The sequence below is a fragment of the Enterobacter sp. SST3 genome (genome assembly GCF_000286655.1).
Classification (GTDB): domain Bacteria; phylum Pseudomonadota; class Gammaproteobacteria; order Enterobacterales; family Enterobacteriaceae; genus Enterobacter; species Enterobacter roggenkampii.
This window is the reverse complement of the sequence record NZ_ALNS01000024.1, coordinates 1-106502: the sequence shown is the minus strand read 5'-3', so window position 1 is coordinate 106502 and position 106502 is coordinate 1. Positions and strand designations below refer to the sequence as shown.

93 protein-coding genes and 1 pseudogene are annotated in these 106502 nt (G+C 57.6%); 69 read left to right on the top strand and 25 right to left on the bottom strand.

The genetic code is table 11. The features are described 5' to 3' along the window. Positions 1-221: 221 nt before the first annotated feature. Positions 222-1517 (top strand): MFS transporter, encoded by a 1296-nt coding sequence (locus B498_RS06880; protein ID WP_008502198.1) that lies wholly within the window; start codon positions 222-224, stop codon positions 1515-1517. Here the strand turns inward: B498_RS06880 and B498_RS06885 are convergent. From B498_RS06885 to trxC, 5 genes are all read right to left on the bottom strand, one after another. Next, a complete protein-coding gene (locus B498_RS06885; RefSeq protein WP_008502197.1) occupies positions 1514-1837 on the bottom strand; it encodes a YfiM family lipoprotein in 324 nt (107 codons plus the stop codon). The two genes, B498_RS06880 and B498_RS06885, sit on opposite strands and share 4 nt — an antisense overlap. Positions 1838-1882: 45 nt before the next feature. Beyond that, positions 1883-3238 carry a CDP-diacylglycerol--serine O-phosphatidyltransferase gene (pssA, locus tag B498_RS06890; RefSeq protein ID WP_008502196.1) on the bottom strand — a complete coding sequence of 452 codons (1356 nt, stop codon included), beginning with the start codon at positions 3236-3238 and terminating at the stop codon, positions 1883-1885. Positions 3239-3348: 110 nt separating this feature from the next. Continuing rightward, positions 3349-6012, bottom strand: a complete 2664-nt coding sequence (locus B498_RS06895) for a bifunctional acetate--CoA ligase family protein/GNAT family N-acetyltransferase (protein WP_008502195.1) — start codon at positions 6010-6012, stop codon at positions 3349-3351. 35 nt (positions 6013-6047) lie between these two features. Beyond that, positions 6048-6746, bottom strand: a complete 699-nt coding sequence (gene tapT / locus B498_RS06900; RefSeq protein ID WP_008502194.1) for a tRNA-uridine aminocarboxypropyltransferase — start codon at positions 6744-6746, stop codon at positions 6048-6050. 69 nt (positions 6747-6815) lie between these two features. After that, on the bottom strand, positions 6816-7235 hold the full coding sequence (trxC, locus tag B498_RS06905) for a thioredoxin TrxC (RefSeq protein ID WP_008502193.1): 420 nt from the start codon (positions 7233-7235) through the stop codon (positions 6816-6818). A gap of 204 nt (positions 7236-7439) precedes the next feature. Here trxC and B498_RS06910 point away from each other — a divergent pair, with 204 nt between their 5' ends. Next, positions 7440-8540: a tRNA/rRNA methyltransferase gene (locus B498_RS06910; protein WP_008502192.1), complete on the top strand. Its 1101-nt coding sequence runs from the start codon at positions 7440-7442 to the stop codon at positions 8538-8540. Between the two features lie 40 nt (positions 8541-8580). Here the strand turns inward: B498_RS06910 and ung are convergent, their stop codons facing one another. Beyond that, positions 8581-9270: a uracil-DNA glycosylase gene (gene ung, locus B498_RS06915; protein ID WP_008502191.1), complete on the bottom strand. Its 690-nt coding sequence runs from the start codon at positions 9268-9270 to the stop codon at positions 8581-8583. 313 nt (positions 9271-9583) lie between these two features. On the opposite strand from ung, the gene grcA reads away from it, so the two are divergent. Beyond that, positions 9584-9967 (top strand): autonomous glycyl radical cofactor GrcA, encoded by a 384-nt coding sequence (gene grcA / locus B498_RS06920; protein WP_008502190.1) that lies wholly within the window; start codon positions 9584-9586, stop codon positions 9965-9967. A 53-nt stretch (positions 9968-10020) separates the two neighbouring features. Here grcA and srmB read toward each other — a convergent pair whose 3' ends face one another. After that, positions 10021-11349 carry an ATP-dependent RNA helicase SrmB gene (gene srmB / locus B498_RS06925; protein ID WP_008502189.1) on the bottom strand — a complete coding sequence of 443 codons (1329 nt, stop codon included), beginning with the start codon at positions 11347-11349 and terminating at the stop codon, positions 10021-10023. Between the two features lie 132 nt (positions 11350-11481). Here srmB and trmN point away from each other — a divergent pair, with 132 nt between their 5' ends. After that, the gene (gene trmN / locus B498_RS06930) at positions 11482-12219 is read left to right on the top strand and encodes a tRNA(1)(Val) (adenine(37)-N(6))-methyltransferase TrmN (protein WP_008502188.1); all 738 of its coding nucleotides are present in this window, start codon (positions 11482-11484) and stop codon (positions 12217-12219) included. On the opposite strand, the gene nadB is transcribed toward trmN, so the two are convergent. After that, a complete protein-coding gene (gene nadB, locus B498_RS06935; RefSeq protein ID WP_008502187.1) occupies positions 12204-13823 on the bottom strand; it encodes an L-aspartate oxidase in 1620 nt (539 codons plus the stop codon). The genes trmN and nadB overlap by 16 nt on opposite strands. 343 nt (positions 13824-14166) lie before the next feature. Between nadB and rseD the strand changes: the two genes are divergently transcribed. The 12 genes from rseD (at position 14167) to acpS (ending at position 23579) form a co-directional block, all read left to right on the top strand. Continuing rightward, positions 14167-14250 (top strand): rpoE leader peptide RseD, encoded by an 84-nt coding sequence (gene rseD / locus B498_RS23520; RefSeq protein WP_223605340.1) that lies wholly within the window; start codon positions 14167-14169, stop codon positions 14248-14250. Next, positions 14247-14822 (top strand): RNA polymerase sigma factor RpoE, encoded by a 576-nt coding sequence (gene rpoE, locus B498_RS06940; protein ID WP_006176728.1) that lies wholly within the window; start codon positions 14247-14249, stop codon positions 14820-14822. Before rseD ends, rpoE begins: the two co-directional genes overlap by 4 nt. Before the next feature lie 31 nt (positions 14823-14853). Next, a complete protein-coding gene (gene rseA, locus B498_RS06945; protein WP_008502186.1) occupies positions 14854-15504 on the top strand; it encodes an anti-sigma-E factor RseA in 651 nt (216 codons plus the stop codon). After that, complete coding sequence (gene rseB / locus B498_RS06950) at positions 15504-16457, top strand: sigma-E factor regulatory protein RseB (protein WP_008502185.1); 954 nt, start codon at positions 15504-15506, stop codon at positions 16455-16457. The genes rseA and rseB overlap by 1 nt, the downstream gene beginning before the upstream one ends. Next, positions 16454-16930, top strand: coding sequence for a SoxR-reducing system protein RseC (gene rseC / locus B498_RS06955; RefSeq protein WP_008502184.1), 477 nt, complete (start codon positions 16454-16456; stop codon positions 16928-16930). The genes rseB and rseC overlap by 4 nt, the downstream gene beginning before the upstream one ends. 184 nt (positions 16931-17114) lie before the next feature. Further along, positions 17115-18914, top strand: a complete 1800-nt coding sequence (lepA, locus tag B498_RS06960) for a translation elongation factor 4 (RefSeq protein ID WP_008502183.1) — start codon at positions 17115-17117, stop codon at positions 18912-18914. 15 nt (positions 18915-18929) lie between these two features. Continuing rightward, positions 18930-19904: a signal peptidase I gene (gene lepB / locus B498_RS06965; protein WP_008502182.1), complete on the top strand. Its 975-nt coding sequence runs from the start codon at positions 18930-18932 to the stop codon at positions 19902-19904. Between the two features lie 222 nt (positions 19905-20126). Beyond that, the gene (rnc, locus tag B498_RS06970) at positions 20127-20807 is read left to right on the top strand and encodes a ribonuclease III (RefSeq protein ID WP_003860711.1); all 681 of its coding nucleotides are present in this window, start codon (positions 20127-20129) and stop codon (positions 20805-20807) included. Beyond that, entirely contained in the window at positions 20804-21709 is a 906-nt protein-coding gene (gene era, locus B498_RS06975) for a GTPase Era (protein ID WP_008502181.1), read from the top strand. Before rnc ends, era begins: the two co-directional genes overlap by 4 nt. A gap of 17 nt (positions 21710-21726) precedes the next feature. Then, complete coding sequence (gene recO, locus B498_RS06980; RefSeq protein ID WP_008502180.1) at positions 21727-22434, top strand: DNA repair protein RecO; 708 nt, start codon at positions 21727-21729, stop codon at positions 22432-22434. A gap of 33 nt (positions 22435-22467) precedes the next feature. After that, on the top strand, positions 22468-23199 hold the full coding sequence (pdxJ, locus tag B498_RS06985) for a pyridoxine 5'-phosphate synthase (protein ID WP_008502179.1): 732 nt from the start codon (positions 22468-22470) through the stop codon (positions 23197-23199). Beyond that, positions 23199-23579, top strand: coding sequence for a holo-ACP synthase (acpS, locus tag B498_RS06990; RefSeq protein ID WP_008502178.1), 381 nt, complete (start codon positions 23199-23201; stop codon positions 23577-23579). The genes pdxJ and acpS overlap by 1 nt, the downstream gene beginning before the upstream one ends. Here acpS and B498_RS06995 read toward each other — a convergent pair. Next, positions 23576-23836 carry a YfhL family 4Fe-4S dicluster ferredoxin gene (locus tag B498_RS06995; protein WP_008502177.1) on the bottom strand — a complete coding sequence of 87 codons (261 nt, stop codon included), beginning with the start codon at positions 23834-23836 and terminating at the stop codon, positions 23576-23578. The two genes, acpS and B498_RS06995, sit on opposite strands and share 4 nt — an antisense overlap. Before the next feature lie 46 nt (positions 23837-23882). Continuing rightward, positions 23883-24731, bottom strand: coding sequence for a MurR/RpiR family transcriptional regulator (locus B498_RS07000; protein WP_008502176.1), 849 nt, complete (start codon positions 24729-24731; stop codon positions 23883-23885). A 117-nt stretch (positions 24732-24848) separates the two neighbouring features. Between B498_RS07000 and murQ the strand changes: the two genes are divergently transcribed. The 4 genes from murQ to tadA are packed head-to-tail and all read left to right on the top strand — an operon-like array spanning position 24849 to position 28318. After that, the gene (murQ, locus tag B498_RS07005; RefSeq protein WP_008502175.1) at positions 24849-25742 is read left to right on the top strand and encodes an N-acetylmuramic acid 6-phosphate etherase; all 894 of its coding nucleotides are present in this window, start codon (positions 24849-24851) and stop codon (positions 25740-25742) included. Positions 25743-25753: 11 nt separating this feature from the next. Next, a complete protein-coding gene (locus B498_RS07010) occupies positions 25754-27115 on the top strand; it encodes a PTS transporter subunit EIIC (protein WP_008502174.1) in 1362 nt (453 codons plus the stop codon). A gap of 3 nt (positions 27116-27118) precedes the next feature. Then, positions 27119-27754: a phosphatidylglycerophosphatase C gene (yfhb, locus tag B498_RS07015; protein ID WP_008502173.1), complete on the top strand. Its 636-nt coding sequence runs from the start codon at positions 27119-27121 to the stop codon at positions 27752-27754. Between the two features lie 24 nt (positions 27755-27778). Then, positions 27779-28318, top strand: a complete 540-nt coding sequence (tadA, locus tag B498_RS07020; protein WP_008502172.1) for a tRNA adenosine(34) deaminase TadA — start codon at positions 27779-27781, stop codon at positions 28316-28318. On the opposite strand, the gene mltF is transcribed toward tadA, so the two are convergent. Continuing rightward, complete coding sequence (gene mltF / locus B498_RS07025) at positions 28206-29756, bottom strand: membrane-bound lytic murein transglycosylase MltF (RefSeq protein WP_008502171.1); 1551 nt, start codon at positions 29754-29756, stop codon at positions 28206-28208. The two genes, tadA and mltF, sit on opposite strands and share 113 nt — an antisense overlap. A 267-nt stretch (positions 29757-30023) precedes the next feature. Between mltF and purL the strand changes: the two genes are divergently transcribed. The 5 genes from purL (at position 30024) to glnB (ending at position 38353) form a co-directional block, all read left to right on the top strand. Beyond that, a complete protein-coding gene (purL, locus tag B498_RS07030; protein WP_008502170.1) occupies positions 30024-33911 on the top strand; it encodes a phosphoribosylformylglycinamidine synthase in 3888 nt (1295 codons plus the stop codon). A gap of 532 nt (positions 33912-34443) precedes the next feature. Next, positions 34444-35871: a two component system sensor histidine kinase QseE/GlrK gene (gene qseE / locus B498_RS07035; protein WP_008502169.1), complete on the top strand. Its 1428-nt coding sequence runs from the start codon at positions 34444-34446 to the stop codon at positions 35869-35871. Between the two features lies 1 nt (position 35872). After that, entirely contained in the window at positions 35873-36610 is a 738-nt protein-coding gene (gene qseG, locus B498_RS07040; protein WP_008502168.1) for a two-component system QseEF-associated lipoprotein QseG, read from the top strand. Then, entirely contained in the window at positions 36597-37934 is a 1338-nt protein-coding gene (gene glrR / locus B498_RS07045; RefSeq protein ID WP_008502167.1) for a two-component system response regulator GlrR, read from the top strand. The genes qseG and glrR overlap by 14 nt, the downstream gene beginning before the upstream one ends. An 80-nt stretch (positions 37935-38014) precedes the next feature. Next, positions 38015-38353 carry a nitrogen regulatory protein P-II gene (glnB, locus tag B498_RS07050; protein ID WP_003860685.1) on the top strand — a complete coding sequence of 113 codons (339 nt, stop codon included), beginning with the start codon at positions 38015-38017 and terminating at the stop codon, positions 38351-38353. Between the two features lie 73 nt (positions 38354-38426). On the opposite strand, the gene hmpA is transcribed toward glnB, so the two are convergent. Continuing rightward, positions 38427-39617: an NO-inducible flavohemoprotein gene (gene hmpA / locus B498_RS07055; protein WP_008502166.1), complete on the bottom strand. Its 1191-nt coding sequence runs from the start codon at positions 39615-39617 to the stop codon at positions 38427-38429. Between the two features lie 304 nt (positions 39618-39921). On the opposite strand from hmpA, the gene glyA reads away from it, so the two are divergent. Further along, positions 39922-41175, top strand: coding sequence for a serine hydroxymethyltransferase (gene glyA / locus B498_RS07060; RefSeq protein ID WP_008502165.1), 1254 nt, complete (start codon positions 39922-39924; stop codon positions 41173-41175). Between the two features lie 54 nt (positions 41176-41229). On the opposite strand, the gene B498_RS07065 is transcribed toward glyA, so the two are convergent. Continuing rightward, positions 41230-41652, bottom strand: a complete 423-nt coding sequence (locus tag B498_RS07065; RefSeq protein WP_008502164.1) for a DoxX family protein — start codon at positions 41650-41652, stop codon at positions 41230-41232. A gap of 173 nt (positions 41653-41825) precedes the next feature. Between B498_RS07065 and B498_RS07070 the strand changes: the two genes are divergently transcribed. Beyond that, positions 41826-42971: a 3-phenylpropionate MFS transporter gene (locus tag B498_RS07070; RefSeq protein ID WP_008502163.1), complete on the top strand. Its 1146-nt coding sequence runs from the start codon at positions 41826-41828 to the stop codon at positions 42969-42971. Here the strand turns inward: B498_RS07070 and csiE are convergent. Further along, positions 42966-44243 (bottom strand): stationary phase inducible protein CsiE, encoded by a 1278-nt coding sequence (gene csiE, locus B498_RS07075; RefSeq protein ID WP_008502162.1) that lies wholly within the window; start codon positions 44241-44243, stop codon positions 42966-42968. The two genes, B498_RS07070 and csiE, sit on opposite strands and share 6 nt — an antisense overlap. 125 nt (positions 44244-44368) lie before the next feature. On the opposite strand from csiE, the gene B498_RS07080 reads away from it, so the two are divergent. Together B498_RS07080 and B498_RS07085 are read left to right on the top strand one after the other, a co-directional pair. Beyond that, positions 44369-45007, top strand: coding sequence for a DUF1007 family protein (locus B498_RS07080; RefSeq protein ID WP_008502161.1), 639 nt, complete (start codon positions 44369-44371; stop codon positions 45005-45007). Further along, the gene (locus B498_RS07085) at positions 44998-45978 is read left to right on the top strand and encodes a nickel/cobalt transporter (RefSeq protein WP_008502160.1); all 981 of its coding nucleotides are present in this window, start codon (positions 44998-45000) and stop codon (positions 45976-45978) included. Before B498_RS07080 ends, B498_RS07085 begins: the two co-directional genes overlap by 10 nt. 59 nt (positions 45979-46037) lie before the next feature. Here B498_RS07085 and suhB read toward each other — a convergent pair whose 3' ends face one another. Further along, positions 46038-46841, bottom strand: coding sequence for an inositol-1-monophosphatase (gene suhB, locus B498_RS07090; protein ID WP_003860668.1), 804 nt, complete (start codon positions 46839-46841; stop codon positions 46038-46040). Positions 46842-46972: 131 nt separating this feature from the next. On the opposite strand from suhB, the gene trmJ reads away from it, so the two are divergent. The 11 genes from trmJ (at position 46973) to sseB (ending at position 55723) form a co-directional block, all read left to right on the top strand. Further along, complete coding sequence (gene trmJ, locus B498_RS07095; RefSeq protein ID WP_008502159.1) at positions 46973-47698, top strand: tRNA (cytosine(32)/uridine(32)-2'-O)-methyltransferase TrmJ; 726 nt, start codon at positions 46973-46975, stop codon at positions 47696-47698. A 231-nt stretch (positions 47699-47929) separates the two neighbouring features. Beyond that, positions 47930-48421: a Fe-S cluster assembly transcriptional regulator IscR gene (gene iscR, locus B498_RS07100; protein ID WP_008502158.1), complete on the top strand. Its 492-nt coding sequence runs from the start codon at positions 47930-47932 to the stop codon at positions 48419-48421. Positions 48422-48540: 119 nt separating this feature from the next. Further along, positions 48541-49755 carry a cysteine desulfurase gene (gene iscS, locus B498_RS07105; protein ID WP_008502157.1) on the top strand — a complete coding sequence of 405 codons (1215 nt, stop codon included), beginning with the start codon at positions 48541-48543 and terminating at the stop codon, positions 49753-49755. Between the two features lie 24 nt (positions 49756-49779). Next, positions 49780-50166 (top strand): Fe-S cluster assembly scaffold IscU, encoded by a 387-nt coding sequence (gene iscU / locus B498_RS07110; RefSeq protein WP_003860661.1) that lies wholly within the window; start codon positions 49780-49782, stop codon positions 50164-50166. A 13-nt stretch (positions 50167-50179) separates the two neighbouring features. Then, entirely contained in the window at positions 50180-50503 is a 324-nt protein-coding gene (gene iscA / locus B498_RS07115) for an iron-sulfur cluster assembly protein IscA (protein ID WP_008502156.1), read from the top strand. A gap of 80 nt (positions 50504-50583) precedes the next feature. Continuing rightward, a complete protein-coding gene (gene hscB / locus B498_RS07120; protein WP_008502155.1) occupies positions 50584-51099 on the top strand; it encodes a co-chaperone HscB in 516 nt (171 codons plus the stop codon). 14 nt (positions 51100-51113) lie between these two features. Then, entirely contained in the window at positions 51114-52964 is a 1851-nt protein-coding gene (hscA, locus tag B498_RS07125; RefSeq protein WP_008502154.1) for a Fe-S protein assembly chaperone HscA, read from the top strand. Between the two features lies 1 nt (position 52965). Beyond that, a complete protein-coding gene (gene fdx, locus B498_RS07130) occupies positions 52966-53301 on the top strand; it encodes an ISC system 2Fe-2S type ferredoxin (protein ID WP_003860652.1) in 336 nt (111 codons plus the stop codon). A 1-nt stretch (position 53302) separates the two neighbouring features. Then, the gene (iscX, locus tag B498_RS07135; RefSeq protein ID WP_003860650.1) at positions 53303-53503 is read left to right on the top strand and encodes a Fe-S cluster assembly protein IscX; all 201 of its coding nucleotides are present in this window, start codon (positions 53303-53305) and stop codon (positions 53501-53503) included. A gap of 60 nt (positions 53504-53563) precedes the next feature. Beyond that, on the top strand, positions 53564-54850 hold the full coding sequence (pepB, locus tag B498_RS07140; protein WP_008502152.1) for an aminopeptidase PepB: 1287 nt from the start codon (positions 53564-53566) through the stop codon (positions 54848-54850). 96 nt (positions 54851-54946) lie between these two features. Next, positions 54947-55723: an enhanced serine sensitivity protein SseB gene (sseB, locus tag B498_RS07145; RefSeq protein ID WP_008502151.1), complete on the top strand. Its 777-nt coding sequence runs from the start codon at positions 54947-54949 to the stop codon at positions 55721-55723. A 17-nt stretch (positions 55724-55740) separates the two neighbouring features. Here the strand turns inward: sseB and B498_RS07150 are convergent, their stop codons facing one another. The 4 genes from B498_RS07150 to B498_RS07165 all read right to left on the bottom strand — a co-directional run bounded on the left by B498_RS07150 (position 55741) and on the right by B498_RS07165 (position 60371). Further along, positions 55741-56511 (bottom strand): MurR/RpiR family transcriptional regulator, encoded by a 771-nt coding sequence (locus tag B498_RS07150; protein ID WP_008502150.1) that lies wholly within the window; start codon positions 56509-56511, stop codon positions 55741-55743. Continuing rightward, the gene (gene sseA, locus B498_RS07155; RefSeq protein ID WP_008502149.1) at positions 56511-57356 is read right to left on the bottom strand and encodes a 3-mercaptopyruvate sulfurtransferase; all 846 of its coding nucleotides are present in this window, start codon (positions 57354-57356) and stop codon (positions 56511-56513) included. The genes B498_RS07150 and sseA overlap by 1 nt, the downstream gene beginning before the upstream one ends. A gap of 90 nt (positions 57357-57446) precedes the next feature. Continuing rightward, entirely contained in the window at positions 57447-58814 is a 1368-nt protein-coding gene (locus B498_RS07160) for a 6-phospho-alpha-glucosidase (RefSeq protein WP_008502148.1), read from the bottom strand. Positions 58815-58826: 12 nt separating this feature from the next. Further along, positions 58827-60371 (bottom strand): PTS transporter subunit EIIC, encoded by a 1545-nt coding sequence (locus B498_RS07165; RefSeq protein WP_008502147.1) that lies wholly within the window; start codon positions 60369-60371, stop codon positions 58827-58829. 286 nt (positions 60372-60657) lie between these two features. On the opposite strand from B498_RS07165, the gene B498_RS07170 reads away from it, so the two are divergent. The 17 genes from B498_RS07170 (at position 60658) to B498_RS07250 (ending at position 85005) form a co-directional block, all read left to right on the top strand. Continuing rightward, positions 60658-65610: an alpha-2-macroglobulin family protein gene (locus B498_RS07170; RefSeq protein WP_008502146.1), complete on the top strand. Its 4953-nt coding sequence runs from the start codon at positions 60658-60660 to the stop codon at positions 65608-65610. 1 nt (position 65611) lies between these two features. Continuing rightward, entirely contained in the window at positions 65612-67939 is a 2328-nt protein-coding gene (pbpC, locus tag B498_RS07175) for a peptidoglycan glycosyltransferase PbpC (protein ID WP_032622985.1), read from the top strand. 86 nt (positions 67940-68025) lie between these two features. Then, on the top strand, positions 68026-70404 hold the full coding sequence (locus B498_RS07180) for a DMSO/selenate family reductase complex A subunit (protein ID WP_008502144.1): 2379 nt from the start codon (positions 68026-68028) through the stop codon (positions 70402-70404). Next, positions 70401-71030 carry a DMSO/selenate family reductase complex B subunit gene (locus B498_RS07185; protein WP_008502143.1) on the top strand — a complete coding sequence of 210 codons (630 nt, stop codon included), beginning with the start codon at positions 70401-70403 and terminating at the stop codon, positions 71028-71030. Before B498_RS07180 ends, B498_RS07185 begins: the two co-directional genes overlap by 4 nt. Beyond that, positions 71023-71811: a dimethyl sulfoxide reductase anchor subunit family protein gene (locus tag B498_RS07190; RefSeq protein WP_008502142.1), complete on the top strand. Its 789-nt coding sequence runs from the start codon at positions 71023-71025 to the stop codon at positions 71809-71811. The genes B498_RS07185 and B498_RS07190 overlap by 8 nt, the downstream gene beginning before the upstream one ends. After that, complete coding sequence (locus tag B498_RS07195) at positions 71811-72686, top strand: 4Fe-4S binding protein (protein ID WP_008502141.1); 876 nt, start codon at positions 71811-71813, stop codon at positions 72684-72686. The genes B498_RS07190 and B498_RS07195 overlap by 1 nt, the downstream gene beginning before the upstream one ends. A 121-nt stretch (positions 72687-72807) precedes the next feature. Further along, the gene (gene ndk / locus B498_RS07200) at positions 72808-73239 is read left to right on the top strand and encodes a nucleoside-diphosphate kinase (protein WP_003860625.1); all 432 of its coding nucleotides are present in this window, start codon (positions 72808-72810) and stop codon (positions 73237-73239) included. Between the two features lie 169 nt (positions 73240-73408). Next, entirely contained in the window at positions 73409-74575 is a 1167-nt protein-coding gene (locus tag B498_RS07205; protein ID WP_008502140.1) for a bifunctional tRNA (adenosine(37)-C2)-methyltransferase TrmG/ribosomal RNA large subunit methyltransferase RlmN, read from the top strand. Positions 74576-74867: 292 nt separating this feature from the next. Continuing rightward, positions 74868-75884, top strand: a complete 1017-nt coding sequence (gene rodZ / locus B498_RS07210) for a cytoskeleton protein RodZ (RefSeq protein WP_008502139.1) — start codon at positions 74868-74870, stop codon at positions 75882-75884. Positions 75885-75910: 26 nt separating this feature from the next. Continuing rightward, a complete protein-coding gene (gene ispG / locus B498_RS07215) occupies positions 75911-77029 on the top strand; it encodes a flavodoxin-dependent (E)-4-hydroxy-3-methylbut-2-enyl-diphosphate synthase (protein WP_008502138.1) in 1119 nt (372 codons plus the stop codon). 80 nt (positions 77030-77109) lie between these two features. Continuing rightward, the gene (gene hisS, locus B498_RS07220; RefSeq protein WP_032622984.1) at positions 77110-78384 is read left to right on the top strand and encodes a histidine--tRNA ligase; all 1275 of its coding nucleotides are present in this window, start codon (positions 77110-77112) and stop codon (positions 78382-78384) included. Between the two features lie 13 nt (positions 78385-78397). After that, positions 78398-79018 carry a YfgM family protein gene (locus tag B498_RS07225; RefSeq protein WP_008502136.1) on the top strand — a complete coding sequence of 207 codons (621 nt, stop codon included), beginning with the start codon at positions 78398-78400 and terminating at the stop codon, positions 79016-79018. Between the two features lie 10 nt (positions 79019-79028). Then, positions 79029-80207: an outer membrane protein assembly factor BamB gene (bamB, locus tag B498_RS07230; protein ID WP_008502135.1), complete on the top strand. Its 1179-nt coding sequence runs from the start codon at positions 79029-79031 to the stop codon at positions 80205-80207. A gap of 112 nt (positions 80208-80319) precedes the next feature. Then, the gene (gene der, locus B498_RS07235; protein ID WP_008502134.1) at positions 80320-81795 is read left to right on the top strand and encodes a ribosome biogenesis GTPase Der; all 1476 of its coding nucleotides are present in this window, start codon (positions 80320-80322) and stop codon (positions 81793-81795) included. A gap of 301 nt (positions 81796-82096) precedes the next feature. Next, positions 82097-83641, top strand: a complete 1545-nt coding sequence (locus B498_RS07240) for a peptide MFS transporter (protein WP_008502133.1) — start codon at positions 82097-82099, stop codon at positions 83639-83641. A 57-nt stretch (positions 83642-83698) separates the two neighbouring features. Then, on the top strand, positions 83699-84733 hold the full coding sequence (locus tag B498_RS07245) for an oxidoreductase (RefSeq protein WP_008502132.1): 1035 nt from the start codon (positions 83699-83701) through the stop codon (positions 84731-84733). Positions 84734-84783: 50 nt separating this feature from the next. Beyond that, positions 84784-85005: a zinc ribbon domain-containing protein gene (locus B498_RS07250; RefSeq protein WP_008502131.1), complete on the top strand. Its 222-nt coding sequence runs from the start codon at positions 84784-84786 to the stop codon at positions 85003-85005. On the opposite strand, the gene B498_RS07255 is transcribed toward B498_RS07250, so the two are convergent. Genes B498_RS07255 through xseA form a run of 3 tightly spaced genes read right to left on the bottom strand, consistent with a single transcriptional unit; the run spans position 85002 to position 87804 of the window. Beyond that, a complete protein-coding gene (locus tag B498_RS07255) occupies positions 85002-85352 on the bottom strand; it encodes a protealysin inhibitor emfourin (protein WP_006811517.1) in 351 nt (116 codons plus the stop codon). The genes B498_RS07250 and B498_RS07255 overlap by 4 nt on opposite strands. Continuing rightward, the gene (locus B498_RS07260; protein ID WP_008502130.1) at positions 85353-86372 is read right to left on the bottom strand and encodes a M4 family metallopeptidase; all 1020 of its coding nucleotides are present in this window, start codon (positions 86370-86372) and stop codon (positions 85353-85355) included. Between the two features lie 58 nt (positions 86373-86430). Beyond that, positions 86431-87804: an exodeoxyribonuclease VII large subunit gene (gene xseA, locus B498_RS07265; protein WP_008502129.1), complete on the bottom strand. Its 1374-nt coding sequence runs from the start codon at positions 87802-87804 to the stop codon at positions 86431-86433. 158 nt (positions 87805-87962) lie between these two features. Here xseA and guaB point away from each other — a divergent pair, with 158 nt between their 5' ends. Both guaB and guaA read left to right on the top strand, forming a co-directional pair. Continuing rightward, entirely contained in the window at positions 87963-89429 is a 1467-nt protein-coding gene (guaB, locus tag B498_RS07270) for an IMP dehydrogenase (protein ID WP_008502128.1), read from the top strand. A 67-nt stretch (positions 89430-89496) separates the two neighbouring features. After that, on the top strand, positions 89497-91074 hold the full coding sequence (guaA, locus tag B498_RS07275; RefSeq protein ID WP_008502126.1) for a glutamine-hydrolyzing GMP synthase: 1578 nt from the start codon (positions 89497-89499) through the stop codon (positions 91072-91074). A 77-nt stretch (positions 91075-91151) separates the two neighbouring features. Here guaA and B498_RS0121540 read toward each other — a convergent pair whose 3' ends face one another. The 3 genes from B498_RS0121540 to B498_RS07280 are packed head-to-tail and all read right to left on the bottom strand — an operon-like array spanning position 91152 to position 93039. Continuing rightward, complete coding sequence (locus B498_RS0121540) at positions 91152-91862, bottom strand: DUF3883 domain-containing protein (RefSeq protein ID WP_202801669.1); 711 nt, start codon at positions 91860-91862, stop codon at positions 91152-91154. 15 nt (positions 91863-91877) lie between these two features. Continuing rightward, positions 91878-92150 (bottom strand): hypothetical protein, encoded by a 273-nt coding sequence (locus B498_RS23300; RefSeq protein WP_202801668.1) that lies wholly within the window; start codon positions 92148-92150, stop codon positions 91878-91880. Between the two features lie 58 nt (positions 92151-92208). Then, complete coding sequence (locus B498_RS07280; RefSeq protein WP_008502123.1) at positions 92209-93039, bottom strand: MurR/RpiR family transcriptional regulator; 831 nt, start codon at positions 93037-93039, stop codon at positions 92209-92211. A 292-nt stretch (positions 93040-93331) separates the two neighbouring features. Between B498_RS07280 and B498_RS07285 the strand changes: the two genes are divergently transcribed. From B498_RS07285 to iolB, 10 genes and pseudogenes are all read left to right on the top strand, one after another. Continuing rightward, a complete protein-coding gene (locus B498_RS07285; protein WP_008502122.1) occupies positions 93332-94837 on the top strand; it encodes a CoA-acylating methylmalonate-semialdehyde dehydrogenase in 1506 nt (501 codons plus the stop codon). Between the two features lie 11 nt (positions 94838-94848). After that, positions 94849-96774, top strand: a pseudogene (gene iolD, locus B498_RS0121535) (3D-(3,5/4)-trihydroxycyclohexane-1,2-dione acylhydrolase (decyclizing)). Positions 96775-97078: 304 nt separating this feature from the next. Then, positions 97079-98065 carry an inositol 2-dehydrogenase gene (gene iolG, locus B498_RS07290; protein WP_008502119.1) on the top strand — a complete coding sequence of 329 codons (987 nt, stop codon included), beginning with the start codon at positions 97079-97081 and terminating at the stop codon, positions 98063-98065. A gap of 31 nt (positions 98066-98096) precedes the next feature. After that, entirely contained in the window at positions 98097-99026 is a 930-nt protein-coding gene (locus B498_RS07295; RefSeq protein WP_008502118.1) for a sugar ABC transporter substrate-binding protein, read from the top strand. A gap of 54 nt (positions 99027-99080) precedes the next feature. Next, positions 99081-100628 (top strand): sugar ABC transporter ATP-binding protein, encoded by a 1548-nt coding sequence (locus B498_RS07300; protein WP_008502117.1) that lies wholly within the window; start codon positions 99081-99083, stop codon positions 100626-100628. Between the two features lie 11 nt (positions 100629-100639). Continuing rightward, positions 100640-101668 (top strand): ABC transporter permease, encoded by a 1029-nt coding sequence (locus tag B498_RS07305; RefSeq protein WP_008502116.1) that lies wholly within the window; start codon positions 100640-100642, stop codon positions 101666-101668. 8 nt (positions 101669-101676) lie between these two features. Beyond that, positions 101677-102810: a Gfo/Idh/MocA family protein gene (locus B498_RS07310; protein WP_008502115.1), complete on the top strand. Its 1134-nt coding sequence runs from the start codon at positions 101677-101679 to the stop codon at positions 102808-102810. Positions 102811-102822: 12 nt separating this feature from the next. Further along, positions 102823-104727, top strand: coding sequence for a bifunctional 5-dehydro-2-deoxygluconokinase/5-dehydro-2-deoxyphosphogluconate aldolase (locus B498_RS07315; protein ID WP_008502114.1), 1905 nt, complete (start codon positions 102823-102825; stop codon positions 104725-104727). Between the two features lie 11 nt (positions 104728-104738). Beyond that, positions 104739-105629: a myo-inosose-2 dehydratase gene (gene iolE, locus B498_RS07320; RefSeq protein ID WP_008502113.1), complete on the top strand. Its 891-nt coding sequence runs from the start codon at positions 104739-104741 to the stop codon at positions 105627-105629. 9 nt (positions 105630-105638) lie between these two features. Continuing rightward, positions 105639-106463 (top strand): 5-deoxy-glucuronate isomerase, encoded by an 825-nt coding sequence (iolB, locus tag B498_RS07325; protein ID WP_008502112.1) that lies wholly within the window; start codon positions 105639-105641, stop codon positions 106461-106463. The last annotated feature ends 39 nt before the right edge of the window (positions 106464-106502 follow it).

The window sequence follows — 106502 nt, the reverse complement described above, 5'->3', positions numbered from 1 at the left end:
AGGGAACTGCCAGGCATCAATTAGAAGAACCCCGTACCGGAAGGTGCGGGGTTTTTTGCTTTTATCTCCATCCTGGCCTTTCTCTTAATCCCTTATCCTGCTAATGGAATGTGTGATCCCTGTCGCAATGTTATTTATAACAAAATTATAACATTTCATTTACGAGGTTATTGAGCCTTCTGGCTCAATACGCCGCAGTTTATGGCAGGAGCATAATCACAATGACAGAAAGCATGACATCACACGGGACGCTGGCTCACAGTGATACCCGAAGAAGGGTATGGGCAATCATCAGCGCCTCTTCAGGGAATCTGGTTGAATGGTTCGACTTTTACGTCTACTCATTCTGTTCACTCTACTTCGCACATATTTTCTTCCCATCCGGCAACACCACTACACAGCTGCTACAAACGGCTGGGGTTTTTGCCGCAGGATTTTTAATGCGACCCATCGGGGGCTGGCTGTTCGGCCGTATTGCGGATCGTCGAGGGCGTAAGGCCTCGATGCTGATCTCGGTGTGTATGATGTGCTTTGGCTCGCTGGTGATCGCCTGCTTACCGGGATATGAATCGATTGGCACCTGGGCACCGGCGCTGCTTTTGCTGGCCCGCTTATTTCAGGGATTATCGGTGGGCGGTGAATACGGTACCAGTGCGACCTACATGAGCGAAATTGCACTGGAAGGCCGTAAAGGTTTTTACGCCTCATTCCAGTACGTCACGCTGATTGGCGGTCAACTGCTGGCCATTCTTGTGGTGGTGATCCTGCAGCAGATTTTGACGGACGAACAACTACATGCCTGGGGATGGCGAATTCCTTTCGCAATGGGGGCAGTGCTGGCGATTGTCGCACTTTGGCTACGCCGTCAGTTAGATGAAACCTCTCAGAAAGAGGTCCGGATGCTGAAGGAGGCGGGAACATTCAAAGGGTTATGGCGTAACCGCAAAGCTTTCCTCATGGTGCTGGGCTTCACTGCGGGCGGCTCTCTCAGTTTTTATACTTTCACCACCTATATGCAAAAGTACCTGGTGAATACCACCGGCATGCACGCCAATGTCGCCAGTGTGGTCATGACCGCGGCGCTGTTTGTCTTTATGCTCATACAGCCGATCGTCGGTGCGCTCTCGGACAAAATTGGCCGACGTACCTCAATGCTCATTTTTGGCGGATTATCGGCATTATGTACCGTTCCCATTCTGACAGCGCTTCAGCATGTCTCTTCACCGTATGCCGCCTTTGCGCTGGTGATGGTGGCGATGGTGATTGTCAGTTTCTATACCTCCATCAGTGGGATATTGAAAGCCGAGATGTTCCCGGCGCAGGTCCGTGCGTTAGGGGTAGGGCTCTCTTATGCGGTAGCCAACGCGGTGTTTGGCGGATCGGCGGAGTACGTCGCGCTGTCGCTTAAATCATGGGGAAGCGAAACGACATTCTTCTGGTACGTAACGGGAATGGGGGCACTGGCGTTTGTTGTCTCCCTGATGCTGCATCGCAAAGGGAAAGGCATTCGACTTTAATAGCGCGCCATCTGCCATACGGCATAGCCGGTCGTTGCGCCGGCGACATCCCAGGCGAAATCTTTCCAGCTCCAGCCGCTCCCTGCGGGGCGGCTATCCCACAGTTCTTTTGATGCCCCAAGACCTACTGAGAACATTAACCCGATCGCCGCGCTACGATCCCGGCTGTATCCCTGGTGCTGGGCATATTCATTACCGGCTGCGGACAACATCGCGGAAGCGAGGAAATGCTGTGCTTTGTCCTGTCCGGACCAGCTATCGTTAGCCATATGGCTACAGCCACTCAGGAAGAGCACACTCAGTACCAGAGGAATACGCATCAACGGGCTCCATAAAAAAGCCCTGCGGGTGACAGGGCCTGGATATTACAGAATACGGCTGATAAGTCGGTCGATACGGATACGACGTAAGCGGCGAATAAGCTTGCGAACTTTTACCGGATAATCGGCAATGCTCTGCAGTTCGCGGTAGTGATTCACGACGGTCGTATGGGTGCGAATCAGCTCCAGCTCGCGTTCACGTTGGGCGGCTAACTCATGCTGCGGGTCATGAATCAGGATAGCGTTTTCCAGATCCAGTCGCCATGCGCGCGGGTTCAGGTTGTTACCTGTCAGCAGCATCCACTCATCGTCGACCCACATGCCTTTGAGATGGTAACTATTGTCTTCATCTTTCCAGAGACGCACAACCAGCTGGTCAGTGTTGACGTAATACTGTAAGCGGCTCAGGAAACGACGCAGGTTAATCTCATAGAGATAAGGCAGCGCACCAATGATTTTGAACGGCTGATCTTCGGGAATGAAGAAGTCATTTGCCGTTTTATCACCCACGATGATTTCCACTTTTTTACCCTCGCGCAGCAGCTGAATGATATTACGCACCAGCACGGCAGGAAGGTTGAAATACGGCGTGCAGATAGTCAGTTTCTGCTCCGCGCACGGCATCAGATGGAAAATCGTTTTGTTCAGCAGGCTTGATTTGCCGAGCCCTACCAGCGGGGTAACGGATAACTCTTCGTTGTTCGCATTGCCCTGGAAATGATAGACCGCATCGCGCAGCTCCTGGCGGAAGGCGCGAACATCGTTTTTGATCTCCGGGCTTTTCGGACGCTCGGGATCGTCAAGACGATTAACACCGCGGCCATGAACCAGATTTTTATCAACCCAGTTGAACATGATATCGGCCATCTGCGGATTACGGATCAGATGGTAGCGGTCATAGCGATATTTATCGAGCTGATGAAGGTAGACATCATTGAGGCTGGCGCCGCTGTAAAGCACGCTGTCATCAATGATGAACCCCTTGAAATGAAGAACGCCGAGCGCTTCACGGGTATTCACCGGGACGCCATAAACAGGCACGTCAACGCCAGGATTTTCCTGCGCCGTGCGGCAATACCAGTCAGCATTGGTGTTTGATGCTGCAGCGCCAATACGGCCACGCTGGGCGCGATGCCAGTCTACCAGCACGCGAACATCCAGTTCCGGACGCTGACGTTTGGCTTCATAGAGCGCGTTCAGGATCGCGCGCCCGCCTTCATCCTGTTCAAGATACAGTGCCACAATGCAAATGCGTCGCGTGGCGCTGGCAATCTTTTCCAGAAGCGTCTCCCGAAAATGAGCGGGAGCGTAAAAGAACTCTACATCATCAACTGACTGAGAAATCTTCGGTAGTTGAGCAAGGTGTTGTTGATGTTTATTACGCTTAAATTTTGACAACATCACAGTGCGTTTCTTCTCTGTTCATTGAAGGGTTGTCTGTACTATGCAAACAACATAAGCGGACAATGATACCACCAGTCCCGTCCAAAGTGGGTAACATTTCCAGTAGCTTACTCGCGTTTGTCTGCTGATGTCAGACTGAGGGATAAGGCAACAATACCTTCGTCCAGCTGAATATCAACGTCAAACCCAAGTTTTCGCGCCAGGGTCACCATACCGCGATTGTTAGGCATAGTAATGCCATTAAGGCGTAACAATCCGTGATCTCGCGTATAACTGATGAGTTTTTCCAGCAGTCGTCTTCCCAGGCCCAGACCTTTAAGATCGGAGCGCACCAGCACGGCAAACTCCGCATCGACGTTATCCGGGTCAGAAATGGCACGCGTGACGCCGAGGATCTCATCACCCTCATCGGCGCGACGAACGGCAACAAACGCCATTTCTCGATCGTAGTCGATCTGGGTCATATTGGCTAAATCATCGTGGGTAAATTCGTTGATTTCGCTAAAATAGCGATAATAAAGATCCTCTTTTGTGACCTGAGAGATAAAGGCCCGCAGCTGGGGCTCATCTTCCGGCAGAATAGGGCGGAACAAGGCGCGTTCCCCATTTTTCATCTCAACCCACTCCTCCAGCTGCAGGGGATACGGGCGGATCGCCAGACGGCTCTCTCTGTCTCCTTCAAAGGGCGCGATATCCAGGGTCACGTCCAGCGCCGTAAACTCATTGCCGGAGGCGAGCAGCGGATGAATATCCAGCCGCTGGATCTCGGCGCAATCCACAATAAGGTTAGAGACCTGCACCAGGAACTGACTTAGCCCGGCAATATCAAGCGGACGCAGCGCGCTCCGGCCGCGGATCTTTTTGCTTTTAATCGCCTGGATGATGAGATAACGCGCCAGGTTCATGTTCAGCGGCGGTAGCGCCACGACGGCCTGCTCCTCCGGGCGCCACTCCACGCCGCCTTCACCCAGCATGATGAGCGGGCCGAAAACGGGATCGTGTTCGACCACCACGCGTAACTCCTGAGCGCCTGCGCGGTTAGCCATGCTTTGCACCAGCAAGCCGTGGATCCTTGCCTGCGGCCAGGCCATTTTGACCCGATCGAAGATGGCATCGGCTGCCTGCTGCACCTCTGCCGCCGTCCGCAGGTAGAGCATCACCCCCTGAACGTCAGACTTATGCGGGATATCCGGCGAACGCAGCTTCAGGGCAACCGGATAGCCAATCTGCTCGGCAATATGCACGGCCTCAGCGCTGTCGCTGGCGATCCAGGTCGGCAGGGTCTGCATCCCGTAGCTGCCCAGAATGGGCTGGACCTCATGCGTATCCAGCGACGTCGCGCCTTCTTCAATCGCCTGCTGCAACAGCCGGTGAACGTCAACGGTATTGGCCGTCAAATTCCCGGGCAACGCCGGCGTCTCGCGGAGCTGTTTCTGGTTGCGGCGATATTCCACCATATGCATAAACGCGGTTATGGTGCCTTCCGGCGTGCGGTAGGTTGGCAGTCCGGCTTCGCTGAACAGGCGTCGCGCCTCCTGCGAAGAAAACTCACCGCACCAGTTGGTGAGCAGGGTGACATATTTGCCTCGCGGATGATTGCGCACGGCATCAATGAGCGCGCGCGCGCTTTCGCTGCCCGGCGCGACCGCGCTGGGGGAGTGAATAATCATCAGCGCGTCGAAATCCTGGCTATCCAGCAAAATGGAAATGGCCCTGATATAGCGGTCGCTACTGGCGTCATCGCGTAAATCAAGCGGATTGCCGGGCGTCACGCTGGTCGGAAGCGCGTCTTTCAGGCGCTGCAGCGTCTCTTCACTCAGCGTGGCCAGCTTGCCGAAGCGCCGCCACAGCTCATCCAGCGCGAGTGCGGCAGGGGCGGCGCCGTTACTGACAATCATTAACTTCTCGCCGCGCAACGGGCGCATATGGCTTAACGTCTCAACGGCGGAAAAAAGCTCGTGCGTATCCTGTACCCGCAGCAAACCCGCGCGCTGAATAGCGGCGTCCCAGGCGGGATCCATGCCGGAATGCGACTGCAGCAGACGCTGAGCCGCAGGGCTGCGCCCGCTTTTGATTACCAGGATCGGCTTATTGCGCGACGCGCTTCGCGAAGCCGAGACAAAACGACGCGCGTCGCTGAGGTGCTCAAGATAAAGCAGGATCGCACTGGTTTTACCGTCGCGTGCCAGAAAATCCAGCAGCTCATCAACGTCGATATCCAGACTGTCGCCGAGAGCAATGAAGTAGGAGAATCCCATTTCACGCTGCTGCGCCCAGTCGAGGATAGTGTTCGATACCGCTGCCGACTGCGAGATAAACGCGAGCTTGCCTTTGCGGATTGGTACCGGAGAGAAGCTGGCATTTAAGCCCTGCCAGGGGGCGAGCAGGCCCAGACTGTTTGGCCCCAGAATGCGCATTTGATAGCGGCTGGCGCAGGCCAGAAGCTCGGCTTTCTGTTCAGGCGGAGACGAGAGAATAATGCAGGTTTTACAGCCTTTCTTGCCGAGCGATTCCAGCAGGTCCGGATTCCGTTTCGCGTTTGTACACAGTACGGCCAGATCCGGTACGAAAGGCAGGCTCTGTACATCAGGCCATGCAAGCACTCCCTGAACTGCCTTATACGCGGGCGTGACGGGCATGACGGGTCCATTAAATCCTCCGGCCAGCAGGTTGCGCATCATCAGATAGCCAGCACGATCCGGTTTCATTGATGCGCCGATGACGGCAATGGATTTAGGACGAAGTAGCGCTTCTAACCCTCGCTGGCTCATGCAGGCCTCCTGTGAATGCAAGCGACCTGATGATTTTAAACGCTTTCCGTCTCGGCTGCTGTGACGCTGCCCTTATGAACGGTTTTTCCCGCCAGATAGCGTTCCCGGAAACAGGAGAAATGGTTGCCCAGGGCGCCAGCCGCAGCGGTATCACCCGCCAGATCCAGAAGCGCAATGGCCACTTCGGCGGTGCAGTATTGCCCGTCAGCATGCGCTTCACGCAGGCGGTAGGCGGAGACGCGGGAAAGATCGACAGAAATCACCGGCAGTGCGTCGAGATAAGGGCTTTTGCGAAACATTTTTCGCGCTTCGGTCCAGGTGCCGTCCAGCATAATAAACAACGGCGGTTTACCGGATGGCGGCGTCGAAAGCACCTGACGATCGACACCTGCATATGACGCGGGGAAAACGACCATCGGCTGATAGTCCGGGCTTGCCACTAAGTCGAGCAGGGCCTGAGGGGGCTCCGTGCGGGACCACTGAAACGCCGCGGTATCCGGCAGAATATCGGCAATCAGGCGACCAGTATTGCTGGGCTTCATCGGCTCGGTATCAAACATGACCAGACAAAAACGGCTCTGTGCCGAACTTGGGGTCAGCGTCTCGCACAGGCAAACCTTCAGCGGCAGCAGGCAACGCTGACAGCGGCGAATACGGTTTCCGCGCGCGAGGAACGGACGGGTGGCGCGCGCAAGGCGTTCGGCGCGTAATTGAAGAACAGCGTTATCAGTCATGGGCGAAATGCAGGAAAAACCCTATTTTCGCAGAGGCGGGAACGGGGCACAAGATGTGCCCCGTGAATGTTACAGTGATTCGTTAAGCCAGCTATCAAACGGGGCTTTAGGCACCGCACCGTTGAGCACGTCGACCACTTCACCCTTTTTGAAAATCATAATCGTCGGGATGCTGCGAATGCGAAAACGGGCGCTCAGTTCAGGTTCAGCTTCAGTATTGACCTTAACGAAACGTATTTTCCCGCTGCGTTCTTCGGCCACGTCTTCGAAGATCGGCGCGAAGCTTCGGCATGGGCCACACCAGGGCGCCCAGAAATCCACTACGACAGGCAGATCGTCCTTGAGGAGTTTGTCCAGCGTAGCACCCGTCGCGTTAATGACATCGCCATCAAACAATTCATGGCCACAACGTCCGCATTTCGCACCATCTTCAATCCGATCGTCCGGAATGCGGTTAAGAGCCTGACAGTTGGCACATACGGTATTCATAACTAACCTCTGATAGAGCCGTGGGACAGCGGCAAGACGCCGATAATGTTTCTAATATGTTACATATTATCAATGAGCCTGTTTGAAACAACAATGCGTTTTATTCAATGAGAACAATAGTCACAGGCTTTTGTACGAAATTATGGCTATGCGCTGGCACATCGGGTAATCTGCGCGCTTCGCGCAGCGCTGGTGGAGAAAAGCATGAACGACGAAATGAAAAACAAAAGCGGCAAGGTCAAAGTGATGTATGTCCGCAGTGATGATGACTCTGATAAACGCACCCAAAATCCGCGTACCGGAAAAGGTGGCGGGCGTCCGGCGTCTTCTCGTGCAGACGGTGGCCGTCGCCCCGCCCGCGATGACAGAAACAACCGCGGTGATGACCGCAAACGTGATGACCGCAAGCGTGACGATCGCAAACGCGATGACCGTCCGCGGGATGACTTCTCACGTGATAACGCCTCCCCGTGGCGCACCGTTTCTCGTGCACCTGGCGACGAAACGCCAGAAAAGGCCGATCACGGCGGTATCAGCGGTAAAAGCTTTATCGACCCGGAAGTGCTGCGCCGTCAGCGTGCGGAAGAGACCCGCGTGTATGGCGAGAACGCCTGCCAGGCGCTGTTCCAGAGCCGTCCTGAATGTATCGTCCGCGCCTGGTTTATTCAGAGCGTAACCCCGCGCTTTAAAGAAGCGCTGCGCTGGATGGCGGCAAACCGCAAAGCCTACCACGTGGTTGATGATGCCGAGCTGACCAAAGCATCCGGTACCGAGCACCACGGCGGCGTCTGCTTCCTGATCAAAAAACGTAACGGCACCACCGTGCAGCAGTGGGTCAGTCAGGCGGATGCCGATGACTGCGTGCTGGCGCTGGAAGATGTGGGCAACCCGCATAACCTGGGTGCGATGATGCGTAGCTGCGCGCACTTTGGCGTGAAAGGCGTACTGTTGCAGGATGCCGCGCTGCTGGAATCCGGCGCCGCGATCCGTACTGCGGAAGGAGGAGCCGAGCACGTACAGCCGATCACCGGCGATAGCGTGCTGGATGCCCTTGAGCAGTTCCGTAAAGCGGGTTATTCCATCGTGACTACCTCGAGCCATGCCGGTACGCCGCTGTTTAAAGCGACGCTGCCACGCAAGATGGTGCTGGTGCTGGGTCAGGAACGCGATGGTCTGTCTGATGCAGCGCTCTCCAGTGCGGATCTGAGCGTCTCAATCGATGGGACAGGCAATGTGGAAAGTCTGAACGTATCCGTTGCAACCGGCGTACTGCTGGCCGAATGGTGGCGTCAGAATAAGGCATAAGCCTCTTCATGTGCCGGGCCTGACCCGGCACATTCAAATACTACTCGCTCTCTGCCGGTAACACAGGCATCCAGTCAATTGGCGTTTCGCCATGTTTTTCCAGCCATTCGTTCGCCAGAACAAAATGATTACTGCCAAAGAAACCGCGATGTGCAGACAGCGGTGACGGGTGCGGCGCTTTCAACACGTGATGACGCTGGCGGTCAATAATCGCCCCTTTCTTCTGCGCATGCGATCCCCAGAGTAAAAACACGACCCCTTCACGGTGTTCGTTGATCAGGCTGATGACTTTATCGGTGAACGTCTCCCAGCCCAGGCTGGCATGCGAGTGCGCCTGGCCGGCCCGCACGGTGAGTACCGTGTTCAATAACAGCACGCCCTGGCGCGCCCAGCTTTCCAGGTAGCCGTGGTTTGGTCGGGTAAACCCGGGCACGGTTCCTTCAAGCTCTTTATACATATTGAGCAGAGAAGGGGGGATCGCCACGCCCGGACGTACGGAAAATGCCAGCCCATGCGCCTGGCCCGGACCGTGATAGGGATCCTGGCCCAGAATGACCACTTTCACATCGCTCAGTTCGGTGTAGCGAAAGGCGTTGAACACATCTTTCTGCGGTGGGTAAATCGTCTGTCCGGACTGACGCTCAGCCGCAACGGTGTTGAGCGTATTGATAAAATAGGGCTGCTGCTTTTCTTCTGCCAGCACGTCATGCCAGGTTAAAGGTGTCGTCATCTCGCTCTCCTGCGAATCTCAATCTCTGACTAGCTTACCTGCTAAAGCCCGGTGAGCAAAATTCCACGCCGAAATGTGCGCTAAGTGGCTAAATTTATGTTGAAAATGTGCAGGATAAATTGAATTGGTAAGGTTATAAAATTGATCTAAAGCAATAAATTCAAACCACACTCTTTATGTGGTTGGTGTTTTTGTTGATTTAAATCAATAAATCACCGAGGTGTGAATGATATATATACACACAAGAAACAATGGTTTTACCAATTGGCCGCGAGAGGCCGACATCAGTTAATGTAGCCTAGGGAGGCAACACATGATTACAGGTATCCAGATTACTAAAGCTGCAAATGACGATCTGCTCAACTCTTTCTGGCTGCTGGACAGCGAGAAAAACGAAGCGCGCTGTGTCGTCGCGAAAGCGGGTTTTGCTGAAGATGAAATCGTGCCGGTGAGCAAACTGGGCGAAATCGAGTACCGTGAAATTCCAATGGAAGTGAAACCGGAAGTGCGCGTGGAAGGTGGTCAGCACCTGAACGTAAACGTACTGCGCCGCGAAACGCTGATGGACGCGGTTGAGCACCCAGAAAAATACCCGCAGCTGACCATTCGCGTGTCCGGCTATGCGGTACGCTTCAACTCTCTGACCCCAGAACAGCAGCGCGACGTTATCGCGCGTACCTTTACTGAAAGCCTGTAAGGCTTCAGCTACGGGGGTGAATAAAAAAGCCGGGGATTGTCCCCGGCTTTTTTTTACTCTTCCGTTTTTGTCTCTGATGCGGCAGAGCTTGGCTTACGGCGTTTACCAATATTTTTGGTATCGCGGTGACGCTGCTTCACGCGCGGTTTCTCTTTTTCTTTCTCTTTTCTCTCAGCACGTTTCGCAAGCGCTTTCTTGGACGGTTTACCCGTCATTTTTTCACTCGGCGCACGTGTGGTTGGGCGCAAGCCATCAATAACCCGCGCTTTCAGCGGCTCATCAACATAGCGGCCAATTTTCTGCAGCAGCAGGTAGTCATGCGCTTCGACCAGTGAAATCGCAATCCCTTTGCGGCCCGCGCGGCCGGTACGGCCAATACGGTGCAGATAGGTATCGCCGCTGCGCGGCATATCGAAGTTAATGACGTGGCTGACGTCCGGAATGTCGATCCCGCGAGCGGCCACGTCTGTGGCAACCAGCACGTTAACGCGGCCATCGGTCAGGCGCTTAATGCCTTCGGTACGCTTGATCTGCGCCATCTCGCCTTCGAGATAGCAGTTGTTGATCCCGGCGTTACGCAGCATTTCTGCCAGCTCGTGCACGCGCTCGCGCTTACGCACAAACACGATTGTGCGCAGCGCATCTTCCTGCTTCAGCAGGTGTTTGAGCAATTCGACCTTGTGCTCAAGGTTGTCCGCGCGGTAGTACCACTGGTGGATCTTCTTACGCTCACGGGTGGACGGCGTCGCCGACACTTCTACCGGATCTTCCAGCAGACGCTCTGCGAAGTCTTTAATCGCTTCCCCTTCAAGGGTGGCAGAGAACAGCATCGTCTGGTTACGCCAGCGCGTTTCACCCGCAATATGCTCGATATCCTGTGCGAAGCCCATGTCCAGCATACGGTCGGCTTCGTCGAGGATCAGCGTTTCAACCGCGCGGCAGTCGAAGTTCTCTTCTTTAATGTACTGCAGCAGGCGGCCTGTCGTCGCAACGACGATGTCCTGGTTTTCGCTGAACACTTCGGCGTGGTTCATATACGCAACGCCGCCGGTGATGGTAGCGATATCCAGATGGGTATTTGCCGCGAGTTCACGCGCGTGATCGGCCACCTGCATGGCCAGTTCGCGCGTCGGCGTCAGGATTAAAATACGCGGCGGGCCAGATTTTTTGCGTGGGAAGTCGAGCAGATGCTGCAACACAGGCAGCAAATAGGCTGCAGTCTTCCCCGTACCGGTTGGCGCAGAACCGAGCACATCGCGGCCCTCAAGCGCAGGCGGAATGGCCGCTGCCTGAATGGCGGTCGGGCGTGTGAAGCCTTTGCTCTCAAGTGCATTGAGCAGGCTTTCATCGAGTTCAAGTTCGGAAAAAGTCGTTACAGTCATGTTCTACCTCTGTGTGGGGCGCTGATTATAGACGTTACGGCTGTAATCTTCATCTGTTTGTACGGATATCGCTTTTCGGCCACTTCGCTTTCCCCTATGCTACTCCAGTTTCACTTAGAAGGTTGCCCCGACATGTCTCAACTCAAAGCGCAACTGCGCCGCGATGGTTTTACGTTTAAACAATTTTTTGTCGCTCACGATCGCTGTGCCATGAAGGTCGGTACAGACGGTATTTTACTGGGAGCGTGGGCGCCTGTCGCAGGGGTTAAGCGTATTCTTGATATCGGTACCGGCAGCGGGCTGGTGGCGTTGATGCTGGCGCAGCGCACGGACGAGCATGTCACCATTGATGCCGTCGAACTGGACGCGGAGGCGGCAGAGCAGGCGAGTGACAATATGGCCGAATCGCCCTGGGCAGCCCGCATGAAAGTGGAATGTGCGGATGTGCTCGCCTGGGCGCCTGAACAAACCGCGCGTTACGATTTGATCGTCAGCAACCCTCCCTACTACGAGCCCGGCGTTGAGTGCGGGACACCCGAGCGCGAACAGGCGCGTTATACCCGTTCCCTCGATCATAAAGCGCTGCTCACTAGCGCGGCCGAGCTTATCTCCGAAGAGGGTTTTTTCTGCGTGGTCCTGCCTGAGAGTACGGGCAACACGTTCATCGGTATCGCGCAGGAGATCGGCTGGACGTTACGTCTGCGTACCGACATTTCGGATACGGAAGGCCGACTGCCGCACCGCGTGCTGCTGGCGCTCTCGCCGAAAGAGGGGGAATGCTTTAACGATCGAATGGTGATCCGTGGGGCAGACCAGCGTTATTCCGAAGATTACACTGCCCTGACCCAGGCGTTTTATCTGTTTATGTAAACCTGCGGGGCGAGGATCGACGGGCCGGATTCAGCAAGCTGATCCGGGTAGTCCAGGGTATAGTGCAACCCGCGGCTCTCTTTACGCATCATCGCGCAGCGAACGATTAGCTCGGCAACCTGCACCAGGTTGCGCAGCTCCAGCAGATTATTCGATACGCGGAAATTGGCATAATACTCGTCAATTTCCTGCTGCAGCATAGTGATGCGGCGCAAGGCGCGTTCCAGACGTTTCGTGGTGCGCACAATCCCCACGTAATCCCACATAAACAGCCGTAGCTCATGCCAGTTGTGCTGGATCACGACCAGCTCGTCCGGGTTATCCACGCGGCTTTCATCCCAGGCAGGCAGGCGCTCTGTTTCGCGGGCGTAGGGCATGCGTTTCGTGATGTCTTCTGCGGCAGACCAGCCGTAAACCAGGCACTCCAGCAGTGAGTTAGAGGCCATACGGTTCGCGCCGTGAAGTCCGGTATAGCTGACCTCACCAATAGCATAAAGACCATCCACATCGGTACGCCCATGATCGTCAACCATCACCCCACCGCAGGTGTAGTGGGCGGCTGGCACAATGGGTACCGGATCGCGGGTTAAATCGATGCCAAGGTTGAGCAGTTTTTCGTAAATCATCGGGAAGTGCTGACGAATAAACTCTGCTGGCTTGTGGCTGATATCAAGATACATGCAGTCCACGCCAAGACGCTTCATTTCATGGTCGATGGCGCGGGCAACGATATCGCGCGGGGCCAGTTCGCCACGAGCGTCAAAGTCCGGCATAAAGCGGGTGCCGTCAGGGCGTTTCAGATAGGCGCCTTCGCCGCGCAGGGCTTCCGTCAGCAGGAAGTTGCGCGCCTGAGGATGGAACAGGGCGGTTGGATGAAACTGATTGAACTCAAGGTTCGCCACCCGGCAGCCGGCGCGCCAGGCCATCGCGATACCGTCTCCGGAGGCAATGTCCGGGTTCGTGGTATACTGATACACTTTAGAGGCGCCGCCCGTAGCCAGCACCACAGCCTTCGCCTGGCAGGTTTCCACCTTCTCTTTATTGCGGTTCCACACCCAGGCGCCCACCACGCGACGCGTGCCCGGCAGGCCAATCTTGTCGGAGATAATCAGATCAACGGCATTGCTTCGTTCAAGCACCCGAATATTAGGATGGCTCAGCGCCTTGCCGACCAGCGTGGTCTCCACTTCTTTTCCGGTGGCATCCGCTGCGTGCAGGATGCGGCGGTGGCTATGACCGCCTTCGCGCGTCAGGTGGTAGCTCTCTTCACCGTTGGGTTGAACCTGCGTATCGAATAAGACGCCCTGGTCGATGAGCCACTGCACGCAATGGCGGGCATTGCTGGCGACAAACTCTGCGGCGTGCGCATCCACGATCCCGGCCCCGGCAATCAGCGTATCGTCGACGTGGGAGGCAATGCTGTCTGTCTCATCAAACACGGCGGCAATCCCGCCCTGGGCATAAAACGTGGAACCCTCGCTTATCGGCCCTTTACTCAGAACGATAACGTTTTGATGCTCGGCCAGGCGTAGCGCCAGAGAGAGACCGGCAGCGCCGCTGCCGATGATCAGTACATCACAATGGAGTTCAGGTGTTGTGTTCATGATTGTTGTTTAATTTACTAAACAGTGTTGGCTCAGAATAGCACCTGAGTGCGATTTATCGCACGTTTTTTTTAACGGGTGTTGCAATGGCTAAACGCGTAAGCGGAGGTAAACGGAGGGTAAATGAGTGAAATTATTTTGCGAAGCAGATCGTTAGCGTCAGATTTTGTGATGAAATAAAGACTGGGTTGCGTTACTCTTCTGGCGGGAAAAAGATGTTTCTTGTCAGAAAGTGGTGCGTATCGTGAACAGACTTATAATGAGAGAAAATGAACAGTCTGCGGCGCGATGAACAAAAACAAAGGCGTTACGGAACTTATTGAAGATCAGACACTCTAATTCGGTGCTTGCTCAAAGTGCGGTATTTTTAGAGTGGCGTTTCGATAACGCGTGGAATTTAGGTTTGGGGAGACATTACCTCGGATGAGCGAGCAGTTAACGGACCAGGTCCTGGTTGAACGGGTCCAGAAGGGAGATCAGAAAGCCTTTAACTTACTGGTGGTGCGCTACCAGCATAAGGTGGCGAGCCTGGTTTCCCGCTATGTACCGTCAGGCGATGTGCCTGATGTGGTGCAAGAGTCTTTTATTAAGGCCTATCGCGCGCTGGATTCGTTCCGGGGAGATAGTGCTTTTTATACCTGGCTGTACCGTATTGCGGTCAATACGGCAAAGAATTATCTGGTCGCTCAGGGCCGTCGTCCGCCTTCTAGTGATGTGGACGCAATCGACGCCGAAAACTTCGAAAGTGGCGGCGCATTGAAAGAAATTTCGAACCCTGAGAACTTAATGTTGTCAGAAGAACTGAGACAAATCGTTTTTCGCACGATCGAGTCGCTCCCGGAAGATTTACGCATGGCAATTACGTTACGGGAGCTGGATGGTCTGAGCTATGAAGAGATAGCCGCTATCATGGATTGTCCGGTCGGCACGGTACGTTCACGAATTTTCCGTGCGCGAGAAGCTATTGATAATAAAGTTCAACCGCTTATCAGGCGTTGACGATAGCGGGATACTGGAAAAGGTATTAGGCATGCAGAAAGAAAAACTTTCCGCTTTAATGGATGGTGAAACGGTGGATAGTGAGCTGCTCAACGAGCTGTCTCATTCTCCCGAAATGCAAGAGACCTGGGAGAGTTACCATCTCATCCGTGACACTCTTCGCGGTGACACCGGCGAGGTTCTCCATTTCGATATCTCAGCCCGCGTCATGGCGGCGATTGAGAATGAGCCTGTTCATCAGACCACTCCGCTGATTCCTGAAGCTCAACCCGCACCTCACCAGTGGCAGAAAATGCCATTCTGGCAAAAGGTGCGTCCGTGGGCCAGCCAGCTTACCCAAATGGGTGTGGCTGCATGCGTATCGCTTGCAGTTATCGTTGGCGTCCAGCACTATAATACTCAGTCTGAAACTAATCAGCAGCCAGAAGCGCCAGTGTTTAACACACTGCCGATGATGGGCAAAGCCAGCCCGGTAAGCCTGGGCGTACCGGCTGATGCTTCCGCCAGCGGCGGCCAGCAACAGCAGGTTCAGGAGCAGCGCCGTCGCATTAATGCGATGTTGCAGGATTACGAGTTGCAGCGTCGTCTGCACTCTGAACAGCTTCAGTTTGAGCAGGCGCAGACACAGCAAGCTGCTGTGCAGGTGCCCGGAAACCAAACTTTAGGAACGCAATCGCAGTAATGAAGCAACTTTGGTTCGCCATGTCTCTGATGGCGGGTAGCCTGTTCTTCTCTGCCAACGCCTCGGCTGATGTATCATCCGGGGCGTTGTTGCAGCAAATGAATCTGGCCAGCCAGTCACTCAATTACGAGTTGGCATTTATCAGCATCAATAAGCAGGGCGTCGAGTCGTTACGCTATCGCCATGCCCGTCTTGATAATCAGCCGCTCGCCCAGCTTTTACAGATGGATGGCCCGCGTCGGGAAGTTGTCCAGCGTGGTAACGAAATCAGCTATTTCGAACCCGGCCTGGAGCCTTTCACGCTGAATGGCGACTATATCGTTGATTCCCTGCCGTCACTCATTTACACCGACTTCAAACGGCTTGCCCCTTACTACGATTTTATTTCGGTAGGGCGTACGCGTATTGCGGACAGACTGTGTGAGGTGATCCGCGTTGTCGCCCGGGATGGAACGCGCTACAGCTATATTGTCTGGATTGACGCGGAAACCAAACTCCCCATGCGTGTAGACCTGCTTGACCGTGACGGTGAAACGCTGGAACAGTTCCGCGTTATCTCCTTTAGCGTGAACAACCAGGTTGGCAACAGCATGCAGAATCTGGCTAAGGCCAGCCTGCCGCCGCTGCTTTCCGTTCCGGCAGGCGATTCCGTTAATTTCAACTGGGTACCTGCCTGGATCCCGCAAGGATTTAGCGAAGTGTCCAGCAGCCGTCGCCAGCTGCCAACGATTGAAACGCCGGTGGAATCACGCCTCTATTCCGATGGTTTGTTCAGCTTCTCGGTGAATATCAATCGCGCAACGGCAAACAGCACTGAACAAATTCTGCGTACCGGGCGCCGTACGGTGAGCACAACGGTACGCGATAATGCAGAGATCACCATTGTGGGGGAACTTCCTCCGCAAACGGCGAAGCGCATCTCCGACAGCATTAAATTCAGGGCCGCACAATGATCAAAGAATGGGCGACGGTAGTCTCGTGGCAAAACGGCATTGCGCTGGTGAGCTGCGATGTAAAAGCCTCATGCAATAGCTGCGCATCCCGAGCCGGTTGCGGCAGCCGCGTGCTGAATAAGCTCGGGCCGCAAACCTCGCACACGATTTCTGTGCCGAGCGAACAGCCGCTGATGGCCGGGCAGAAAGTTGAACTCGGCATCGCGGAAGGCAGTCTGCTTAGCTCCGCCATGCTGGTCTACCTCTCTCCGCTGCTCGGGCTGTTTATCATGGGCGGCGTTTTCCAGATGCTGTTTGGCACCGACGGTGCCGCCATGTGCGGTGCCGCATTAGGTGGTCTGGGGGGATTCTGGCTTGCCAAAGGCCTCTCCCCGACGCTTGCCGCGCGCGAGGAGTGGCAGCCTGTCATTCTCAGCGTTGGGCTGGCGCCAGACCAGCTTCGCGTTGAGACGCTCTCTTCTGAGGCCCGGTGATTCATCGGGCTTTGTCATTTTTACGTCTTAAAACAGAAAACGTCCTTTCTTCACGCTATACCTGGCGCTAAGTCCATTTCCAGGTAGCGGAGATGTAGTGTAGAATGCTGCGTTTTCGCACTGAAAAACGTCAGGCTAAGAACAGCGGCCTCCAGGAATTCGTAAGGCATAATTATTTAACTATATGAAGAACATACGTAACTTTTCGATCATTGCTCACATTGACCACGGTAAGTCGACGCTGTCTGACCGTATTATCCAGATTTGCGGTGGCCTGTCTGATCGTGAAATGGAAGCCCAGGTTCTGGACTCCATGGACCTGGAACGCGAACGCGGTATCACCATCAAGGCGCAGAGCGTCACGCTGGATTACAAGGCGGCTGATGGCGAAACCTATCAGCTGAACTTTATCGACACCCCAGGCCACGTTGACTTCTCCTATGAGGTTTCACGCTCGCTCGCGGCCTGTGAAGGCGCGCTGCTGGTAGTCGATGCCGGGCAGGGCGTAGAAGCCCAGACCCTGGCAAACTGCTACACCGCGATGGAAATGGATCTCGAAGTTGTGCCGGTTCTGAACAAGATTGACCTGCCAGCCGCCGATCCTGAGCGCGTCGCGGAAGAGATTGAAGATATTGTCGGTATTGACGCGACCGATGCCGTGCGCTGCTCTGCGAAAACCGGCGTCGGCGTGACCGACGTTCTGGAACGTCTGGTACGTGATATTCCGGCCCCGGAAGGCGATCCGGATGCCCCGCTGCAGGCGCTGATTATTGACTCCTGGTTCGATAACTATCTGGGCGTTGTCTCCCTGGTGCGTATTAAAAACGGCACCATGCGCAAAGGCGACAAAATCAAGGTTATGAGTACCGGACAGGTCTATAACGCCGACCGTCTGGGTATCTTCACGCCAAAACAGGTTGACCGTACCGAGCTGACATGCGGCGAGGTAGGCTGGCTGGTGTGCGCCATCAAAGACATCCTCGGTGCGCCGGTGGGCGATACCCTGACAGGTGCGCGTAACCCGGCAGAAAAAGCGCTGCCAGGCTTTAAAAAGGTGAAACCGCAGGTTTACGCGGGCCTGTTCCCGGTCAGCTCTGACGACTACGAAAACTTCCGTGATGCGCTTGGCAAGCTGAGCCTGAACGATGCCTCCCTGTTCTACGAGCCAGAAAGCTCAACGGCGCTGGGCTTCGGCTTCCGCTGCGGCTTCCTCGGCCTGCTGCACATGGAGATCATTCAGGAACGTCTGGAGCGTGAATACGATCTGGACCTCATCACCACCGCGCCGACGGTAGTGTATGAAGTTGAAACCACCTCGAAAGAAGTGATCTACGTCGACAGCCCGTCCAAGCTGCCGCCGCTGAACAATATTCACGAGCTGCGTGAGCCTATTGCCGAATGTCACATGCTGCTGCCGCAGGAATTCCTCGGTAACGTCATTACGCTGTGTATTGAGAAGCGCGGCGTGCAGACCAATATGGTTTACCACGGTAACCAGGTCGCACTGACCTACGAAATCCCGATGGCGGAAGTGGTACTCGACTTCTTCGACCGTCTGAAGTCCACCTCCCGTGGCTATGCGTCACTGGATTACAACTTCAAACGCTTCCAGGCCTCCAACATGGTGCGTGTGGACGTGCTGATCAACGGCGAGCGTGTGGATGCGCTGGCGCTGATCACCCACAACGACAATGCGCCATACCGTGGCCGCGAGCTGGTTGAGAAGATGAAAGATCTGATCCCGCGTCAGCAGTTCGATATCGCGATTCAGGCGGCCATTGGCAACCACATTATCGCGCGTTCTACCGTGAAACAGCTGCGTAAAAACGTTCTGGCGAAGTGCTATGGCGGTGACGTCAGCCGTAAGAAAAAGCTGCTGCAGAAGCAGAAAGAAGGTAAGAAGCGTATGAAGCAGGTCGGTAACGTCGAGCTGCCGCAGGAAGCATTCCTTGCCATCCTTCATGTTGGTAAAGACGGCAAATAACCCTAAGGAGTTGGCATGGCGAACATGTTTGCCCTGATCCTGGTCATTGCTACCCTGGTGACAGGTCTGCTGTGGTGTCTGGATAAGTTTATCTTCGCCCCAAAACGTCGTGAACGTCAGGCTGCCGCACAGGCAGCCACTGGCGATGGTATTGACGCGAAAACCCTGAAGAAGGTCGGTCCGAAACCGGGCTGGCTGGAAACGGGCGCCTCGGTGTTTCCGGTGCTGGCGATTGTGCTGGTGGTACGTTCGTTTATTTACGAACCGTTCCAGATCCCATCAGGTTCAATGATGCCAACGCTGCTGATTGGTGATTTTATTCTGGTAGAGAAGTTTGCCTACGGCATTAAAGATCCAATCTACCAGAAAACGCTGATCGAGACCGGTCATCCGAAACGTGGCGACATCGTGGTGTTCAAATATCCGGAAGATCCGCGCCTGGACTACATCAAGCGCGCGGTAGGTCTGCCGGGTGACAAAGTGACTTACGATCCGGTTGCGAAAGAAGTCACCGTTCAGCCAGGCTGCAGCTCCGGTACTGCATGTGAAAACGCGCTGCCAATCACTTACTCGAACGTTGAGCCAAGTGATTTTGTGCAGACCTTTGCCCGTCACAACGGTGGCGAAGCGAGCAGCGGATTCTTCCAGGTACCGAAAGGCGAAACCAAAGATAACGGTATTCGTCTGGTTGAGCGCAAAGAGACGCTGGGTGACGTGACGCACCGGATCCTCACCGTGCCAATCGCGCAGGATCAAGTGGGTATGTACTATCGTCAGCCGGGCCAGCAGCTGGCAAGCTGGATTGTACCGCCAGGCCATTACTTCATGATGGGTGACAACCGCGATAATTCTGCGGACAGCCGTTACTGGGGCTTTGTGCCGGAAGCGAATCTGGTCGGTAAAGCGACCGCAATCTGGATGAGTTTTGAGAAGCAGGAAGGCGAATGGCCGACCGGCGTACGCCTGAATCGTATTGGCGGAATCCATTAATTCTCACTAAATGAACGTGTAGCCGCGAATTAACGCGGCTACATGAATTATTTCACCGATAAATCTCTTCGAACTAACGACATCCCCTGTCGTTGTGTATAGAATATTCCCCCGAAGTTTAAGGTTGGCCCTGCAAGGGTGCCACGGCACACGAAACCGCGTTGGTTTTCTCAGGTCGGTTTCGTGTGCTGCATTTTTGACGCATTCATTTATTGGTATCGCATGAACCCCATCGTAATTAATCGGCTTCAACGGAAGCTGGGCTACACTTTTCATCATCAGGAGTTGTTGCAACAGGCATTAACCCACCGCAGTGCCAGCAGCAAGCATAATGAGCGTCTCGAGTTTTTAGGCGACTCTATTTTAAGTTTCGTGATTGCGAATGCGCTTTATCATCGTTTCCCGCGCGTGGATGAAGGTGATATGAGCCGCATGCGTGCCACGCTGGTTCGGGGTAATACCCTTGCGGAAATCGCGCGCGAATTTGAGCTGGGCGAATGTCTGCGTCTTGGGCCGGGTGAACTGAAAAGCGGCGGCTTCCGTCGTGAATCTATTCTTGCCGATACGGTCGAAGCATTAATTGGTGGTGTGTTCCTGGACAGCGATATCCAGACCGTCGAAAAGCTGATCCTGAACTGGTATCAGACCCGTCTGGACGAAATCAGCCCGGGCGATAAACAAAAAGATCCCAAAACGCGTCTGCAGGAATATTTGCAGGGCCGTCATCTGCCGCTGCCATCTTATCTGGTGGTGCAGGTTCGTGGCGAAGCGCACGATCAGGAATTTACCATCCATTGCCAGGTCAGTGGCCTGAGTGAACCGGTGGTGGGCACAGGTTCAAGCCGTCGTAAGGCTGAACAGGCTGCCGCCGAACAGGCGTTAAAAATGCTGGAGCTGGAATGAGCGAAGAAAAGACCTATTGCGGATTTATTGCCATCGTCGGACGTCCGAACGTCGGCAAATCTACTCTGCTGAATAATCTGCTTGGGCAGAAGATTTCTATCACCTCGCGTAAGGCGCAGACCACGCGTCACCGCATCGTCGGTATCCATACTGAAGGCGCGTATCAGGCGATCTACGTCGATACCCCGGGCCTGCACATGGAAGAGAAGCGTGCCATCAACCGTCTGATGAACAAGGCGGCGAGCAGCTCGATTGGCGACGTGGAGCTGGTGATTTTCGTTGTGGAAGGCACCCGCTGGACGCCGGACGACGAGATGGTGCTGAACAAGCTGCGCGACGGCAAAACGCCGGTCATCCTCGCCGTCAACAAAGTTGACAACGTGCAGGAAAAGGCCGATCTGCTGCCGCATCTGCAGTGGCTCGGTAGCCAGATGAACTTCCTCGACATCGTTCCGCTGTCTGCGGAGACGGGTCTGAACGTGGATACCATCGCGGGCATCGTGCGCAAACATCTGCCGGAAGCGATTCATCACTTCCCGGAAGAGTACATCACCGATCGCTCTCAGCGCTTTATGGCGTCTGAAATCATCCGTGAAAAGCTGATGCGTTTCCTGGGCGCTGAACTGCCGTACTCTGTGACGGTGGAGATCGAGCGTTTCCAGAGCAACGAGCGCGGCGGCTACGACATCAACGGCCTGATCCTCGTTGAGCGTGAAGGGCAGAAGAAGATGGTGATCGGCAATAAAGGCGCCAAGATCAAAACCATCGGCATCGAAGCCCGAAAGGACATGCAGGAGATGTTCGAAGCGCCGGTTCACCTTGAACTGTGGGTGAAAGTGAAATCTGGCTGGGCCGATGATGAGCGTGCTCTGCGCAGCCTCGGTTACGGCGAAGACCAGTAACACAAGACGACGAGCATATGGATGGATGGCAGCGCGCCTTTGTCCTGCATAGTCGTCCCTGGAGCGAAACCAGCCTGATGCTGGACGTCTTCACGGAAGAGTCGGGCCGCGTGCGCCTTGTTGCAAAAGGCGCACGTTCCAAACGTTCTAACCTGAAAGGTGCCTTACAGCCTTTCACGCCGTTGCTGGTCCGCTTTGGTGGGCGAGGGGAAGTCAAAACCCTGCGCAGCGCCGAAGCCGTCTCCCTGGCGCTTCCTCTCTCCGGCATCACGCTCTACAGCGGTCTGTATGTCAATGAACTCATCTCACGCGTTCTTGAACATGAGACCCGCTTCTCTGAACTTTTCTTTGATTATCTCCACTGTATCCAGGCGCTGGCTGGCGCAACCGGTACGCCCGAGCCTGCGCTGCGGCGTTTTGAGCTGGCGCTGTTGGGCCATCTTGGGTACGGGGTCGATTTTCTGCACTGTGCGGGCAGCGGTGACGAAGTGGAAGACACCATGACCTACCGCTACCGCGAAGAAAAAGGCTTCATTGCCAGCGTCGTGATCGACAACAGCACCTTTACCGGGCGTCAGCTCAGGGCGCTTTATGAGCGCGAGTTTCCCGATCAGGATACCCTGCGCGCAGCAAAACGCTTTACCCGGATTGCCCTCAAGCCGTATCTTGGCGGCAAGCCCTTAAAGAGCCGCGAATTATTCAGGCAGTTTGTGCCGAAACGTTAGACCACCGAATCGAAAAGAAAACCGAGGATTGTCATGGCTGAATTACTGTTAGGCGTCAACATCGATCATATCGCCACGCTGCGTAATGCGCGCGGCACGGCGTATCCCGATCCGGTTCAGGCGGCGTTTATCGCTGAACAGGCTGGCGCCGACGGCATTACCGTTCACCTGCGAGAAGACCGTCGCCACATCACTGACCGCGACGTTCGCATTCTGCGTCAGACGCTGGACACCCGTATGAATCTGGAGATGGCGGTCACCGAAGAGATGCTGGCGATTGCCTGTGAGACCCAGCCGCACTTCTGCTGCCTGGTGCCGGAAAAACGCCAGGAAGTCACGACCGAAGGCGGTCTGGACGTGGCCGGCCAGCTCGACAAAATGCGCGATGCCTGCAAGCGCCTGGCTGATGCCGGTATCCTGGTTTCGCTGTTTATTGACGCCGACTTCACCCAGATTAAAGCGGCAGCCGACGTGGGCGCGCCGTATATCGAAATTCACACCGGCTGCTATGCCGATGCCAAAAACGATGCCGAGCAAGCGAAAGAGCTGGAGCGTATTGCTAAAGCGGCCACCTACGCGGCGAGCCTGGGTCTGAAGGTCAATGCCGGTCACGGCCTGACCTACCATAACGTGAAGGCCATTGCCGCCATCCCGGAAATGCACGAGCTGAACATCGGTCACGCGATCATTGGCCGCGCGGTGATGAGCGGCCTGAAAGAGGCGGTCGCAGAAATGAAACGCCTGATGCTGGAAGCGCGTCAGTAATGGCCATTCTGGGCTTAGGCACCGATATCGTGGAAATAGCCCGCATTGAAGCGGTGATCGCCCGCAGCGGCGATCGCCTCGCAAGGCGCGTGCTGAGCGATAACGAATGGGCCATCTGGGAAGCGCATCAGCAGCCGGTGCGTTTTCTGGCGAAGCGTTTTGCGGTAAAAGAGGCGGCCGCCAAAGCCTTCGGGACCGGCATTCGTAACGGTCTGGCGTTCAACCAGTTTGAAGTGTTTAACGATGAGCTGGGTAAGCCAAGCCTGCGTTTATGGGGCGAGGCGCAAAAGCTGGCAGAGAAGCTCGGCGTGAATCACGTCCACGTGACGATCGCGGATGAGCGTCACTATGCTAGCGCAACGGTGATCATCGAAAGTTAAAGTTTGTCCGCGTGGTGCATCAGGACAAACTTATCCCACAGCTGCTCTTCGCTCTCGACGTGTGCCGGATCCTTCAGGATGGTATTGGGGATCGGGCACACTTTCTGACAGGTCGGCGTCTCATAGTGGCCGATGCATTCGGTGCAGCGGTCGCTGTTAATCTCATAAATGCTGTCGCCCATCGAAATGGCCTGGTTCGGGCATTCGGGCTCGCACATATCGCAATTAATGCATTTTTTGGTAATTAACAGCGCCATCAGGAAATTCTCAGAAACAACACAAACTGGGCGGGCATTATACGCGTCAAACCAGTTTCTTTACCAGTTCTTCGCTGTGGCGAATGCGCTCGGGCGCACGCTCCAGATCCTGCTGCACCAGAGCCATAAACAGCAGGTCCGTCAGCATCATTTGTGCGCTGGTGGACGAGATAGCCGCGCTGCGCGTGGCCTGTTCCTCGGCAATGGTATATAAACAGCGCGTGGCCCGCTGCTGTAGGGCATTCGGCGTAAAACCGGTGATCGCCAGAATTTTACCGCCGACGCGCAGGACTTCGTCGGTGGCCATGTTGATCTCGCGGCGCTCGCCGGAATAGGAGATCGCCAGCAGCAGATCGTCAGGATCCATCGCCTGTACGGTCGCCAGCAGGGCGTGCATATCCTGCTCGACGATGGCGTTAAGGCCAATTTTTGTCAGCTTCCAGCCAAAGTTACGCGCCACAAGTCCGGACGCGCCGATGCCGGTCAGAACGATCCGCCGCGCGCCGCGCAGCATTGCCACGCTCTCCAGCAGCTTCTCTTCCGTATTCACATCGAGCGTCGCATGCATGGCCGCCACGTTCTCTTTGATCAGCTTTTCGCCGACCAGCCGCATCGGATCGTCTCCGCGGATCTGATTATGCACCGGCATGGACTGCGGGTTAGGGTTACTGACCAGCGCTTCACTGATCGCCAGCTTGAGGGCGGGGAATCCCTTAAAGCCAATCTTCTGCGCAAATTTCACCACGCTGGACTGGCTCACCCCGGCTTCACTCGCCAGCTGCTGCGAGCTGAGATGGCGCGCGCGATCGGGTTGAGAAAGCAGAAAATCCGCCAGCTTCTTGTCGCTTTGGGCAAAGCCTGCGTAGCGCTGGCGAATGCGAATTAAACAGTTCATACGGTCTCCTGGCGAAAATGTGATTATCTGCGCAAATACGGATTTTGCTCGCCTGAATGAATTTTATATTCCATTATAGTGTGATTATTATGAATTAAAAATTCTTGAGGTACAAAAATGAATCTTGGCTCACTTGTTTCTGAAACACGTAACCCGCAAACCATGGATCTGGATGCGCTCTCCACCCTGGAGCTGGTTAACCGCTTTAATCAACAGGATACGCTGGTCGCGCAGGCAGTGAAAGAGACATTACCAGAGGTGGCGAAAGCGGTCGATGCGGCTGCGGAAGCCCTCAAGGCCGGTGGACGCATTATTTACATGGGGGCGGGGACCAGCGGGCGTTTAGGGGTCCTGGACGCGTCAGAATGTCCGCCAACCTTTGGGGTCCCGCATGGTCTGGTAGTTGGGCTGATCGCCGGTGGCCCCGGTGCGCTGTTGAAAGCCGTTGAAGGGGCGGAAGACAACAAACAGCTGGGCGAGGATGACCTGAAGGATCTTAATCTGACCGCGAAGGATCTGGTGGTCGGGCTGGCGGCATCCGGGCGCACGCCGTACGTGATTGGCGGGCTGGAATACGCCAACCAGACCGGCTGTACGACGGTCGCCATCTCCTGCAACCCTGGCTCACCGATTGCGCAGGTGGCCACAATTGCTATCTCGCCAGTTGTCGGGCCGGAAGCGCTCACCGGCTCCACGCGCCTGAAATCCGGGACCGCGCAAAAGCTGGTGCTCAATATGATCTCCACCGGCGCGATGGTGAAGTTCGGCAAGGTGTATCAGAACCTGATGGTGGATATGCAGGCCACCAACGTCAAGCTGGTGGACAGAGCCTGCCGCATGGTGATGGAGGCGACGGGCGCAGGCCGCGAAGAGGCGGAAGCGGTACTCAAACAGACCGATCACGATGTTAAACCGGCCATTTTGATGATCTTAAGCGGGCTGGATGCGGCGGCCGCAAGAGCCAAACTCGATGCGCATAACGGTTTCTTACGGGCGGCATTAGAACACTAACAGAGGCGTGTATGGACAAAACAGCAGCGCTCGCCAGCGGTATCCTGCAGGGGATTGGTGGGGAACAAAATATTCAGCGTCTCGAAAACTGCATGACGCGCGTGCGCGTCGAGGTGCATGACGACGACCAGCTTGACGTGCCGCGTCTGAAGCAGCTTTCCGGCGTCAGCGGCTACGTGAAACAGGGGCAGCAGCACCAGCTGATCGTCGGCCCAGGGAAAGCGGCGCAGGTTGTCGATGCCATGCGCGCGCTGATGGGCGTGAGTGCGAGCGTATCGATTGACGATGCTGAGCGCACCAAAGCCCAGGCAAAGGCGAAATACAAAGCCCCGATGAGCGACGCGCTGCGACAGCTGGCAAACGTCTTTATTCCGCTGATCCCGGCGTTTATTGCCTCAGGCCTGATCACCGGGATCATCAATATCCTCAAGCGGCCGGATATTGTGGGGGATTTCGCCACGCAGTATCCAAACCTGCTGGGGATTCTCGGGATCTTCGGCAGCGCGGTGTTCGCCATCATGAACATTCTGGTCGGGGTGAATACCGCGAAGGTGTTTGGCGGATCGCTGGCGATGGGCGGGGTGATGGCGGGCATCTTGTCCAGCCCGCAGCTGGCGCAGATTACGCTGTTTGGTGAGGCGCTTCAGCCGGGCCGCGGCGGGGTGATCGCGGTGCTGCTGGTGGTCATCCTGATGTGCTGGATCGAGAAACGGCTGCGCGCGGTTCTGCCAGGCTCCATCGAGCTTATCCTCAACCCGCTGCTGACCACGCTGATTACCGGTAGCGTAGCGATTGTGGCCCTCCAGCCGTTAGGCGGGTGGATCTCTGAGGCGATTGCCCACGGTGCGTCGCTGGCGATTGACCGCGGCGGCCTGTTAGTGGGCGCGGTGCTGTCGGGTACTTTTCTGCCGCTGGTGCTGACCGGCCTGCATCAGGGGCTGGTTCCAATCCACGTCGAGCTGGTGCAGGCGCACGGGTATAACGCGCTGCTGCCTATCCTGTCGATGGCGGGTGTAGGGCAGGTCGGCGCGGCAATTGCGGTACTGATGAAAACCCGCAACGCGCGTCTGAAAAAAATGATTAAAGGCGCACTCCCGGTCGGACTGCTCGGCATTGGCGAGCCGCTGATTTTCGGCGTTACGCTGCCGCTGGGTAAACCGTTCCTCGCGGCCTGTCTGGGCGGCGCGGTAGGCGGGGCGCTGATCAGCTACTGGAAAGTTGCCACCGTCATCACCTTTGGTCTCTCGGGGTTACCGCTGGCATTAACCATCGTGACCGGAAAAGTGGTGCTCTATCTGTTAGGCTATTTAGTAGCGGTGATCGCCGGGTTCCTGTTTACCTGGCTGTTAGGTTTCAACGACCCAGAGGAGTAAGGTTTGGCAAATCACGGGCGTCGCGTTGTCTTTTTCGACCTGGATGGCACGCTGCATCAGCAGGATATGTTTGGTACGTTTATGCGTTACCTGCTGCGGCGTCAGCCTCTGAATGCGCTGCTCGTGCTACCGCTCTTACCTGTTATTGGGATCGCGCTGCTGGTGAAGGGCCGTGCGGCGCGATGGCCAATGAGCCTGCTGCTGTGGGGATGTACGTTTGGGCACAGCGAAGCGCGCCTCAAACAGCTCGAGCAGGATTTTGCGCACTGGTTCCGCGGCCACGTTGCCGCATTCCCGGTGGTGCAGGCGCGCCTGACCGGCTATCTCGACGCGAACGATGCCGACATCTGGCTGATTACCGGCTCCCCGCAGACGCTGGTGGAGCAGGTCTACTTTGATACCCCCTGGCTACCGCGCGTGAATCTTATCGCCACGCAAATTGCCCGCGGATACGGCGGTTGGGTGCTGACGATGCGCTGCCTGGGGCATGAAAAAGTGGTCCAGCTGGAAAAACGTATCGGCACGCCACTGCGCCTGTACAGCGGCTACAGCGACAGCAAGCAGGACAACCCGCTGCTCTATTTTTGCCAGCACCGCTGGCGCGTCAAGCCATCAGGTGAACTTCAGCAACTCGAATAGTCTTATCCATAAGGGGTGTGTATAATGCCGCCCGCTTTTCGACTGGAGTATCAACCGTTGTCCAACCCTGAATTCTCACATGAATACTGGATGCGCCACGCGCTAACGCTCGCTCAGCGTGCCTGGGACGAGGGCGAAGTGCCCGTGGGCGCCGTGCTGGTCCATAATAACCAGGTGATTGGTGAAGGGTGGAACCGTCCCATTGGCCGCCACGATCCGACGGCGCACGCCGAAATCATGGCGCTTCGTCAGGGCGGTCTGGTGCTGCAAAACTATCGCCTGCTTGATACCACGCTGTATGTGACGCTGGAGCCGTGCGTGATGTGCTCCGGGGCGATGGTACACAGCCGGATCGGAACTCTGGTCTTCGGTGCGCGAGATGAAAAAACCGGTGCGGCCGGTTCGCTGATGGACGTGCTGGGTCACCCGGGGATGAACCACCAGGTGAAGACTATCGGCGGGGTGCTTGCACCAGAGTGTTCGGGGCTATTAAGCGATTTCTTTCGAATGCGCCGTCAGCAGAAAAAGCAGCAAAAGGCAGAATTGAAGCCGACGGACGGTTAAGCTCGTCCGGCGCCACGACAGGGTAGCTTTGGGCCAGCCGTTTGGCCTCTGTCGCCTCTTTCTCTTTCTCCAGCAGATAACCGACCAGGCTGATCTGATATTTACGGATATTTTCCACGTAGGCGTAGGCTTCATGCCCGCGCGCGTAGCCGTACGTCAGCTTGTTATACCATGGCTTCTGGCTCAGCAGCGGCAGGCGCTGCTTTACGTCTGACCAGCTGTCCGGGTTGCCTTTCGTTTTGGCCGTCAGCGCTCGCGCATCCAGCATATGCGCATAGCCCATATTGTAGGCCGCCAGCGCGAACCAGATCCGCTCCTCTTCCGGCACCGTTTCCGGGACTTTGGCCATCATATCCTGCAGGTAGCGCGCGCCGCCGCTGATGCTCTGTTCCGCATCGGTACGGTCATTGACGCCGAGGCTCAGCGCGGTATTTTTAGTTAACATCATCAAACCACGTACGCCAGTCGGAGACGTGGCCTGGGTATCCCAGTGGGATTCCTGATAAGAAATAGCCGCCAGCAGTTTCCAGTCAATTTCCTGGGCGTATTTTTCGAACAGCGGCTGCAGGTCCGGCAGGACGCTGTCTACCGCACGCAGGAAGCTGCGGGTGTCAACGTAGTCAAAGTCATCACCATGCCCGAGGTACTTCTCCTCCAGGCGCGCCAGCGTACCGTCTTCATTCATGGTATTGAAGAAATCGAGCATCGCGGCAGAGAGGGTCTGATCGTCATCGAGCTGAGTAAACCAGGTCACAGGCTGCTCGTCGGTGACGTCCAGCGCCACGGCGATTTCAGGATGCACGCGCTGGAACAGGCTGATCGCGACCGAATCGGCGATGGTGTAGGGGACTTTCTGATCTTTTACCTGCTCCAGCAGCTCCGTCGTGCCGAGTTTCGCATCCACCGTCCAGCTCAGGTCCGGATATTTCTTCTCCTTGAGCTCGCGCAGATCGTCAATTACCACGTGACCGGGGGCAATCGTCAGCTGCCGATCGTTAATCGACGCCAGCGAGCGCGGGCGCAGGCTCCCGACGCGATAAACCAGCTGCTGCGAAACGGAGTAGTAGGTCGGGCCCGGCTGATAGTTTTTGCTGCGCTCGCTGTTATACACCAGCCCGGCGGCCAGCATATCGGCATCGTCGTTATCGAGGTCGTCAAACAGCTGGTTGATATTCTGGCGGACGGTGATTTTCAGCTTTACGCCAAGGTAATCGGCGAACTGCTGTGCCAGTTCATAATCCAATCCAATGATTTTGCCGTTGATGTCGCTGTAAATCAGCGGAGAGTTGAGGGTACTGACGCGCAATTCCCCCCGCTCCTGAATGGCGGCGATACGGTTTTCGGCTTTGCCGATCCAGGGGATGGAAGGCCAGAGGGCCACTGCCAACAGCAACGTTAGAATGCCGATGAGCAGATAATTAATCTTTAATTTTTTCAATTAGTTAATTCTCTGCGACGCCGGTTGCCTCAGTCTGCTGTAGCCATGTTAACAATAAGGTTTGCCATTGAATGAGCGGCATTTTGCGTAAACTTGCGCCACTTGGCAACCAATTAGAGAGACAGGTCACATCTATTGTTAAATCTCTTTGCCAATTTTATTTCGACGCAAACGGTTTCGTCGGCGCTCAGGATTCTCTATAATGACGCCCGTTTTCCCCCCTTGCGCACACTGAAAGCGCCCCGGCGCTTCGAAGACGAGAGACTTATGATGGAAATTCTGCGTGGTTCGCCTGCACTGTCTGCCTTCCGTATTACCAAACTGCTGGCACGTTTTCAGGCGGCCGACCTTCCGGTAAGCAATATTTACGCTGAGTATGTCCATTTTGCTGACCTGAATGCCCCCCTGAATGCAGAGGAGCGCGTACAGCTGGAACGCCTGCTCAAGTATGGCCCAAGCCTCAGCAGCCATACGCCAACCGGCAAACTGATCCTTGCGACGCCGCGTCCGGGCACCATCTCCCCCTGGTCTTCCAAAGCCACCGACATCGCCCACAACTGTGGCCTGAGCCAGATTAACCGTCTGGAGCGCGGCGTGGCGTACTACGTGGAAGCCTCTACCCTGAGCGACGCGCAGTGGCAGGCGGTTGCGGCTGAACTGCACGACCGCATGATGGAGAGCGTATTTGCCTCTCTTGATGACGCACAGAAGCTTTTCTCCCACCATCAGCCTGCGCCGGTACAGAGCGTGGACCTGCTGGGGCAGGGCCGTCAGGCACTGATTGACGCCAACCTGCGTCTTGGCCTGGCGCTGGCAGAAGACGAAATCGACTACCTGCAGGATGCGTTCGTTAAGCTCAACCGTAACCCGAACGACATTGAACTCTACATGTTCGCGCAGGCGAACTCGGAGCACTGCCGCCACAAGATTTTCAATGCCGACTGGATTATTGACGGCGAACAGCAGCCAAAGTCGCTGTTCAAAATGATCAAAAACACCATGGAGCAAACGCCTGACCACGTGCTGTCTGCCTATAAAGACAACGCCGCGGTGATGGAAGGTTCTGAGGTGGGCCGCTTCTTCGCCGATCGCGAAGCAGGGCGCTATGACTTCCATCAGGAGCCCGCGCATATCCTGATGAAAGTGGAAACCCACAACCACCCGACGGCGATCTCCCCGTGGCCGGGGGCGGCGACCGGCTCCGGCGGTGAAATCCGTGACGAAGGGGCGACCGGTCGTGGTGCAAAACCAAAAGCGGGTCTGGTCGGTTTCTCCGTCTCCAACCTGCGTATCCCGGGCTTTGAACAGCCGTGGGAAGAAGATTTCGGCAAGCCAGAGCGCATTGTGACCGCGCTGGATATCATGACCGAAGGCCCGCTGGGCGGCGCGGCGTTTAACAACGAATTTGGTCGTCCGGCGCTGAACGGTTACTTCCGTACCTATGAAGAGAAAGTGGACAGCCACAACGGCGAAGAGCTGCGCGGCTACCACAAACCGATCATGCTGGCGGGCGGGATCGGCAACATCCGTGCCGATCACGTGCAGAAAGGCGAGATCGTCGTCGGCGCGAAGCTGATCGTGCTCGGCGGCCCGGCGATGAATATCGGTCTGGGCGGCGGCGCGGCCTCTTCGATGGCCTCCGGCCAGTCTGATGCGGATCTCGACTTCGCGTCCGTGCAGCGTGACAACCCGGAGATGGAGCGTCGCTGCCAGGAAGTGATCGACCGCTGCTGGCAGCTGGGCGATGCTAACCCGATCCTCTTTATCCACGACGTGGGCGCGGGCGGTCTGTCCAACGCCATGCCGGAACTGGTGAGCGACGGCGGCCGCGGTGGCCGTTTCAACCTGCGCGACATCCTGAGCGATGAGCCTGGCATGAGCCCGCTGGAAATCTGGTGTAACGAATCCCAGGAGCGCTACGTGCTGGCCGTTGCGGCGGATCAGCTGCCGCTGTTTGACGAGCTGTGCCGCCGCGAGCGCGCGCCGTATGCCGTCATCGGTGAAGCGACCGAAGAGCAGCACCTGACTCTGAGCGACACCCATTTCGACAACCAGCCGATCGATCTGCCGCTCGACGTCCTGCTCGGTAAAACGCCGAAGATGACCCGCGACGTGCAGACCCGTAAAGCGGCGGGCAAAGCGCTGGATCGCCAGGGCATTACCGTAGCTGAAGCCGTTAATCGCGTGCTGCACCTGCCAGCTGTTGCTGAGAAAACCTTCCTGGTGACCATCGGCGACCGTACCGTGACCGGTATGGTATCCCGCGACCAGATGGTCGGCCCGTGGCAGATCCCGGTGGCGAACTGCGCCGTAACCACTGCGAGCCTCGACAGCTACTACGGCGAAGCGATGGCGCTGGGCGAACGCACCCCGGTCGCGCTGCTGGACTTCGCGGCCTCTGCCCGTCTGGCCATCGGTGAAGCGCTGACCAACATCGCCGCGACGCAGATTGGCGATATCAAACGTATTAAGCTTTCCGCCAACTGGATGGCCGCTGCCGGCCACCCTGGCGAAGACGCGGGCCTGTATGAAGCCGTGAAGGCGGTGGGCGAGGAGCTGTGTCCTGCCCTCGGCCTGACCATTCCGGTGGGCAAAGACTCCATGTCGATGAAAACCCGCTGGCAGGAAGGCAGCGAGCAGCGCGAGATGACCTCTCCGCTGTCGCTGGTGATCACCGCGTTTGCCCGCGTGGAAGACGTGCGTCACACCGTTACGCCGCAGCTGGTGACCGAAGATAACGCCCTGCTGCTGATTGACCTGGGTAAAGGCCACAACGCGCTGGGCGCCACCGCGCTGGCGCAGGTTTACCGTCAGCTCGGCGATAAGCCAGCCGACGTGCGTGACGTGGCCCAGCTGAAAGGCTTCTACGACGCGATTCAGGCGCTGGTGGCGCAGCGTAAGCTGCTGGCCTACCACGACCGTTCCGACGGCGGCCTGCTGGTGACCCTGGCAGAGATGGCCTTCACCGGCCACTGCGGCGTGGAAGCGAACATTGCGACGCTTGGCGAAGACCGTCTGGCTGCGCTGTTTAACGAAGAGCTGGGCGCCGTGATTCAGGTGCGTGCGGCGGATCGCGATGCGGTTGAAGCGATTCTGGCGCAGCATGGCCTGGCTGACTGCGTGCACTATCTGGGTAAAGCCGTTCAGGGCGACCGCTTCGTCATTGAAGCTGACGGTCACGCCGTGTTCAGCGAAAGCCGCACCACGCTGCGCATGTGGTGGGCGGAAACCACCTGGCAGATGCAGCGCCTGCGTGATAACCCGGAATGTGCCGATCAGGAGCACAACGCGAAGGCCAATGATCAGGATCCAGGCCTGAACGTGAAGCTCTCCTTCGACATCAACGAAGACATCGCCGCGCCGTACATTGCGACCGGTGCGCGTCCGAAAGTGGCCGTGCTGCGCGAGCAGGGCGTTAACTCCCACGTTGAGATGGCGGCTGCCTTCCACCGCGCGGGCTTTGACGCTATCGACGTCCACATGAGCGATCTGCTGGCCGGACGTACCGGTCTGGAAGATTTCCAGGCGCTGGTGGCGTGCGGCGGCTTCTCCTACGGCGACGTGCTGGGTGCGGGCGAAGGCTGGGCGAAGTCCATTCTGTTCAACAGCCGCGTGCGCGACGAGTTCGAAACCTTCTTCCACCGTCCGCAGACGCTGGCGCTGGGCGTGTGTAACGGCTGCCAGATGATGTCTAACCTGCGCGAGCTGATCCCGGGCAGCGAAGCCTGGCCGCGCTTTGTGCGTAACCAGTCTGACCGCTTCGAAGCACGCTTCAGCCTGGTGGAAGTGACCCAGAGCCCGTCTCTGCTGCTGCAGGGTATGGTCGGTTCACAGATGCCAATCGCCGTTTCCCACGGTGAAGGTCAGGTAGAGGTGCGTGATGCTGCGCATCTGGCTCAGCTGGAGAGCAAAGGTCTGGTGGCGCTGCGCTTTGTCGATAACTTCGGCAAGGTGACAGAAACCTATCCGGCTAACCCGAACGGTTCGGTGAACGGTATTACCGCGGTAACCAGCGAAAGCGGTCGTGCAACCATCATGATGCCGCATCCGGAACGTGTGTTCCGTACCGTGAGCAACTCCTGGCACCCGGAAAACTGGGGCGAGGACAGCCCGTGGATGCGCATCTTCCGCAACGCCCGTAAACAGCTGGGTTAAGTTTCAGCATCCTGACTGTAGGCCCGGTAGGCGCGAGCGCCACCGGGCTTTTTTGTCTCTGTCGCAAAATCGCGACAACCCTTTGGTTTGAGTGTCTCCAAAAGGAGACATTTAACCTATTGATTTATATGTGGCAGAAAAGATTCCCGTTAAGGTGTTGCTGAACAGCGACACTTAGCCTGGAAATCATTCAACCGATAATGAACGGGTTAAGCCATTAAAAATCATAAATTTCAATGTGTTAATATTTTGTTTTGCATTCTGGCATGGGTGTTGCATAATATTAACCAGTGGCTCATTCACCTTCTTATGTCAGCCCCTTCGGGACGTGCTACATAAACTTCGAATGACGCACAAAAAGGTGCCTGCCGTCCAACTACTGATCATAGCGATGCTTTATCAGGCCAGGGCGAAACGTCGAGTTAGGCACCGCCTCATTCCATGACAAAGCCGGGTTTTTACCCGGCTTTGTTGTATCTGAAGGGCAGACTCAGTTACGCTCTGCGTATATCCCCATTAAGAGAGTAATGCGTTGAAACGCTGGCCCGTTTTTCCCCGTTCCCTGCGACAGCTCGTGATGATGGCCTTCCTGCTGATCCTGCTGCCGTTGCTGATCCTTGCCTGGCAGGCCTGGCAAAGCCTGAACGCGTTGAGTGCCCAGGCGGCACTGACGAACCGCACGACGCTTATTGACGCCAGACGCAGTGAAGCCATGACCAACGCCGCGCTTGAGATGGAGCGTAGCTATCGTCAGTACTGCGTGCTTGACGATCGTACGCTGGAGAAGGTGTACCAGAGTCAGCGCAAGCGCTACAGCGAAATGCTGGACGCCCACGCCGGCGTATTGCCTGACGACAAGCTGTATCAGGCGTTACGTCAGGATCTGAACGATCTTGCGCAGCTGCAGTGCCACAACAGTGGACCCGATGCTGCCGCCGCCGCGCGCCTGGAAGCCTTCGCCAACGCCAATACCGAGATGGTGCAGTCAACCCGCACGGTAATTTTCTCTCGCGGCCAGCAGCTTCAGCAGGAGATTGCCGAGCGCGGCCAGTTCTTCGGCTGGCAGGCGCTGGTGCTGTTCCTCGTGAGCCTCGGGCTGGTGCTGCTCTTTACCCGCATGATCATCGGCCCGGTGAAGGGTATCCAGCGGATGATCAATCGCCTGGGGGAGGGGAAATCGCTCGGGGATACGGTCGCTTTTAAAGGTCCCCGCGAATTGCGTTCCGTCGGTCAGCGTATTATCTGGCTGTCCGAGCGCCTGGCGTGGCTTGAATCACAGCGTCATCAGTTCCTGCGCCATATCTCCCATGAGCTTAAAACGCCGCTGGCCAGCATGCGCGAAGGGACGGAGCTGCTGGCGGACGAAGTGGCTGGGCCGCTTACGCTCGAACAGAAAGAAATTGTCGAGATCCTGGATAACAGCAGCCGCAATCTGCAGAAGCTGATTGAGCAGCTGCTGGATTACAACCGCAAGCTGGCTGACGGAGCGGTCGTACTGGAAAACGTCGACATTGAACCGCTGGTGGATATGGTGATCTCCGCCCATAGCCTGCCAGCAAGAGCTAAAATGATGCATACCGGTGTAGAGCTGAATGCGCCGACCTGTCTTGCTGAACCCATGCTGCTAATGAGCGTGCTGGATAATCTTTATTCCAATGCGGTGCACTATGGTACTGAATCCGGTAACATTTATATCCGAAGCTATACGAAGGGTTCCCGGGTGTTTATAGACGTCGCTAACACCGGCACCCCGATCCCCGATGACGAAAAAACCATGATCTTCGAGCCCTTTTTCCAGGGGAGTCATCAGCGGAAAGGTGCGGTGAAAGGCAGTGGTCTGGGCTTAAGCATCGCCCGGGACTGCATACGACGCATGCAGGGTGAGCTTAACATCGCCACGGACGAACGTTCGGATGTTTGCTTCCGTATTGAACTGCCCCTGAGCCGGAAAAATCAATAAAATGAATCTATGTCTGGTGAGTATGTCACACGTCTTTTTCCGCGCCATACGCGCGGTGTTTTCCCGCAACACGTTTCGCCTGGGCTTGCCCTGTTTAGTGCTGGCAGGCTGTGTTTCTCATGTGCCGCTAAGTGCGATTAGCGGTAAACAAGAAGATAAATGGCCAGATAACCAGCTGGCAGATTTTCTCTCAACCCGCTGCGACGATATCTGGAACCTGTCAGGCCACGACGTCGAAAGCAACCCGCTGTTCTGGCTGCGTGGTATAGATTGCGCCCAGCGTCTTGCGCCGGTTGAGGCCCGCTCGAAAGCGGCGATGCTGGATGACGACACCTGGCAGGACGCTTTCAAGCGCGGCATTTTACTGGCTGATGCCAAAATCACCCCCGTTGAACGCCGCGCCAACGTGACCCGACTGGACACCCTGGTGGTCAACCTGCCGGGACAGGTGCGCCCGGTATACCAGCTCTGGCGTGATGGGCAGACATTACAACTTCAGCTGTCTGAAGAGCGCTCCCGCTACAGTAAGTTGCAGCAGTCCACCGACAGCGAGCTTGATACGTTGCGTCAGCAGCAGCAACATTTACGTACCCAGCTGGATACCACGACACGTAAGCTGGAAAACCTGACCGATATCGAAAGACAGCTCTCGTCGCGTAAATATCAGCCGGGGAGTTCATCCGCTGTACCGGACAGCGATACGCCGAAACAAGAGGATGTGAAGCATGACGAGCCGTAAACCTGCCCATCTCTTACTGGTGGATGACGATCCCGGGCTGTTAAAGCTCCTGGGGATGCGTCTGGTGAGTGAAGGCTACAGCGTGGTGACCGCGGAGAGCGGGATCGAGGGGCTGAAAATTCTCAGCCGCGAGAAAATCGATCTGGTGATAAGCGACCTGCGGATGGACGAAATGGACGGCATGCAGCTGTTCGCGGAGATCCAGAAGCAGCAACCGGGTATGCCCGTGATTATCCTGACGGCGCACGGCTCGATCCCGGATGCGGTTGCGGCGACCCAGCAGGGGGTATTCAGCTTCCTGACCAAGCCGGTGGACAAAGACGCGCTTTATAAGGCGATCGACAGCGCGCTGGAACATGCCGCTCCGGCGGGGGATGAAGCGTGGCGGGAGTCTATCGTCACCCGCAGCCCGATTATGCTGCGTTTGCTCGAACAGGCCCGAATGGTGGCACAGTCAGACGTCAGCGTGCTGATTAACGGCCAGAGCGGAACCGGGAAAGAGATCCTGGCGCAGGCGATCCATAACGCCAGCCCGCGCAGCAAAAATGCCTTTATTGCGATCAACTGTGGCGCGCTCCCGGAACAGCTGCTCGAATCTGAACTGTTTGGCCATGCCCGCGGCGCATTCACCGGCGCGGTCAGTAGCCGGGAAGGGCTGTTTCAGGCAGCGGAAGGTGGCACCCTTTTCCTCGACGAGATTGGTGACATGCCCGCGCCGCTGCAGGTCAAACTGCTGCGCGTGTTGCAGGAGCGGAAAGTTCGCCCGCTGGGCAGCAACCGCGACATCGACATTAATGTGCGTATCATTTCCGCCACGCACCGGGATTTGCCGAAGGTGATGGCCCGCAACGAGTTTCGTGAAGATCTCTACTACCGTCTGAACGTGGTCAATCTGAAGATCCCCGCACTGGCCGAGCGAGCGGAAGACATTCCGCTGCTGGCGAATCATCTTTTGCGCCAGGCGGCCGATCGTCACAAACCCTTCGTGCGCGCGTTTTCCACCGATGCGATGAAGCGGCTGATGGCCGCAAGCTGGCCGGGTAACGTGCGCCAGCTGGTCAACGTGATTGAGCAGTGCGTGGCGCTGACCTCGTCACCGGTGATCAGCGACGCGCTGGTGGAGCAGGCACTGGAAGGGGAAAACACGGCGCTGCCGACCTTTGCCGAAGCGCGGAATCAGTTCGAGTTGAACTATCTGCGCAAGCTATTGCAGATCACCAAAGGCAACGTGACCCACGCGGCGCGGATGGCCGGGCGCAACCGCACCGAGTTTTACAAGCTGCTCTCGCGCCACGAGCTGGAAGCGAACGATTTTAAAGAGTAGTACCGCAAAATTTGCCTGAATATGGTACTGTGAGCAATCGATTACGAGGCAGCTTACAGGCAAGAGTTTAAGGACCCACCATGAAAAAGATTGATGCGATTATTAAACCTTTCAAACTGGATGATGTGCGTGAAGCGCTGGCGGAAGTCGGCATCACCGGGATGACCGTGACGGAAGTGAAAGGTTTTGGTCGTCAGAAAGGTCACACCGAGCTTTACCGTGGCGCAGAGTACATGGTCGACTTTCTGCCGAAAGTGAAAATTGAAATCGTGGTCAGCGACGATATCGTCGATACCTGTGTGGACACCATTATCCGCACGGCGCAGACCGGCAAGATTGGCGATGGTAAAATCTTCGTCTTTGACGTGGCGCGCGTGATCCGTATCCGTACCGGCGAAGAAGACGACGCCGCGATTTAAACATTTTCCAGGCCGGGTAAGGCGCAGCCGCCACCCGACGAAAAAAAGCCCCTCAAACGAGGGGCTTTTTGCATTACAGCACCTTATGCGGCCCGAAACATTCGTAATGAATGTTGTCTTTGTTCACGCCCAGCTCAACCAGCTGCTTCGCGGCATACTGCATAAACGCCACCGGTCCACAGACGTAGAACTGCATCTCCGGTGCGCTGAACGCACCTTCATGCTGGCGTAAATCCATCAACCCTTCGCTGTCAAATTGCGCGGCAGCGCGATCCGCTTCCGTCGGCAGACGATACCAGGTGTGCGCGGTGAAACGCGGCAGGGAGGCTCCGAGCGTTTTCACCTCATCCGCAAAGGCGTGCACGTCGCCGTTTTCGGCGGCATGGAACCAGTTAACCTGCGCACCGTGGTGTGATTTTGCCAGCGTATCGAGCATCGCCAGCATTGGCGTCTGGCCGACGCCCGCAGAGATCAGCGTCACCGGGGTATTCGCTTCAACGGCCATGAAGAAGTCGCCCGCTGGCGCGGCCAGATGGACCACGTCGCCCACGTTAGCTTCGTTGTGCAGCCAGCTGGAAACCTGACCGCCGTCCTCACGCTTCACCGCAATGCGGTAGGCTTTGCCGTTTGGCTTGCGGGTAAGAGAATACTGGCGGATCTCCTGATGCGGGAAACCTTCAGGCTTCAGCCACACGCCCAGATACTGTCCTGGCTGGTAATCGGCCACCGGTTTACCGTCCACCGGCTCAAACTCGAAGCTGGTGATTAACGCGCTGCGCGGCGTTTTCTCAACGATACTGAATGCGCGGGTACCTTCCCAGCCGCCGTTCTTGCTGGCGTTTTCGCTGTAAATCTGTGCTTCACGGTTGATAAACACGTTTGCCAGCACCCCGTAGGCTTTACCCCACGCGTCCAGCACCTCCTGACCTGGGCTGAACATTTCGTCCAGCGTCGCCAGCAGGTGAGTGCCGACGATGTTGTACTGCTCGGGTTGGATCTGGAAGCTGGTATGTTTCTGCGCGATTTTTTCCACCGCGGGCAGCAGCGTAGCCAGGTTTTCAATATTGCTGGCGTAAGCCGCGATGGCGTTGAACAGCGCTTCACGCTGATCGCCGTTACGCTGGTTGCTCATGTTGAAAATCTCTTTGAGCTCCGGGTTGTGCGTGAACATGCGATCGTAGAAATGGGCGGTGAGTTTAGGGCCGGTTTCCACCAGCAGGGGAATAGTGGCTTTTACGGTAGCGATGGTTTGAGCGTCGAGCATGAGCGCGTCCTTCTGATGTTATTTAAATGATGTATTTTAAATGCATCTTATAAAAAATACCCCTGCGTTGTAAATGGTTCTTTGCAAGATGAAAAATATGCATCACAAACCTGAAAAGAAATCCGCTGGAAAGGGCGAGCGCTTTATTCCTCAAACCCTTGCGTGGCGGGTAGGAAAACGTTTGCGTAAAATCGTTTGTCAAGACCTGTTATCACAGAACTAATCAGTTATACTGTTGCCCGTCGTCCAACAGGACTGCCTTTTCAGGCCAAAATTTACTTGTTAGCTGAGTCAGGAGATGCGGATGTTAAAGCGTGAAATGAACATTGCCGATTATGATGCCGAACTGTGGCAGGCTATGGAGCAGGAAAAAGTACGTCAGGAAGAGCACATCGAACTGATCGCCTCCGAGAACTACACCAGCCCGCGCGTGATGCAGGCGCAGGGTTCTCAGCTGACCAACAAATACGCTGAAGGTTACCCGGGCAAACGCTATTACGGCGGTTGCGAGTACGTTGATATCGTTGAGCAGTTGGCTATCGATCGTGCGAAAGAACTTTTTGGCGCTGACTATGCAAACGTCCAGCCGCACTCTGGCTCCCAGGCTAACTTCGCGGTCTACACCGCGCTGCTGCAGCCGGGCGATACCGTTCTGGGTATGAACCTGGCGCAGGGCGGCCACCTGACTCACGGCTCCCCGGTTAACTTCTCCGGCAAACTGTACAACATCATCCCTTACGGTATTGATGAGTCCGGTAAAATTGACTACGAAGACATGGCGAAGCAGGCTAAAGAGCACAAGCCGAAGATGATCATCGGTGGCTTCTCTGCTTACTCCGGTATCGTTGACTGGGCAAAAATGCGTGAAATCGCTGACAGCATCGGTGCGTACCTGTTCGTCGACATGGCGCACGTTGCCGGTCTGATTGCCGCTGGCGTTTACCCTAACCCGGTTCCGCATGCGCACGTTGTGACCACCACCACCCACAAAACCCTGGCGGGTCCACGCGGTGGCCTGATCCTGGCGAAGGGCGGTGACGAAGAGCTGTACAAAAAACTGAACTCCGCGGTGTTCCCAAGCGCGCAGGGCGGCCCGCTGATGCACGTTATCGCGGCAAAAGCGGTCGCGCTGAAAGAAGCGATGGAGCCAGAGTTCAAGGTTTACCAGCAGCAGGTTGCTAAGAACGCCAAAGCGATGGTGGAAGTGTTCCTGAACCGTGGCTACAAAGTGGTATCCGGCGGGACTGAAAACCACCTGTTCCTGCTGGATCTGGTTGATAAGAACCTGACCGGTAAAGAAGCTGACGCTGCCCTGGGCCGCGCCAACATCACCGTGAACAAAAACAGCGTGCCAAACGATCCGAAGAGCCCGTTCGTGACCTCCGGTATCCGTATCGGTTCTCCGGCCGTGACTCGCCGCGGCTTCAAAGAAGCGGAAGTGAAAGAGCTGGCTGGCTGGATGTGTGACGTTCTGGACAACATCAATGACGAAGCGGTTATCGAGCGCGTTAAGGGTAAAGTTCTGGATATCTGCGCGCGCTTCCCGGTATACGCATAATTCCTCTGCCCTGCAGAAATAAAAAAGGCCGCGCATGCGGCCTTTTTTTATGGCTTAACGCCGGTCCAGGGAGATGGCGCCAGGCCCCACAATCGCCAGCAAAATAAAGGCGCCAGCAATACTGACGTTTTTGTAGAAGTTAATCATATTCGGTACGACTGCATCACCGGTCATATCCCAGTAGTGATGCCCAATCACCGCCGTTCCGAGGGTGTAGAACACAAACAGTACCGCGAGAGGACGGGTGAAAAAGCCCAGTACGATCAGGATCGCAGCAGGCACTTCCATAACCACCGCAATAATGGCCGCCAGCATGGGCATCGGCGTACCCAGCGAGGTCATATACTGTACGGTACCGCTAAACCCCGTCAGTTTCGGGTAACCAAAGATAATAAACAGCACGACAAGCGCGATGCGGCCAATGAGCAGCAGCAGATGACGCGACTGACCAAAATCGAGATAACGTAGTGAGTTCATGGCAGAAATACCTCTGCAAGTGGAGTAATTTAAACGTAATACACATTTTCATTCCCTGCCATAAGCCAGACGACTGCACAAGATGTTAATTTTTCGTTAATTTATAGCGGGCTATCTACTTGCTTAATTTTTATATTCTCGCCAGACTATGGCCTCGATTTCGGGAGGGATTCATGGTCTTGCATTCCACGCGCTGGCTGGCGCTCAGTTATTTCACCTATTTCTTTAGCTACGGCATTTTTCTGCCTTTCTGGAGCGTCTGGCTTAAGGGTATCGGCCTGACGCCTGAGACCATCGGTGTCCTGCTGGGGGCCGGGCTGGTGGCGCGTTTCCTCGGCAGCCTGCTGATCGCCCCGCGCGTCAGCGATCCCTCCTTACTGATCAAGGCCGTACGCATTCTGGCTCTGCTGACCCTGGTCTTTGTGGCCTGCTTCTGGGTCAGCCACCAGTTTGCCTGGCTGATGGTGGTGATGGTCGGCTTTAACCTGTTCTTCTCACCGCTGGTGCCGCTGACGGATGCCCTGGCGAACACCTGGCAGAAACAGATCACCATGGACTACGGCCGCGTGCGCCTGTGGGGCTCTATCGCCTTTGTGATTGGCTCGGCGCTGGTGGGCAAACTGGTCAGCCTTTACGATTACCGCGCCATTCTTGCTCTGCTGAGTATCGGTATTGCCTCGATGCTGCTGGGCATGCTTCTGCGACCGTCGGTGATGCCGCAAGGGGAAAGTCGCCATCAGGAGAGCGCGGGCTGGCCCGCATGGCGGAGCCTGGTCGCACAGAGCTGGCGTTTTCTGGCGTGCGTATGCCTCCTTCAGGGGGCACATGCGGCGTACTATGGTTTCAGCGCCATCTACTGGCAGGGGGCAGGATATTCCGCTTCCGCCGTGGGCTATCTGTGGTCGCTGGGCGTGGTGGCCGAAGTCATTATCTTTGCCCTGAGCAAAAAACTGTTCCGTCGCTTTGGCGCGCGTGACCTACTGCTGCTTTCCGCCGTGTGCGGCGTGGCGCGCTGGGGGATTATGGGCTGGACGACCGATCTGCCGTGGCTGATTGTGGCGCAAATTCTTCACTGCGGCACCTTTACCGTGTGCCATCTGGCGGCCATGCGCTATATCGCTGCGCGCGAGGGCGGGGACGTGATTCGCCTGCAGGCCGTCTATTCGGCAGTGGCAATGGGGGGCAGTATCGCGATCATGACGGTGTTTGCGGGGTTCCTCTATCAGCATCTGGGGCACGGCGTCTTCTGGGTGATGGCGCTCGTCGCCTTGCCCGCCATTGTTGTTCGCCCTAAAGTGGCCGCACGCGCGTCGCTATGATTCCAGCATGGCGCGAATATGTTCTTGCTGCTGCGCGTTCAGTGTCTCAACGGCATGGATCAGCGGCGGCGAGAACAGCGGCAGGGCCGTCGGGTAGGGGGTGATAACCAGCGCGGCTTCGCGCGGCGCCCCCTCTTTCTGAAAAGCCTGCAGCGTCAGGTAGCGTATGTTGAGCGGCAGCAGCGTCAGCTCGCGAAGCTGCTGTTCGATCTGCTCCTCACTGGCTTTATCGTCTCCCGTCAGCAGGATCACCTGTTTTTCATGCAGATCGGTCTCCTGCATCAGCCAGGCACCGAAAATTACCGCCACCAGGCTCATCTCTTCGTCGGAAAAACGCAGCCCGAATTCTGCCTCCAGCTCAAACAGCGCCTCTTTCGTGGTGCGTAACAGCCGGGGATAAAGGCGATGGATCTCCTCCGGCAGGCTGTTGTCGATGCCGATCTCAAACAGCGAACGGTCCAGCGCCTGAGCCAGATGGATATACAGCTGATCGGTCAGTCCCTGCTCATCGCTGAAGTTCATTCCGGTCTGCGAGCGAAAACGGGCCACCATGCGCACGATGGCCCGGCGTAGACGCTGATCCTGCTGGTGCTTATCAAGAACCGGATCGGGCGTGCGGAGCATCATAAACAGCAGCGCCAGAAACAGCTGTTCATCCACGTGCGCGCCCTGTGGCACGCGCCGCTTCCAGTGGCGGACAATCTCCTGCGCCGTAAAATACTCTCCCCGCGACTGGGTCCAGCTGCGCTGGGCATGCGAAAACTGCGGCGTATTCCCGAGCTGGTGCTGAATAAGACAATATTGCAGATAGAGCTGTAAAAACTGCACATCGCGGCATTCAAACTGGCGCTGCAGCTTGCGTGAGCAGAAGCCGATCAGCGCCCGCAGGTTCGCATCGTCGTAAAGCGGGCGCGCGATGCCGAGTTGTTTAAGCGCGGTTTTTAATGCGGGGGTAAACTGGTGCGAGACAAACTGCGGACAAAGCCGCAGCGCCCGGCGCAGCCAGTGCAGCAGGCATAAACGCTGATTCAGGGCTGTGCCTTCAATCCGGTAGCAGCCGTCGTGGTGCGTGACGATATCCAGCCGGTGATAGCGCTGGATTTCATCGCGCGTCTCGGCTATATCTTGCCGTGCCATCGCGTCGTCCACGCCGTTGGCAGCGATTATGCTCTGTGCGGTGACGGCAGCATCGGGCAGGTAAAGCATCAAAAGCACCTGGCAGCGGCGCTGCGAACTGGAAAGCACAGATGGAATTTCAAGCGTCGTCATCATCTGTCGGGTATCCAGTGTGAATGTTTGATAAGAATAGCTAAAGGATGAGCGCTGAAAAGCGCGCCGGCAGGCCTTTCACTCAGGATTGCAGGGGAACATCACAGAATTTTTGACGTGAGGAATTGATGCAAACAGTTAAACAAAGTGCGATGGCGTTATTTTTGGCGGTTATCACCTTCACCGCCAGCGCCCACCCTCACAGTTTTATTGGTCTCCAGACCGAGCTGGTCACCGACGGCACGCAGCTGAGCGGCCTGAAAATGCGCTGGACGATGGATGAAATCACCTCGGCTGACCTGCTCTATGATGCGGGAAACGCGAAGCCCGGCGACGATATCTGGAAAAAGCTGGCGGCGGAAGTAATGGCCAACGTGCTCGGCCAGCACTACTTCACCGAATTCTGGCATAACGGCCAAAAGGTCAAATTTCAGAACCGTCCAACGGAATACGGGATGACGCGTGACGGGCATCAGGCGGTGCTGACGTTCGTGCTTCCGCTGGCGCATCCTCAGCCGCTGGCCGGGCAAACGTACCGCTTTTCCACTTTTGACCCTACCTACTATGTCGACATGCGCTATGACAAAGACAGCGACGTACGGCTGCCGCACGCGCTGCAAAAAAGCTGCAAAATTGGCGTTCATACCCCGAAGCCCAGCGAAGAGACGCTGAACTTTGCGATCTCGCTGGATAAAGCAGATGCCCCGCCTGAGGACATGGAGCTGGGTAAACAGTTCGCGCAGGAGGTGACGTTACAATGTCAGTAATCTCCTCTCCGATCCGCAAGCCGCGTCGCTGGCTTCACCTCTGGCCGCTGGCGCTCTTTTTGCTGTTCGCGGTTTGCGGGGCGCTGTGGCTGTGGCAGGCCTGGCCGCAGGTGATGATGAAAAGCATTATCTGGCAGCGTGAAGTCAACCAGCAGATGAGCGGACTGCTGAAGGCGGTGGCCGAGAACCCGGCCAAAGCGGGCGGCTCCCTGCTGGCGTTCAGTTTTGTCTATGGCGTTCTGCACGCGCTGGGGCCGGGGCACGGCAAAGTCGTCATCACCACCTGGCTTGCCACCCATCCGTCTAAGCTGAAATCGAGCATCGGCCTGACGCTGGCCTCTTCGCTGCTTCAGGGCGGCGTGGCGATTGCGCTGGTCGTGGTGGTGCTTTCGCTGTTACAGCTTCCGGCGCGCCAGCTGCACATGAGCAGCTTCTGGCTGGAGAAGGGCAGCTATGCGCTGGTGGGCGTGCTGGGGCTGATCCTCTGCTGGCGGGCGCTGAAAAAACTGCGCGCGCTGCTGAAAAAGCCCACGTTCAAATCCTTTACGCCGCACCACGTTCATGATGAACACTGCGGCTGCGGTCATCAGCATCTGCCCACGCAGGAACAATTACAGAACGGCGACGACTGGCGCGCCCGGCTGATGATTATTCTCTCGATGGGGATGCGCCCGTGCTCGGGTGCCATTATGGTGCTGCTGTTCAGTAAGATAATAGGTGTCTTTGGCTGGGGAATGCTCTCGGCGCTGGCGATGGCGGCAGGAACCTCTCTCACCATTTCGTCTTTAGCGCTGCTGGTTCACAGCTTCCGTCAGCTGGCGGTCAAACTCAGCGGCAGTAAAACGCCGGTGCTGTGGCGACAGATAGGGTGGACAACGCTTGCGCTGGCGGGTGGGGTGATTCTGCTGGTGGCGGCGGTGACGATGTGGATGAGCGCGGTGCCGGTGGGAAGGGGATTGCGGCCTTTCTAGCGTACTGAGGGATTTTGTAGGCCCGGTAAGCGTAGCGCCACCGGGCTTAACAAACTGGATTAACGCTTCAGCGCATCGCTCAGTTCATCACGCATGTTGGCCAGCATGGCTTTAACAACGCGTGGGTTACCCGCAACGATGTTGCCGGTCGACATATAGTTATGGCCGCCGGTGAAGTCGCAAACAATGGCGCCTGCTTCACGCGCGATCAGCTCGCCCGCAGCAAAATCCCATGGCTTCAGTGAGAGTTCGAAGTAACCGTCAACGCGGCCGGTTGCCACGTAGGCCAGATCCAGCGCAGCAGAACCGGTGCGACGGAAGTCCGCGCATTCGGTGAACAGTTTGCCGAGGATATTCATATAGGTGGTCGCGTGCTGTTTCGCCTTGAACGGGAAACCGGTCGCCAGGATGGTGCCGTCCAGATCGCGTGCGTTGCTGCAGCGCAGACGGTAGCCGTTCAGCTGTGCGCCCTGACCGCGGGTCGCGGTGAACAGTTCGTTACGCATTGGATCGTACACAACGGCGACTTCAGTACGGCCTTTAATGCGTACGGCGATAGACACAGAGAAGTGTGGCAGGCGTTTGACGAAGTTGGTGGTGCCATCCAGTGGATCGATAACCCATTGAACATCCTGATCGGTACCTTCATGTTCACCGCTTTCTTCGGTGATGATGGTGTGCTGTGGGTAAGATTTGCGGATCGTTTCGATAATAATCGCTTCTGCGGCTTTATCGACGTTCGTCACGAAATCATTGCTGCCTTTCTGGCTGGTTTCTACGGAGTCTGGCGTTTCGTAGTGTTTGGCAATTACATTACCCGCCTTGCGCGCTGCGCGCACGGCGATGGTCAGCATCGGATGCATCGGTCTCTCTCACTGGATGTTAAAGAACAGGAAAATCGGCGCAGAGTATAGCAGCGGGATCGGATTATGTCTCCCGTTTATGATAATATGCCCGAATATTCTTCAGACACTGAATCCAGACATTAAAAATTATGCTGCAAAACATTCGAATCGTGCTGGTCGAAACATCGCACACCGGCAACATGGGCTCCGTTGCCCGCGCTATGAAAACCATGGGCTTAACGAACCTGTGGCTGGTTAACCCGCTGGTGAAGCCAGACTCGCAGGCCATCGCCCTGGCGGCCGGAGCCAGCGACGTGATCGGCAACGCCCAGATCGTCGATACCCTTGACGAAGCGCTGGCCGGCTGCAGCCTCGTTGTCGGTACCAGCGCGCGTTCGCGCACGCTGCCGTGGCCAATGCTCGATCCGCGTGAATGCGGCCTGAAAAGTGTCTCTGAGGCTGAACAAGCACCGGTTGCGCTGGTGTTCGGCCGCGAGCGCGTTGGCCTGACCAACGACGAGCTGCAGAAGTGTCATTATCACGTGGCGATTGCGGCAAACCCGGAGTACAGCTCACTGAACCTGGCGATGGCGGTGCAGGTTATCGCCTACGAAGTGCGTATGGCGTGGCTGGCAACGCAGGAAAAAGAGGTTGAGCCTAAAGAAGAGACGGCTTACCCGCTGGTGGACGACCTTGAACGTTTCTACGGTCACCTGGAGCAGACGCTGCTCTCGACCGGCTTTATCCGCGAAGGCCACCCGGGTCAGGTGATGAACAAGCTGCGCCGTCTGTTCACCCGCGCGCGTCCGGAAAGCCAGGAGCTGAACATCCTGCGCGGGATCCTGGCGTCGATTGAGCAGAAAAATAAAGAGTAGTGTCGTCTGTTCGCCGGGTGGCGCTTCGCTTACCCGGCCTACAAAACCGCAGGTCGGGTAAGCGAAGCGCCACCCGACAAAAAACGGCACAGAAGGTTAAATACCTGACTAAAACAGTCAAGTAAATAGTTGACCATTTTAGTCAGGAATGTCAGACTTGGCCCTGCTATGCAATACCCCATTTTACAATAAAAAACCCCGGGCAGGGGCGAGTTTGAGGTTAAGTAAGACATGAGACTGACATCTAAAGGGCGTTATGCCGTGACCGCGATGCTGGACGTTGCGCTCAACTCCGAAGCGGGCCCGGTTCCGTTAGCTGATATTTCTGAACGACAAGGGATCTCCCTCTCTTATCTGGAACAGCTGTTCTCCAGACTGCGTAAAAATGGACTGGTTTCCAGCGTTCGTGGCCCAGGCGGCGGTTATCTGCTGGGTAAAGACGCGGGCAGTATTGCAGTTGGCGAAGTGATCAGCGCCGTTGACGAATCCGTTGACGCGACCCGTTGCCAGGGTAAAGGCGGCTGCCAGGGCGGCGATAAATGCCTGACCCACGCGCTGTGGCGCGATCTGAGCGACCGTCTGACCGGCTTCCTGAACAACATCACCCTCGGTGAGCTGGTGAATAACCAGGAAGTTCTGGATGTTTCGGGCCGTCAGCACAGCCATGATTCCCAACGCAGCACCCGCGCGCAGGACGCTATCGACGTCAAATTACGCGCGTAATAAAACGATAAGTATTTCAGAATCAGGCCGGGGCGTAGACTCGCCCCGTGTACTCGGTCGTACATCCAGCCGGTTGCCTGATTCCTTGCATTGAAGCGATGTACGGAGTTTAAAGAGCAATGAAATTACCGATTTATCTCGATTACTCCGCAACCACGCCGGTGGACCCGCGTGTTGCCGAGAAAATGATGCAGTGTCTGACCCTGGACGGAAACTTTGGTAACCCAGCTTCCCGTTCACACCGTTTTGGCTGGCATGCTGAAGAGGCGGTTGATATCGCCCGTAATCAGATTGCTGACCTGGTGGGTGCCGACCCGCGTGAGATTGTTTTCACCTCCGGTGCGACCGAATCCGACAACCTGGCGATCAAAGGTGCAGCCAACTTTTATCAGAAAAAAGGCAAGCACATTATCACCAGCAAAACCGAACACAAAGCCGTGCTGGACACCTGCCGCCAGCTGGAGCGTGAAGGGTACGAAGTCACCTATCTGGCGCCACAGAGCAACGGCATTATCGATCTGAAAGAGCTCGAAGCGGCCATGCGTGATGACACCATTCTGGTCTCCATCATGCACGTCAACAACGAAATCGGCGTGGTACAAGACATCGCGACCATCGGCGAAATGTGCCGCGCGCGCGGTATCATCTACCACGTGGACGCGACCCAGAGCGTGGGCAAACTGCCTATCGACCTGAGCCAGCTGAAAGTTGACCTGATGTCCTTCTCCGGCCACAAAATCTATGGCCCGAAAGGCATCGGCGCGCTGTACGTTCGTCGTAAACCGCGTATCCGCATCGAAGCACAGATGCACGGCGGTGGTCACGAGCGCGGCATGCGTTCCGGTACGCTGCCTGTTCACCAGATCGTGGGCATGGGCGAAGCCTACCGCATTGCAAAAGAAGAGATGGAAACCGAGATGGCACGCCTGCGCACGCTGCGTAACCGTCTGTGGGACGGCGTGAAAGATATGGAAGAAGTGTATCTGAACGGCGATCTCGAGCAGGGCGCACCGAACATCCTCAACGTCAGCTTCAACTATGTTGAAGGCGAGTCGTTGATCATGGCGCTGAAAGACCTGGCGGTTTCTTCCGGTTCTGCCTGTACGTCTGCAAGCCTTGAGCCATCCTACGTGCTGCGCGCGCTGGGTATGACTGACGAGCTGGCACACAGCTCTATCCGTTTCTCTTTAGGTCGTTTCACTACCGAAGAAGAGATTGACTACACCATCAAGCTGGTTCGCAACTCCATTGGCCGTCTGCGCGACCTTTCTCCACTGTGGGAAATGTTCAAGCAGGGCGTGGATCTGAACAGCATTGAATGGTCACATCACTAATCGGTACATAAGGAGAATTCAATCATGGCATACAGCGAAAAAGTCATCGATCATTACGAAAACCCACGCAACGTTGGCTCTTTTGACAACAGCGACGAATCTGTTGGTAGCGGCATGGTCGGTGCGCCAGCGTGTGGCGACGTGATGAAGTTGCAGATTAAAGTCAACAATGAAGGTATCATTGAAGACGCGCGCTTCAAGACCTACGGCTGCGGTTCTGCTATCGCGTCCAGCTCCCTCGTCACCGAATGGGTGAAGGGCAAGTCTCTGGACGAAGCACAGGCAATCAAGAACACGGATATTGCTGAAGAACTCGAACTGCCACCGGTGAAAATTCACTGCTCAATTCTGGCAGAAGACGCGATCAAAGCCGCCATTGCGGATTACAAAAGCAAACGTGAAGCAAAATAATTGAGGTTTGAGTATGTCGATTACCCTTAGCGACAGCGCTGCCGCGCGAGTAAGCTCTTTTCTGGCGAACCGTGGTAAAGGCTTTGGCCTGCGACTGGGCGTACGTACCTCCGGCTGTTCTGGTATGGCTTACGTACTGGAGTTTGTTGACGAGCCGGCGTCTGATGACATCGTGTTTGAAGACAAGGGCGTGAAGGTGGTGGTCGATGGCAAAAGCCTGCAATTCCTCAACGGCACTCAGCTGGACTTCGTCAAAGAAGGCCTGAACGAAGGGTTCAAATTTACGAACCCGAACGTCAAAGACGAGTGTGGTTGCGGCGAAAGCTTCCACGTTTAACCGCGCGTCATCCGAAACCCCACCGTGGCGTTACCCGCTACGCGTGGGGTTTGTTCTAACAGGCTACCCCTGAGATTGTTATGGATTACTTCACTCTCTTCGGACTACCCGCTCAATACCCGATCGATCTCCAGGCGCTGACGATCCGTTTTCAGGATCTGCAGCGTCAGTACCATCCGGACAAATTCGCGAGCGGTACTCAGGCAGAGCAGCTGGCTGCGGTGTCGCAATCCGCGACCATCAACCAGGCCTGGCAGACGCTGCGCCATCCGCTGGCGCGCGCTGAGTATCTGCTCTCGCTCCACGGTTTCGATCTGGCGAGCGAACAGCACACCGTGCGCGACACGGCGTTTCTGATGGAGCAGCTGGAGCTGCGCGAAGAGCTGGATGAGATTGAACAGGCCAAAGACGAAGCGCGTCTGGAAAGCTTCATCACGCGCGTGAAGGGCATGTTCGATACCCGCCATCAGCAGATGGTGGAGCAACTGAACAACGAGACCTGGGACGTGGCGGCAGACACTGTGCGCAAACTCCGTTTTCTCGATAAACTGCGAAGCAGTGCTGAACAACTCGAAGAAAAGCTGCTCGATTTTTAATTTCGGAAGCAATTATGGCCTTATTACAAATTAGTGAGCCTGGCTTAAGTGCCGCACCGCACCAGCGTCGTCTGGCGGTGGGTATCGATCTGGGCACCACCAATTCCCTCGTGGCGACCGTGCGCAGCGGCCAGGCGGAAACGCTGGCTGACGAGCAGGGCCGCCATCTGCTGCCTTCCGTGGTCCACTACCAGCAGCAGGGTCACGCGGTCGGCTATGACGCCCGCGCTAACGCCGCGCGCGATCCGGCAAATACCATCAGCTCCGTCAAGCGCATGATGGGCCGCTCGCTGGCCGATATTCAGACCCGCTACCCGCATCTGCCGTATCAGCTGCAGGCCAGTGAAAACGGCCTGCCGATGATTGCGACCGCGGCCGGTCTGCTGAACCCGATTCGTGTTTCTGCTGACATCCTCAAAGCGCTGGCGGAGCGTGCTACGGCCACGCTCGGCGGCGATCTGGACGGCGTGGTGATCACCGTTCCTGCCTACTTTGATGATGCACAGCGTCAGGGCACCAAAGACGCCGCGCGTCTGGCGGGCCTGCACGTGCTGCGTCTGCTGAACGAACCGACGGCGGCGGCGATTGCCTACGGCCTCGATTCCGGTCAGGAAGGGGTGATCGCGGTTTACGATCTCGGCGGCGGGACATTTGATATCTCTATCCTGCGCCTGAGCCGCGGGGTATTTGAAGTGCTGGCGACCGGCGGGGATTCCGCGCTGGGCGGCGATGACTTCGACCATCTGCTGGCGGACTACATCCGCGAGCAGGCAGGCATCAGCGATCGCAGCGATGCGCGCGTACAGCGTGAACTGCTGGATGCGGCCATCGACGCCAAAATTGCCCTGAGCGATGCGCAGAGCGTCACCGTCAATGTTGCGGGCTGGCAGGGTGACATCACCCGCGACCAGTTTAACGATCTGATTGCCCCGCTGGTGAAACGCACCTTACTGGCCTGCCGTCGCGCATTGAAAGATGCCGGCGTTGAGGCCAACGAAGTGCTGGAAGTGGTCATGGTGGGCGGTTCGACCCGCGTGCCGCTGGTGCGCGAGCGCGTGGGCGAATTCTTTGGCCGCACGCCGCTGACCTCCATCGACCCGGACAAAGTGGTTGCCGTCGGCGCCGCGATCCAGGCCGATATTCTGGTTGGCAACAAGCCGGACAGTGAAATGCTGCTGCTGGACGTCATCCCGCTGTCGCTGGGCTTAGAAACCATGGGCGGCCTGGTGGAGAAAGTGATCCCGCGTAACACCACCATTCCGGTGGCGCGCGCGCAGGAGTTCACCACCTTTAAAGACGGCCAGACCGCGATGTCCATCCACGTGATGCAGGGCGAACGCGAGCTGGTGCAGGACTGCCGTTCTCTGGCGCGCTTTGCGCTGCGCGGAATCCCGGCGCTGCCTGCGGGCGGGGCGCATATTCGCGTCACCTTCCAGGTGGACGCCGACGGCCTGCTGAGCGTCACGGCGATGGAAAAATCGACCGGTGTCGAGTCGTCTATTCAGGTTAAGCCGTCCTACGGCCTGACCGATGGCGAAATCGCCTCCATGATTCAGGACTCAATGAGCTACGCCGAGCAGGATGTGAAGGCGCGTATGCTGGCTGAACAGAAAGTTGAAGCCGCACGCGTGCTGGAGAGCCTGAACGGCGCGCTCGCTGCCGACGCCGCGCTGTTAAGCGCCGCTGAGCGCCAGGTGATTGACGACGCTGCCGCGCGCTTAAGCGCCGTGGCCGAAGGCAATGACGCTGACGCAATAGAAGAAGCCATTAAAAACGTTGATAAACAAACCCAGGACTTTGCTGCTCGCCGCATGGACAAATCTGTCCGCGTCGCGCTGAAAGGCCAGTCCGTGGACGAGGTTTAATATGCCAAAGATTGTAATTTTGCCTCATGCGGACCTCTGTCCGGATGGCGCTGTTCTGGAAGCGAAGACCGGCGAAACCATTCTCGATGTAGCCCTGCGTGCAGGTATCGAAGTGGAACACGCCTGTGAAAAATCCTGTGCCTGCACCACCTGCCACTGCATCGTGCGTGAAGGTTTTGACTCTCTTGCCGAGAGCACCGAAGACGAAGACGACATGCTGGATAAAGCATGGGGTCTGGAGCCGGACAGCCGCTTAAGCTGCCAGGCTGCGGTGACCGATGAAGATCTGGTCGTGGAGTTCCCACGCTACACCATCAACCACGCACGCGAGCATTAATATGGGACTGAAGTGGACAGACAGCCGTGAAATCGGCGAAGCGCTCTACGACGCGAACCCGGATCTCGATCCGAAGACCGTACGATTCACCGATATGCATCAGTGGATCTGCGATTTAGAGGATTTCGACGACGATCCAAACGCATCCAATGAAAAAATTCTGGAGGCGATTCTGTTAGTCTGGTTAGATGAAGCAGAATAAATAACAAAACGGGCTGCCTTCAGGCGGCCCGTTTGCTAGTTGCTAATAAGGAAAAATAAAATGACCGAAGCGATGAAGATTACGCTCTCGAATCAGCCTGCCGACGCGCGCTGGGGCGAGAAAGCCACCTACAGCATTAATAACGACGGTATTACCCTGCACCTGACGGGCAATGATGATTTGGGCCTGATCCAGCGCGCCGCACGTAAAATTGACGGTCTGGGCATTAAGCATGTCTCGCTGGAAGGCGAAGGGTGGGATACCGACCGCAGCTGGGCGTTCTGGGCGGGCTATAAAGGGCCGAAAGGCACCCGCAAAATTGAGTGGGCGAACCTCGACGAAGTCGGTCAGAAAGAGCTGGAAAGCCGCCTGAAAATCATCGACTGGGTACGCGACACCATTAACGCTCCGGCGGAAGAATTAGGCCCTGAGCAGCTGGCGCAGCGCGCCGTTGACCTGCTGTGCGGCGTGGCGGGCGACAAGATGTCCTACCGCATCACCAAGGGAGAAGACCTGCGCGAGCAGAACTACATGGGTATCCACACCGTGGGGCGCGGCTCCGAGCGTCCACCGGTGCTGCTGGCGCTGGATTACAACCCAACCGGCGATAAAGAAGCGCCGGTCTTTGCCTGCCTGGTAGGTAAAGGCATCACCTTCGACACCGGCGGCTACAGCCTGAAGCAGAGCGCGTTCATGGACTCCATGAAGTCCGACATGGGCGGCGCGGCCACCATCACCGGCGCGCTGGCCTTTGCCATCACCCGCGGTCTGAAAAAGCGCGTGAAGCTGTACCTGTGCTGCGCGGACAACATGGTGAGCGGCAACGCCTTCAAGCTGGGCGACATCATTCGCTACCGTAACGGCAAAAACGTTGAGGTGATGAACACTGACGCCGAAGGTCGTCTGGTGCTGGCCGATGGCCTGATCGACGCCTCTGCCCAGAAGCCTGAGCTGATCATCGACATGGCGACTCTGACCGGTGCGGCGAAAACCGCGCTGGGTAACGACTACCACGCGCTGTTCAGCTTTGACGACAAGCTGGCCGCACGCCTGCTGGCGAGCGCCGCGGCGGAAAACGAACCGTTCTGGCGCCTGCCGCTGGCCGAGTTCCACCGTAGCCAGCTGCCGTCCAACTTTGCCGAGCTGAACAACACCGCCAGCGCGGCGTACCCGGCGGGGGCAAGCACCGCAGCAGGGTTCCTGTCTCACTTTGTTGAGAACTACCACGAGGGCTGGCTGCACATTGACTGCTCTGCAACCTACCGTAAAGCGGCGGTTGAGCAGTGGTCCGCGGGCGCGACCGGTCTGGGCGTGCGTACCGTGGCGAACCTGCTGACGGCTGAGTAATCTTTTTTGCCGGGTGGCGCTACGCTTACCCGGCCTACAAAACCCGTAGGCCCGTGCAAGCGTAGCGCCGCCGGGCAAGTGTGAAGTAGCCAAACTATGTCAGATACCAAAAACGAATTAGAAACCCTGCTGGAGCAGGCGGCGACCGAGCCCGCCCACCGTCCGGCCTTTTTCCGCACGCTGCTGGAATCCACCGTCTGGGTGCCGGGCACTGCGGCTGAAGGTGAACAGGTCGTAGAAGACAGCGCGCTGGATCTGCTGCACTGGGAGAAAGACGACGGCACGTCGGTGATCCCGTTCTTCACCTCGCTGGAAGCGCTGCAGAAAGCGGTAGAAGATGAACAGGCGTTCGTGGTGATGCCGGTGCGTACCCTGTTTGAAATGACGCTCGGCCAGACGCTGTTCCTGAACGCGAAGCTGCCGACCGGGAAAGAGTTTACGCCACGTGAAATCAGCCACCTGATTGGCGAAGAGGGCAACCCGCTCAGCACGCAGGAAGTGCTCGAAGGGGGCGAAACACTGCTGCTCTCTGAAGTGGCCGAGCCGCCCGCGCAGATGATTGATTCCCTGACGACGCTGTTCAAAACGCTCAAGCCCGTCAGGCGCGCGTTTCTCTGCTCCATTAAAGAGCGCGCGGACGAAAAGCCGGTGCTGTTGATCGGTATTGAAGCCGATGGCGATTTCGACGAGATCGTTCAGGCAGCGGGAAGCGTGGCGACCGACACGCTACCGGGCGATGAACCAATTGATATCTGCCAGGTGAAAAACGGTGAGAAGGGCATTAGCCACTTTATTACCGAGCACATTACGCCGTTCTATGAGCGTCGCTGGGGCGGCTTCCTGCGCGATCTCAAAACTAACCGCATCATCTGATGACAGCGGGGTGAATATCACCCCGTTGCTTCCAGCAGCAGTAAATCCATCAGCAGCACCAGATTCGACTCAAACGACGTCACCCCTGCGGCTTCGGCGGCAAAGTGCACCGCTTCGTCATAGAGCGCAAAGTGCACGTCGGCCATCTCCGCCAGCGTGTTGGCCGAGGCGCGGGTAAACGCGACGATCGTCATGCCGACGTTTTTGGCTATCCGCGCTTTATCCAGCACCTGCTCCGTTTCGCCACTGCGCGAGACGGCAATAAACACCTGATAGCGGGCGGCATTGCTGAGAAAAATGTTCCGGCTGTCGCCCGGTCCGGAGATAAACGCCGTTTTGCCCATTACCTGTAGCTTCTTGGTCAGGTACTCCGCAAACAGATAAGAAAACCCGGCCCCGTAGAGAAAGAAGCTCTCTTTCTGGCGCAGCAGGTCGGAAAACTGCTGGCGTTTGTCCTGGGTAACCCACTGAAAGGTGTGCTGATAGTTGGCGATAAACTGGTTAAACAACACCGGGAGTTCAGGGCGCGACTGCGCCTGAGCGGCAATATGCGGCGTGTCGGAGAGCAGCTGCTTGCAGTGCCAGATAAACTCGCTGAAGCCGCTGAACCCCAGCTTCTGGCACAGCCGCATGATGGTGGCGGTAGAAACGAATGTCGCCTTTGCCAGCTCGCGAACCGTGATGTTGCCCACCAGCAGCGGATGCTCCGTGAGGTGGGCGAGGACGCGATACTCCGCGCGGGTCAATGACGCCCCGCGCGTTAACAGCGTGGCCAGGCGGTTATCCATTATTTCGCGGGTTCAACCGGCAGGTCGTCACGCGCGCCCCATTCGCTCCAGGCGCCGTCGTAGAGCGTGACGTCGCTTACGCCGAGCGTGGCGAGCGCCAGAATGACCACGCAGGCCGTTACGCCGGAACCGCAGCTGGCGATAATCGGACGATGCAAATCCACGCCCTGACGTTCAAAAATGGCGCGCAGCTCGTCGGTGGTTTTCAGCTCGCCCTCAAACACCAGGTCGCCCCACGGCACGTTCAGCGCACCGGGAATATGTCCGCGCCTAAGTCCCGGACGCGGTTCATCCGCCTCGGCATTGAAGCGTGGCGCAGGGCGGGCATCAACGATTTGGGCCGTTTTTTCGTGGCTTACAACCAGCACGTCGGTCAGGCGTTTTACCACGTGGGCGTCAAAGGTCGCATCGAATTCGCCTTCCGGCAGCGTGACGTCACCCTGCTGAAGCGGCAGCTCGTCACGTTTCCAGCCCGCGAGGCCGCCCGCCAGAATCGAGACTTTTTCCACGCCGAAGTTTTTCAGCATCCACCACGCGCGCGGCGCGGAAAAGAGGTTACCTTCATCATAGACAACGAGGTGTTTGTCTTTGCTGACGCCCAGCTCGCGCATCGCCACGGAAAACGCTTCCGGGCGCGGCAGCATGTGCGGCAGGGGAGAGGTATGATCGGAGAGGGCTTCGATATCAAAAAATACCGCACCCGGCAGATGCCCGGCACGGTATTGACCGGGCACGTCACGATGCTCTTGTCCCGGAGGGGCCATACGCGCGTCGATAATCTGAACTTCCGGATCGTCGCCGTGCTCAATCAGCCAGTCGGCGGCGACAAAATATGAGGTGGACATGGGTTGCCTCCATTCTTTTCCGTAAAAAAGGATTGTCGGTGTTTTTTCTGACACCGACAAGCAAACCACGTTCAACTCGCGAGCAAGCCCCTATTTTTTCACCGGTTCGCCGTCCTGCCAGGCTTTTTGCAGCGCTGGCCAGTAGTCGCGGTTGGCTTCAATCATCTCATCCAGAATCGCTTTTGCATGTTCCATGGTCGGCACGGTGCGGTTCAGGGTAAATGCCTGCAACGCTTTTTCATAGCTGCCTTCGATAGTCGCCTCCACCAGCAGCTGTTCAGACGCGAGCTGCTGTTGCAAAAGGGTCTGATGGAACAGCGGCACCTGGCCGACGCGAATCGGTTCCGGGCCTTCGGCGGTGATATAAGCGGGAACTTCCACCACCGCATCGTACGGCAGGTTGGTAATCGCCCCGCGGTTTTCCACCATCACCAGATGGCGGCTTCGCAGGTTGAACGCCAGCGAACAGGCGACGTCAACGATAAATTCACCGTGGACGCCCACGTGGAAGGCATCCGGTAAAATTCCGGTGCGCTGATATTCTTCGGCGGCGGCGAACAGCTTTTTCTCGCGCCCGTTCATCACTTCGTTGGCGCGGGTATAGTCCGGGTTCTGATGCGCCACAATCTGGTTCGGCATCAGGTAATACTGCAGATACGGGTTCGGCAGATACTCGGGGAAGTTGTCCATGATCGGCTTGATATTGCGCCAGGTTTTCACCCACGACGGATCCGAGTGCTGCGGGTCGGTTTTAGCCGCATCTTCCGTCAGCAGGCCAAACTTCGCGATATGCTTACGCAGCGCCGGGAGCTTGTCTTCGCCGTCCACCAGCACGCGGGTAAACCAGCCGAAGTGGTTCAGGCCGAAGTAGTCCACTTCCAGTTTATGACGATCCACGCCCAGAATGGCGCCCATATTGCGCATCGCGGCAACCGGCATATCGCAGATGTTCAGCACCCTTGCGTTCGGGCGCAGGCGGCGCACGCCTTCCGCGACGATCGCCGCCGGGTTGGAGTAGTTCACGATCCAGGCTTTCTCATGCGCGTAGCGATCGACCAGATCGATAAGCTCCACCATCGGCAGGATCGTGCGCAGGCCGTAGGCCAGCCCGCCGGGGCCGCAGGTTTCCTGGCCCACCACGCCGTGACGCAGCGGGATCTTCTCATCCTGTTCACGCATTTTGTACTGGCCGACGCGCATCTGGGCGAAGACAAAATGCGCGCCGCTAAAGGCCACTTCCGGGTCGCTGGTGACGGTAAATGTGATGCGCTGACTGTGGTCGCGAATGACCTTCTCGACGACCGGCGCAATGGTGTTCTGGCGCGCCTCGTCGATATCGTACAGGCGAATTTCGGCCAGCGGGAAATCCTGCAGGCGCACCATCAGGCTTTTCACAATGCCCGGCGTGTAGGTGCTGCCGCCGCCGGCAATCGACAGAATGAATGGGGGTGTTAACATCTTTAGCTCCTTTCAGAGAAACGTCTCAACGGCTTCTCGCATTTTTTTGACATGCAGCCCGTAGACCACCTGAACGTTGTTACCTTGTTTGATAATCCCTTTCGCGCCAGTCGCCTTCAGGCGCGGCTCGTCGATGATGGCGACGTCCTTTACCGTGACGCGCAAGCGGGTGTAGCAGTTGTCCACCACTTCAATGTTTTCCCGACCGCCCAGCCCCACAACGATAGACTCGCCCAGACCGTCGTTATTGCCCTTCGCCTGGTACTCCTGCTTGCTGTAGAGGCGCGTCTCCTGGTCCTCATCTTCGCGGCCCGGCGTTTTCATGTTGAAGCGCAGGATCAGGAAGCGGAAAACCACAAAGTAGAGGGAGAACATGATCAGCCCGACCAGGATGTACATCGGCCAGTTGGACTTGGCCGTGCCGAGCGGCAGGTTGTAAAGGATGAAGTCGATAATCCCGTTGGCGCCGATGGCGTGAACGCCCAGCAGCGAGAACAGCATCATGCCGATGCCGGTCAGCACCGCATGCACCACGAACAGCAGCGGGGCGACAAACAGGAAGGAGAACTCAATAGGCTCGGTCACGCCGACCAGCAGCGAAGTCAGTGCCGCCGGGATCAGAATCGCTTTCGCCGCCGCTTTACGCTCTGGCCTGGCGGTCATATACATCGCCAGCGCCGCGGCAGGCAGGCCAAACATTTTGCTGATGCCGCGGGCGTCCCACACCACGGTGCTGCTGAGCTGCTTCACGTCCGGGCAGGCCATCTCGGCAAAGTAGATATTGCGCGCGCCCTGATAGGTTGCGCCGCATACCTCCTGCGTGCCGCCCAGCTCGGTATAGAGGAACGGCGTATAAACCAGATGGTGCAGGCCGGTGGGGACCAGAATGCGTTCCAGGAAACCGTAGATGGCCACGCCAAACGGCCCGGAGCCTTTGATGGCCAGCGCCAGGGCGCTAATGCCATGCTGGGCAAAGGGCCAAAGCTCACTCATCACCACGCCGAGCAGCATGGAGACGGGGAGCATGACGATGGCGACAAAACAGTGGCCGGAGTAAATCGCCATCGCGCCGTTAAACTGTACGCCGGAATATTTGTTGTACAGATAGCCGGAAAGCGCTCCGGTCAGTATCCCGGCAAAGACCCCCATCTCCAGCACCTGCACGCCCAGTACCATCGTCTGTCCGGCCGCTTTCATCTGCGCCGCTGGCGCCAGTGCGCCCTGCAGCTGCAGCGTGACGTTCATGGCGTTGATGAACACGACAAAGGTGACCAGGCCAATCAGCGCGGCATATCCTTTATCGCGCGTTGCCAGGCCAATCGGAATACCGACGGCAAACACCAGCGCCAGGTTAACCAGCACCGACACGGCAGATTTTGCGATCAACTGACCAAGATGCTGAATCAGCGGATGACCGAGAAACGGCAGGTACTCGGCGAGATTACCGTTACCCAGCACGTTACCAAAGGCGATAAACAGACCGACGATCGGTAAGATAAGCACCGGTCCGTACAATGATTTTCCGAAATTTTGTAGGGCGTTCACGGCTCGTTTCATGGCTTTCTCTCTTTTTGAACCGCGCACTCGGGGTGCGTCATGGTCATAAAACTAGCAGCCTTCAGGGACGCTTATCCAGCTATCCTCTTGTTTTAAAAACAAATGACGTGAAAGGTAACATGTGACGTTATGCGCTGTGATCGCGGTTCCATCACGGCGTAGCGGCGTGATGCCATTCTGCGAGGCGTTTTCCAGATTCTAAAATTGGACTTTTTGAATTAATGAAACTTGCGGATAATACTTATCCGGACGACGACCAACAGGCTCCATGGGCCAGGGACAAAGGATGAAACCGTTTCGCTTAGCCGCGCTCTCTCTTGCGCTGCTTACCACGTTTACGCTTGTCGGCTGTGATAACAGCGACGATAAACCTCAGGCTGCGGCTCCCGCGGCATCTACAGCAACCACACCAAAAGCGGCGGAAAAGCCAGACGCTGACAAGCTGGCAAAACTGGCGGCACAAAGTCAGGGCAAAGCGCTCACTCTGCTTGATGCTTCTGAAGTTCAGCTCGACGGTGCCGCCACGCTGGTGCTGACATTCTCGGTTCCGCTGAATCCCGAGCAGGATTTCGCGAAAACCGTGCATGTCGTGGACAAAAAAAGCGGCAAAGTTGACGGGGCGTGGGAACTTGCGCCTAACCTGAAAGAGCTTCGCCTGCGTCATCTGGAGCCCAACCGCAACCTGGTCGTCACCGTTGAACGGGGCCTGCAGGCGCTGAACAAGGCGACGTTCGGCATTGATTATGAAAAAGCCCTCACCACCCGGGAAGTCGAGCCTACCGTCGGGTTTGCCAGCCGCGGCTCGCTGCTGCCGGGCAAGGTGGTGGAAGGGTTGCCGGTGATGGCGCTCAACGTCAACAATGTTGACGTCAATTTCTACCGCGTGAAGCCGGAATCGCTGGCCTCTTTTGTCAGCCAGTGGGAATACCGCAACTCCCTCACCAACTGGGAGTCCGACAACCTGCTAAAGATGGCGGAGCTGGTTTACACCGGTCGCTTCGATCTTAATCCGGCGCGCAACACGCGCGAAAAATTGCTGTTGCCCCTGAAGGATATTAAACCGCTCCAGCAGTCTGGGGTTTACATCGCGGTCATGAACCAGGCCGGGCACTATAACTACAGCAACGCCGCAACGCTCTTTACCTTAAGCGATATTGGCCTGTCCGCTCACCGTTATCATAACCGCCTGGACATCTTCACCCAGAGTCTGGAGAACGGTGCGGCGCAGTCTGGCGTCGCCGTCACCCTGCTGAATGACAAAGGGCAGACCCTTGCCGAAGCGAAAAGCGACGGCGATGGCCACGCAAAGCTTGAGACCGACAAAGAGGCTGCCCTGATTCTGGCCAGTAAAGACGGCCAGACCACGCTGCTTGACCTCAAGCTGCCGGCCCTCGACCTGGCGGAGTTTGATATCGCCGGGAGTCCGGGCTACAGCAAGCAGTTCTTCATGTTTGGCCCACGCGATCTCTATCGCCCGGGTGAAACGGTGATCCTCAACGGCCTGCTGCGCGACAGTGACGGTAAGCCGCTTCCCGATCAGCCCGTGAAGCTTGACGTGCTGCGCCCTGACGGTCAGGTGGCTCGCTCGATCGTTGTTCAGCCTGAAAACGGTCTCTACCGATTCAACTACCCGCTGGACAGCGGGGCGCAGACCGGCATGTGGCATATTCGCGCCAACACGGGCGATAACCTGCAGCGCCTGTGGGACTTCCACGTCGAAGACTTCATGCCAGAGCGCATGGCGCTCAACCTGAGTGGACAAAAAACGCCGGTTTCACCGCAGGATAACGTCGACTTTAACGTGGTCGGCTATTACCTGTATGGCGCACCGGCCAACGGTAACTCTCTGCAGGGCCAGCTATTCCTGCGTCCGCTGCGTGACGCGGTTCCGGCACTGCCGGGCTACCAGTTTGGTGATATCGCCGAAGAGAACCTGAGCCGCAGCCTGGATGAAGTTCAGCTTACGCTGGACGAGCAGGGGCGTGGGCAGGTTTCTACCGAAAGCCAGTGGAAAGACGTGCACTCTCCGCTGCAGCTGATCCTGCAGGCCAGCCTGCTGGAGTCGGGCGGTCGTCCGGTGACGCGTCGTGCTGAGCAGTCCATCTGGCCGGTGGCTGAGCTGCCGGGTATTCGCCCTCAGTTCGCCAGTAAAGCCGTTTACGACTACCGCACCGATACGACCGTCAACCAGCCGATTGTTGATGAGAACGGCAACGCCAGTTTCGACATCGTGTATGCCGATGCCAGCGGAGCCAAAAAGGCCGTTTCCGGATTACAGGTACGACTGATTCGCGAGCGTCGTGACTACTTCTGGAACTGGTCTGAGAGCGAAGGCTGGCAGTCTCAGTTCGATCAGAAAGACCTGGTCGAAGGCGAGCAGGAGCTGACGCTTAAGGCCGATGAAACGGGTAAAGTTACCTTCCCGGTAGAGTGGGGCTCTTATCGTCTGGAGGTGAAAGCGCCTGATGATATGGTGAGCAGCGTGCGCTTCTGGGCAGGCTACAGCTGGCAGGATAACAGCGACGGCACCGGAGCCGCGCGCCCTGACCGCGTGACGCTGAAACTGGATAAGCCAGCCTATCAGCCGGGCGACACCATCCAACTGCACATCGCCGCGCCGGCCGCAGGCAAGGGCTATGCGATGATCGAATCCAGCGAAGGGCCGCTGTGGTGGAAAGAGATCGACGTACCGGCAAACGGACTGGATCTCGCCATCCCGGTCGACAAGGCCTGGAAGCGTCACGACCTCTACCTGAGTACGTTGGTGGTACGTCCGGGCGATAAATCCAAATCCGCCACGCCGAAACGCGCGGTAGGCCTGCTGCATCTGCCGATGGGCGACGAAAATCGCCGCCTGAATATTGCGCTCGATAACCCGCAGAAAATGCGTCCAAACCAGACGCTCTCGGTGAAGGTGAAAGCCAGCGTGAAAGAGGGGGCCGTGCCGCAGAAGGTGAACGTGCTGGTCTCGGCGGTGGACAGCGGCGTGCTGAACATTACCGATTACGTCACGCCGGATCCGTGGCAGGCTTTCTTTGGCCAGAAGCGTTACGGCGCGGATATCTACGATATATACGGCCAGGTCATTGAAGGGCAGGGCCGTCTGGCCGCGCTGCGCTTCGGTGGCGATGGGGATGAACTGAAGCGCGGCGGCAAACCGCCGGTGAACCACGTCACCATCATTGCCCAGCAGGCACAGCCGGTTACGCTGGATGCCAACGGGGAAGGCACGATTACGCTGCCGATTGGTGATTTCAACGGCGAACTGCGTCTGATGGCGCAGGCCTGGACAGAAGACGATTTCGGCAGCAGCGAAAGCAAGGTTGTGGTGGCCGCGCCGGTTATTACCGAGCTCAACACGCCGCGCTTCCTGGCAAGTGGAGACACCTCACGCCTGACGCTGGATCTCACCAACCTGACCGACCAGCCGCAAACGCTGAACGTTGCCCTGACCGCGACAGGCAAACTGTCGCTGGAAGGTGGACAGCCGCAGCCGGTGCAGCTGCCTCCGGGGGCGCGGACCACCCTGTTTATTCCGGTGCGTGCGCTGGAGGGGTATGGTGACGGAGAGGTAACAGCACAGGTTACCGGCCTGCAGCTTCCGGGCGAGACCTTTGCACCACAGCAGAAGAGCTGGAAAATCGGCGTGCGTCCGGCATTCCCGGCACAGACCGTGAATACCGGTGCCATGCTCAACCCTGGCGAATTCTGGACCGCACCGGCGCAGCACAGTAACGGTTTCTCTCCTGCCACCCTGCAGGGACAACTGCTGCTGAGCGGCAAACCACCGCTCAACCTTGCGCGCTATATTCGCGAACTGCAGGCCTATCCGTATGGCTGCCTGGAGCAGACCACCAGCGGCCTGTTCCCGTCGCTCTACACCAACGCGGCGCAGCTGACGGCGCTTGGCATTAAAGGTGATACGGACGATAAACGCCGTGCCGCCATTGATATCGGTATTTCCCGTCTGCTGCAGATGCAGCGTGAAGACGGCGGGTTCGCGCTGTGGGATAAAAACGGTCCGGAAGAGTACTGGCTGACGGCTTATGTGACCGACTTCCTGGTGCGGGCGGGCGAGCAGGGCTATAGCGTGCCTGCCGATGCGGTGAATAACGCCAATAGCCGGTTGCTGCGCTATCTGCAGGACCCGGGCATGATGTCCATCCGCTACAGCGACGATACTCAGGCCAGTAAATTTGCCGTTCAGGCCTATGCCGCGCTGGTGCTGGCTCGTCAGCAAAAAGCGCCGCTGGGCGCGCTGCGTGAAATCTGGGATCGTCACGCTCAGGCGGCGTCCGGCCTGCCGCTGATGCAGCTGGGCATGGCGCTCAGGCTGATGGGCGATGCCCCGCGCAGCCAGCAGGCGCTGGATCTGGCGCTCAAAACGCCGCGCAACGACAGCAAAACCTGGATGGCCGATTACGGCAGCCAGCTTCGCGATAACGCGCTGATGCTCTCCCTGCTGGAGGAGTACAAACTTCTGCCGGATGCGCAAAATACGCTGCTGAATGCTCTTTCTGAACAGGCCTTCAGCCAGCGCTGGTTGTCCACTCAGGAGAGCAACGCGCTGTTCCTGGCCGGACGTTCGCTGCAAACTCTGTCCGGCGCATGGCAGGCGAAAACCTCCCTGTCAGATTCCGCATCAGGTTGCGATAAAGCGCAGGTACAAAACGTGAGCGGCGACCAGCTTGGCGCGCTGCAGGTCACCAATACCGGAACGACACCGCTCTGGGTACGTTTGGACAGCACCGGCTATCCTGACTATGCTCCTCAGCCGAGCGCGAACGTGTTGCAGGTCGAACGTCATATCCTGGCAACCGACGGCAGTACGAAATCACTCTCTTCGCTGAAGAGCGGCGAGCTGGTGCTGGTGTGGCTGGAAGTTAAAGCCAGCCAGAACGTGCCGGACGCGCTGGTGGTAGATCTCCTGCCTGCGGGGCTGGAGCTGGAAAACCAGAACCTGGCAAGCAGCAGCGCCAGCCTGCAGGACAGCGGCAGTGAGGTGCAGAACCTGCTCAGCCAGATGCAGCAGGCGGACATTCAGCATATGGAATTCCGCGACGACCGCTTTGTGGCGGCCGTGCCGGTAAATGAAGGTCAGCCGGTCACGCTGGTTTATCTGGCGCGCGCCGTGACGCCGGGAACCTACCAGGTGCCGGTGCCGATGGTGGAGTCTATGTACGTTCCGCAGTGGCGGGCAACGGGTGCGGTCAGCGGCCCGCTGATTGTTGTTCCGTAATATGCGAATGGCACGTCTGACACGCTCCCGCTGGCTGTGGCTGGCGGGAGCGCTTCTCATTTTAGGGGGGCTGATTTTCGTCGCCGATCGCCTGTGGCCGTTGCCGCTGAAAGAGGTTAACCCTGCCCGGGTGGTGGTGGATGAGAAGGGCACGCCGCTCTGGCGTTTTGCCGATAGCGACGGGATCTGGCGCTATCCGGTGACGATCGAAGAGGTCTCTCCCCGTTATCTTGAGGCGCTGATCCAGTACGAAGATCGCTGGTTCTGGGATCACCCCGGCGTAAACCCGCTCTCTGTCCTGCGCGCCGCCTGGCAGGATCTCAGTTCCGGGAAAGTCATCTCTGGCGGAAGCACGCTCACCATGCAGGTCGCGCGACTGCTGGACCCGCATCCGCGCACCTTTGGCGGCAAAATTCGCCAGCTCTGGCGTGCCATGCAGCTGGAGTGGCATCTTTCCAAACGCGAAATCCTGACGCTCCATCTCAATCGCGCCCCTTTTGGCGGTACGCTGCAGGGCGTGGGAGCGGCAAGCTGGACATATCTGGGCAAGCCGCCGTCGCAGCTCAGCTATTCCGACGCGGCGCTGCTGGCGGTGCTGCCGCAGGCGCCGAGTCGATTACGCCCGGACCGCTGGCCTGAACGGGCCGAAGCGGCGCGCAATAAAGTGCTCGACCGCATGGCGACGCAGGGCGTCTGGTCCGCAAAGCAGGTCAAAGAGTCCCGTGAAGAATCAGTATGGCTGGCGCCCCGGCAGATGCCGCAGCTGGCGCCGCTCTTTGCTCGGATGATGCTCGGCAAAAGTCGCGACACGAAAATTGTCACCACGCTGGATGCCGGACTGCAGCGGCAGCTGGAAGAGCTGGCGATGAACTGGAAATCGCGTCTGCCGGCCCGCAGCTCGCTGGCGATGATCGTGGTCGATCATACCGATATGAAAGTGCGCGGTTGGGTTGGGTCGGTGGATATCAACGATGACACGCGTTTTAGCCATGTGGATATGGTCAATGCGATCCGATCGCCGGGATCGGTGTTAAAACCCTTTATCTACGGCATGGCGCTGGATGATGGCCTGATCCATCCCGCCTCGCTGCTTCAGGATGTGCCAAGAAAAACCGGTGATTATCGTCCCGGGAATTTTGACAGCGGGTTCCATGGACCGGTCAGCATGAGTGAAGCGCTGGTCCGCTCCCTCAACCTGCCGGCCGTTCAGGTGCTGGAAGCCTACGGACCAAAACGATTTGCCGGGATGCTGAGCAACGCAGGGTTGCCGCTGATCCTGCCTGCGGGGGCACAGCCGAATCTGTCTCTGATCCTCGGCGGGGCGGGCGCGCGGCTGGCAGATATCACTGCGGCCTATAGCGCCTTTGCCCGACACGGTAAGGCGGGAAGGCTGCGGTTACAGCCGGGCGATCCGCTGACTGAACGCCCGCTGTTATCGCCAGGCTCGGCGTGGATTATTCGCCGTATTCTTGCCAATGAAGCGCAGCCGCTGCCGGACAATGCGCTGCCACAGATTGCGCCGCTGGCGTGGAAAACCGGCACCAGCTACGGGTACCGTGATGCCTGGGCCATCGGTCTGAATGCCCGTTATGTGATAGGCATCTGGACCGGACGACCGGACGGCACGCCCGTGGCGGGACAGTTTGGGTTTGCCAGCGCGGTTCCGCTGTTAAACCAGGTCAATAATCTGCTTCAGTCACGTTCAACGGTAGACGAAGCCCGCCTGCCGCGCGATCCGCGTCCGGAGAGCGTCGGGCGGGGCGTGATCTGCTGGCCGGGCGGCCAGTCGCTACCGGAAGGCAGTGAAAACTGTCGACGTCGCCTGTCGACCTGGCTGCTGGAAGGGAGTGAGCCGCCCACGCTGCTTCTCCCTGAACAGGAGGGCATACGCGGCATTCGTTTCCCGGTCTGGCTGGATAAAACCGGCAAACGCGTGGCCGCAGATTGCCCGGATGCTACTGAAAAAGTCCTGGATGTCTGGCCGCTGCCGCTGGAGCCGTGGCTGCCCGCTGCGGAAAAAAGAGCGGCGCGTCTCCCGGCAGTATCAACAGTTTGCCCGCCTCTGGATAACAGCAATATCGCGCCGCTTATGCTGTCAGGGGTCAGAGAGGGAGCCGTCATCAAGCGTCTTCCGGGTGAGACAACTATAACGCTTTCTCTCTCAACCAGCGGTGGAGAAGGGCAGCGATGGTGGTTTTTAAATGGCGCGCCTTTAGAGGGGCATGAATATAAATATTCACTGAAATTATATTTGCCGGGTGAATATCAATTAATGGTAATGGATGAAACCGGCCAAATAGCGACGGTGAATTTCGAAATGGCTTATTAAAATAATCCAGAAGGGTTAGCTTGATAATTATCAATGTTCGGTTCTGCAAAAAAACGAGAATGCGTTTTTATTTGAAGGAACGAGCAATGAAAAAAAATAAGAAACTGAGAGAGAGTCTTAATCCCGCTCTCTCCCGGCGTCACTTTATTCAGGCCGGGTCCGCGCTTGCCGCTCTGCCGTTTGTGGTAAAAGGCGGAAAAGCGCAGGCGGCGACAATGCCTGCGGCAGTGAACGAACCCGAAGAAAAAGTCATTCAAACCTGCAGCACTTTTGACTGTGGCGGGAAATGCGATATTCGGGCGCACGTCAGCGACGGCGTGGTCACACGCATCTCTACGCGTCCGGATAATGAACTGGATCTTCAAATGCCGGTGATGCGCGCCTGCGTTCGCGGACGCGCGTATCGGAAATTTGTTTATCATCCCGATCGGCTTAAATATCCAATGAAACGCGTGGGTAAACGTGGCGAAGGAAAATTCGAACGTATTACCTGGGATGAAGCCACAACGCTTATTGCGAATCAATTAAAAACCATTACGCAAAAATACGGTGCTGCTTCGCGCTATGTGCATGTTGGCACCGCAGTTTCGGGAGGAACGTTCTCCGGCGATAAAATGGTTCGTCGTCTCCTCAACTTAACCGGCGGCTATCTCGAAAGCTATCACTCGGTCAGTATGGGCAACACCGCAGCGGCAACGCCCTATACCTACGGTACCGCCGCCAGCGGCAGCTCGCTGGACACGTTACTGGACACCAAGCTGGTCATCCTCTGGGGGCATAACCCGACGGAAACGATTTTTGGTCACAGCAACTACTTCTTCCAGAAGATGAAGCAAAACGGCACCCGCTTCATCGTTGTCGATCCGCGCTATTCAGATACGGTGTCCTCCCTTGCTGACCAGTGGGTCCCGCTGCTGCCAACAACCGATAACGCCCTGATGGACGCCATGATGTACGTGATCGTCACGGAGAACTTGCACGATCGCGACTTTATTCAGCGCTATACCCTGGGCTTTGATGAAGACGCTATGCCGGAAGGCGTTCCGGCCAATGAATCCCTGATTGCTTATCTGAGCGGCGCAAAAGATGGCGTGGCGAAAACGCCCGAGTGGGCAGAGAAAATCACCCACGTGCCTGAGCAGACCATTCGTCAGCTGGCGCGCGATTATGCCACGACGAAGCCCGCCGCGCTGATCCAGGGCTGGGGACCGCAGCGCCATAACTGCGGCGAGCGCACCGCGCGCGGCTCGACGATACTGGCCACGCTGACGGGTAACGTTGGGGTGAAAGGCGGCTGGGCGGCAGGCTACGGCGGCTGTGCTAACCGTAAATTTGCCGCAGGCCCGGAGATGCCGGGTAACCCGGTGAAAGCCAAAATATCGGTGATGAACTGGGTGCAGGCCGCCGACGATGCCTCTCAGGTCACTGCGGACGTCGGCCTGAAGGATGCCGAAAAGCTGGACAGCAATATCCGCATCCTCTTCTCGCTGGCGGGCAATTATCTGGCTAACCAGAACCCGGATCTTCATCAGGCAACCCGCGTGCTGGAAGACGAGTCGAAAATCCAGTTTATCGTCGCGAGCGATCTGTTTATGACGCCGAGCGCCCGATACGCCGATCTTCTCCTGCCGGAAACCAGCTTTATGGAACGCTGGAATATCGGCGAAACCTGGGGTACTGCAAGCTATCTGATCCTGTCCGAAAAGCTGATTGAGCCTGAATTTGAGCGCCGTTCAGACTACGACTGGCTGCGGGAGGTCGCTGCTAAGCTTGGTGTCGAACCGGCATTCAGCGAAGGGCGTGACGAAAAGGCGTGGATTGAGCACATCTGGGAGCAGACAAAGCTGTCGATGCCGGAGGAAAACCTGCCGGACTTCGCGACGCTGCAAAAGACGCGTCAGCATCTCTTCAAAAGCGCGCCGTTTGTCGCCTTTGAAGACAATATTCGCGACCCGCAAAATCATCCGTTCCCGACGCCGTCCGGGAAAATTGAGATCTTCTCGAAGCGTCTATACGACATGCAGCACCAGGAAATTCCGGCGCTGTCGCATTACGTGCCTGCCCACGAAGGGCCGGAAGACGAACTGGCAAAAACCTTCCCGCTGCAGCTGATCACCTGGAAAGGGAAAAACCGCGCTAACTCAACCCAGTACGCCAACCCGTGGCTGATTGAGGCGCAGCAGCAAAAGCTGTGGATTAACCCTCAGGACGCGCAGAAGCGCGGCATTGCGCAGGGAGATACCGTGCGTATCCATAACGCACGCGGCATTTGCGAGATCCCGGCGGAGGTTACGCCGCGCATCATTCCTGGGGTGGTAGCCATGCAGGCAGGTGCCTGGTGGCAGCCGGATGAGAAGGGCATTGATAAAGGCGGCTGCGCGAACGTGCTCAGTTCGGCTCGTATTACCGCGCTTGCGAAAGGTAATTCACATCAAACCATGCTGGTGGAGGTGGCAAAAGCATGAGTCAGTTTAAACACTACGCGCCGGTGAGCGACAAACAGCTGGGCTTTTATATCGACTCTTCACGCTGCTCAGGGTGTAAAGCCTGCCAGGTGGCATGCAAAGATAAAAACAACCTTGAGGTCGGACGTCGTTTCCGTCGCGTGTACGAAGTCAACGGCGGGAATTTCATCCCCACCGGGCAGGGCGGCGTCAGCAACAATGTGTTTGCCTACACGCTCTCTATTTCCTGTAACCACTGTACAGACCCCATCTGCACTAAAAACTGTCCGACCACGGCGATGCACAAGCGTCCGGGAGACGGCATTGTGCGCGTTGATACAGATAAGTGCGTCGGCTGCGGCTACTGTGCGTGGTCATGCCCTTACGGCGCGCCACAGCTCAACGAGCAGACCGGGCAAATGTCAAAATGCGATTTCTGCGTGGATCTCCAGGCGAAGGGGGAGCAGCCCGTCTGCGTGGCAACCTGTCCACTCGAAGCGATTAAATTCGGGCCGATTGATGAACTGCGGGCGAAGTATGGTGTGGTCAGTGACGTGAAAGGCTTGCCTGATTCTTCCATCACAAAACCGAATCTGGTGATCAAAGCGCATCAGGGTGCAGAGAAAGAGGGCAAACGCCATGCATGAGTTACCGCTGCTGATTTTTACACTGTTCCTGCAGGGCTCGGTAGGCGTGACGCTCTGGCTGGCGTTCGGGGGGGCGCATGCTTCGCAGCGTAGCGCGCTTCTGCCTGCTGCCGGGGCGTTTGTGCTCGCAAGCCTCGGATTGCTCGCCTCGGCGCTGCACATGGGCTATCCGCTCAATGCTCTCAACGCGCTGCGCCATGTCTCCAGCTCCTGGCTGAGCCGTGAGATTATCTTTGCCAGCCTTTACCTGGCGGCGCTGGGTCTCGCGACGCTGCTGATGTTCGCCAAAAAGCCAGGCTGGAAGCTGCTTCTGGCGGCGGCGGGCCTTGTCGGGCTGGTGGATGTGTTCTGCATGGCGCAGATCTACATGCATGCGTCCGTGGTGACGTGGCAGCATATCAACACGCTGGTGCTGTTTATCGGCTCGGTGGGCATTATTGGTTCAGCCTGCATGGCGGTTGGGATGCGTTCCCGGGCTACTCTGCGTGCGGCGGTGGTCATTATCACGCTGCTGGTGCTTGTGCGTCTGGTGATGCAGCCCGTCTGGCTGGCCGACATCTCGGCTATGGACAACACCGTGGTGACGTTCCCTCATGCGCCGTTACAGATGCTGCAACAACTGCGCACCGTGCATCTGCTGAGCTGGTGTGTGTCTGTCGTGGGTATGCTGTGCTTTGCTGCGGGCGGGTTAAAAGCGGCGCGAGGCACGATGCTGCTGGGCAGCGCCTTGCTGATTGCGGGTGAGCTGATGCTGCGCTTCGTTTTCTTCAGTATTGGCTGATGGGCAGATTAACGTTTGGCCCGGCGATGGACGTGACGCATGCGTGCGTCCGTCGCCGTTTTCGCCATGCTTCCTGTTGCGCCTGCGCTGACGTTTGTCCCGTGCAGGCTTTTTCTTTTACGGACGCAGATATCTCGGTTGATGAGAACCGCTGTATTGAATGCGGTGACTGCCTGTTTGTTTGCCCCACTGAGGCCATCACCGGCATCACGCCGCGAAAACGCTTTTTGTGTGGCGATACGCTTGTCGGGCCTTTTACTGAACGTGCGCCGGATGTGAATGAACTGCTGCTCTGGCATGCACAGCACCATGTTCGTTTTATCAGTATCGACGTGGAGCAGTATCCTGACTGGCTGCTGGCGATTGCCCGGCTTAATCTTGTGCTTCGTCGACGCGGTGAAGCGGCATGGGCGTTTAAACTTTTACCCGTCAACGAGGTTAATATCGCCCGCCGTGCGCTGATGCACGTTCCCCGTGAGGATGTCCGGACCTGTAGCGTCGTGCCCGGTCAGCGTGAACTGCGCAGAGCGTTTTCTGGGGTTAGTGAGGCAGAGATAGCTCTCGACGCCGGAACGTGCGTATTGTGCGGCGCGTGCTGGCGGAGTTGTACGGAAAACGCGATTCGGTTTGAGAACGCTGAACTGATCGTCGAAACCGGATATTGTACCGGTTGCGGCGGCTGCGAAGCGGTATGCCAGCATGCGGCGATAAAAGTGACGCGAACAGAAGGAACGGCGAAAAACGTGGCCATACTGGCATATGAAGCCGTTTGCCTGACGTGCCACCGTCATTTCTGGTCATTTACGCCTGATGAAAAGCAGTGTCCGCTCTGTTTTCACCATCAACACGATATGCGAAACCCGGACTGTTGCTAATCTTCGTCTCATTTTAAAAAAATGTTATGCAGAACCATAGGCAATAGCGCTATAGCTCTTTATAATCCGCGCCACACCATACTCAGGTATGCAAAACAACAGAACATTGACAGAGGTTATCATGGCTATTGAACGTACTTTTTCCATCATCAAACCAAACGCGGTGGCAAAAAACGTTATTGGCAGCATCTTCGCTCGCTTTGAATCTGCAGGGTTCAAAATTGTAGGTACCAAAATGCTGCACCTGACCGTTGAGCAGGCGCGCGGCTTCTACGCTGAGCACGAAGGTCGCCCATTCTTTGACGGCCTGGTGGAGTTCATGACCTCCGGTCCAATCGTGGTATCCGTACTGGAAGGCGAAAACGCCGTACAGCGTCACCGCGACCTGCTGGGCGCAACCAACCCGGACAACGCGCTGGCAGGTACTCTGCGCGCTGACTACGCTGACAGCTTCACCGAGAACGGTACCCACGGTTCTGACTCTGTTGAATCTGCTGCACGCGAAATCGCATTCTTCTTCGCTGAAGGCGAAGTGTGTCCACGTACCCGTTAATTTAACGGTTTCGTTTACACATTATTTTCGTAAATGCCGCGTCCAGACGTGGCATCCCTGCGCCAGACTTTGTACAATGCAACGCCCCGGACGAGCAGACCGCTTTCCGGGGCGTTTCTATTCAACCCTCCATGGGCCATAACGTGTAACAACGAGGCCGGTAAATATTATGTCTGAATTAGTGAATACCTCCGAAGTCGCCATTCCTGCGGTTCCCAATAAATATGGAAAAATCAACCTGCTGGATCTGAACCGTCAGCAGATGCGCGAGTTCTTCAAAGAGATGGGCGAAAAGCCGTTTCGTGCCGATCAGGTCATGAAGTGGATGTACCATTACTGCAGCGACAATTTTGATGACATGACTGACATCAACAAGGTCCTGCGCAATAAGCTCAAAGAAGTGGCTGAAATCCGCGCCCCGGAAGTGGTGGAAGAGCAGCGCTCCGCAGATGGCACCATCAAATGGGCGATTGCGGTCGGCGATCAGCGCGTTGAAACCGTCTACATTCCGGAAGAAGACCGCGCGACGCTGTGTGTCTCCTCCCAGGTTGGCTGTGCGCTGGAGTGCAAATTCTGCTCAACCGCGCAGCAAGGCTTTAACCGTAACCTGCGTGTTTCAGAAATTATCGGCCAGGTCTGGCGTGCTGCGAAAATCGTCGGCGCGGCAAAAGTGACCGGCACTCGCCCAATCACCAACGTGGTGATGATGGGGATGGGTGAGCCGCTGCTGAACCTGACCAACGTCGTTCCGGCGATGGAAATCATGCTGGATGACTTCGGCTTTGGTCTGTCCAAGCGTCGCGTCACGCTGTCGACCTCAGGCGTTGTGCCTGCGCTGGACAAGCTCGGCGATATGATTGACGTCGCGCTGGCGATCTCCCTGCACGCGCCAAACGATGAAATTCGTGACGAAATTGTGCCGATCAACAAAAAGTACAATATCGAAACCTTCCTCGCTGCCGTACGTCGCTATCTGGAGAAATCCAACGCCAACCAGGGTCGCGTCACCATCGAGTACGTGATGCTGGACCACGTCAACGACGGTACCGAACATGCGCATCAGCTGGCTGAACTGCTGAAAGATACGCCATGTAAAATCAACCTGATCCCGTGGAACCCGTTCCCGGGCGCCCCGTATGGCCGTAGCTCGAACAGCCGTATCGACCGTTTCTCCAAGGTGCTGATGGAGTATGGTTTCACCACCATCGTGCGTAAAACGCGTGGTGATGATATTGATGCCGCATGTGGACAGCTGGCTGGTGATGTTATTGACCGTACCAAGCGTACCCTGCGTAAACGCATGCAGGGCGAGACGATCGCGGTTAAAGCTGTTTGATTATTATGCACTCACGGCGCATTATCTGCGCCGTGAGACATAACCTTACTGAATAATCAGTCAGATTCGTGAAGACTGATCAATAATTACGGTGCGTTTCATCCGACTTTCGGGCAGTATGTAACGACGTAACAACAGTTTAGCCGTACGGGCAGGGCTGTACTGTCATCTCCGGGCTGACAGTCTTATACTCTGTGTTCAAGGTTAACTGACCAGAAGTTTCGCGGTGCGGGTGGCATTGTGACTCACCGGCGCCTGAACCCTTTTTTTCACGTACCAGTAGTTGTAGCGAATGAATACTGAAGCCACTCACGACCAACATGAAGCACTCTCCACTGGCGTTCGTCTTCGCAACGCCCGTGAACAACTCGGACTCAGCCAGCAAGCCGTCGCAGAACGCTTGTGCCTGAAGGTTTCCACGGTTCGCGATATTGAAGAAGATAAGGCACCCGCCGATCTGGCTTCAACGTTCTTGCGCGGTTATATCCGCTCTTACGCAAAACTGGTGCACATCCCCGAAAACGAATTACTGCCAATGATGGAGAAGCAGGCGCCGGTCCGTGCAGCAAAAGTTGCGCCGATGCAGACCTTCTCCCTGGGGAAACGTCGTAAAAAACGTGATGGCTGGCTGATGAGCTTTACCTGGCTGGTGCTGTTTGTGGTGGTCGGTCTGACCGGTGCGTGGTGGTGGCAAAACCACAAGGCGCAGCAGGAAGAGATCACCACCATGGCCGATCAATCCTCCGCCGAACTCAACCAGGCCGGAACGGATAACGCCCAGAGCGTGCCGCTGAATACCGACGGTGCAGCGACTTCCAGCGAGCCACAGACCGCAGCGCCAGATGCGACAGCGACCAATGCTGCGCAGGCTCCGGCAGCAACGGCTAACACCGCTGCGCCTCAGGCTCAGGATCAAAACGCGGTGGTTGCCCCTTCTCAGGCGAATGTTGATACTGCGGCGAACGCGCCTGCGGCTGCTCAGCCTGCAGACAATACCGCAGCGTCTCTGCCAACCAGCCCGGCGGGTACGGCGACACCCGCAGCCGACCCTAACGCGCTGGTAATGAACTTCAGCGCCGACTGCTGGCTGGAAGTGACTGACGCGACAGGTAAAAAACTGTTCAGCGGCCTGCAGCGCAAAGATGGCACGTTAAACCTAACGGGCCAGGCGCCTTATAAACTTAAAATCGGCGCTCCGGCAGCGGTACAGATCCAGTATCAAGGAAAACCTGTCGACCTGAGCCGCTTTATCAGAACTAACCAGGTTGCACGTCTTACCGTTAATGCCGAACAATCAGCAGCACAGTAACAGACGGGCAACGCGGGAGATTTTTCATGCATAACCAGGCTCCGATTCAACGTAGAAAATCGAAACGGATTTACGTTGGGAATGTGCCAATCGGCGATGGGGCACCTATCGCCGTTCAGTCGATGACCAATACGCGCACCACCGATGTGGAAGCGACGGTCAATCAAATCAAAGCATTAGAACGTGTCGGCGCGGATATTGTTCGCGTCTCCGTCCCGACCATGGATGCGGCTGAGGCGTTCAAACTGATCAAACAGCAGGTCAGCGTTCCGCTGGTGGCTGATATTCACTTCGACTACCGCATCGCACTGAAAGTGGCCGAGTACGGCGTCGATTGCCTGCGTATTAACCCGGGCAACATCGGTAACGAAGAGCGTATCCGCATGGTCGTGGACTGCGCCCGCGATAAAAATATTCCTATCCGTATCGGCGTTAACGCCGGTTCCCTGGAAAAAGATCTGCAGGAAAAATACGGTGAGCCTACGCCGCAGGCGCTGCTCGAATCCGCGATGCGTCACGTCGATCATCTCGATCGCCTTAACTTCGATCAGTTCAAAGTCAGCGTAAAAGCGTCCGACGTGTTCCTGGCCGTAGAATCTTATCGCCTGCTGGCAAAGCAGATCGATCAGCCTCTGCACCTCGGGATCACCGAAGCGGGCGGCCTGCGTAGCGGCTCGGTAAAATCCGCGATCGGTCTGGGGCTGCTGCTCTCTGAAGGGATCGGTGACACCCTGCGCGTCTCGCTGGCGGCGGATCCTGTCGAAGAGATCAAGGTCGGCTTCGATATCCTGAAATCACTGCGTATTCGCGCGCGTGGGATCAACTTCATTGCCTGCCCAACCTGTTCACGTCAGGAGTTCGATGTGATCGGTACGGTGAATGCCCTGGAGCAACGTCTGGAAGACATTATCACCCCGATGGACGTCTCCATCATCGGCTGCGTGGTGAACGGTCCGGGTGAAGCCCTGGTGTCAACCCTGGGCGTGACCGGCGGTAACAAGAAAAGTGGTCTCTATGAAGATGGCGTTCGAAAAGATCGTCTGGATAATAGCGACATGATCGACCAGCTTGAAGCCCGCATCCGCGCCAAAGCCGCCATGATGGACGAGACACAGCGTATCAACGTTCAGCAGGTTGAAAAATAACGTGATGGGAAGCCGTGAGCTTCCCATGTATGATTGAACCCATTCTTTGGGTTTTTTTTGTATATAGAAAGAGAATAAACGTGGCAAAAAACATTCAAGCCATCCGCGGCATGAACGATTATCTGCCTGGCGAAACCGCCATCTGGCAGCGCATTGAAGGCACGCTGAAGCAGGTGCTCGGCAGCTACGGTTACAGCGAAATTCGTTTGCCGATTGTAGAGCAGACCCCGTTATTCAAACGCGCGATCGGTGAAGTGACCGACGTGGTTGAAAAAGAGATGTACACCTTTGAGGACCGCAATGGCGACAGCCTGACCCTGCGTCCGGAAGGGACGGCGGGCTGCGTACGCGCCGGCATCGAACATGGTCTTCTGTACAATCAGGAGCAGCGTCTGTGGTATATCGGCCCGATGTTCCGCCACGAACGTCCTCAGAAAGGGCGTTATCGCCAGTTTAATCAGCTGGGTGTGGAAGTCTTTGGCCTGCAGGGCCCGGACATCGACGCTGAACTGATTATGCTGACCGCCCGCTGGTGGCGTGCGCTCGGTATCGCCGATCACGTTTCCCTCGAGCTGAACTCTATCGGTTCTCTCGAAGCGCGTGCGAACTACCGCGATGCGCTGGTGGCGTTCCTGGAACAGCATAAAGAGAAACTGGACGAAGACTGCAAACGTCGCATGTACAGCAACCCGTTGCGCGTTCTGGATTCTAAAAACGCCGATGTTCAGGCACTGCTGAACGATGCGCCTGCGCTGGGTGATTACCTGGATGAAGAATCTCGCGAACACTTCGCGGGCCTGTGCAAGCTGCTTGAAGCGGCGGGTATCGCCTATACCGTAAACCAGCGCCTGGTGCGCGGTCTGGACTACTACAACCGTACCGTGTTTGAGTGGGTGACCACCAGCCTCGGCTCTCAGGGCACCGTGTGCGCGGGCGGTCGTTACGACGGTCTGGTTGAGCAACTTGGCGGTCGCGCTGCGCCTGCGGTTGGCTTCGCGATGGGTCTTGAGCGACTTGTTTTGCTGGTTCAGGCAGTTAATCCGGAATTTAAAGCAGATTCCGTTGTCGATATATACCTGGTGGCCTCAGGCGCGGAAACGCAGTCTGCGGCAATGCAGCTTGCCGAACGCGTGCGCGATGCGCTGCCGGGCGTTAAGCTGATGACCAACCATGGCGGCGGCAACTTCAAAAAACAGTTTGCTCGTGCCGATAAGTGGGGCGCAAGTATCGCACTGGTGCTGGGTGAGTCCGAAGTGGCCAACGGCGAAGTGGTGGTGAAAGACCTGCGCTCTGGTGAGCAGACAACAGTAACGCAGGACGGCGTTGCGGCGCACTTGCGCACTCTATTGGGCTAAGGAGAAGGACTGCGTGGAAATTTACGAGAACGAACACGATCAGGTCGACGCGATTAAACGCTTCTTTGCTGAAAACGGCAAAGCGCTGGTTGTTGGGGTTATTTTAGGTGTCGGTGCGCTGGTAGGCTGGCGTTACTGGAACAATCATCAGGCGGATTCCGCGCGCGGCGCGTCCCTGTCCTATGAAAATACCGTGAGCGCAATTCGTGCCGATCAGCCGCAAACGCTGACGGCAGCAGAAAAATTTGCGGCTGACAACAAAAACACCTACGGTGCACTGGCTGCGCTGGAAGTGGCTCAGCAGTACGTTGATAAGAACGAACTGGATAAAGCCGTTGCTCAGCTGTCTCAGGGCCTTGCTGCCGCCAGTGATGAAAATCTGAAAGCGGTGATCAATCTGCGCCTGGCACGTATTCAGGTTCAGCAGAAAAAAGCTGACGATGCGCTGAAAACGCTCGATACCATCAAAGGCGAAGGTTTTGCTGCCATCGTTGCCGATCTGCGCGGTGAAGCACTGCTGAGCAAAGGTGACAAAGCGGGCGCGCGTAAAGCGTGGCAAGCTGGCGTCGAGAGCAATGCCTCACCTGCGCTGAGCGAAATGATGCAGATGAAAATAAATAATTTGTCCGTCTGAGAGGGACCCGATGCAATTGCGTAAATTACTTCTGCCAGGACTGCTTTCTGTTACGTTATTGAGTGGTTGTTCACTGTTCAGTGGCGAAGAAGACGTTGTGAAAATGTCCCCACTGCCGACGGTTGAAAACCAGTTTACCCCATCCACCGCGTGGGATGTCTCCGTGGGCAATGGGATTGGTGATTTCTATTCCAACCTTCATCCTGCATATGCAGACAGCGTTGTCTATGCGGCCGATCGCAAAGGTACCGTGAAAGCGGTGAACGCGGATGACGGAAAAGAAGTGTGGTCCGTTAACCTGGCGGAAAAAGACGGCTGGTTCTCCCGTAAGCCTGCACTGCTGTCTGGCGGCCTGACCGTTGCCGGTGGCCACGTCTACGTGGGCAGCGAAAAAGCGCAGGTGTATGCCCTGAACAGCAGCGACGGTTCCATTGCCTGGCAAACGACCGTGGCGGGGGAATCCCTCTCTCGTCCGGTGGTGAGCGATGGCCTGGTGCTGATTCATACCAGCAACGGCCAGCTGCAGGCGCTGAACGAAGCGGACGGCTTGGTGAAATGGACCGTTAACCTGGATATGCCTGCGCTCTCTCTGCGTGGCGAATCTGCCCCGGCTACCGCATTTGGTGCTGCCATTGTCGGCGGCGACAACGGTCGCGTAAGCGCCGTACTGATGCAGCAGGGCCAGATGATCTGGCAGCAGCGTATCTCTCAGGCCACTGGCTCAACGGAAATTGACCGTCTGAGCGACGTGGACACAACGCCGGTCATCGTTAACGGTGTGGTTTACGCGCTGGCCTACAACGGCAACCTGACCGCGCTGGATCTGCGCAGCGGCCAGATCATGTGGAAACGTGAGCTGGGCTCGGTGAATGATTTCATCGTTGAGGGTAACCGCATCTATATGGTTGACCAGAACGACCGTCTGCTGGCCCTGAGCACCGAAGGCGGCGTGACGCTGTGGACGCAAAGCGATCTGCTGCACCGTCTGCTGACTGCGCCAGCGCTGTACAACGGTAGCCTGGTTGTGGGCGACAGCGAAGGGTATATGCACTGGATCGATCCGGATAATGGCCGCTTTGTTGCACAGCAAAAAGTCGACAGCTCTGGTTTCCTGACCGACCCGGTCGTGGCCGACGGCAAACTGCTGATTCAGGCAAAAGACGGCACGCTGTACGCGATCACGCGTTAATTACCCGGCGGTTGTAGTATACTAAACGGCTCCTGTTCACTCAGGAGCCGTTTTGACATTTTTAAAAACGCCGCGAAAGCGACGTTATTTTGAATTTTATGAGGCTTCAAACATGGTACCTGTGGTCGCGCTTGTCGGGCGCCCTAACGTTGGAAAATCCACTCTTTTTAACCGTTTAACACGCACCCGTGATGCGCTGGTTGCGGATTTCCCGGGGCTGACGCGTGACCGTAAGTACGGTCGTGCAGAGGTGGAAGGACGCGAGTTCATCTGTATTGATACCGGTGGTATTGACGGCACAGAAGACGGCGTGGAAACCCGCATGGCGGAACAGTCGCTGCTGGCGATTGAAGAAGCGGACGTGGTGTTGTTCATGGTGGACGCGCGCGCTGGCCTGATGCCGGCGGACTCAGCTATCGCTAAACACCTGCGTTCACGCGAAAAGCCAACCTTCCTGGTGGCGAACAAAACCGACGGCATCGATGCCGATCAGGCCATCGCAGATTTCTGGTCACTGGGTCTGGGTGAGATCTACCCTATCGCGGCATCGCATGGCCGTGGCGTCACCAGCCTGCTGGAAACCGTTCTGCTGCCGTGGGTTGACGAAGTGAACCCGCCGGAAGAGGTGGACGAAGACGCGGAATACTGGGCGCAGTTCGAAGACGGCGAAGCGGGCGAAGAAGAAGAGCCTGAAGACGACTTCAACCCGCAGGATCTGCCGATCAAGCTGGCCATCGTGGGTCGTCCAAACGTAGGTAAGTCTACACTTACTAACCGTATTCTGGGTGAAGAGCGCGTGGTCGTTTACGATATGCCGGGCACCACCCGCGACAGTATCTACATCCCGATGCAGCGCGATGAGCGTGAGTATGTCCTCATCGACACCGCCGGGGTGCGTAAGCGCGGGAAAATCACCGATGTGGTGGAAAAATTCTCCGTTATCAAAACCCTGCAGGCGATTGAAGATGCCAACGTCGTGCTGCTGGTTATCGACGCGCGCGAAGGGATCTCCGATCAGGACCTCTCTCTGCTCGGCTTTATCCTCAATAGTGGGCGCTCACTGGTTATCGTGGTCAACAAATGGGATGGCCTGAGCAATGAAGTGCGTGAGCAGGTGAAAGAGACCCTCGACTTCCGTCTGGGCTTTATCGACTTTGCTCGCGTACACTTCATCTCTGCGCTGCACGGCAGCGGCGTGGGTAACCTGTTCGAATCCGTGCGCGAAGCTTACGACAGCTCCACCCGTCGTCAGAGCACCGCCATGCTGACCCGTATCATGAATATGGCTGCGGAAGACCATCAGCCGCCGCTGGTGCGCGGCCGTCGCGTGAAGCTGAAATACGCCCACGCCGGTGGTTATAACCCGCCAATCGTGGTGATCCACGGCAACCAGGTGAAAGACCTGCCGGATTCCTACAAGCGCTACCTGATGAACTACTTCCGTAAATCGCTGGACGTGATGGGCACGCCTATCCGTATCCAGTTCAAGGAAGGGGAAAACCCGTTCGCCAACAAGCGCAACACCCTGACGCCGAACCAGATGCGCAAGCGTAAGCGTCTGATTAAGCACATTAAGAAAAGCAAATAAGCTTTGCTGAACGCGCGAAAGCCCGCGACTCTCGCGGGCTTTTTTTTGCCCATTCATACCGCCGGTTTTCTCTGTGTGAAGTCAATCACTATTCACTTTTAACCAAGTTTAAATCTAAGAAAGTAGACAATCGTCGAATTTTCATCTTAAAGTCCAGGGTCCGGTACTAGACAAAACTAGCGCCTGGTTATCAAATGGTTAACCAACTTTTCGCCGCATGTAAAAAAATCGGCCAGATACGTAACTGGCCGGCGTACCTGCTGGTGTTTACAAGCACGACGACATACCTTTCGGGAGAATTATGCAATCCTCTGTTAATCAAAAAGAAAGCCGAACGTTCTTCGGCCACCCGTATCCGCTCGGTTCCCTGTTCTTCACCGAGATGTGGGAGCGTTTCTCGTTTTACGGCATTCGTCCGTTACTGATCCTGTTTATGGCCGCCACCGTCTATGACGGCGGGATGGGCCTGGCGCGTGAAAACGCCTCGGCGATTGTCGGTATCTTTGCCGGCACCATGTACCTGGCCGCGCTGCCGGGCGGCTGGCTGGCGGATAACTGGCTCGGCCAGCAGAGAGCCGTCTGGTACGGTTCGATCCTGATTGCGCTCGGTCACCTGTCGATTGCGCTCTCGGCCATCATGGGCAATAACCTGTTCTTTATCGGCCTGATGTTCATCGTGCTCGGCTCCGGGCTGTTTAAGACCTGTATCTCGGTAATGGTCGGTACCCTGTATAAAAAAGGCGACGCGCGCCGTGACGGCGGTTTCTCGCTGTTCTATATGGGCATCAACATGGGCTCGTTCATTGCCCCGCTGATTTCCGGCTGGCTGATCAAAACCCACGGCTGGCACTGGGGCTTTGGTATTGGCGGTATCGGGATGCTGGTGGCGCTGATTATCTTCCGCGTGTTTGCCGTTCCGGCAATGAAACGCTATGACGGCGAAGTCGGCCTCGACTCCACCTGGAACAGCCCGGTGGTGAAGCGTAACGGCGTGGGCGCCTGGCTGCTGGCGCTGGCGGCAGGCGTGGCAACGATCGTGACGCTGATTGCGCAGGGTGTGATTGTGATTAACCCGGTCGCGGTAGCCAGCGTGCTGGTCTACGTGATTGCGGCATCCGTTGCCCTCTACTTTATTTATCTGTTTGTTTTTGCAGGACTGAACCGTAAAGAGCGCGCCAGACTGCTGGTCTGCTTTATTCTGCTGATCTCCGCGGCGTTCTTCTGGTCCGCGTTCGAGCAGAAGCCAACCTCGTTCAACCTGTTTGCCAACGACTACACTAACCGCATGATCGGCGATTTCGAAATCCCGGCGGTGTGGTTCCAGTCGATCAACGCCCTGTTCATCATCCTGCTGGCACCGGTGTTTAGCTGGGCGTGGCCGAAGCTGGCGAGCATGAACATTCGTCCGAGCAGCATCACCAAGTTTGTTATCGGTATCCTGTGTGCCGCAGCGGGCTTTGGCCTGATGATGCTGGCGGCACAGAACGTGCTGAGCAGCGGTGGGGCGGGCGTGTCGCCGTTCTGGCTGGTGGGCAGCATCCTGATGCTGACGCTCGGCGAGCTGTGTCTCAGCCCGATTGGCCTGGCGACCATGACGCTGCTGGCGCCGGAGAGAATGCGCGGCCAGATGATGGGGCTGTGGTTCTGTGCGAGCGCGCTGGGTAACCTGGCGGCGGGTCTGATTGGCGGCCACGTGAAGGCCGACCAGCTGGATATGCTGCCGGATCTCTTTGCGCGCTGCTCCGTCGCACTGCTGATTTGTGCCGCGGTACTGATCGTCCTCATTGTTCCGGTACGTCGCATGCTGGAAAATGCGCAGACTAAACCGGCTGCTAACGCCTCATAAACCTCGGGCTTGCCGGGGCGGCGTTATGCCCCGGCATCGATTCCCTGAGGTGAAACTATGCAGTTAGGATTTGTCGGTCTTGGTGCGGTCGTGGAAACCGCGTATCTGCCCGCCTTACGTCGCCTTTATGGTCACGCGGTTCATTGTTTTGGATTTGATGTTCTCCCCACCAGGCAGCCTGAAGGCGTCACGCGCTGCGCTTCGCTTACGGAACTTCTCGCCGTACCGCTTGATACTCTCTTTATTACCACCGCATCGCTGCACCACCTCGAGGTGCTGGAACAGGCCATAGCCTCGGCCGTTCCGCGGATTGTGATTGAAAAACCGATCGTCGCCACGCTTCCCCAAATCGAAAAGCTCAACGCGCTGCTGGCAAACCCCGACGCTGCTTCCCGCGTGCTGGCGCTCGATCACTGGATGGCGCGCATCGAAACGGTAAAGCGGTCGCTGGTTGGCAGCGTCTCTGACATCGTCAAAATCGACGGCTTTTTGCAGGAGCCGAGCGGATATAACGCCGCAGGGGAACCCATCGCGCTTAACTTTGCCACCGGCGAGCCGGACGCGCGTACGCTTCGCCACCCGGACGGCGTGATTCTGGATATCGGTACGCACGTGCTGGCGATGCTGCGCGAAACGGTGCGTTATCTGGGCGGAAGTGATGATATGACCCTGCAGGTCGTCACGGCTAAAGACCGCCTGGGCCGCGCTATCGCAAAAGGCGACATGTCCACGGCGGAGGGCGAGGCGCATATTCAGGGCCGCATCAGCGGCGTGCCGGTGGATATCTGGCTGAACAAATACGCGGGACCCGCGGGCGGGCAAAAAGGATTACGGCTCTGTTTGCGCGACGGGCGCATCATCAGCCACGACCGGCGCGGCGCGGAGGATGTGCTTGAGCTGATTGAGGGTAAGGATATTCAGCGCTGGCATATTCCCGGGACACTCTACGAGCACTGTCTTGCCGGGCATATTCTGGGCACCAGCAGTCTTTTTGAACGGGATCCGCACGAGGTGAGCCGCACGACGCGCCGCAGGATAGCGGAAGTGGAACTGCTGCTGGCGTTACAGCAACAGCTGCGTGGCCCGCACTGAACGCGACGTGGTAAAATGATCGCAGACCAGAATGCTTTTAAGGAGTCACCATGACGATTACCTGCCCGGATTGCCAGGCACCGCTTGAGCCCCTGAACGGGATGGCACACTGCGAGAGCTGTAATAAGGATATTGCGCTTGAAGCCCGCTGCCCGGAGTGCCATCAGCCACTCCAGGTCTTAAAAGCCTGCGGGGCAGTGGACTACTTCTGCCAGAACGGCCACGGTCTTATCTCTAAAAAACGCGTGGAGTTTGTTCGGGCCGAAGGTTAATCGCACACGCAGCCTTCGCCTTTCTGCCACAGCTCGACCAGCGACTCGGGCGCTTCCTGCTCCGGTACCAGCACGATGATATCGGCGTAGTGCGCCTGATTTTGCCCGGTCCAGATAATCTGGATGCGGAAATAGCGCTGGTCGCCGCTGCCGGGTGACGAGGCCTGTCCCGGCGGCTGACCGCGCGGAAAGGCCTGCTCCAGGATGCTCACCAGACGCTGGCGCTGGGCCTCATTGAGCGAGGAGAGCGCGATGGTGCGCTGGCCGCTCAGCTTGGGAATAAAAGCGACGCCGCCTTCCCGGGCCAGCTCAACCACGGCGTCATCCGTCAGTTCCGGAACCTGCATTTACAGCACTCCCACCTGTTCCCAGGCTTGTTTTATGGCCGCCCCAACGTCACCGCCGGAGCGTTTTTCTCCGTGTGCTACCGTCAGTTTTGCGAAGGCCTCAAAATCCGCATCCTGCGCCAGATTGCGATCGCAAACCGTGTCGTACCAGGCATAACCCGCTTTTTCCCAGGCGTAGCCGCCAATCGCCGTCGCGGCCAGATAAAATGCCCGGTTGGGAATACCGGAGTTCAGATGCACGCCGCCGTTATCCTCGCGCGTTTTAATGAAATCCTTCATGTGTGCAGGCTGCGGGTCTTTGCCGAGCAGCGGATCGTTGTAGGCGGTGCCCGGTTCAGACATCGAGCGCAGCCCTTTGCCGTTGATGCCTTTTGCCAGCAGCCCTTCACCAATCAGCCAGTCTGCTTTCTCGGCGGTTTGCTTCAGATGGTACTGTTTCACCAGCGAGCCAAACACGTCCGACAGCGACTCGTTCAGCGCGCCGGACTGCTCAAAGTAGATAAGCCCGGCTTCGGTCTCGGTCACGCCGTGGCTCAGCTCATGCGCCACGACGTCTATGGCGATGGTAAAACGGTTAAATATTTCCCCGTCGCCGTCGCCAAATACCATCTGCTGGCCGTTCCAGAAGGCGTTCTGATATTCCCGACCGTAGTGAACGGTGCCGGTTAAAATAAGCCCTTTGTTATCGAGCGAATCGCGCTGATATTCCTTCCAGAAGAAATCATGGGTAATACCCAAATACTCGTACGCTTCGTCCACCGCCACATCGCCGTTCGACGGCTGACCTTCATAACGCACCTGCGTACCCGGAAGCTCCTGGGTCTGTTTCGCATCGTAGATATCGCGCTCCAGCTGTCCGGCTTTATTCACGTGCGGCGCGGCGGATTTGCCCGGCATATGGGCCATCAGCGTCTGGACGTGGGTTAAGGTCTGGCGGGCACAGCGCTGCTGCGGTTCGGAACCGCTTTCGATAATACGACGAAGAATATACGGGGGAATAACGCTATGAAGATGGGGCATGCTGCTCTCCTTATTGAAAAAGGGAATAGCAGCAGTATAGTAAGTAACCGGCGAAGAATTATCCGGTTTTACGCTGACGCGTCTTTTTCACCGGTTTAATTGATTTCACTTCGCTTTCTACCCAGCCGTCCGACAGACGCGTCGTCAGCACATCGCCGGTACTCACCTGTTTGGTTTGCTTCAGCACCTTGCCGTCCGTTGCCGTCGTCACGCTATAGCCGCGCGCCAGCGTGGAGAGAGGGCTGACCGCTTCAAGGTGGGTCACCGCATTGCCAAAGCGTTCGCGGGTGGCGCTCAGTCGCGCGCGGAGAGTTTCCGCCAGACGGTACTCAAGCTGCTGAATCCGCGTTTGCGCACGATAAATTTTCGGCTGCGGGTTCTGCTGGTTCAGACGCTGCGTCACGCGCTGCTGGCGCGACACCGCGCGCTTGATCTGGGTGTCCATCGCCACGTTCATGCGCTGGCGCAGGCGCTCCAGCACGGTCTGCTGACGCGCCAGGCGCAGCTGCGGGTGCTGCTGCTGTAGACGGTGATGAAGCTGGGTAAAGCACCGGGTCCGGTTGGCGAGGTAGTAGTCCATCGCCATTTCAAGACGCTGCTGGCCGCTCTGGATCTGACGCAGCAGCTCCAGCTGGTTGCGGCTGACCACCTCTGCCGCCGCGGACGGCGTCGGCGCGCGGAGATCCGCGACAAAATCGGCGATCGTCACGTCCGTTTCGTGGCCGACGGCGCTCACCACGGGGATAAGGCTGGCAAAGATTGCCCGCGCCACGCGCTCTTCGTTAAAGCTCCACAAGTCTTCCAGCGAGCCGCCGCCGCGTCCGACGATTAAGACGTCGCACTCCTGACGCGCGTTCGCCAGCTCAATGGCGCGCACAATCTGCCCCGGCGCATCGTCACCCTGCACGGCGGTCGGGTAGATAATGACGGGCAGGGAAGGGTCGCGACGCTTCAGAACGTGCAAAATATCGTGCAGTGCCGCACCGGTTTTCGAGGTGATGACCCCCACGCAGTGGGCAGGCGAGGGCAGCGGCTTTTTGAACTGCTGGTCGAAAAGTCCCTCTTCCGAGAGCTTAGCCTTTAACTGTTCGTACTTCTGCTGCAGCAGACCTTCGCCCGCAGGCTGCATGCTCTCGACGATAATCTGATAATCACCGCGCGGCTCATAGAGGGTGATATTGGCGCGCACCAGAACCTGCTGGCCGTGCTGTGGACGGAACGTCACGCGGCGGTTGCTGTTGCGGAACATCGCACAGCGCACCTGGGCGGTATCGTCTTTTAGCGTAAAGTACCAGTGGCCGGAGGAGGGCTGCGTGAAGTTAGAGATTTCACCGCTGATCCAGACCTGCCCCATTTCCTGCTCAAGCAGCAAACGCACCGTCTGATTAAGGCGGCTGACGGTATAAATTGAGGGGGATTGAGAGGATAACATGTGAGCGGGATCAAATTCTAAATCAGCAAGTTATTCAGTCGATAGTAACCTGCTGAGAGGCAATCGCAAGCTTTTTTATAAAAAAGTGTAGATGCAATCGGTTACGCTCTGTATAATGCCACGGCAATATTTAACCACCCAGGTCAGAGATATTGCCCATGCTACGTATCGCTAAAGAAGCACTGACGTTTGACGACGTCCTCCTCGTTCCCGCTCATTCCACCGTTCTGCCGAATACTGCCGATCTCAGCACGCAGTTGACGAAAACCATTCGCCTGAACATTCCTATGCTCTCTGCGGCAATGGACACCGTGACTGAAGCGCGCCTGGCAATTGCCCTGGCACAGGAAGGTGGCATTGGCTTTATTCACAAAAATATGTCTATCGAACGTCAGGCAGAAGAAGTTCGCCGCGTGAAGAAACATGAATCCGGCATCGTGTCCGATCCACAGACCGTTCTGCCAACCACCACCCTGCACGAAGTGAAAGCCCTGACCGAGCGTAACGGCTTCGCCGGTTACCCGGTGGTGACCGAAGAGAACGAACTGGTGGGCATCATCACCGGTCGTGACGTGCGTTTCGTGACTGACCTGAACCAGCCTGTCAGCGTGTACATGACGCCAAAAGAGCGTCTGGTTACCGTTCGCGAAGGTGAAACCCGCGACGTGGTGCTGGCAAAAATGCACGAAAAACGCGTTGAAAAAGCGCTGGTTGTTGACAGCAACTTCCACCTGCGCGGCATGATCACCGTTAAAGATTTCCAGAAAGCAGAACGTAAGCCTAACGCCTGTAAAGACGAGCATGGCCGTCTACGCGTTGGCGCTGCGGTTGGCGCAGGTGCCGGTAACGAAGAGCGCGTTGACGCGCTGGTTGCCGCGGGCGTTGACGTCCTGCTGATTGACTCCTCTCACGGCCACTCCGAAGGCGTGCTGCAGCGTATCCGTGATACCCGTGCCAAATACCCTGACCTGCAGATCATCGGCGGTAACGTAGCCACTGGCGCAGGCGCTCGCGCGCTGGCTGACGCTGGCTGCAGCGCGGTGAAAGTGGGTATCGGCCCTGGCTCTATCTGTACCACGCGCATCGTGACCGGCGTGGGCGTTCCGCAGATCACCGCGGTGTCTGACGCGGTTGAAGCGCTGGAAGGCACCGGTATTCCGGTTATTGCTGACGGCGGTATCCGCTTCTCTGGCGACATCGCGAAAGCGATCGCTGCGGGCGCAGCGGCGGTGATGGTAGGCTCCATGCTGGCCGGTACCGAAGAATCCCCGGGTGAAATCGAACTCTACCAGGGCCGTTCTTACAAATCTTACCGCGGTATGGGCTCCCTGGGCGCGATGTCCAAAGGTTCCTCTGACCGTTACTTCCAGACCGATAACGCCGCTGACAAACTGGTGCCGGAAGGTATCGAAGGTCGCGTTGCCTATAAAGGCCGTCTGAAAGAGATCATTCACCAGCAGATGGGCGGCCTGCGCTCCTGTATGGGTCTGACCGGCTGTGGTACCATTGACCTGCTGCGTACTAAAGCGGAATTCGTACGCATCAGCGGTGCGGGTATCCAGGAGAGCCACGTTCACGACGTGACGATCACCAAAGAGTCCCCGAACTACCGTCTGGGCTCCTGATTAATTTCCGCGCCCGGCTTCTGCCGGGCGCTCTGTTTTTGTTTCACTTGCCTCGGAATTAGCGTCAATGACGGAAAACATTCATAAACATCGCATTCTCATCCTGGACTTTGGTTCTCAGTACACTCAGCTGGTGGCGCGTCGCGTGCGTGAACTGGGCGTTTACTGTGAACTGTGGGCGTGGGATGTCACGGAAGCACAGATTCGCGAATTCAATCCAAGCGGCATCATCCTGTCCGGCGGCCCGGAAAGCACCACCGAAGAAAACAGCCCGCGCGCGCCGCAGTACGTATTCGAAGCTGGCGTGCCGGTATTCGGCGTTTGCTACGGTATGCAGACCATGGCAATGCAGCTGGGCGGCCACGTAGAAGGCTCCAGCGAGCGCGAGTTCGGCTATGCGCAGGTTGAAGTGGTTAACGACAGCGCGCTGGTGCGCGGTATCGAAGACTCCCTGACCGCAGACGGCAAACCGCTGCTGGACGTGTGGATGAGCCACGGCGACAAAGTCACCGCTATCCCGTCTGACTTCGTGACCGTTGCCAGCACCGAGAGCTGCCCGTTTGCCATCATGGCGAACGAAGAAAAACGCTTCTACGGCGTGCAGTTCCACCCGGAAGTGACCCACACCCGTCAGGGTATGCGCATGCTGGAGCGCTTCGTGCGCGACATCTGCCAGTGTGAAGCCCTGTGGACCCCGGCAAAAATCATCGACGACGCCGTTGAGCGTATCCGCCAGCAGGTTGGCGATGACAAAGTGATCCTCGGCCTCTCCGGCGGCGTGGACTCCTCCGTGACCGCGATGCTGCTGCACCGCGCTATCGGCAAAAACCTGACCTGCGTCTTCGTGGACAACGGCCTGCTGCGCCTGAACGAAGCCCAGCAGGTTATGGACATGTTCGGCGACCACTTCGGTCTGAACATCGTTCACGTGGAAGGCGAGCAGCGCTTCCTGGACGCGCTGAAAGGCGAGAACGATCCGGAAGCGAAACGTAAGATCATCGGTCGCGTGTTCGTGGAAGTGTTCGACGAAGAAGCGCTGAAGCTGGACGACGTGAAGTGGCTGGCGCAGGGTACCATCTACCCTGACGTGATCGAATCTGCGGCCTCCGCCACCGGTAAAGCACACGTCATCAAATCTCACCACAACGTGGGCGGCCTGCCGAAAGAGATGAAGATGGGCCTGGTTGAACCGCTGCGCGAGCTGTTCAAAGACGAAGTGCGTAAGATCGGTCTGGAACTGGGTCTGCCGTACGACATGCTCTACCGTCACCCGTTCCCGGGTCCGGGTCTGGGCGTGCGCGTGCTGGGTGAAGTGAAGAAAGAGTACTGCGACCTGCTGCGTCGCGCGGACGCGATCTTCATCGAAGAGCTGCACAAAGCTGATCTGTACAACAAGGTAAGCCAGGCGTTCACCGTGTTCCTGCCGGTTCGCTCCGTCGGCGTGATGGGCGATGGCCGTAAGTACGACTGGGTTGTTTCCCTGCGTGCGGTGGAAACCATCGACTTCATGACCGCGCACTGGGCGCACCTGCCGTATGACTTCCTGGGCCGCGTGTCTAACCGCATTATCAACGAAGTGAACGGCATTTCCCGCGTGGTGTATGACATCAGCGGTAAGCCACCGGCTACGATTGAGTGGGAATAAACGCGGTTAAAATTTTTTAACGTTCTAAAAAACCCTCTGTTTCTTAGAGGGTTTTTTATGTCTAAAGAATAGTTTCATTATTCCTTTACTGTGGGAAGAAATCTTCCAATATAAACATAAGGTTCAAGCTCAAATACGCGTTTCAGGTCGCGGGCAGTATATTCAATTAAGTTCGGCGATTCAGAAAGGGCAGAAGTCACCATTGCCAGACGCCATTTTGAATTAGATTGCATTCCCTTCAAATGTTCATTCCGTGTAAGGAAAAATTGCGGGGTTGAGCTTGATGTGCCTTTAACTTCAATATGTCTCTCCTCTTCACCTTTCGTGAATGAGAAATCATAGCCGCAGGGCAGATGCGTCATACGTTTGCAGGTAAAACCTTTTTTCTCGTAATGTGTAATGACGATATCTTCGGCGCGCTTTTCGACACGTTTCCTATGTTCTGGAGTACCGAATCCCGTTAAGGGATCGATTGTATTAAGTTCAGGGTCGGGAGAGTTAATATCGTTTGGATTAAGGATGGCAAAGGGAGAGATTTTTTCCATCCGTTGATTCAGCAAGTTAAGTACGCGTATCTTATTGTCGTTGATTTCCACCCCAGGTCCTTCGAGAAAGGAATATTTCCCTTGTTTTATGGAGGGATCGGAGAACGGAGCGTTTCGTTTGTCGGGAGGAATAAAATAGGCTTTCTGGGCTGAAATACAGTATGACCTGTCACTATAAGATACGTTAATATCCCCCGCTTTTTTTATCTCATTGTCAGGCGGAACAAGCCATTTTCCGTGCAACGTTGCATCTTCATATCATCCAACAATGTGGATCCCGGCGCGTCGAGGATTTTTCGCAAGACAAATAACTGTCCATCCGTGCGGGTCTTCGTTTAAAGGGGCATAATGTTTTGCTTGTGGCGGAACATAACAATAATAAGTGCCATCAGGTGCAGGTTCAAAGTTGAACGCCTCGTGACCCCGTCGCTCGTATTTTTTATTTTCATTTAGCCAACCAAAATTACCATTAACCGGTCCACCCCGATAATATTCTGACCAGCCGAATTTCACCCATAAAATTTTTTTCACATTTTATCCCTGATAGATCCAACCGTTTATGATTAAGGAAAGCATTAAGACCGATTCCTTATTTCCCTTCTCCCAACCGATACGCCAGCGCCACCACCAGCGACTGCACCAGGCACAGCGTCGCCGACTGAGACCGAAACGCGTCCACCTGCGCCTCTTTCACCACAAAGCAGAGATCGCTGAACGTCGCCAGCGGGCTTATCTGGCTGTCCGTAATCACAATCTGCCGCGCGCCAACGCTGGCGGCGGTTTCGCTGACCATCACCGTCTCTTCCGCGTACGGCGAGAAGCTTATCGACACCACGATGTCGCGCGCCTTAATGCGGCTGATTTGCTCGCGCAGCATCCCGCCCATGCCGTCGAGCAGGATAGGGCGGCACTCGAGGTGGCTCAGGGCATAGGTGAGATAGGCAGCGACGCTAAAGGAGCGGCGCAGTCCGGCAATGTAGATGGTATCGGCGTCGGCCAGCAGCTGTACCGCGCGCTCCAGCATCTCCGGCTCGGCGCGGGCGGCCAGCTGCTGCAGCGCCTGCGCGTTCGAGCGGGCAAACTCCTGCAGTATATCGAGCGGCGTTTCCGGCACGGCCTCGCTCTCCATCTCGCGGAACAGCCGGGCGCGGTCGCTGTAGCTGGCGGTCTCCTCCACCAGGTTCATGCGAAACAGCTGTTTCATTTCGTTGAAGCCGGTGAAGTCAAAGGCGTTGGCAAAGCGGATCAGCGTCGAGGGCGGCACGTCGGCGCGCTCGGCAATGACGGCAACCGTATCAAACGCCACGCTGTTGGTGTTGTCCAGCACGTAGCGGGAGACCTGCTGCAGCCTCTTGCTCAGGCTATCGTAGCGATCGCGGATTTGCTGCTGCAGTTCGTTCAGGCTGGTTGCTGTCGTCATGTTATCCCCCAAATACAGTCATATGATTCTAAACGCAAAACCGCGTCTTTTAAATGTCGGCCATCCATCTGGCAGCAAAAATGAAACAGAAGATTCAGTCATTTCCTCGCCCGAGAACCCTTAATAGCGCACGCGGCGTCAGTGGTGCTGGCTGTTAACATAAAAATCCATCCTTGATCACAATAATCATCATTTATTTTATTTCAACTTAAAATGGAATATTTGTTTCATATATAGTGTTCAGTACACAGTGTTCAGGTCACAGTCACGTATCAACAGCGAGAGGTTAAGGATGGAGACGGTAGCGAATTTTATTCACGGCGAATGTGTCACCGGTTCAGGCCAGCGCGTTCAGGCGATCTTCAACCCGGCCACCGGCGAGCAGATCCGCCAGGTGGTGATGAGTACGGCACAGGAAACGGAGCAGGCGATTGCCGCCGCGCAGCAGGCGTTTCCGGCGTGGGCGCGTCATGCTCCGCTTAAGCGCGCGCGCGTGATGTTCCGCTTCAAAGCGCTGCTGGAAGAGAACATGGATCGCCTTGCCCGCCTCATCAGCGAAGAGCACGGTAAGGTCTTCTCCGACGCGGTGGGCGAACTGACCCGCGGCCTGGAAGTGGTGGAGTTTGCCTGCGGCATTCCGCATCTGCAAAAGGGCGAACACTCGGCGAACGTCGGGACCGGCGTCGACAGCCACTCGCTGATGCAGCCGCTCGGCGTCTGCGCCGGGATCACGCCGTTTAACTTCCCGGCGATGGTGCCGATGTGGATGTTCCCGATTGCGCTGGCGACCGGGAATACCTTCGTGCTGAAACCGTCGGAAAAAGACCCTTCTCTGGCGCTCGCGCTGGCGCAGCTGCTGAAAGAGGCCGGCCTGCCGGACGGCGTCTTCAACGTGGTGCAGGGCGATAAAGAGTCCGTTGACGTGCTCCTGACCGACCCGCGGGTGCAGGCGGTGAGCTTTGTCGGCTCCACGCCGATTGCCGAATACATTTACCAGACCGCGTCCGCCCACGGTAAGCGCTGTCAGGCGCTGGGCGGTGCGAAAAACCACTGCATTTTAATGCCGGATGCCGACATGGAGATGGCGACCAACGCCATCATGGGCGCGGCCTACGGCGCGGCGGGCGAGCGCTGCATGGCGCTCTCGGTGGTGCTGGCGGTGGGGGATAACACCGCCGATGACCTCTGCGCCCGGCTGGAAAAACAGATTGCCGCGCTGCGCGTCGGGCCGGGCCTGGACAAGTCGCCGGAAAACGAAATGGGGCCGCTCATCTCCTCCGCGCACCGCAGCAAGGTGCTGGGCTACATCGACAGCGGCGAGTCGCAGGGGGCAAAACTTCGCGTGGACGGTCGCGGCTTCAGCGTGAAGGGGCACGAGCAGGGCTACTTCGTTGGGCCGACGCTGTTCGATAACGTCACCCCGGAGATGACCATCTATAAAGAAGAGATTTTTGGTCCGGTGCTTTCTGTGGTGCGCGTAGCAGATTACGCCAGCGCGGTGGACCTGATTAACCGCCATGAATATGGTAATGGCTCGGCAATCTTCACCCGCGACGGTGGCTGCGCGCGCCGCTTCTGCGAAGAGGTGCAGGCGGGCATGGTGGGGGTCAACGTGCCAATCCCGGTGCCGATGGCATTCCACAGTTTCGGCGGCTGGAAGCGCTCCATCTTCGGTGCGCTCAACGTCCACGGCAACGACGGCGTGCGCTTCTACACCCGAATGAAAACCATCACCGCGCGCTGGCCGGAAATGCAGCAGGAGACAGGCGCTGCGTTCTCCATGCCGACGCTGGGCTGACAGGAGATTTTATGCAAACCGAACGTATGACCATGGCCCAGGCGCTGGTCCGGTTCCTGAATCAACAGTACGTCAGCGTTGACGGCAACGAAACGCCCTTCGTGGAGGGTGTGGCGACGATCTTTGGGCACGGCAACGTGCTGGGTATCGGCCAGGCGCTGGAGCAGGATCCCGGCCATCTGCAGGTGATGCAGGGCTGCAACGAGCAGGGCATCGCCCATATGGCGACGGGATTTGCCAAACAGCACCGCCGTCAGCGCATCTTTGCCGTCACCTCCTCCGTCGGGCCGGGCGCCGCCAATATGGTCACGGCCGCGGCAACCGCTACGGCGAACCGCATCCCGCTGCTGCTGCTTCCGGGCGATATCTACGCCAGCCGCCAGCCGGACCCGGTGCTGCAGCAGATCGAGCAGTATCACGATCTCAGCATTAGCACCAACGACTGCTTCCGTCCGGTCTCCCGCTACTGGGACCGCATTAACCGCCCGGAGCAACTCATGAGCGCGATGCTCAGCGCGATGCGAACGCTTACTGACCCGGCAGATACCGGTGCGGTGACGATTTGCCTCCCGCAGGACGTGCAGGGGGAAGCGTGGGATTACCCGCTGAGCTTCTTCGCGCGTCGCGTGCACCACATCGAGCGTCGTCCGCCCGATCCGCAGCGTCTGGCGCAGGCGCGGGCGCTGATCGCCCGCAAGCATCGCCCGCTGGTGGTGTGCGGCGGCGGCGTACGCTATTCCGGCGCGCATGAGGCGTTTCGCGACTTTGTCGAGACGCTGCAGCTGCCGTTTGCCGAAACCTAGGCCGGAAAGGGGGCGCTGGTAAGTGACCACCCACTTAACCTCGGTGGCGTAGGGGTGACGGGCGGGATGGCGGCCAACCAGCTCGCGCCGCAGGCCGACCTGGTGATCGGCATCGGCACGCGCCTGACCGATTTTACCACCGGCTCCAAGGCGCTCTTTTCCCATCCGGACGTGGAATTCCTGCTGCTGAACGTGGCCGAGTTTGACGCCCTGAAGCTGGACGCCACGGCGCTGATTGCCGACGCTCAAACCGGGCTCGAGGCATTGACCCACGCGCTTGGTGATTACCGCAGCGGCTGGGGAGAGGCGATCGCTGAGGCGAAATCCGCCTGGCGCGACGAGTGCCGTCGCCTGTGGGATCGCCAGTGGCGTCCTGACGACGCGCCCGAAGTGGCGGGGCACCTGGACGCGCAGCTGGCGGAATACGGCGAGGCGCTCAATACCCGCCTGACCCAGACGCGGGTGCTGGGGCTCATCAACCAGTATGTGGAAGATAACGCCATCGTGGTGGGGGCGGCAGGTTCGCTGCCGGGGGATTTACAGCGCCTCTGGCAGGTCAAAACGCCGGACAGCTATCACCTGGAGTACGGTTACTCCTGCATGGGCTACGAGATTGCGGCAGCCATCGGCGCGAAGCTCGCCCGACCCGGGCTGCCGGTATACGCCATGGTGGGGGATGGCTCCTACATGATGCTCCACTCCGAGCTGCAAACCGCCGTTCAGGAGGGCATTAAGGTCACCGTTCTGCTGTTTGATAACGCCAGCTTCGGCTGCATTAACAACCTGCAGATGGGGCACGGCATGGGCAGCTTTGGCACGGAAAACCGCCATCGCAACCCGGAAACCGGACGGCTTGACGGGCCGCTGGTGAAGGTCGATTTTGCGCAAAACGCGGAGAGCTACGGCTGCCGCGCGTGGCGGGTGAACGATGAGCAAAGCCTGCTGGCGGCGCTGGAGGCGTCCCGGGCGCATCCGGGCCCGACGCTGCTGGACATCAAGGTGCTGCCGAAGACCATGACCCACGACTACGCCTCATGGTGGCGAACCGGTGATGCGCAGGTGGCAGAGTCGTCTGCCGTGCGTGAGGCCGCGGAGCAAACGCAGTCGCAGGTGAAAAAAGCCCGTCAGTATTGAGTTTTCCCGAAGTAACGAAATTTTCATTTCATTTTTGTTTTCCCCTCATCCTAACCCTCTCCCTCAGGGAGAGGGGACGGCTCGGTGTGGTTTTTTACTCCCTCTCCCTGAGGGAGAGGGCCGGGGTGAGGGGAGTTGCCGCACGTTCATCTGTGTTGTGAGATTGATAACAAAATTTATCTCATTCATCTCAAAAGTGTTAACCCGCACTCAAAAACATAATTTTCACTATTTATAAAAATGAAATAAATGTTTTATTTATAGAGTCGTTAGTTCACAGCATTCACCAACACCGGGAGCCGTTATGTTTAACATTGCTTTACTGGGCGCTGGCCGAATTGGCCAGGTACATGCAGCTAACATCGCCAGCCACGGCGCGACCACGCTCTGGTCCGTGGTTGACCCGAATCAGGAATTTGCCACCCGCCTCGCCACGCAGTATCAGGCCCGCCAGCAGAGCCTGGATGAAGCGATGACCGACCCTAACGTTCACGCCGTGCTGATCGCCTCTGCCACCGATACCCACGCGGACCTGATTGAAATGGCCGCCCGCCACGGCAAGGCCATCTTCTGTGAAAAGCCGGTACACCTCGACCTCGCCCGCGTGCGCGACTGCCTGAAGGTGGTCAAAGAGTACGACGTGCCGCTGTTTATCGGCTTTAACCGCCGCTTTGACCCGCAGTTCCGCCGCGTGAAAACCGACGTGCAGGCCGGTCGCATCGGCAAGCCGGAATCGCTGCTGATCGTTTCCCGCGACCCGTCTCGGCCGCCTGCGGAGTACGTGCGCGTCTCCGGCGGCATGTTCCGCGATATGACCATTCATGACTTTGACATGGCGCGCTTCATCATGGGCGAAGAGCCGGTGTCGGTGTATGCCCAGGGCAGCAACCTGGTGGATCCGGCGATTGGCGAGGCGGGGGACATCGATACCGCGTTTATCGTTCTGAAATATGCCTCCGGCGCGATGGCGACCATCGTTAACAGCCGCCGTTCATCTTACGGCTACGACCAGCGCCTGGAACTGCACGGCTCCGAAGGGCTGCTTTGCGCGGGCAACATTCTTGAAAACCAGGTGCAGCACTACGGCAAACAGGGCTGCACCAGCGCGCTGCCGGAACACTTCTTCCTGCAGCGCTACAAATCCGCTTACGCCGCGGAATGGGAACACTTTGTTGCGGTCCTGCGCGGCGAAGCGGTGCCTGACTGCAGCGGCGATGATGGTGAACGTGCGCTGTACCTCGCGGATAAAGCGCTGGAGTCACTGCGTAGCCAGCGCGAGATCGTCCTCTAAACACCACAACCCTACACAGAGAGACATAATAATGAAAAAACTGATCGTAGCCGCCCTCATCGCCATGACGTCCGGGGCCGCCCTCGCCGAAAACGAGCAAATTGTGTTCAGTACGCCAAACCTGGCCATGCCGTTTGAAGTTCACATGCAGCGCACGGCGGTAAAAGCCGCAAAAGAGATGGGCGTGAAGCTTCAGGTGCTGGACGGGCAGGGCAGTTCACCGAAGCAGGTGGCTGACCTGGAAAACGCCATCACCCGCGGCGCGCAGGGCTTTATCGTCTCCCCGAACGACGTGAACGCGGTCTCCAGCGCGGTGGATGAAATTCAGGATGCGAAGCTGCCGGTGGTCACCCTTGACCGCTCCGTCGACAGCCAGAAGAAGGTGCCGCACTTTGGCGCCAACAACTACAAAGGCGGCCAGGCGATTGGCGACTTCGTCAAAACCAAATTCCCCGACGGGGCGGAGATCATTCTGCTGACCGGCCAGCCGGGCTCCTCCTCCAACATCGAACGCACCAAAGGGATCCGCGACAGCCTGAAGGCGGGTGGGGATAAGTACAAGATCGTCGCCGATCAGACCGGCAACTGGATGCGTTCTGAAGGGATGCGCATCGTGGAAAGCGTGCTGCCCTCGCTGCCGAAACGCCCGCAGGTGATCCTCTCCGCCAACGACGACATGGCGCTGGGGGCGATCGAAGCCCTGCAGAGCCAGGGCGTGAAGCCGGGCGAAATTCTGGTCACCGGCTTTGACGCGGTACCGGAAGCGCTGGCCCGCGTGCGCGACGGCTGGCTGGCGGTGACGGCGGACCAGCGTCCGGGCTTTGCGGTGCAGACGGCGATGAGCCAGCTGGTGGCCAACGTGCGCGAGAAGAAGGCCATCACCGGGGCCGACTACCCACCGACGCTGATCACCAAAGAGAACCTGCAGCAGGCTGAGCGTATCGGTGAGGCCGGTAACTGATTTATCCGCAGCCGTCGCTGGCGCGGCGGCTCACTCTAAAGGAGGAGCAGACCGATGTCGCAACCCTTACTGAAAGTGACCGACCTGGCAAAAAGCTTTTCCGGCGTCTGGGCGCTAAGCAGCGCCCAGCTGACCGTCGGCGCGGGCGAGATCCACGCTCTGCTGGGGGAGAACGGGGCGGGTAAATCCACGCTGCTGAAGGCGCTCGCGGGGGCGCAGCCGCAAACCCGCGGGGAGATCTGGTTCAATGGCGAAACGCTGCCGGTGGACGACTCCCCGGTGGAACGGCAGAACAAGGGCATTATCACCATCTATCAGGAATTCAACCTGCTGCCCAACATGACCGTCGCGGAAAACATGTTTCTCGGGCGCGAGCCGCGTAAACGTAACCTGATCGTCGACGAAAGGGCGGTTAACCAGGAGGCGCAGGTCATTCTTGATTACCTGCAGCTGAACGTTGCGCCGACCACCCCGGTCGCCCGTCTGAGCGTGGCCCAGCAGCAGATGGTGGAGATCGCCCGGGCGCTGACCCTCAACGCCAGGCTCATCATTATGGACGAACCCTCCGCCGCGCTGAGCGACAGCGAGGTGGAAAGCCTGCACCGCGTGGTGCGCGAGCTTAAAAACCGTGGCGTGAGCATTATTTACGTTACCCACCGCCTGCACGAGGTTTTCCAGCTCTGCGACCGCTTCACCGTTTTCCAGGACGGCCGCTTCACCGGCACCGGCGCGGTGGCGGAGACCAACGTCGAACAGCTGATCCGCCTGATGGTCGGGCGCGACGTGGCCTTTAATCGCCGTCCCGCCAGCGAAACGCATCATGAGGACAAACCCGTCCGCCTGGCGGTGAAGGGGCTGAGCCGCGAAAAGCCGCCGCTGGATCCGCACGGCATCGCCCTGCACGACATCAGCTTCCACGTCCACGCCGGGGAGGTCTTAGGCATTGCCGGACTGGTGGGCGCCGGGCGCACCGAGGTGGCCCGCTGCCTCTTTGGCGCGGACGCGTTTACCTCGGGCAGCTTTGAGCTGGACGGCGTGCCCTACCAGCCGCGTGACCCGCTGTATGCCCTTGACCAGGGCGTGGCGCTGGTGCCGGAAGACCGCAAAAAAGAGGGGGCGGTGCTGGGGTTGTCGATTCGCGACAACCTGTCGCTCTCCTGCCTCTCCTCGCTGCTGCAGTGGCGCTGGTTCGTGAATACCCGCAAAGAGGACGATCTGATCGAGTCCTACCGCAAGGCGCTGCAGATCAAGATGGTCAACAGCGCGCAGGAGGTGCGCAAGCTCTCCGGCGGTAACCAGCAAAAAGTGATCCTCGCGCGCTGCATGGCGCTCAACCCGCGGGTGCTGATCGTCGACGAGCCGACGCGCGGCATCGACGTGGGGACCAAATCAGAAGTGCACCAGGTGCTGTTTGACATGGCGAAAAAGGGCGTGGCGGTGATCGTGATCTCCTCCGATCTGCCTGAAGTGATGGCGGTGTCAGACCGGATCATCACCCTGAGCGAAGGGCGAGTGACCGGCGAGATCCACGGTGACGACGCTAACGAAGAACGGCTGATGACGATGATGGCCATCAACCACAACGCCCTGAACGCGGCATAACGGAGTTTCTCATGACGCAGATGATTTCTAAAACGCAGGCCCCGGTCAAACGCGCCGGACGCATCGATCCCATCGCCTTCTTCGAGCGCTTCGGGGTGCTGATTTTCATGATCCTGCTGCTGATCTTCTTCCAGTCGCAGAACAGCAACTTTTTCTCTGAACGCAATATTTTCAACATCCTGACCGAAGTCTCCATCTACGGGATCATGGCCGTGGGGATGACCTTCGTCATCCTGACCGCCGGGATTGACCTCTCCGTGGGCTCCATTCTGGCGGTGTGCGCCATGACCGCGGCGTACGTGATTAAGGGCGACAACTTCACCACCGTCGACCCGAACGCCTGGGGCGGCATGAGCTGGCTGATTGGGCTGGGGATTTGTCTGGCGATGGGCACGGCGATTGGCTTCCTGCACGGTCTGGGCGTGACCCGCCTGCGCCTGCCGCCGTTCATCGTGACCCTCGGTGGGATGACTATCTGGCGCGGCCTGACGCTGGTGATCAACGACGGCGCGCCGATTGCCGGTTTCGATCAGGGCTACCGCTGGTGGGGGCGCGGGGAGCTGCTCGGCATCTCCATTCCGATCTGGATCTTCGCCATCGTCGCCCTCGGCGGCTATCTGGCGCTGCATAAAACCCGCTGGGGGCGCTTCGTCTACGCCATCGGCGGCAACCCGGAGGCGGCGCGCCTGGCGGGGGTGAACGTCAAGCGCGTGCTGGTCAGCGTCTACGTGCTGATTGGCTGCCTGGCGGGGCTGGCGGGCTTCATTCTGAGCGCGCGTCTGGGGAGCGCCGAGGCGGTGGCCGGGATCTCCTTTGAGCTGCGCGTCATCGCCTCGGTGGTGATTGGCGGCACCTCGCTGATGGGCGGCTACGGGCGCATCGGCGGCACCATTATCGGCTCCATCATCATGGGGATTCTGATTAACGGCCTGGTGCTGATGAACGTCTCGGCCTACTACCAGCAGATTATCACCGGGTTAATTATCGTTCTGGCGGTGGCGTTCGACACCTACGCCAAGAGCCGTCGCGGCGCACTGTGAGGATAGTGATGAAAGAGGTTCGTATTGGATTGATTGGCACCGGGTATATCGGCAAGGCGCACGCTATCGCCTATGCCCAGGCCCCGACGGTGTTCAACCTGCGCGGCAGGCTGGTGCGCGAGATGGTGGCGGAAGTCACGCCGGAGCTGGCGGCAGCGCGCGCGCAGGCGTTTGGCTTCAACCGCTCCACCGGCGACTGGCGGGCGCTGGTGGCCGACCCGGCGATTGACGTGGTGGATATTTGCTCACCCAACCACCTGCACAAAGAGATGGCGCTGGAGGCGATCCGTCACGGTAAGCACGTCTACTCGGAGAAGCCGCTGGCGCTGAACGCCCATGACGCGCGCGAGATGGTCGACGCCGCGAAGCGGGCCGGGGTGAAAACGCTGGTGGGGTTCAACTACATGAAGAACCCGACGGCGCAGCTGGCGAAGGAGATTATTGCCCGCGGCGAGATTGGCGAAGTCATCCACTTCTACGGCACCCACAACGAAGACTATATGGCCGACCCGCTCTCGCCCATTCACTGGCACTGCTTCAAAGAGACCGCCGGGCTGGGGGCGCTGGGTGACCTGGCGGCGCATATCGTCAACATGGCCCAGTACCTGGTCGGGGAGATTGAGCAGGTCTGCGGCGACCTGAAGATCGTGGTCCCGGAGCGCCCGGCGAAGGCCGGCTCGTCGGACATGGTTGCCGTCGAAAACGAGGATCAGGCCCACGCGATGGTGCGCTTCGCGGGCGGGGCGCAGGGCGTGATTGAAACCTCCCGCGTTGCCTGCGGCCGCAAGATGGGGCTGTCGTACGTCATTACCGGCACGAAAGGCGCCATCAGCTTCACCCAGGAGCGCATGGCGGAGCTGAAGCTCTATCTGCATGACGATCCGGTAAACCGGCAGGGGTTCCGCACCCTGCTCGTCGGCCCGGCACACCCGGACTACGCCGCGTTCTGCATGGGCGCAGGCCACGGGATTGGCTTTAACGATCAAAAAACGGTGGAGGTGCGCGACCTGGTGGACGGGATTGCCGCCGACGCGCCGATGTGGCCGGACTTCGAAGAGGGCTGGAAGGTGTCGCGCGTGCTGGACGCGATCGCGCTCTCGCACCGGGAAGGCCGCTGGCTGAACGTGAACGACATTGTCTGATGAGGTATCAACGTGGAAAAGCAGTTTGATGTGATATGCATGGGCCGCGTGGCGGTAGACCTCTACAGTCAGCAGATTGGTGCCCGTCTGGAGGACGCGTCGAGCTTCGCCAAATATCTCGGCGGGTCGTCGGGCAACGTGGCGTACGGCACCGCGCGTCAGGGTTTACGTTCGTCGATGCTGGCGCGCGTCGGCGACGAGCATATGGGCCGCTTCCTGCGCGAAGAGCTCAGCCAGGTGGGCTGCGATACCAGCCATCTGATTACCGATAAAGACCGCCTCACGGCGCTGGTGCTACTCGGCATTAAAGACCGGGACACCTTTCCTCTGATTTTTTATCGCGATAACTGCGCGGATATGGCCATTACGGCCAGCGATGTGGACGAAAGCTACATTGCCTCCGCACGGTGTCTTGCCGTCACCGGGACTCACCTTTCTCATCCTCAGACCCGCGAGGCGGTGCTGACGGCGCTGGGCTATGCCCGCCGTCACGGCGTGCGCACGGTGCTGGACATCGACTACCGTCCGGTGCTGTGGGGGCTGACCTCCTTAGGCGACGGTGAAACGCGTTTTATCGCCGCGGATAAGGTCACCCGCGAGCTGCAGGAGGTGCTGCACCTCTTCGACGTCATTGTCGGCACCGAGGAGGAGTTTCACATTGCGGGCGGCAGCACGGAGACCCTGCAGGCGCTGGGGCAGGTGCGTGCGGTGAGTCAGGCCACGCTGGTCTGCAAGCGCGGTGCGCTCGGCTGCTCGGTTTATACCGACGCCATTCCGCCCCGGCTGGACGACGGCCTGACGGTGACCGGCGTGCGCGTGGAGGTGCTGAACGTCCTCGGCGCGGGGGATGCGTTTATGTCCGGCCTGCTGCGCGGCTACCTGAACGACGAGGGCTGGGAGCAGGCGTGTCGCTATGCCAACGCCTGCGGCGCGCTGGTGGTCTCGCGCCACGGCTGCGCCCCGGCGATGCCGAGCAAAATCGAGCTGGATGACTATCTCTCTCGCGCTGCGGATGTGCCGCGCCCGGATCTCGACCCGCGTCTGAACCATCTGCACCGGGTGACCACCCGTCGCCGCGAATGGCCGGAGCTGTGCGTAATGGCGTTCGACCACCGCAGCCAGCTTGAGGATATGGCGCTGCAGTGCGGCGCGTCGCTCAAACGTATTCCTGCCCTCAAGCAGCTGATCCTGCAGGCCAGCCGCGAGGCGGCGAGCCGGGCCGGGCTGGAGGGCAAAGCCGGCCTGCTGTGCGACGGCACCTTTGGACAGGACGCGCTGAACGCCATCACCGGCGAGGGGTGGTGGATTGGTCGCCCCATTGAGCTGCCTGGCTCGCGTCCGCTGGAGATGGAGCACGGCAACATCGGCACCCAGCTTATCAGCTGGCCGCAGGAGCACGTGGTGAAGTGCCTGGTCTTTTTCCACCCGGAAGATGCCCACGGCCTGCGCCTGGAGCAGGAGCAGAAAATCGCTGAGGTGTACCACGCCTGCTGCCAGTCCGGGCACGAGCTGCTGCTGGAGGTGATCCTGCCTGCGACCATGCCGCGCAGCGACGAGCTCTACCTGCGCGCCATCTCCCGCTTCTACAACCTCGGCATTTACCCGGACTGGTGGAAGCTGCCGCCGCTTTCCGCCGAGGGCTGGACGGCACTGAGCGAGATTATCGAACGCCGGGACCCGCACTGCCGCGGGGTGGTGATCCTCGGCCTGGATGCCCCTGCAGAACAGCTGCGCGCCGACTTCAGGGCCGCAGCAGGGCAGACGGTAGTAAAAGGCTTCGCCATAGGGCGCACGCTGTTCGGCGATGCCTCCCGCGCGTGGCTGAAGCACGATATTGACGATGCGCAGCTGGTGGCGCGCATCCGGGACAACTACCTGCAGCTTATCGCCTGGTGGCGCGAGCGCGGACACGCATAATGGAGACGACAATGAGTGTACAACTGGGCATTAACCCGCTGACGTGGACGAACGACGATCTGCCTTCTCTCGGCGCAGAGACGCCGCTGGAGACCTGCCTGAGTGAAGGGAAAGAGGCCGGTTTCGCAGGGTTTGAACTGGGCAATAAATTCCCGCGCGAAGCGCGGCTGCTTGGCCCCATCCTGCAGCGCCATGACCTGCAGCTGGTCTCCGGCTGGTACTCCGGCCGACTGCTGGAGCGCAGCGTGGAGGAGGAGATCGCCGCCGTGCAGTCCCACCTGACGCTGCTGCGCGAGCTGGGGGCGAAGGTGCTGGTGTTTGCGGAAGTGAGCGGCTGCATTCACGGCGAGCAGCAGACGCCGGTGCATCTGCGTCCGCGTTTCCCACAGGCACGCTGGAAGGAGTATGGCGAGAAGCTCACGGAATTTGCCCGCTACACCCAGCAGCAGGGGGTGCAGATTGCCTATCACCACCATATGGGGACGGTGATTGAGTCCGCTGACGACGTGGACAACCTGATGACCCATACCGGCGAAGAGGTTGGGTTGCTGCTGGACACCGGTCACCTGACCGTTGCCGGGGCCGATCCGCTGGCGGTGGCGCAGCGCTGGGCGTCGCGTATCAACCACGTTCACTGCAAAGACGTGCGTGCCGACGTGCTGGCGGACGTGAAAAACCGTAAAACCAGCTTCCTTGATGCGGTACTGAGCGGCGTGTTTACCGTGCCGGGCGACGGCTGCGTCGATTACCCGCCGATCATGCGGCTGTTGAAGGCGCAGGACTATCATGGCTGGCTGGTGGTGGAGGCGGAGCAGGACCCGGCGGTTGCCCATCCGCTGACCTACGCCCGTCTGGGGTATAACAACCTGAGCCGTCTGGCGCGCGACGCCGGACTGATTTGAGGAGGTGACATGTCACGTCTGTTATCACGCTGGCAACAGCCGAACGCGGAGGGGCGGACCCAGTCCGTCACGCCGGAACGCGCAGGGTGGGGATACGTCGGCTTTGAGGCGTATGAGCTGCAGGAGGGGCAGACGCTGACGCTGCCCGCCGTTCGCGAAGAGCGCTGTCTGGTGCTGGTCGCCGGGCGCGCCTCCATCAGCACGCCTTCCGCGCAGTTTAACGACATCGGCGAGCGGATGAGCCCGTTCGAGCGCATCAAGCCGTGGGCGGTGTACGTTACCCCGCAGGAGACGGTGCAGGTGAAGGCGCTGACGAGGCTCGAGCTGGCGGTCTGCGCCGCCCCCGGCAAGGGCACGTATCCGACGCGGCTGATTGCGCCGCAGGATATCGACGCTGAAGCGCGCGGCAAGGGCCATAACCAGCGCTACGTGCACAATATTCTGCCGGAAGATAAGCCCGCCGACAGCCTGCTGGTGGTGGAAGTCTGGACTAACGAGGGCTGCACCAGCTCGTACCCGAGCCACAAGCACGACACGGATAACCCGCCCCGGGAGACTTACCTGGAGGAGACCTACTACCATCGCCTCAACCCGGAGCAGGGGTTCTGCATGCAGCGGGTTTACACCGACGACAGAGCGCTGGATGAGTGTATGGCGGTCTATAACCGTGACGTGGTCATGGTGCCGAAGGGCTACCACCCGGTGGCGACGATGGCCGGGTATGACAGCTACTACCTCAACGTGATGGCCGGGCCGGTGCGCAAATGGATGTTCACCTGGGAAGAGGACCACGCGTGGATTAATCGGGATTATCCCGCGGATGGCGGGCACTGAGGCTGTTTTTTGCCGGGTGGCGCTGCGCTTACCCGGCCT

Bases quoted from the DNA above. Each gene is read 5' to 3' on its own strand.
- B498_RS06880 (WP_008502198.1), top strand. From the start codon at position 222: ATGACAGAAAGCATGACATCACACGGGACGCTGGCTCACAGTGATACC.
- B498_RS06885 (WP_008502197.1), bottom strand. From the start codon at position 1,837: ATGCGTATTCCTCTGGTACTGAGTGTGCTCTTCCTGAGTGGCTGTAGC.
- pssA (WP_008502196.1), bottom strand. From the start codon at position 3,238: ATGTTGTCAAAATTTAAGCGTAATAAACATCAACAACACCTTGCTCAA.
- B498_RS06895 (WP_008502195.1), bottom strand. From the start codon at position 6,012: ATGAGCCAGCGAGGGTTAGAAGCGCTACTTCGTCCTAAATCCATTGCC.
- tapT (WP_008502194.1), bottom strand. From the start codon at position 6,746: ATGACTGATAACGCTGTTCTTCAATTACGCGCCGAACGCCTTGCGCGC.
- trxC (WP_008502193.1), bottom strand. From the start codon at position 7,235: ATGAATACCGTATGTGCCAACTGTCAGGCTCTTAACCGCATTCCGGAC.
- B498_RS06910 (WP_008502192.1), top strand. From the start codon at position 7,440: ATGAACGACGAAATGAAAAACAAAAGCGGCAAGGTCAAAGTGATGTAT.
- ung (WP_008502191.1), bottom strand. From the start codon at position 9,270: ATGACGACACCTTTAACCTGGCATGACGTGCTGGCAGAAGAAAAGCAG.
- grcA (WP_008502190.1), top strand. From the start codon at position 9,584: ATGATTACAGGTATCCAGATTACTAAAGCTGCAAATGACGATCTGCTC.
- srmB (WP_008502189.1), bottom strand. From the start codon at position 11,349: ATGACTGTAACGACTTTTTCCGAACTTGAACTCGATGAAAGCCTGCTC.
- trmN (WP_008502188.1), top strand. From the start codon at position 11,482: ATGTCTCAACTCAAAGCGCAACTGCGCCGCGATGGTTTTACGTTTAAA.
- nadB (WP_008502187.1), bottom strand. From the start codon at position 13,823: ATGAACACAACACCTGAACTCCATTGTGATGTACTGATCATCGGCAGC.
- rpoE (WP_006176728.1), top strand. From the start codon at position 14,247: ATGAGCGAGCAGTTAACGGACCAGGTCCTGGTTGAACGGGTCCAGAAG.
- rseA (WP_008502186.1), top strand. From the start codon at position 14,854: ATGCAGAAAGAAAAACTTTCCGCTTTAATGGATGGTGAAACGGTGGAT.
- rseB (WP_008502185.1), top strand. From the start codon at position 15,504: ATGAAGCAACTTTGGTTCGCCATGTCTCTGATGGCGGGTAGCCTGTTC.
- rseC (WP_008502184.1), top strand. From the start codon at position 16,454: ATGATCAAAGAATGGGCGACGGTAGTCTCGTGGCAAAACGGCATTGCG.
- lepA (WP_008502183.1), top strand. From the start codon at position 17,115: ATGAAGAACATACGTAACTTTTCGATCATTGCTCACATTGACCACGGT.
- lepB (WP_008502182.1), top strand. From the start codon at position 18,930: ATGGCGAACATGTTTGCCCTGATCCTGGTCATTGCTACCCTGGTGACA.
- rnc (WP_003860711.1), top strand. From the start codon at position 20,127: ATGAACCCCATCGTAATTAATCGGCTTCAACGGAAGCTGGGCTACACT.
- era (WP_008502181.1), top strand. From the start codon at position 20,804: ATGAGCGAAGAAAAGACCTATTGCGGATTTATTGCCATCGTCGGACGT.
- recO (WP_008502180.1), top strand. From the start codon at position 21,727: ATGGATGGATGGCAGCGCGCCTTTGTCCTGCATAGTCGTCCCTGGAGC.
- pdxJ (WP_008502179.1), top strand. From the start codon at position 22,468: ATGGCTGAATTACTGTTAGGCGTCAACATCGATCATATCGCCACGCTG.
- acpS (WP_008502178.1), top strand. From the start codon at position 23,199: ATGGCCATTCTGGGCTTAGGCACCGATATCGTGGAAATAGCCCGCATT.
- B498_RS06995 (WP_008502177.1), bottom strand. From the start codon at position 23,836: ATGGCGCTGTTAATTACCAAAAAATGCATTAATTGCGATATGTGCGAG.
- B498_RS07000 (WP_008502176.1), bottom strand. From the start codon at position 24,731: ATGAACTGTTTAATTCGCATTCGCCAGCGCTACGCAGGCTTTGCCCAA.
- murQ (WP_008502175.1), top strand. From the start codon at position 24,849: ATGAATCTTGGCTCACTTGTTTCTGAAACACGTAACCCGCAAACCATG.
- B498_RS07010 (WP_008502174.1), top strand. From the start codon at position 25,754: ATGGACAAAACAGCAGCGCTCGCCAGCGGTATCCTGCAGGGGATTGGT.
- tadA (WP_008502172.1), top strand. From the start codon at position 27,779: ATGCCGCCCGCTTTTCGACTGGAGTATCAACCGTTGTCCAACCCTGAA.
- purL (WP_008502170.1), top strand. From the start codon at position 30,024: ATGATGGAAATTCTGCGTGGTTCGCCTGCACTGTCTGCCTTCCGTATT.
- qseG (WP_008502168.1), top strand. From the start codon at position 35,873: ATGAATCTATGTCTGGTGAGTATGTCACACGTCTTTTTCCGCGCCATA.
- glrR (WP_008502167.1), top strand. From the start codon at position 36,597: ATGACGAGCCGTAAACCTGCCCATCTCTTACTGGTGGATGACGATCCC.
- glnB (WP_003860685.1), top strand. From the start codon at position 38,015: ATGAAAAAGATTGATGCGATTATTAAACCTTTCAAACTGGATGATGTG.
- hmpA (WP_008502166.1), bottom strand. From the start codon at position 39,617: ATGCTCGACGCTCAAACCATCGCTACCGTAAAAGCCACTATTCCCCTG.
- glyA (WP_008502165.1), top strand. From the start codon at position 39,922: ATGTTAAAGCGTGAAATGAACATTGCCGATTATGATGCCGAACTGTGG.
- B498_RS07065 (WP_008502164.1), bottom strand. From the start codon at position 41,652: ATGAACTCACTACGTTATCTCGATTTTGGTCAGTCGCGTCATCTGCTG.
- B498_RS07070 (WP_008502163.1), top strand. From the start codon at position 41,826: ATGGTCTTGCATTCCACGCGCTGGCTGGCGCTCAGTTATTTCACCTAT.
- csiE (WP_008502162.1), bottom strand. From the start codon at position 44,243: ATGATGACGACGCTTGAAATTCCATCTGTGCTTTCCAGTTCGCAGCGC.
- B498_RS07080 (WP_008502161.1), top strand. From the start codon at position 44,369: ATGCAAACAGTTAAACAAAGTGCGATGGCGTTATTTTTGGCGGTTATC.
- B498_RS07085 (WP_008502160.1), top strand. From the start codon at position 44,998: ATGTCAGTAATCTCCTCTCCGATCCGCAAGCCGCGTCGCTGGCTTCAC.
- suhB (WP_003860668.1), bottom strand. From the start codon at position 46,841: ATGCATCCGATGCTGACCATCGCCGTGCGCGCAGCGCGCAAGGCGGGT.
- trmJ (WP_008502159.1), top strand. From the start codon at position 46,973: ATGCTGCAAAACATTCGAATCGTGCTGGTCGAAACATCGCACACCGGC.
- iscR (WP_008502158.1), top strand. From the start codon at position 47,930: ATGAGACTGACATCTAAAGGGCGTTATGCCGTGACCGCGATGCTGGAC.
- iscS (WP_008502157.1), top strand. From the start codon at position 48,541: ATGAAATTACCGATTTATCTCGATTACTCCGCAACCACGCCGGTGGAC.
- iscU (WP_003860661.1), top strand. From the start codon at position 49,780: ATGGCATACAGCGAAAAAGTCATCGATCATTACGAAAACCCACGCAAC.
- iscA (WP_008502156.1), top strand. From the start codon at position 50,180: ATGTCGATTACCCTTAGCGACAGCGCTGCCGCGCGAGTAAGCTCTTTT.
- hscB (WP_008502155.1), top strand. From the start codon at position 50,584: ATGGATTACTTCACTCTCTTCGGACTACCCGCTCAATACCCGATCGAT.
- hscA (WP_008502154.1), top strand. From the start codon at position 51,114: ATGGCCTTATTACAAATTAGTGAGCCTGGCTTAAGTGCCGCACCGCAC.
- fdx (WP_003860652.1), top strand. From the start codon at position 52,966: ATGCCAAAGATTGTAATTTTGCCTCATGCGGACCTCTGTCCGGATGGC.
- iscX (WP_003860650.1), top strand. From the start codon at position 53,303: ATGGGACTGAAGTGGACAGACAGCCGTGAAATCGGCGAAGCGCTCTAC.
- pepB (WP_008502152.1), top strand. From the start codon at position 53,564: ATGACCGAAGCGATGAAGATTACGCTCTCGAATCAGCCTGCCGACGCG.
- sseB (WP_008502151.1), top strand. From the start codon at position 54,947: ATGTCAGATACCAAAAACGAATTAGAAACCCTGCTGGAGCAGGCGGCG.
- B498_RS07150 (WP_008502150.1), bottom strand. From the start codon at position 56,511: ATGGATAACCGCCTGGCCACGCTGTTAACGCGCGGGGCGTCATTGACC.
- sseA (WP_008502149.1), bottom strand. From the start codon at position 57,356: ATGTCCACCTCATATTTTGTCGCCGCCGACTGGCTGATTGAGCACGGC.
- B498_RS07160 (WP_008502148.1), bottom strand. From the start codon at position 58,814: ATGTTAACACCCCCATTCATTCTGTCGATTGCCGGCGGCGGCAGCACC.
- B498_RS07165 (WP_008502147.1), bottom strand. From the start codon at position 60,371: ATGAAACGAGCCGTGAACGCCCTACAAAATTTCGGAAAATCATTGTAC.
- B498_RS07170 (WP_008502146.1), top strand. From the start codon at position 60,658: ATGAAACCGTTTCGCTTAGCCGCGCTCTCTCTTGCGCTGCTTACCACG.
- pbpC (WP_032622985.1), top strand. From the start codon at position 65,612: ATGCGAATGGCACGTCTGACACGCTCCCGCTGGCTGTGGCTGGCGGGA.
- B498_RS07180 (WP_008502144.1), top strand. From the start codon at position 68,026: ATGAAAAAAAATAAGAAACTGAGAGAGAGTCTTAATCCCGCTCTCTCC.
- B498_RS07185 (WP_008502143.1), top strand. From the start codon at position 70,401: ATGAGTCAGTTTAAACACTACGCGCCGGTGAGCGACAAACAGCTGGGC.
- B498_RS07190 (WP_008502142.1), top strand. From the start codon at position 71,023: ATGCATGAGTTACCGCTGCTGATTTTTACACTGTTCCTGCAGGGCTCG.
- B498_RS07195 (WP_008502141.1), top strand. From the start codon at position 71,811: ATGGGCAGATTAACGTTTGGCCCGGCGATGGACGTGACGCATGCGTGC.
- ndk (WP_003860625.1), top strand. From the start codon at position 72,808: ATGGCTATTGAACGTACTTTTTCCATCATCAAACCAAACGCGGTGGCA.
- B498_RS07205 (WP_008502140.1), top strand. From the start codon at position 73,409: ATGTCTGAATTAGTGAATACCTCCGAAGTCGCCATTCCTGCGGTTCCC.
- rodZ (WP_008502139.1), top strand. From the start codon at position 74,868: ATGAATACTGAAGCCACTCACGACCAACATGAAGCACTCTCCACTGGC.
- ispG (WP_008502138.1), top strand. From the start codon at position 75,911: ATGCATAACCAGGCTCCGATTCAACGTAGAAAATCGAAACGGATTTAC.
- bamB (WP_008502135.1), top strand. From the start codon at position 79,029: ATGCAATTGCGTAAATTACTTCTGCCAGGACTGCTTTCTGTTACGTTA.
- der (WP_008502134.1), top strand. From the start codon at position 80,320: ATGGTACCTGTGGTCGCGCTTGTCGGGCGCCCTAACGTTGGAAAATCC.
- B498_RS07240 (WP_008502133.1), top strand. From the start codon at position 82,097: ATGCAATCCTCTGTTAATCAAAAAGAAAGCCGAACGTTCTTCGGCCAC.
- B498_RS07245 (WP_008502132.1), top strand. From the start codon at position 83,699: ATGCAGTTAGGATTTGTCGGTCTTGGTGCGGTCGTGGAAACCGCGTAT.
- B498_RS07250 (WP_008502131.1), top strand. From the start codon at position 84,784: ATGACGATTACCTGCCCGGATTGCCAGGCACCGCTTGAGCCCCTGAAC.
- B498_RS07255 (WP_006811517.1), bottom strand. From the start codon at position 85,352: ATGCAGGTTCCGGAACTGACGGATGACGCCGTGGTTGAGCTGGCCCGG.
- B498_RS07260 (WP_008502130.1), bottom strand. From the start codon at position 86,372: ATGCCCCATCTTCATAGCGTTATTCCCCCGTATATTCTTCGTCGTATT.
- xseA (WP_008502129.1), bottom strand. From the start codon at position 87,804: ATGTTATCCTCTCAATCCCCCTCAATTTATACCGTCAGCCGCCTTAAT.
- guaB (WP_008502128.1), top strand. From the start codon at position 87,963: ATGCTACGTATCGCTAAAGAAGCACTGACGTTTGACGACGTCCTCCTC.
- guaA (WP_008502126.1), top strand. From the start codon at position 89,497: ATGACGGAAAACATTCATAAACATCGCATTCTCATCCTGGACTTTGGT.
- B498_RS07280 (WP_008502123.1), bottom strand. From the start codon at position 93,039: ATGACGACAGCAACCAGCCTGAACGAACTGCAGCAGCAAATCCGCGAT.
- B498_RS07285 (WP_008502122.1), top strand. From the start codon at position 93,332: ATGGAGACGGTAGCGAATTTTATTCACGGCGAATGTGTCACCGGTTCA.
- iolG (WP_008502119.1), top strand. From the start codon at position 97,079: ATGTTTAACATTGCTTTACTGGGCGCTGGCCGAATTGGCCAGGTACAT.
- B498_RS07295 (WP_008502118.1), top strand. From the start codon at position 98,097: ATGAAAAAACTGATCGTAGCCGCCCTCATCGCCATGACGTCCGGGGCC.
- B498_RS07300 (WP_008502117.1), top strand. From the start codon at position 99,081: ATGTCGCAACCCTTACTGAAAGTGACCGACCTGGCAAAAAGCTTTTCC.
- B498_RS07305 (WP_008502116.1), top strand. From the start codon at position 100,640: ATGACGCAGATGATTTCTAAAACGCAGGCCCCGGTCAAACGCGCCGGA.
- B498_RS07310 (WP_008502115.1), top strand. From the start codon at position 101,677: ATGAAAGAGGTTCGTATTGGATTGATTGGCACCGGGTATATCGGCAAG.
- iolE (WP_008502113.1), top strand. From the start codon at position 104,739: ATGAGTGTACAACTGGGCATTAACCCGCTGACGTGGACGAACGACGAT.
- iolB (WP_008502112.1), top strand. From the start codon at position 105,639: ATGTCACGTCTGTTATCACGCTGGCAACAGCCGAACGCGGAGGGGCGG.